Genomic DNA, 115343 nt, shown 5'->3' with positions numbered 1-115343 from the left:
ATCCAAATTTTTACACAAAATAACTCAGTCTTCGAGCTCGTCGAGTAAATTATTGTAAGCACCCTGCAACTCACGTAACGCTTTGGCATTGTTTTGCCTCCGAGCAAGTTCCACACCTTTCTGATAAATTTCCTCAGCTTTTTTAACCTCGCCACTTTCTGCAAAAAATGCGCCAGCGTGATAGTAAGTTGGAAGATAATCTGCGTGACCATCCAGCAGTTTGTTAAAATACACTTCCGCCTGACCTGCATCCGATTTCATGTACTCGATTGCAAGTGCGTAAATGTTAAATGGATCGTTGGGATCCTCCTCGTAAAATGCCAGTAAGTTGGTCAGTAATGTGCTGCTCATTGCAAAGTATTATGCTTGCATACTATTTCTATTTCCTTTAATTTGCCCGTCAAAGGTTTTGTCACAAACATAATACAGGTAACCAAATACTCATGAAAATTCTCGTTTGTATTACCAATGTACCCGATACAACATCCAAAATAACTTTCACCGATAACAATACCCGGCTGAACAAAGCGGGGGTGCAATATATTATCGGGCCTTACGACGATTATGCACTTGCAAGGGGTGTTGAATTGAAGGAAAAAACAGGCGGTACGCTCACGGTGCTGCACGTAGGAGAAGCCGATGCAGAGCCGCAGATCCGCAAAGCGCTGGCTATCGGCGCAGATGATGCTATTCGTATCAATGCAGAGCCGCTGGATTCCTACTTCACTGCGGTGCAGATCGCGGCGATTGCCCGGGAGGAAAACTACGACCTGATTTTAATGGGCCGGGAATCCATCGATTATAATAGCGGCGTGGTGCACGGAATGGTCGGTGAAATGCTGGGGATCAACTCCTACTCGCCCGTCATGAAACTGGAACTGGAAGGCAGCACAGCCACGATCACGCGTGAAATTGATGGTGGAAAGGAGATCCTCAAAGCCAACCTGCCGCTTGTACTCGGCTGCCAGGAACCGATTGCAGAATGGAAAATTCCGAATATGCGCGGGATTATGACAGCCAGAACAAAGCCTCTCAAAGTGGTGGAGCCGGTGGCAACGGAGGAAATGAGCGCGCCTGTGGCCTACTCGCTTCCTGCTCCAAAAGGAGCCTGCAAGATGATCCCGGCAGCAGAGGCTGAGACACTGATTCGGCTGCTGCAAACAGAAGCAAAGGTTCTTTAAGCTTCATCCAAAATCTAAATCAAGAAATCATGTCCGTATTGATCTTTATAGAACTGGATAACGGTTCAATCAAAAAAACTTCACTGGAAACAGTCGCCTATGGTGCGAAAGTGGCCGCTCAGGTAAACGGAAAAGCGGTTGTACTTGCAATTGGCGATGCAAGTTCTGCCGAGCTCGAAAAGGCCGGCCATTATGGCGCTGAAAAAGTGCTGCACGCGGCTGGTGAAAAGCTCGCTCATGAAAACAGTCTGGCCTATGCCGATGTGCTGGTGCAGGCATCTGCTCAGGAACAAAGCCAAATCATTGTTTTACCAAAATCCGGACTAGGTGACGCCATTGCTGCCAGGGCCGCGGCCAGGTTGAAAGCCGGTGTAGTCTCGGGTGTAACTGCATTGCCCGAAACAGAAGGTACATTTAAGGTAACCCGCAGCATTTTCACCGGCAAGGCATTTGCGACAACTGAGATCAAGTCGGAGATCAAGTTCCTGGTGGTAAGAAAGAATGCAATCGAAATAGACGAAGCCGGACTGAATACCGCCGGTGCGACCATAGAGCCGTTTTCACCTGCATTGCGCGATGCCGATTTTCAGGCGAATGTAGTTGATGTAGAAAAAGCAAGTGGTGAATTGTCATTGACTGAGGCCGAGATCATTGTATCGGGAGGCCGCGGAATGAAAGGTCCGGAACACTGGCAGGCGCTGCTCGACCTGGCAAGTGCACTCGGCGCAGCTACCGGATGCTCCAAGCCCGTTTCCGACCTCGACTGGCGACCGCATCATGAACATATCGGCCAAACCGGCATTAAAGTGGCGCCCAACCTTTATATCGCCTGCGGTATTTCAGGTGCGATACAGCATCTGGCCGGCGTGAACGGATCCAAATGCATTGTGGTGATCAACAAAGATCCTGAGGCGCCGTTCTTTAAGTCGGCAGATTACGGAGTTGTGGGTGACGTATTCGAAATCCTGCCCCGGCTTACGGCTGCTGCAAAGGCGATCAGATGAGAATTCGCGCATTTTCAGCGTTTAAATGAATATTTGCCAAAACAGAAATAAAAAATAGCTTCTAAATCAGTCCCTTAACGAGGTATATTTGGGAGCATTCGGTTTTAAGGCCGATGATAACCCGTGCACGATTTTTTTATGCAGCACGGGTTATTTATTTTTGCATCAAAAATTCCGCCCAGGCACAATTCACACAGCTGTTAACCATATTTGCGCATTTAGTTTAACGTGAAAAAAATCAAGTTAGAAATTCTGGGACTTTCACCGAGCCAGTCACAGGCCGGATCTTTCGCTCTTGTTCTAGGGGAGGAATTGGGCAACCGTCGCCTACCCATTATCATCGGCGTTTTCGAAGCCCAGGCTATTGCCGTGCAGATAGAAAATATAGTCCCCAATCGCCCGATGACGCACGACCTGTTCAAGTCATTTGCCGATGGAATGAATTATACATTGAAGGAAATCGTCATTTCGGACCTCAAAGAAGGTATTTTCTATGCAAAAATCGTTTGCACGGATAATCTGAGAGAAGTTGAGATTGACGCCAGACCTTCCGATGCCATCGCGATCGGCTTGCGTTTCGATATCCCCATTTTTACCTACGAAGCCATTTTATCCGAGGCCGGTATCGTATCCAGTTCATTATCCGACGAAGAAGATGAGGATGAAGATGCCGTGCGGGAAACCGTTAAACCTTCCGGCTCCAAGGATGTGATCCGGGATTTGTCACTGGACGAATTACAGCGCATGCTGGACGACGCACTTTCGAAAGAAGATTACGAAAAAGCGGCGAAGATCCGTGATGAAATGGGAAGAAGGAACTGATCTGTTACCTGCTCATTTAAGTTAAAAATAGTTAAGGAAAGCCGCTTATCCGGCTTTTTTGAATTATAAATCCCTATTTTTGCCACTGTCACTTTGTGGTAGCCCGCATTCACAAAAGCGAAATTCAGAGCCGCTATGCCTAAAAAGAAAAAGATTGGAAGTTACCCGAATGCAATGATTGTGATGAGCCTTACGGCCGCCCTGTTTCTCATTGGTTTTTGCGGACTTCTGGTGATCCAATCTAAGAAACTGGTTTCGATCATTCGCCAGAATATTGAGGTTCGTATTTTCCTCGACAAGCAGTTGACGAAAGCCGCAGAAGACTCTATTCTCAATGTTGTGAAAGTGAAGCCTTTCGTTCTCAACTCTGCTGAGGCCAAAGCCATTACTTTCGTCTCCAAAGAAGAAGCAGCCAAGGAATTCATAGAAGGTACCAAAGAGGATTTCGCTACTTTCCTCGGCGAAAATCCATTGCGGAACAGCTACCGTGTCAAGATCCACGAAGACTATTTTGAAGAAGCCAAGCTCGCCCAGATCAAGAAAGACCTGGAACAGATCAAGGGTGTTTACGAAGTGGTTTATCAGGAAGACCTTGCGGATAATATCAACCGGAACGTTACAAAAATTTACATTGTACTCGCCAGCTTTGCATTCATCATGCTGATTATCATTGTGTTGCTGGTAAACAATACGATCAAGCTTGCTATTTACTCGCAGCGTTTTCTCATCCGGAGTATGCAGCTTGTAGGTGCTACAAACGGCTTTATTCAGCGACCTTATGTAGTGCGCGGCGCCATTCAGGGACTGGTTGGTGGCGTTTTAGCGGGCGTTCTGCTGGTCGTGTTGCAGCAGGTTGCAGTGCGGAATGTGGAGGGACTTGCAATGTTGCAGGAGTACGATAAGATTGCGATACTCGTCGGAACAGTGCTCGTGCTGGGAATCCTGATCGGCGTTTCGAGTACATACCAGTCGCTGGCGCGGTACCTGCGCATGACGCTGGATGATTTATATTGATAAGAATAAGCTTTCAACAAGAACAAGATATGAACAGCAAAAAGAATGAACTACCGTTCTCGGCGTCCAACTACACGACGATGCTGATAGGTATTGCAGTAATCCTCGCAGGTTTCCTGATCATGAGCTTTGATTCAACGGAATTCGGTTTCGGCTTCCTCGGACTGACCCTCGGGCCCATTGTGACGGTTGTGGGCTTTGTCATCGAGTTTTGGGCGATCTTACGTAAACCGGCAAATTCATGAGTATTTGGCAGGCCATTATCCTGGCAATCGTTGAAGGAATAACAGAATTTCTACCCGTTTCTTCCACCGGGCACATGATCATCGCTTCCTCCTTCATGGGGATCAGCCACCTGGAATTCACAAAAATGTTCACCGTGAATATCCAATTCGGAGCGATCTTGTCGGTATTGGTTTTATACTGGAAACGCTTTTTCCAGACCACCGATTTCTATATCAAGCTTTTCGTTGCATTCCTTCCGGCCGCAGTAATCGGCTTCCTGCTGAATGATTTCATAGATGCGCTGCTGGAAAACGTGGTAGTGGTGGCAGTATCCCTGCTCGTGGGTGGTATCATCCTGATTTTCATCGACAGAATTGCAAACGATACAAGCAGTGAAAAGGAAATTACCCTGCCTACTGCATTGAAAATCGGGTTTTTCCAGTGCATTGCAATGATACCCGGCGTTTCCCGCTCAGCTTCTACCATTATCGGCGGAATGTTACAGGGATTATCCAGAAAGCAGGCGGCAGAGTTTTCATTCTTCCTTGCCGTACCTACCATGGCCGCTGCTGGTGGCTATAAGCTGTTGAAAACGTACGATACGATCAAAGCGGAGGATATTCAGACGTTGCTGATCGGAAATGTGGTAGCATTTGTCGTTGCGATGCTTGCGATCAAATTTTTCATCAGCTTTCTTACCAAATACGGTTTCAAGGTTTTTGGTTACTACCGCATTATCCTCGGATTGATTTTACTGGGTCTGCTTGCTTCGGGTTACAAGCTCGATGTTGTATAAGCCAGGCTCTTCGCCCACCAAAATGATTTTACATTGAATAGTAATACCAATACACCGGATGAAGGAGAAGTCATTTTAGTTGACAAACCTTTAACCTGGACCTCATTTGATGTTGCTAACAAGCTCAAAAGAGCCTGTAAATTCAAAAAAATCGGTCACGCCGGTACACTTGATCCCCTGGCGACGGGTTTATTGATTTTATGTACCGGTAAAAAAACCAAGCAGATCGATACCTATCAGGCGCAGGAAAAAGAGTATACGGGCACATTTGTGCTGGGAAAAACAACTCCCTCCGTTGATCTCGAAACTGAATTCGACGCCGAATACCCTACCGACCATATCAATGCAGAAGTGCTCGAAGCCGCACGTAAAAGGCTGACAGGACTGATCGAACAGGTACCACCTATTTACTCTGCCGTGCGCGTTGATGGCGAGCGGCTTTACAAAAAAGCAAGGCGCGGCGAAGTAGCTGAAATCAAGAAACGTACTGTGGAGATCTCCCTTTTCGAGATTGATGCTGCGCGCTTTCCGGAGATTGATTTTAGGATCATTTGTACAAAAGGTACTTATATTCGCAGTATTGTTCGTGATTTCGGTGAGTTCGCCGGAAGCGGCGCGTACCTGAGTGCATTATGCAGGACCAGAATAGGCGCCTTCGAACTAAAAGATGCCTGGAATCTGACCGATTTCATTCATCAGAAACGAGTAGCTCTGAAGTTAGATGTTGACGAATGAAAATTTATCATAGCCTCGATTCCTTCTCCAAACTGGAATACGGCGTAGTTACAAGTGGCACTTTCGATGGTGTTCACCTGGGACATCAAAAAATACTCTCGCGCCTGCTGGAAATCTGCCGGCGAACTGGCGGAGAGTCCGTGGTGCTGACTTTCTGGCCCCACCCACGGACGGTAGTTTCCGAAGACAGTCAATCCTTACAGCTTTTATCGACCGTTGAGGAAAAGATCGAGCTTTTTGCCCAGCTCGGAATCCATCACCTGGCCATTGTTCCATTCACCCGCGCATTCTCCGAACTGTCTTCTGACGAATTTATTCAGCAGATACTCGTTGACAAGATCGGCACCAAAAAGCTGGTTATCGGTTACGATCACCGTTTTGGCAGGAATCGGGAGGGTAGCTTTGAATTCCTGCAGGAAAACTGTTCAAAATATGGATTTGAAGTGGAAGAGATCCTGCGCGCTGACATTGAAAATATGGCGATCAGTTCTTCCCGCATCCGCAAAGCATTGATCACCGGCCACATTGACGAAGCCAATGAGCTGCTCGGCAGGGCGTATACGCTTTCAGGGACTGTGGTGAAAGGCAAACAACTGGGCCGCACAATCGGCTTTCCGACTGCGAATGTACATCTTCATGAATCGTACAAGCTGGTGCCGATGAATGGCGTTTACGTGATCCGCGCCACCTACCAGGATATCAGTTACAATGGAATGCTCAACATTGGCGTGCGCCCGACAGTTGACGGAACCGTACGTACGATTGAAGCGCATCTTTTTGATTTTGACAAAGAAATTTACGGAGAAGACCTGAAACTGGAATTGTTACATTACCTGCGTCTCGAGCAGAAATTCGGGGGTTTGGATATGCTCGTCAAGCAGATCCAGATCGACAAAGAGAGCACCCTCGCCTACTTCTCCTGAGCAACTGATTTTACTTAGCTTACCAAAAGCGTGTCTTAACGGCACGCTTTTATTATTTTAAGAGAAAATAACACGCAATTCCAAACATGAAACACTACGACGCGATTGTAATTGGCTCGGGCCAGGCAGGAACTCCCCTATCCAGAAAGTTGGCAGAGTCCGGAATGAAAACAGCTCTCATAGAAAGACGCTTCGCCGGAGGAACTTGTGTTAACGACGGCTGCTCCCCTACAAAAGCCATGATCGCGTCAGCTAAAGCTGCCTGGGTCGCGAAAAACAGCGCGGAACTCGGAGTGAATACGCAGCAGGTGAATGTGGATTTTACTACTGTGAGAAAGCGTAAAGACGAGATTGTGAAAAGAATGCGCGGCAACCTGGAAAAGGGATTTGCCAATACCAAAAACCTGGATGTGATTTACGGAAACGCTGCATTCAGTGGGAATAAAGAGGTAAGTATCCAATTGAATGACGGAGGCGAGGAAGTACTTACAGCCGATCTGATCTTTATCAATACAGGTTTGAGCCCGGTAGTGCCGGATGTGGCGGGGATCAGCGGCATTAATTATCTCACTTCCACTACGATACTTGACATTGATGAAGTGCCGGAACATTTGCTGATTCTGGGGAGCGGCTACATCGGACTGGAATTTGGTCAGATGTTCACTCGCTTTGGTGCGAAAGTTACCATTCTTGAACCTTCTGAAAGGATCCTGAAACATGAAGATGAAGATATTGCCGAAGCAATCACGGAAATACTGGAAAAGGAGGATATCGAAATTCTTACAAACACCAAGGCCGTAGAATTCACGAAAAGTAAAAAGGATATTCTGGTAACGGTTGACAGCAAGGGCGAAAACCGGACAATAGAATGCACACACGTACTTGTTGCAACCGGAAGAAAACCGAACACTGATCAACTCGAACCCGAAAAATCCGGCATTAAGGTGGATGAGAAAGGGTTTATCAGTGTAAATGATGAACTGGAAACCAATGTGAAGGGAATTTACGCAATTGGCGACGTAAAAGGCGGACCTGCGTTCACGCACATTTCTTACGATGATTACCGCGTGGTATCCAATATTGTGATCGATAAGAAGAAAGATTCCATTGCCGGCAGACAGCAACCTTATTGTATGTTTATTGATCCGCAGCTTGGCCGTGTCGGGATTACCGAAAAGGAAGCACTGGAAAAAGGATTGGACATTCAGGTGTATGCAATGAAAAACGACAGCGTGGCGCGTGCGATTGAAACAGGTGACACACGCGGGATGATGAAAGCTGTGGTAGATACCCGGTCTGGTAAAATCCTGGGTGCCGCTGTGCTGGCAGAAGAAGGCGGCGAGATCGTTACTGCGATTGAGCTGGCGATTATGGGCGGACTTACGTTTGACCAGCTGCGTGATGGAATCTTCGCCCACCCCACCTACTCAGAGTCGCTGAATAACCTGTTTACGGAACCTGTTCGCTAATTTGCCTGTATAGGTACATATTGCCGCCCATTGCGGTTAACAATCAGCTACCCAAGCAGCGACGTCACATCTATGATCCTGGCCAAAAACATCAGTAAACATTACGGAGAAATCCAGGCGGTCAGGAACATCTCATTTGAGGTAAAGCAAGGCGAAACAATGGTTTTGCTGGGTACGAGCGGTTGCGGGAAGACTACTACGCTTAAAATGATCAATCGGCTCATTGAGGCAAGCTCGGGGCAGATTGAGATCAATGGCGAAAGTATTTTTGATAAAAGTCCTGAACTGCTCCGACGTACAATCGGCTACGTTTCCCAGAACAATGGCTTGTTTCCACATTTTACTGTGCGCGAGAACATTGGTATTGTACCAAAACTGCAGAAATGGGATCAGCAAAAAACCAGGCAGCGGACAGAGCAGCTACTGGATCAGCTGCAACTTCCTGTCGGAGAGTTTGCCGGTAAATACCCGGATGAGCTCAGCGGAGGGCAGAAACAGCGTGTGGCTGTCGCTCGCGCCTTGATTGTCGAGCCAGCTGTTCTGTTAATGGATGAACCTTTCGGCGCTCTTGATCCTGTGACCCGTGCCGGTATCCGTCAGGAATTCCTGCGCTTACCTGAATTGAAAAAAACAACGATCGTGATGGTTACGCATGATGTCCAGGAAGCATTTGAGCTTGGCGACCGCGTTTCGATCATGGATAAAGGCGAGATTGTGCAGTCGGGTACCCCGTCGGAACTGCTGTTCAAGCCTGCCAATGTATTTATCAGTTCATTCTTTGATCATCAGCGACTTTTCTTCGAACTAAGTGCTATTAAATTCAGCCAGGTCTGGGATTTATTGCCTGATTCGAATGGAGACAAACAACCACAGTTTGATCCCGGTCAAAGTCTCTGGGAGGGATTAGGCTACTTATCAGATCACAACTTGCAGGAGTTATTTATAGCTGATTCTGCCGGAATTCAGAAGCGGGCTGACGAGACTGCTATTTTCCGGGTGTTCAATCAAATCAAAAGCGTGCATTAATGGAGCAGCAACAAGGTCTTTGGGATTTTATGACCCAGCAGTCCGACAAGCTGCTGAGCCAAACCGTCGCGCACATTGGTCTTACCTGCATTTCACTGCTGCTATCGGCAGCAGTGGCACTGCCCCTCGGCATCTGGATAGCCCGAAAGAACAAAGCGGCCTGGATTGTGCTGGGGATTGCCGGCATTTTACAAACAATCCCAAGTATCGCGCTGCTCGGATTTCTGATCCCGCTGCTCGGTATTGGCGCAATGCCCGCGATCACCGCGTTATTCCTTTACGCATTGCTCCCAATGATCAGGAACACTTATACCGGTATCAGGAACGTGGATCCGGCAGTTACAGAAGCAGCCCGCGCAATGGGAATGCGCGCTTCCGAGATCCTGCTGAGCGTGGAGCTTCCGCTTGCATTGCCCGTTATCCTGGCCGGCATTCGCACGGCGGCGGTCATCAATGTTGGCGTGGCTACGCTGGCGGCGTACATTGCAGCAGGTGGACTGGGCGAATTTATCTTCGGCGGCATTGCATTGAACAACAGTAATATGATCCTCGCCGGCGCGATTCCAGCCGCATTGCTGGCAATCATTTTCGACTTCCTGCTATCGCTTTTGCAAAAAGCAAATTTCCAAAAAATGAGATTGCTCCTTTTTGCCTTTCCCGTTCTGCTGGTTACCCTTTCCTCTTTTTACCTGCTTCCTGTTGCCCAAACGAAGCTTTTGGCAGGATTTACACCCGAATTCATGGGGCGGGAGGATGGCTATCTGGGATTAAAATCAAAATATGGACTGGATATCTCTACTGTCGTAATTAGCGACGCGGTTATGTACAAAGCTGCATTTGAAAAGAAGCTCGATGTGATCAGCGGGTACAGTACTGACGGTCGCCTGAAAGCTTTTGACCTGATCACCCTGGAAGATGACCGCCACATTTTTCCCCCTTATTATGCCTCGCCCCTGATCCGGAAAGATGCACTGGAACGCTACCCTGAGCTGGAAACTGCCTTGAACCTGCTTGCTGGCAAGATTAACGACTCGATCATGACAGAGCTGAATTACCGCGTCGACTACCTGAAACAAGCTCCCGAGCAGGTTGCCGCAGACTTCCTCAAATCCGTTGGATTGTACAAGAGATCGTTGAATGGGAATAAAGGCATTGTGCGGCTCGGTTCAAAGATCTTCGCGGAACAGTACATTCTGATCAATATGTATAAAATACTGATCGAGGGAAATACAATGCTGAAAACCGTAACGCGCACCGGACTGGGCGGGACGAAAATCTGCTTCGACGCACTCGCCAACAACGAAATAGATATGTACCCCGAATACACCGGAACCGGTTTGCTGGTTATCCTCAAACCCGACCCGCAGACTATCAAGAGGGTAAGTGGCAATCGGGACGAAACGTTTCAATACGTAAGTGAAGAATTCGGAAGACTTTACAACATGCAGTGGCTCACGCCGATCGGGTTCAACAATGCCTACGCATTGATGATGCGAAAACAACAGGCACAATCATTGCATATCAATTCCATAACCGCATTAAAACAGTACCTGTCTGATGACCAACCACAGCATTAGGGACGAATTCAACACCGTCAGAAAGTATAGCGAGCAGATTTGTGCTCCTCTTGCAAATGAAGACTATGTTCCGCAGCCCGTTCCTTTCGTAAGTCCGCCCAAGTGGCACCTGGCGCATTCCACCTGGTTTTTCGAGACCTTCATCCTGAAACAGTTCCAGCCGGGCTACAAAGAATACGATCCTGACTTCAATTTCCTGTTCAACAGCTATTACAACAATATCGGGGAACGTACAATGCGAACCGACCGCGGCAACATGACGCGACCAACAACGGAAGCTGTGTATGCATATCGCCGCCACGTAGATGCATGTATGCACGAGCTACTGGAACGCGACCTTGATCAGGATACCCTTTCGCTGATCAGGCTGGGGCTTCATCATGAGCAGCAGCACCAGGAACTTTTGGTCACTGATATCAAGTACATTCTCGGCCACAATCCGCTTTTTCCCGTTTATAAAGCCGGCCACAATCTTGTCGGTTCGGGGAATACAGAAACTGGCTTTCTGACTGTGCCTGAGGGCGTTTACGACATTGGGTTCTCCGGCGACGGTTTTTGCTTCGATAATGAGTTAGGGAAACACAAGGTATACCTGCACGAATTTGAGATCAGCAAAGGACTGGTTACCAATGCAGAATACCTCGAATTTATGAATGCGGGGGGGTATGCCGATTTTAACCTCTGGCTGGATGAAGGCTGGTCATGGGTGAATGAGCATGCGGTTAATGCGCCGATGTATTGGCATAAAGTGTCCGGCGAGTGGCATTACTTCACATTGGACGGGCTGCAAAAGGTGGATCCTGACGCGATTTTAAGTCACGTGAGCTTTTATGAAGCTTCTGCATTTGCGCAATGGAAACAAATGCGTTTGCCGACTGAATTTGAATGGGAAATCGCTTCTGTTAACCTCGACTGGGGTCAGCGTTGGGAATGGACCAACAGCGCCTACCTTCCCTACCCGGGATTTACCAAGGCGCCCGGCGCGGTCGGCGAGTACAATGGTAAGTTTATGATCAATCAAATGGTATTGCGTGGTGCTTCCGTAGCTACTTCGCCGGAGCATAGCCGACGTACTTACCGCAATTTTTTTCACGCCCCTGAACGCTGGCAGTATACCGGGATCAGGTTGGTTAAATAATCGTTTCACACCAGATATGTCAGAGAATTCATTTGCAACAGATATACACATTGGCCTGACAGCCCCTTTAAAGCACATTTCTTCCAAATATTTTTACGACGATATAGGCAGCGGGATTTTTCAGGATATCATGAAAATGCCCGAATACTATCCGACACCCTGCGAGTTTGAAATCCTTTCGCTGCAAAGTGACCAAATTTTTAATAGGCTGGGCTTTGACAAGGCTTTCAGCGTGGTGGAGTTTGGTGCCGGCGACGGAGTGAAAACAAGGCAGCTGCTGAAAAAGCTGATCGAAAACGGCGCTGATTTCTCTTATGTACCCATTGACATCTCTAAAAAAGCGATTGACGAGCTGGTGGAGAATATGCGCACGCATTTACCCGAGCTGAAAATCGCGCCGAAAGTGGGCAACTACTTTTCGATGATGGAAGAGCTTTCCGGCTCGGATACGCCCAGCTTGTTTTTGTTTTTGGGCGGAAATATCGGGAACTATGAGCAGGAACAGGTAAAGGGACTACTTTCGGACTTCCGCCGCAATATGAAAGCAGGTGACAAGCTGCTCACCGGCTTTGATCTGCAAAAAAATCCGGCTACGATCCGCTGCGCCTACGACGATCCGCAGGGGATCACAAAAGCATTTAACATTAACCTCCTGCACCGCATTAACCGGGAGCTCGGCGGGAATTTCAATACCACGCAGTTTGACTTTTACTCCCATTATAACCCGCTGAATGGTGAAGTGAGAAGTTATCTTGTCAGCTTGTCGCCGCAAAAGGTCTTTGTACAGGAAACGAATCACACCTATTCCTTCGAGCGCAACGAGCTGATCTGGACTGAGCTTTCCAAGAAATACAAAATCCCGGAAATCGAGCAGGTAGCTACGGAAAACGGGTTTACCGTAGTGGAGCATTTCCTTGATTGCAAGCATTACTTCAACGACAGCCTCTGGACATTATCCTGATCACAAAAAAAGCAGGCTCTTTGCGGGGCCTGCTTTTTCCTTGCATTACCAAATGCTTTCTTAGCGTGAAACAAATTTGTTGAACCTGCTTTCCTTCCCGTCGGCTGTTTTATCCTGATACAGGAATTGCAGATTGCTTTCGTCAAACTTCTCGAAAAACTCTTCCCACGTAATTTCTTCCAGCTTTCCTTCGCCGCTATATCCCGGAAAATCTATCCGGAGAATGCCGGTATGTTCGTCTTTATCTCCTGTTCCTTTGACAGTTGCAGGTTTTCCGCCGCGTTTTTCAACCCAGGCTTTGATTTCTTTGTGATCTGTTGTGCTCGATGAAGTGCTTTTAGTAGCCATGATCTTCGTTTTTGGTTTGTTCCGAAAAGATCTAAAAAACTGTGCCCCAGCCAGCATTCCTAGTAAGCTATCTGGCATAGCTGCATTGGGCGTCGCAGCAGGTGCGCCGGCGATATTTCATAGATTAATCTGACTGTAAACTTTAACGATAAATAGCCTCGAAAGCCTCTTTTCAAAGCCAGGCATACCAATCATTCCTGTGGCTCCCGTGACTATTATTGTTATTTTCGTTACGCATCAGCGTTCAATCATTTTCCAAAACATAGAGAATGTATCCTCCATGATTTTGTGCTGTTCTTTTCTGGTGAATTTATTTGACGAAAGGTATTGATTTACACCAAATACCTGATTACTGATCAAAATGTACAATAGGTTTACATCTGTGTCAGCGATCTGTTGTTCCCTGATAGCCAGACGAAAAAGTTGCAATACAGGAGCTATCTGAGCTGAAATCTCATCGTTGTTAATTTTTTTCAGATAAGGAGAATTGGAGAATTGCGCCAGAAACAAAAATTCGTTGGGACTACGGAGCGACCATTTAAGTGATTCTTCGTAATACGTCCTGATAGCTTCCTTTGTTGATTTAACTTCTGCTAATGCAACATTTATACTTTCTGCTGCCAATCCTTTTAATTTTAAGTAGAGTGAAATGATCAAGTCATCTTTAGTCGGAAAAAAATAAAACAAAGTACCCGTTGCTATCCCTGCCTCCTTTGCAATTTTACTTGTCGGTGTATCATTAAATCCTTGTGATACAAACAATTCCAATGCGGTTTGAAGTAGTTTTTCCCTTTTATCCATAGGTTAAGATTATTTTGAATGCAATCGAAGTATAAAAACACGTATATACCCCAATTGCATTCCTGGTATTGCTGACTTTTACCTTATATCATCCATTGGGCCGCAGAATAGTTCATTTACCATAATGGTATCCAAATATTCATAAAGTCCGCTAATTAAGCCATTCTTAAAGGTTAAAAGCAACATCACATCGTTTTCGTAAATACGCCCATCCTTTCGCGTTCCCCGAATATGAACATAAAGTGCTGCCCGCTCCTGGTCTGCCGTGATAGATCGAAGCGTCATTTTCATTCCCTCCGGGAATCGTTCTGCTACCGTGCCCCATAATTTTACCTGGTTTTCTAGTGATTGGTAACCGCCAAACGGCCAGGATCCATCACCACTCAACCAATACACACAATCAGGCGTTTTTAATAAGGCCATTTCATCGAAGTTCCCTTCCACCATTGCATTGAAATATTTTTCTGCTATTTCTTTTGTTTCCATGCGTTTGTAATTTAGTGACTGTTTAGTCAGTCGCTACAAATGTACAATAATTTATTTGCCAGCAAAATCCGCAAGTCTTTAAAAAACTTCTTACACCGGATTGCGCTATTCTACCTTGTTACTATTATTTGTGACTCAATGGAGCCACTTCCGGAAGTGTATGATGTGTCAATTGAAACAGTGCAAAACAATTCCAAACCCACAATCTGACAAATATTTTAAGTACTCCAAACGCTGCTGACATACTGCTGTCACTTCGCTGCATTTAGTTTGTACTGTAACAAAAAACCAAAACAAAAACTGCCTTAAACATGGAAACCAACAGCATTCAGACCGGCGAAGTCAACACACAAATTCCCATTTTGACACCGGAAGACCTCCTCGCGCATTGGCAGGGCCACCGCAGGATTACAAGAAGAGCCATTGAAGCTTTCCCTGAGGAACAGTTCTACAATTTCTCAATCGGAGGAATGCGCACTTTCGCGCAACTGACCATGGAGATGATCGTGCTGACCGCACCGGGTATCCGCGGTATAGCAACGGGTGACTGGACTTTTGGTGAGCCTAAAATGGATTTCTCTACGCCACCGCCTGCTACAAAACAGGAAGTACTTGCATTGTGGGACCATATTACCGAATATATCAACCTGCTCTGGCCGCAAATACCGGCGTCTCGCTTCCGGGAAACTGATACCGCTTATGGGATGTATGAAGGCACTGTGCATTCCCTGTTCATGTACATCATCGATAATGAAATCCATCACCGCGGTCAGGGATTTGTATACCTGCGCGCGCTGGGTATTGAACCACCTGCCTTCTGGGACAGATCGTAGTCTATTAGCCACTTTAATTTTTCCAGCCGGAGATCAGGGTTTTGCCTCTCGCAAACCCTGATCTGCCGGTTGGAAAACCAACATAAGAGATCGCATATTTTTCTGGAATAATTTTAGTACTTACCTTCGTACCAGTAAGTTCTACACAATTATTTAAAATCCAGAACAATGAAAAACACACACCTGGTTGTGGCCATTTCCATTGCATTGCTAGCCACTGCCAACGAATCTTTCTCGCAAAACAAACCTGCGCCAACCGGCCAGGTTCCACGCGCTTATTCAGGCCAGCAACAAGGTACCTCCTCTTACTCGGGATACCAGCCCCGGCCTACTGGCCAGATCGCACCAGCAGTAGCAGGCCAGTCTCCCGCAAACTTGCCGCGCCCTGCCAACCTCAACCAGGTACAGAATCTGGGCTTTGAGCCGGCCAAGGCTGACGTTACAGCCGAAGGTCAGGTACCGAAAGTAAATTCAAATCAGGATCCGCGGACTTTCCCGGAAAGATATCAGTCAACTACCACCACTCCGGTGGAACAAACCGTGACGGTACAAGGCACGCAGGTAGTGCCGGTTCAGGGTGGTCAGCAGATTATCCCGGGGCAAACAACCCAGACCAGTATAACCACACAAACGACCACTGAACCTGGAACACAGCCGGTAAATGCGCAACCGGGACAGGTAGCGCAGCCAGCGCCTGCCGGAAATACCCAGCCCGTGCAGAGATCCCCTAATCAAATCTCTACCCAGCCGCAAACGCAGGCACCAGCAGCGGGTGCTCCTAAAAGAATGGAGCCCTGAGCATCAGGGGGAAGGAATAATTGAGATGTCGCGCAGCTTTTCCCTCAATGCATTCCCTCTCAGGTCCCGGGCAGCGACGCGCCCGTCGGGACCAATCAGAACAGTAGTGGGATAGCTTTGAATATTATAAGTTTCAACCAGCTTGTTGACGCTGTCGGATAAAATCTGCGGCCATTCAAGCTGGTTTTTTCTTAGAAAGCGGTCGAGGCGCTCGCGACTGTCTTCTCCAACGATACCAACAAACTGAATGCGCTGCTTATCAGTCTCTTTATAAATCTCCCGCAATGCAGGCAGGTCTTCCACGCAAGGTCCGCACCACGTTCCCCAGAAATCAATAAAAACGTACTTACCCTTGAAGTCGCTCAGCTTTAATGCATTGCCCGTTTTAAAATCACGCTCTGCGAAAGGTTTGAAGCGGTATCCTTTCTGCATTGAATAGCTATCCATATCGGGGTCCTCCCATTTAAGCTGGATAGCGCCTGTTCGCATATTTACACCCGCAAACCTGTATTTGGACTTACTCAGCCAATTTCCAACCTCAATGATCTCTCCCTGTCCCACGCCCCTGCCCGATAATCGTTTCCCGTTTTCGCGGTGCGCGTCGGTAAAAAGCTCTGATTCGTAGAATGTGGCGCGGTCAAAGTCATTATTTACCAGGATGTCAAATGCTTTGCCGGCCCGGTTCAAAGTTGCCTTTCCGTGTCGTGGAATGGAATACCAGAAGCTAAGCCGCTCTTCATGGTCCACGGCATGTTTGACGAGCATGGGTAATGTATCCTGCACAACTTCCCCATTTTCCACCCGCTCGAATGCAACACGCCAGAGCTTCTTAACGGAGCGCATGGAGTCAAGGCTCATCCCCTTTCCCTGCCCGTAAAGCTTCTCGGGATAAAAAGCTTCTTCGTCACTAAAATCGAGATCGTTATTTGTATCGATCATCACGGCAGCTTTTCCGTGCTTGTCTGTGCCGCGGATGGTATACACAAAACATTTAATCGGCTTTTTGGACAATGCGATTTCATCCGGTACCCATTCCCACGACTCCTGCATTTCCTGGTACATTTCCCTGCCGATCTTTCCCTCATGAAAATTCTGGTATACCAGCTGATATATGTTGAGAAATATCATGGATTTTACAACATGACTCCAATCTGACGGGATACCTTTCACCGGCCGGTAAACAGGGAGCCAACCCGCTGCTCGCGGGTCTTTTCCGGTATGTTCAGCGAACATGACCGAGTACCGCGCTTCAAAGGGACCAAAGCCTTCCTCTATTTTAACGGGAAGTTCGATATCCGCTCGTTCCTCAGCCGCATTGTCCTGGCAGGAGGTCAGCAGGAGTAGCCGCAAACTGGAAAGCAAAAGATTCCGGATCATAGCGGTATATTATAATATCTGAGGAACAATTTGAATAAATTTACGAGAATTCGGCAATCAGGCGACAAAATGCGCATTGTTCTTGTTCAAAATCTGTCACAAATTCACCCGCTCATTGTCCTGTACTGCCTCCTGAATGAGTGACTTGCGGCGGTATCTTTGCCTTAGGAACGAACATAATTGCTATTATGAAAACGTTTTATGCTGTTTTAGCAAATTCCCTGGCTGCTTCCCTGACCAATAACTTCGTCTGGTTTGCAGTCACATTCTGGGTTTACCTGGAAACAAAGTCGGTGATGGCGACGTCGGTGATGGCGGGTGTATACCTGGGTACTGTCGCAGTTTCGGGCTTTTTCCTCGGTTCGCTGGTGGATCGTTACAAGAAGAAAACCTCCATGATGCTGTCCGGCATTGTTACGCTGGGCCTGTACGTGGTTGCATTACTTATCTACATCAACACACCCGAGTCAACCTTCAAAAACGATCATAGCTTGCAGCTTTGGGCATTTGTTACGCTCACGCTATTCGGCGCCATCACAGGAAACATCCGCACCATCGCATTGTCAACCGTAGTGACGATCCTGATCAGCGAAGATGAGCGCGACAAGGCAAATGGAATGGTGGGTACCGCAAATGGCGTTTCCTTCCTCATCGCATCCATTTTCAGCGGACTTGTTATCGGTTTCCTGGGCATTACCTGGATGCTTGTGCTGGCGATTGGTCTCAGTACAATGGTGATCCTGCATTTACTGACCATTCATATCCACGAACCGGGCATTGTACACGCAGAGCCACATACGCAGCAGGTGGATATCAAAGGGACCATCCGCATTGTGGGTCTGGTACCCGGACTTTTCGGGCTGATTTTCTTCAATACTTTCAACAACTTTCTGGGCGGGGTATTCATGTCGCTTATGGATGCGTACGGATTGTCACTTGTGTCGGTGCAAACCTGGGGTACATTGTGGGGCGTGCTCAGCCTGGGTTTTATCGCGGGCGGACTGGCGGTTGCCAAAGTTGGTTTAGGTAAAAAGCCGCTTCGGACGCTGTTTCTCTGCAACATTTTCATGTGGGTTATCACGCTCATTTTCCCTATTCAGCCTTCTATTGTCCTCCTGAGCATTGGCATGTTCGCCTATATGTGCCTGATCCCGGTCGTAGAGGCGACTGAGCAGACGATTTTGCAAAAAGTAATTCCCCAGGAGCGGCAGGGACGTGTGTTTGGCTTTGCACAAAGCATCGAGCAGGCCGCTTCGCCTATAACCGCATTCCTTATCGGGCCCATTGCCAAATTCATTTTCATTCCTTTTATGACAACCGGAGCAGGTGCACGCCTGATTGGTCCGTGGTTTGGCACTGGCACCGCGCGCGGGCTGGCGCTTCTCTTTATCGTCACTGGTATTGTAGGATTGATCGTGACTTTGCTGGCTATGCAATCTTCCGCTTACCATTCGCTTTCCAAAATCTACAAAAAACCTGAGCCGCAAATGGACACTGATCCTGTTGCATTGCCCGGTTCCTGAACTGTTCACAACCAATCATTTTCAACTATGTTCACACCATCAAAAGCATTCAATGGATTTTCAGTTGACAACCTGGAAAAGGCAAAGGCATTTTACGGCGAAGTACTCGGACTCGAACTCACCACTTCGGAGATGAGAACACTGGACATCACCGCACCAGGCGGAAACCATTTTCTGATCTACGAAAAACCAAACCACTCCCCTGCCACTTACACGACGCTTAATTTCCTTGTGGCTGACATTGATCATGCCGTCGCCGATCTAAAAAGCCGGGGCGTACAGTTTGAAAGCTATGATTTCCCCGGGCTCAAAACCGGCGAAGACCACATTGCCAGAGACAACGGGCCCACGATCGCGTGGTTTACAGATCCTGCCGGTAATATCATTTCCGTTATTCAGGAGTGAAGGTACAGTGCATTCAATTGCATGACGAGGGTACTTTCACGATGATGCGGAGTTGACTAATTTGTAACTTTAAGCCGAACATCAACTCCGGAAAAGCATGAAATTGTTTCAAACAGAAATCCGCCTGCGAGAGAAAAGGCGGGGATTCCACCTGATTACCAACGAGATCATTCATGCTTTTCCGGAACTTGCGCAGATCAATGCGGGAATGTGCCAGGTGTTTATCCAGCATACCTCGGCTTCACTGACGATCAATGAGAATGCCGATCCGACAGTCAGAAAAGACTTCGAAATGTTTTTCAATAAGTCAGTACCTGAAAACGATCCGGATTATGAGCACGATTATGAAGGTTCCGACGATATGCCGGCGCATTTGAAAGCTTCCTTGCTGGGAAGTTCTGTAATGATACCTGTGAAAAACGGGCGTTTTGCCTTTGGTACCTGGCAAGGCATTTACCTCTGCGAGCACCGCGATGCCGGCGGTCCCCGCAGCCTGATCCTTACTGCCTGGGGCAACTAAGGGGGTTGTCACAATCACCCCCTCTTAATGTCGCAAATCACATCTCTTTTTTAGGGTATTTCGCTGTTAGTTTGTCTTAGGGAAAATGGCTCATCAGGACAGTGACCGCTTCCCGCATTCAGTTTCAGAAAAGCCATGGAAAAAACGCCGGAACTACACCTGCTCAACAGACTGGCAGGTAAATGGAAAACAACGGGAAAGCTCGGAAAAGAAGCGACTACCAACAACATTGAAGGAACAGATACTTACGAATGGATCCCGGGAGGCTTTTTCCTCCTGCATACAGTGGACGTGATCATGGACGGGGAACGCAAGCAGAGCATAGAAGTAATTGGCTATGACCTGCTTTCAGGCACTTACCCGATGCATTTCTACGACGACATTGGCGAGTCCGGTGGTATGTCGGGCAGCTTTGACGGCGACAAATGGACGATCAGTTCTCCGGAAATGCGGTTCCATGGTGCATTCACGCAAAATGATCAGGTATTATCTGGTACCTGGGAGCGGTATGTGGGCAGTTCATGGCGGTACCTGATGGATATCAGACTGGAAAAGATGCAATAACTAACGCGTTTTACAATGGTAGAAGTTTTCAAGACGAACATTTCGAAGCAATCTCAGGCAAACCTGATCACTGCATCCATCGAGCGGACTCTTCCCGACCATCGCGCTTCGTTCGACCTGGAAGATTGCGACAAGGTTTTGAGGATCAAATGCGACGGGGAGATCTGCGCTGAAAGGATCCTGAAGCTGATAAAAGACCTCGGTTACGAAGCGGAAGTGCTTACCGATGAACTTAACTACTTTCCGTCCATGATGGAACTGGGTTTTCAGCCTTTTGAAACATCCGAAAGCTGAGAATCATCGCACTTTCGAAGCAATTTATTATCAAATCGCCTTTATTAAAATACTTGACCCGATGAAGAAAACGACTATCATCTACTGGATCCTCCATGTCCTTCTTGCACTGCTGATGGGTGTAGGCGCTATTTTTGACCTGATTTCTGCGCCTGAGGCGGTTGCCCATATTACCCACATCGGCTACCCTGCCTACATTGTTCCCTTTCTGGGTTTAGCCAAAATTCTGGGCGTGATTGCAGTGCTGGTACCAGGCTATCCGCGGATCAAAGAGTGGGCTTACGCCGGGCTGGCCTATGATCTGATCGGGGCGCTTTACTCGCATATTGCATTCGGTGAAGGTATTGAAACCTGGGGCGGGCTGATTGTGGGACTGCTGCTGATCGCGGCTGCTTACTTTTACTATCACAAAAAAACCAGCGAGGTCCCGCTTAGATATTCCCATTCGCTTTAACCAACAAACCAACAGACACAGAGCGCAGTTACTCAGGCAGTAATTGCGCTTTTGTTGTATTTGTTCCGGTATTCAATGGGCGATAATCCCGTGATCTTTTTAAATGTACTGCGAAAAGCCTTTGTATCCGTATAGCCTACCTCGTACATCAGTTCTGTTACATTCTTTCGGGTAACTTCAAAGCTCTTCTTGGCTGCCTCGATCTTCACGCGCTGAATGTACTCAACTACCGAGTTGGACGTGGCTTTTTTAAACCTCCTTTCAAAACTGCGGCGGCCGATCGCAAACATATCCGAAAGCTGATCCACTGTGATCTTGTCCTGAAAACGTTTTTCTATATAATCCTGCGCTTTTCTGATCACATCGTCTTCGTGCTCCTTTTGTCCGCTGAACATGATAAAGGGCGACTGTGTGTTCCTGTCAATTTCTATCATGAAGAATTTGGTTGTATAAATCGCCATTTCGCGGTCAATGTACTTTTCAATCAGGTACACGAGCAGGTTCCAGAATGAATTCGCGCCGCCGCTGGTATAAACGCGGTTTTCGTCCGTGATCACGCGGTCGTCCATCAGGTTCACATCGGGGAACATCCTTTTGAAGTCGGCCGCTGACATCCAGTGCGTCGTGCAATTGCGTCCTGCGAGTAGCCCGGTTGCTGCGAGCAGAAATGCCCCTACACACAAGCTCGCCACCTCTGCCCCATTCTTGTGCTGGGACGAGATCCACGGAAAGAACGCTTTATTGGCCTCGATCACAGTATCCCTGTCCCCGTTAACAGCGGGAATGATCACCAGGTCTGTTTTGTGAAGTGTTTCAATCGTCTCCTCCGGCGTTACTGCAAAAACGCCCGCGTAGCGCTGCACTTCCGGTGTAATGCCCACCAATTGTATTTTGAATGCAGGCGGCCTTCCCATTGCAGCGAGAAAATCATTGACAAACGAGAAAAACTTGAAGGGACCTTCAATTGTGCCGAGGGCAACATCACCTCTTGGAACGAGAACAGATATGTGCTTCATGAATCAAAAATAGAAAATTAGTATGTCGTGTTCAACCCTAAACTTGACGGCTTTGCCCCCTTTATTTCTCTCCCCTACCGGCTAAGTTTGCAATATAACTCATTAACAGACACATCTATTATGAACACAAAACGGATTGAAGAATCGATACTGATCCAGGCTCCTGACTACCGCATCTGGCAGGTTATTACGGATAAAAGATACAATGGCGACTGGCTGGTTGTATTTGGTATGGGAAACATTGCTGAGAGTGACTGGCAGGAAGGCAGCAAGGCACTGTTTATGGATGAATCAGGAAACGGGCTTGCCGGCACCATTGATGTGAGCCGCCCCTTTGAAGAGATCAGAATCGTTTATAACGGTATTGTTACAAAAGGTGTTGAGGATTATGAGAGTGACATCGCAAAGCAAATGCGGAATTTTGACGAAGTATATCTTCTCAGCCGAGATGGTGACAGTGTACGAATGCGCGTTTTCTGTGATATGGACGAAGTATATTTCGACGATCTGACGCAAGCCTGGAAAAAAGCATTGGAGAAAATCAAAGAGCTTGCCGAGAAACCAATGGACGACAGTGACTTGCTTGACAATGAAACGCTCGCCAAAACACTGGAACAAACAACAGCAGAATACCTGTCGGCACTTACATCATTCAGCGCAGATCAGGTGAATATTGTTCCTTTTGAAGGAAGCTGGACAGCCGGGCAGGTGACAGACCATTTATTAAAATCTGAAACGGGCCTGCCCAAAATGATGATGGGAAAAACCGCACCGACAACCCGCCCGGTCGGACAAACAGTGCCACAAATAGAAGACATCTTTCTCGATTTCAGCACCAGACTGCAAGCGCCTGACTTCAATATCCCAGACAATGGGCCCTATGATCTGGATACGATTATCGGGGAGTTTAAGGCAGAAAGAGCGGCCATCGCTGAGATTGCCCGCTCCCAGGACCTGACACTTTCCTGCGCTGAGTTTCCATTCCCGCAAGTGGGTGAATTGACACGTTACGAATGGATCTATTTTGTAGTGTGCCATTCCCGCAGACACGCGCATCAGCTACGCAACATTCTTGAAAAAGTAACCGAAAAAGTTGCGGGCTAGAAGATCAAAAGATTAATATCTTGCAGATTCTTACAAAAGAATCCAGGAAATGATCCAGAAATTAACGCTTAGTTTTTTAATGTTCGCAGCCGTTTCAGCTGCATTTGCACAATCGGTACCCAATAAAATCGCGCCTTTTCAAATGCGGCTGACCAGCGGTCAACAGTACTCATCCGCACAGCTTGCAAAAGGACCGGCAGTACTGATCTACTTTTCGCCGGATTGCGAGCATTGCCAGGATTTTACCAAAGACCTGATCAAAAATTACCCGGTCGTAGCTGACAAGCAGGTGATCATGATCACATTCCAGTCAATGGACATGCTGAAACCTTTCGTGACGCAGCACCGTCTTGCCAGCTATCCTAACTTCAAAGTAGGTACAGAGGGCACATCTTACCTCGTGCAGCGGTATTACGGGATCCGCTCTTTCCCTTATATCGCGATCTACGACAAAGCGGGTAACCTCGTGAAAACCTACGAAGGCGAGCAGCCGCATGCCGAAATTTTCAAAACGTTAAAGCTGGTCAAGTAGTAAAACCGGCTCAGCCTATTGTTTCAAAAAGGCCGTCGTAATGTGCGGAGGGCGCGAGTATACCGCCGCTCTCCGCATAAAATGATGCGTCAGTAAGATAAACTCCCTTTTTAGTCCGCGTCCACGTGCTTTCGGCTTTCGGATGGTAACTCATCAGCCGCTCCCAGTTCTTATAATACTGGTGCCCGTTCGTCTCCTGTAAACCCACTGACATGCCCGGAAAAGGTTGCAGCCTGGCAGCGACATTCTTGTTCCAGTCCACCAGGATCGGGCTCACAGTGAGGTCGGCGCAAAAGCAGGGTACCTTTTTCTCGTATGCGAGCTGTGTAATTTTCATGGTCATACTGAGCGTTTTGGCGATCGCTTTCACTGCTATCGCAGAGTAGCCCAGCTCGATCCGCCGCGCGGCATCTTCCACAGTGTGTGCACTTTCATCGGCTGCTACTCTCACACCCAGATCGCCTACAAAGGCTTCGTTCGCCTCTTCGAAAGGTTCTTCAATCACCGCTATCTGGTCGAATGCGCCTATCTTTTTGGCATGATCAAGGAACCGCAGCAAGGTTTCCTTTTTCTCGTACCGCCCATTTGCGTCAAAATAGTACGGGATCTTTCCGTCTTTTGTATAAGGTGTTTCAAAATGACCGGTTGCCTTGTGTACCGCGGTTAAAAATGCGATATCCTTTTCGATCATTTCCTGCTGGGTACCCGGCGCGCCGGTTTTCAACTTCATGATAAAATAACCTTCGTCGGCCGCCTGCCTGATCCGCTCCGCAGTGGTACCCACACTGAAAGAAGGGATACTTGCCACTTTTTCGTGCCGGTACGAAAGTCCGGGTTTGTAAGCTTCGGGCACCAGTTCGTCAAATTGCTTCAAGCCGTTTTCCTGGGCATACAGCAGCCACGCGGCATTATCTACGCAAACGAGCGCATTCAATGCGAATGTTTTTCTCAGGTCCGGGTTGCCTGTGATTTTTTTTCCGTAAGCCAAAACCTCCGGCAACAGGTCGTCGAGCAATGTAACCGGGTTTGTGAATGAGGTACCTTTCAGCATTTGCAGCGCGTGCTCGCTCATCGCGTACATCAATGCATTGCCTGCACTTTCGGAGTGGGCAGCAAACACTTTCGAGTCCGACCAGAGCACACCCTGTGTACCCAGTCCCACTTTCCTGATGCCCGACTCCGATTCCAGCATGGCCACAGCCTGCCAGCTGTCGGTAATTGCGCTGCCTTTGAACCGGTAAGGATTAAGCGGCTCACGTTCAAAATTTGAACTTACCTTACTGATCTTGATCTTTTTCATGGTTGCAGGTTTAGTATGTAAAGTCGGTACCGTTACTCCGGCGGCGGCCAGCGTAATTGCAGATTTGGTAAACTCCCGTCGGTTCATCTTATGCAGGTTTAGCTGGGTTCAGTGCTGTACAGATCGTGATATCTGCCGGTACTAAGACTGCCTCTCTCCTATTTCTACCCTTACCGCAAGCCAGAACGATGCGGACAATTTCGGCAGAAAACTGACACAACCGCTTTTAGGTTAGATCATGCAACTGTAAGGCTTTGATTAGAAAAAACGCTTCGACCATTCCGGATATGAAAAATACATTTTACACAATCCTGCTTTTACTCGTTTCCATTTCGGGCATCGCGCAGCAAAGCAATGCACCGCGGCTCATCGTGCGCGGTGATGATATGGGCTATTCGCATTCGGGGAATGTTGCTCTGCTGAAATGCTCCCGAGAAGGTATCCAGACCTCCATTGAAGTGATCGTACCCTCTCCCTGGTTTCCCGAGGCAGTGAAAATGTTGCAGGCAAATCCGGGTATCGATGTCGGCATCCACATTGCGCTCACCAGTGAGTGGGACAATGTAAAATGGCGCCCCCTGTCCGACTGTCCGAGCATCCGGGACGAAGACGGTTACTTTTTCCCGATGGTAAGAGCAAACAAGAACTACCCTAAACGATCTATACTGGAAAACAACTGGAAACTGGCCGACATTGAAAAGGAAATGCGCGCGCAGATTGAAACAGCCCTGCGCAAGCTGCCAAATATCAGCCACATATCTTCACATATGGGATGTACCGGACTCAGTCCGGAGGTACGGGAGCTGACAAAGCGCCTCGCCAAAGAATACAAAATCCCGGTTGATGCAGAACCTGCCAACCTCAGTTATGCCACTTATGAAGGTCCGAAAAAGACTTCGGCGGAAAAGATCCAAAGCTTCATCAAGATGCTCGGGAAACTGGAAGCAGGTAAAACTTACCTGTTTGTTGACCATCCCGGGCTGGACGATGCCGAGTTGCAGGCGATCAGTCACATCGGGTACGAAGATGTGGCCGCTGACAGACAGGGCGTAACCGATCTTTTTACGAGTGAGAAGGTAAAAACAGCTGTTAAGGAAAAAGGCATTCGTCTGATTGCCTATAAAGACCTGTTGAATCCGTAAGTATCACCCATCGGCGGCAACGCTGCATTTATCCCGTATATTTCGGCTTTCGTCATATTTTATTTTCCGGCGGTAAGTTTCTGTCGCATTTTTATGCTGTTAATAACAAAACCATGAAAATGTCGAAACTTCTGCTCGCTATTACCATCATTCTGGCTTCACTTCAAACTCCTGCATTTGCCCAATTCCCGATAGGCGGAAGTACACAGCCCAAAGCGCTTCCGGGTACTGCCGGTGACCAGGCTCTGAAAGGATCCGCACGGATCAGCGGATCTGTAATTGATTCAACATCATCACAAGGAATCGAATTCGTAAGCATTGCCCTCTACAATAAGAAAAGCGGGCAGGCTATCGACGGGACCGTAGCTGACGAAAAAGGTAAGTTCGCACTGACCAAAATTGTCGAGGGCGACTACAAAGTCCTGCTTTCATTTATCGGTTACGGGGACAAGACCATTGACAATATCAAACTTGGAAAAGGCCAGGAACTGGATTTGGGTACCATCAAAATGAGCTCGAATACCAAAACCCTGAACGAGGTAACCGTAACAGGCCAGGCTGCATTGATCGAAGAAAAGGTTGACAGGCTTGTTTACAATGCAGAAAAAGACATTACTGCAAAAGGCGGCGACGCAACAGACATTTTGCGCAAGGTACCTCTGCTCACTGTTGACCTCGACGGAAATGTGTCCCTTCGCGGCAGCCAGAACATTCGCGTGCTGATCAACAACAAACCGAGTACCATTATTGCCAACAGCGTGGCAGACGCATTAAAACAAATTCCTGCCGACCAGATCAAGAGCGTGGAAGTGATAACCAGTCCGTCTGCCAAATACGATGCGGAAGGTTCGGGTGGTATTATCAATATTATTACCAAAAAGAACAGCTTGCAGGGATTAAACCTGAATGTGGATGCGGGTGTAGGTAACAGAGGTTCGATGCTGTCGCTGAACGGAGGTTACCGCAAGGGAAAAGCAGGTTTCACGATCGGCGGTTTCGGTCGCGGGATGTACAATACAGTTACCAAAACTACCCTGGAACAAACCAGCGTGGTTGAGAATGTAACCTCAGTGACGCGCCAGACCGGCGATGGTAGCAGCCGGGGCTTGTTCGGGAACTACAACCTGGGCTTCGACTATGATATTGCCAAAAACCAGAGCCTTACGGCTGGTGTGAAATACGGCGTGCGTAATTTGAGCAACCAGCAGGACCTGATGACGCGCATTACCAGGACTGGCGAAACGGATTTCAATTCGACCCGCGACGTGGATGCGAGGAACCTCTCGGGTACTGTGGATGTCAACGTGGATTACCTGCATACTTTCAAGCCGCAGCAGGAATGGAGCATTTCGACCTTGTACAGCCGGAATGACCTGACCAATGATTTTGACGCAAATATCCTGAATGGAAACAACGAGCTAACTTCCCGTCAGCGTAACCTGAACAAAAACCTCAACCAGGAATTTACATTTCAATCGGACTATCAGACGCCCATTAAAAAGAACCAGCTCCTGGAATTTGGTGGAAAAGGTATTTTCCGTCAGGTCAACAGTAATTACAACTTCCTGATCGCAGAAGCAACCGGCGACTTCCGCCCGGAAACAGACCAGCCTTCAGGCGAGCTGCTTTACCACCAGAACATTGCGGCGGGTTATACATCCTATACTTATACCACCAAATCGCGCTATACATTTAAGGGAGGCGTGCGTTATGAGCATACATTTATTGATGCGAGTACCAACGAAGGTTCTGTGGGCGTGGGTAACTACGGCGTGCTGGTACCAAGCTTTAATGCATCTAAAACCATCAAGGGAACTACGGTGAAGCTGGCTTATAACAGAAGGATACAGCGCCCGGGCTTGCAGCAGCTGAACCCGAACTTCAACTCTGCCAACCCGCAAAATATCACGATCGGTAACCCTGAGCTGCGTCCCGAGCTGACGAACAACTTTGAGTTAGGTCTTTCCAAAAACATCAAGAAAACATTTGTAAATGCCACATTCTTCGGCCGGATCACCAACAATGCGATCTCGCAGGTACGCCAGCCTTCCGATACTCTCGCAGGCGCCATTGTGACTACTTACCAGAACATCGGAAAGCAGCATGCATACGGTACCAACATTTTCGCGAACGTGGCAGCCACTTCTAAAATCAACTTCGGTGTATTTGCCAATGTTTTTTACACCAAACTGACCGGACAAACGATTGGGCAGAATGGGAAATCCCAGGAGCTGACCAACACCGGCTTCAATGTAAGCGGCGGGATTTTTTCACAGGCTACTTTCAAAAATGGCTGGGGTGCGCAGGCATTTGGGTTTATGCAGGGTAACCAGGTGCAGCTGCAAGGTATGCAGGGTGGCTTCGGCTTCTATACGCTGGGTGTGAAAAAGGAATTTGGAAACAAGAAAGGAAGCGTGGGTATAGCTGCTGAAAACTTCCTGAGCAAACGCTATAAAATTCATACAGAGCTGAACTCGATTCAGTTCAATCAGGTGAATGATGTTTATCTTTATAACCGCGGGATCCGCCTTACTTTCACTTATAAAATTGGTAAAATGACTATGGATGCTCCAAAACGCAAAGCGAAGTCTGTCAATAACGATGACGTGAAAAGCGACGGCGCACAAGGCGGGGGCGGCGGTGCTCCTGCTGGCGGCGGCACTCCGAAATAAGCATTTGCCCGTTCATTCTGTAACTTCAATCAAAACCAATAAAACTTTAAATATGAAAACGAACAAACTTTTCCTGGCTGTTGCAGCGACTTTGATTTCGGCAGGCTCTTTTGCGCAGACTGTCGACGAGATCGTGGACAAGCACGTGGCCGCACTGGGTGGAATGGATAAAATCAAGGCAGTTAATACATTGGTGACAGACCGCTCCCTGGCAGTTCAGGGAATGGAAATCCCGAACAAAACGACGCTGGTTGTCGGCAAGGCGGTGAGAAACGAATCAACTGTAATGGGCAATTCGATGGTACAGGTTGTTGCGGATTCAAAAGGCTGGATGATCAGGCCGACGATGATGGGCGGAACCGGCGAACCCGAGGATATGCCGGCAGACCAGCTGAAACAGCAAATGAGCTCGCTCGATCCTTTTGGCGGGCTGGTAGGATATAAGGAAAAGGGCAACAAAGTCGAGCTGGTAGGCAAAGAGCAGGTGGACAAAAAAGATGTATTCCACCTGAAACTGACTACCCCGGAGGGACAGGTTGTTGACGAGTACGTGGATGCAAACACGTACCTGATCACCAAAGTGAAGGCGACCATGAACGGACAGGAAGGTGAAATTGACTTTTCTGACTACAAAGAGGTACAAGGCGTGAAGTTTCCGAACACAATGGACATTTCAAACCCGCAGATGGGAACGATGTCGTTCATAACGAACAAAATAGCGGTGAACACTCCTGTTGACGAAGCAATCTTTAAAAAACCGGTCAAATAGCTGTTTTCAGATTCATTAAAAAAAGCGTTGCCGAGGCAGCGCTTTTTTTATGCGTGAACCATAATTAGTTGTATAATTGCAGAAAGTAATAAAGAAGTTATTACGTAAGTATTGAAGAAATACTACGCACTCCTCCCTCCTTCCATAAGCATTTACATTAGACAGCCCTGAAAGCATAGACTTGTCCGTTCGTACAGATGAAGCAGATTTTACTTGTTGAAGATCACGCAATAGTAAGACTGGCTACCAAGTTCCTGATACAGGATCTTTTAAATCCGGTTACAGTGCATGAAGCAGCTTCATTTGGCGAAAGCCTGATACAGGTTGGCGCACATCCGCTTGACCTCATATTGCTGGACATCAGTATCCCTGACGGAGAAGGTTTCAATATGGTGCCGAGGATCCGCGAGATCCAGCCGAAAGTGCTGATCCTGGTTTTTTCCAGCCTGGAAGAACAGATTTATGCACTGCATTACATCAAGGCCGGTGCGAATGGTTTTCTCTCGAAAAGTTCGTCCCAGAACGAGATCAGAAAGGCGGTTACCTCCATGTTTGAAAACGGGAACTACCTCAGTATGGCGGTACAGCAGCAGCTGCTTCGCAATACGCTGGAAAGCAAAACGAGTTCCGAGAACCCGCTTGAACAACTCTCCCAGCGCGAGCTTGAAGTAATGGATATGCTCATAGACGGCTTCTGGACCAAAGAAATTGCGATCCAGCTGAACCTAACCGAGAGCTCCGTCAGCACTTATAAAGCGCGGATCTTCGAGAAGCTGAATGTAACTACCCTGATCGAGATGTTCAAAAAAGTGCAGTTTTACAAAGCCCAGCACGCCGGCTACTAGCATTCACTGGCCATCCCGTTTCCCTGATTTTTCATTTTTATCTAAAAAATATTTCATAAACTTGCTCGCATCTACGAAAATCTCGTAGATTTACGAAAACGTCGTAACAATGGAGAGATTAACGCAACAGGAAGAGGATGCCATGCAGGCAGTCTGGAAAGCAGGCGAAGGAAGTGTGAAGTCATTTATGTCTGAAATGGCGGCTCCGCTGCCGCCCTATACTACCCTCGCTTCTACCATCAAAAACCTGGAAAAGAAAGGCTTTGTCGCCAGCAGACTGGTTGGTAATGTAAACTTGTACGCGCCGGTGATTACGGAAGAAGCGTATAAACAGAGGTTTATGGGAAATGTAGTCAAAGACTATTTTGAAAACTCCTATAAAGAGCTTGTCAGCTTTTTTGTACAAAAAAACAAGATCTCGGCGGACGACCTCAAAGAGATCATCGGATTGATCGAAAACAAGAAATAGCAGTTTAAACCTTTTCTGCCATGTCGCCTTTATTCGAATATCTCATCAAACTTTCAGCCAGCCTGGCTGTGGTGGCCATTTTCCATTACCTGTTTTTACGCCGGCTTACCTTTTACAACCTCAACCGCATTTACCTCCGGTATTATTCCCTGCTTTGCTTCCTTGTACCATTTATCAGCATTGAAAATACGGTTAAGCACATTCCGGCAATCGGTAATGCGACTATTCTGCGGCAAATCCCGGCGATCTCTACCCAGCCCACGCCGGTTGTCGCAGGAGCAGTGGAGCCTGCAACTGCAGCAGACATTGACCTGGAAGCGTGGCTGGTCAGGTTGCTCGTGGTAGGTATGGTCTTCATGCTGGGGCGCCTCGTGCTGCACATTGTTGCTTATGTGAGGATATTACGGCAGGCACAGCTGGTTTCGGATGATGATGTACGTATTTACCACATAGAGAAAAATATAAGCCCGTTTTCATTTGGCAATGCTATTTTCTACAATCCCGCCATGCACAGCGGGGAGGAGCTGAAAGAGATAATTCTGCACGAGTATATTCACGTCCGGCAGCGGCATACGCAGGATGTGATCTGGGGCGAGATTCTTTGCATTCTCAACTGGTACAATCCATTTGCCTGGCTGATACGACACGAAATCCGCCTGAACCTGGAATACATTGCCGACCAGTGTGTCCTCGAAAATGATGTTGATATCAAACAATACCAGTACCTGCTGCTCAAATGTGCGGGTGGGCCGGATTTCCGGATTTCCAATGCATTCAACATTTCGTCGTTAAAGCAGCGGATTGTGATGATGAACAAGGAACGGTCATCACGCTTTCTTTTGATCAGCTTCCTGTTTGCTGTTCCGCTGCTGGTGGGTTTACTCATCTTTTTCGGTCCGGGTAAGGCACGGAACGAAGGGGATCCTTTTCAGATGTTCTGGCGGGATGGTCAGGGAAAACTAACGCATCCACGGTTTTCGTCAGAGGAGATCCACACGGCCGGACTAATCCTGGAAGCGCGAACCGGCAAGCCACTTGCGAACATGCCAATTGAGATTAGCAGATATGGAAAGCACATCAAATCAGTCAAGACTGACGCGCAGGGGTACTTCTATGCATTGCTGCCAGCCAAAAACTCAAATGCAGGTTTTAACCCAAAGAAGTTTATGCCGAACAGCTATACGATAGCTTATAAAGGCGGCCAGTTCAGTCCGTTTAGCCTAACAGAATTTCCTGTATACGACGATTCCTATATGGGATACTTTCAAGTTGTGTTTCAGAACTCTGAGTCGCAAACACCGGATTTCTATTCCGTCAACAAAAACCCGTTTTTTGAGCAATACAATGGTGAGAACAGCAGAGACGACATCAAAGAATATCTGCTGAACAGTCTTCCCCCGGTTTTGGCAGAACATAAGCTGAAAGCCGAGTTCAGGGAGAAGGTTGCTTACCCCACTGAGGTTCTTACCAAGTTTAAAAATGGCCTTTTCGATAGAGAGAAAAAGCTTGTAGGCTATGAGGACCGCATTAAGCTGTACCTCGATGGAAAGCCGGCCACCTACCAGGAGATCAATGAAGCTTTTCACAGCTATCCTTACATGCTGGACGACACGAAAGAGCACCGCGACTGGGATAAGAACGAGCTCTGCAAATCTATTGCCTACCTGACATTTGATTTGTACAAAACTCCGCCACCCGCTACGCTGCTCGCGAACAATGTAGAATGGCAGCGCATTGAAGATTTTGATCTGGACAAATTGGAAAAGGAAGCTTACTTCCTGGATGGCTTTCGTCAGACTTACGGAATTGGCAGCAACCTGATGCCGCGCAAAGAGGATATCCGCAAAATTGCGCTGTTCAAAGGGAAGTTAGCCAAATACTACGACCCCAAACTGGAACGTGTCTGGTGGATTGAGACGCGGCCTGAGGCGGAGGTTTTTGAGAGGCCCGATTTGGCGGTTGCACGATAGATTAATGCCCACGAATGCACCGCAGCAGCGCATTCGTGGCATAAATAATCATTAAGGCATCCCAGGCAGCTTCAACCCAGAGCTTCTTAAACCTTGCATAATCTGCTCCTGAATGTCCATTTTGGTATCTACAAAGCCGTCCGCATTCAGCCACACGCTGATCATTACCTTGTATCCGTCCGGCTCGATTGAAGAAATTCCAATGCGTCTTTCGGGAATTTTCAGGGCATTTTGAGCACGACCCAGGACATCGTCAATGGTTTTTCTGACGTCCATGAACTCTATCGCATTGCTGAATTTAAGCTCCACATCCAGTCGCCTGCTGCCCGATCCGCTGATATTGATGATTACTTCATTGGACAGCTTGCTATTCGGGATCACCACCATCCTGTTGTCAAACGTATTGACGATCGTGTAAAAGATCTTGATCGCCTTTACAGTACCTTCCTGCCCCTGCGCCAGGATGTTATCCCCAACTTTGAAGGGTTTCAGCAGTAAAATGAGGATACCACTCGTAAAGTTTTGCAGGGTTCCTGACAACGCCAGACCAGCCGCTACACCAATTGCCCCGATCAGCGCGGCGAAAACGGTCATCTGTATACCGATGATCTGCATTACCGAAATGATCAGCAGCACACGTAATGCGGTGATGGTGAGGCTCAGCAGAAAAGGTGTAAGCGAAGGATCTACATTGCGCCGGTATAAATGGTTGGTCATCCAGCGGGATAGTATTTTGATCAGCCAAAAACCGATGATCAGTACTGCAAGCCCCAGCAGAAAAGACGGGCCTGTACGCAAAATCCAGGCATAAGCCTGGTTATAGAATTGTTGAAGCTTCATTGTTTGTAGCGGGTTCTTTAAAACAGAATACGGCGGGAAGCTAAAAATCCGTTCCAGCGCGGCATATTGCGGCTTTTACAAAGCTCCATTCATTCCAATGGCATATTTTTTGATTCAGGTAGTAAAAAGCATTGACGAAAACAGGTCGTCAGCGGCTGTAACTTAAACTAACAAATCAGGCTATGGAACCCGAAAGAAAAAAAGGGAAGGTTGGAACATACATTATTGTTGCATTATTAATCGCAGCCGTAGTGGGTCTGGGAATACATTTCCTGACACCCAAACCGGTAGATGTTGCCTCTAATGATAACATGACTTTGTTTATCAGAAACAAGATCATTGATATTGACCAGAAACTAAGTAAAGGCGAAGATGAAACGGATATTGCGACAAGACTTTCCTGGCACAAATCCAACACGGCGCTTTATAATGAAGTGAAGGATGCAAAAGATAAAACGATCAATGCGGAACGGGAGGAAATGAAGCAGAAGATCGTGAAAATCCAGACCAAGGAATTTCCAGAATTAAGAAATGCGTATGTAGATTCGAAGAAAGAAGTACTGGGCCAGGAGCACATTGACATTTCACTTTCCGGTGATAAAAACGATGTACTGACGTTCAGCGGGGAAATGTTTGAACCAAAGAAAACGCAGAAAGACTTTATGAAAAACATACGTGACATTGTATACGATCTCAGATTTAAGAAAGTGGTATACAAATGGTCGGATAACAAAAGTGATATCGCGGATTATGAAATAGATTCGAAGAACGATACTGAAATTTAAATAGTGAAGAAACCAGCAAGAGCCGGCCTAGTTTGCAACTGGACCGGCTTTGTGTTTTTCAGCAGGTTCGCCGAATTCTGTTTTATAAATTTTTATCAAAAGAAGCAGAATACTGATCATGAGCGGACCGAAGATAAATCCCCAGAAACCAAACAGGCGCAAGCCTACAATTAACCCGAGGATGGTAGTAACCGGATGCACGTCTCCGATCTTCTTTAAAAAAGTAACCCGGGCAAGATAATCAATATTGCCCACCGCAACCATGCAATATATACCCAGCCCAATAGCCTTTCCATTATCTCCTTTTGAAAACATAAAAATGACAATTGGCAACCAGATCAATGCAGTGCCCACCACCGGAAAAAAGGCACAAATGCCGGTGACCAGTCCCAATAACACAAAGTCTTTAACCCCGAAAATCCAGTAACCCACTACCGCCACGATTCCCTGTATGATGGACACCAGCGGAATGCCGATCGCATTGGCACGCACCATACTGATCGTTTCATCGGCAAGCAGGTCGATATTCCCGCGGTGAAGCGGGATAAACTTGCGCAGATTCTTTTCCAGCGCGTGGCCGTTGGTAAACATAAAAAAGGCCAGGAACAGGATCATCAGCAGATTGCCCAGCATGGTCGCGGAGCTGTTCAGGACGCCCGGAATAATGCTGCCTGCCTTTTCACGTACATTGGTAGTTGCTTCCTTGGTGAGCAGGTCCTGGCCGGTCCATTCTTTGAGCTGCTTTGAAACTGCCTCCACCGCCTGGTTCACCTGCGTCGGATCTTTAATGATCGCCTCGACTTTGGTGTAAACCATTTGCAGCGAGAAGTAAATCGGCGCGACAATGCAGGCGAAGAACAAAGTCATGAAAAGCAATGCCGTCAGACTTTTATTCCAGTTTCTCCTGATGGTTAAATTGAAATAATACTTCCGGCAAAGAATATAAAGCGTAAGCGCACCCAGAAACCCGGGGAAGAAGATGTATAACTGTTTGAAAATGATAACGGCAAGTGCAATTACAACGATCAAATAGAAAACCTGCCTCAGCCTGAAGTTAAAATCCGGAACCATCTATGGTATGTTTAGTGACTTCAATACGCCTTCGATTCCCTCGTCAAAGCAGCGAATCGAAATGAATGGGCAGCTGATTGATACGCTTGCCCGTTGCATGGTAAATGGCGTTGGCAATAGCAGGCGGCATCGCCACGAGCCCTATCTCTCCGACCCCCTTCACCCCCAACGCATTTACAATCTCATCATTTTCCTCGACAAAAATCACATCCAGCTCATGAATGTCCGCATGTACCGGTATGTGATATTCGGCCAGGTTCTGGTTCATGTATTTACCCAGGTTAAAATCCTGGATTGTTTCTTCCCTCAGTGCCTTGCTGATTCCCCAGATCATCCCGCCCAGGATCTGGCTGCGTGCTGTTTTGGGATTGATGATTTTACCCGCAGCTACTGCAGTAATCGCCCGGGTTACATTTACGATACCGAGCTGCTCATCTACTTCCACTTCCACGAACGCAGCACTGTGGGTAGCGCGTGAGTATTTCTTCTGTTTCAAAAGCGAGGGTACCGAGAATTTCGACACTTTGATCGGCTTTCCACCATTCGCTTCTATGATTTCCAGGAACGAAACTGACTTGCTGCGGTCACTTCGCAGGAATATCCGGCTGTCCTCAAATACCACCTCTTTCAGATCCGCTTTGCTAAAAACCGAATCTTTCATTTTTTTAGCAATAGAAAACAGCTTTTTCTTCAATGCAGCACCTGCCACTTTCACCGCCGATCCAACTGTTGAGACGGTAAAAGAACCGCCTTGAATGGGCGCAAATGGTTTTTTGCTATCTCCGTACAAGAATTCCACATCCTCAATCTTCATTCCCAGCTCGTCGGCGGCAATCTGCGTCATGACGGTCAGCGTACCCGTTCCAATATCCGTCACCGCGCTGTTCACCCGCAGCTTTCCGTCGGTAGTAAGTATCGCATCGGCTTTTGCAGGCAGCTGATTGGCCTCCCAGATTCCCGTCGCCATTCCGTAACCTACAAGCTTGTTGCCCCGCCGCATACTGCGCGGCTCAGGACTGCGCTTGTCCCAGCCGAATCTCTCCGCGCCCTGCAGATAGCATTGGCGCAGCTCCTTGCTGCTGTAAGGCCGGTTAAGGCTCACATCATCTTCGGAATAGTTGATCAGCCGGAGTTGCAGCGGATCTATTTTGGTCTTGTATGCCAGCTCGTCCATCGTACTTTCGATGGCGTGCATGCCAGTACTTCCGCCGGGCGAGCGCATATCCAGCGGGCTGTATACGTCCAGCTCCACAAGCTTGTATTGCATCAATGTATTGGCTGCCGGATAAAGCATGTGCGACCAATTTACCACTACCTCGGTATAGTCCTCAAAGCGTGAAGTTTCTCCAATTGCCAGGTGGTTCATCGCGGTAACTTTTCCGTCCATATCCGCGCTGAAACGGGTTTGCTGAATGGTAGGCGGCCGGTGGCCGAAAGTAAACATCTGCTGCCTGTCCAGGGTCACCAAAACCGATTGTTTCAGTTCCAATGCGGCCATGACAGACAGGAAAAGCTGGTACTGCGGCCGCAATGCAGACCCAAACGCACCGCCCACATAAGGCGAGATAACACGCACATCCTTGTATTTCAACCCAAAAATATTCGATACATAGAGCTGACTGTTGATCGTGCCCTGCGTTTTGTCGTAAATCGTCAGTTTGCCGTCGCCTTCGTAAATGGTGGTAGTAGCAAACAGTTCAAGCGGATTATGATGCTCCGTACCGTGGTAATACTCCGCCGAAACCTGCGCGGGCGATTCCTGATATGCTTTTTCAAATTTGCCTTTCGGCCTGGGTGGCAGGGGCTTCAGCATGGTCGCCATTCCGATCTTCGGAGAGCGCGCTTTTGACGCTTCCTTTCTCAGGTCTGTTTCAAATGCCTCCTCTTCACACTCCACTTCCACCAGCGTAGCCCCGTATCTTGCCAGCTCAAAAGATTCGGCAACAACCAGGCCGATCGGCTGTCCATTGTACAATATCTCCTCATCCTGCAAAGGCCGGAACGGCGAACCCGGAGGCGCGTCCATATCCGCATATTGCAGATCAAACCACGCCAGTGAAGGCCGGTTTTCGTAGGTAAATACTTCCACTATCCCGGGTACCGCTTTGGCCCTGCCCGTGTCCAGCCGCGTAATCTTCCCTTTGGTGATTGTGCTGTTGATCACATATCCGTACAGCAGGCCCGGCACCTGATAATCGCCGGAATATTTGGCTGTGCCGGTTACCTTAAGTTGTCCTTCCAGCCGGCTCAGCGGCTGACCAACTTGTTTTTGAGATGCTTCCATTTGTTGATGTATAAGGTTAAGCAGAAGGTAAGGCGCCCGGAAGTTGTGTTTCAGGGTGCAGTGCCATCATTCCATTCCGGATAATGGCCCTTTTTGCCAGCTCTATTTTGAAGTCATTGTATTGATAGCCCGTCGCGCCACGAAGAATGATATCCGCCGCCTGCGCAAAATTCTCCTCCGAAGCAGCTTTACCAACCAGGAATTCCTCAGCTTCGGGCACGCGCCAGGGCTTATGTGCTACTCCGCCCAGCGCAATCCTTGCATTGCGTATGATGTCGCCGTCCAACTCCAGACCGGTCGCGACAGATACCAATGCAAATGCATACGAATTACGGTCCCTCAGTTTTAGATAGGAATAATTATCAGAAAATCCCTGCGGAGGCAGGTCGATGCTGGTGATGATCTCGCCTGGCAAGAGGTTGTTGTCCAACTCGGGCGTATCGCCTGGCAAGCGGTGAAAGTCAGCAAAGACAATGCTTCTCGGGCCATTTGGTCCCTCCACATTAACTGTCGCTTCCAATGCAGCCAGCGCAATGCACATATCTGATGGAAACACCGCAATGCAATGCTCGCTGGTACCTAATATGGCCATAATGCGATTATAACCTAGAATGGCAGAGCAGCCCGACCCGGGCTCACGTTTGTTGCAGGGAACATTGGCATCGTAAAAATAATAGCAGCGGGTACGTTGCAGCAGGTTGCCTCCATTGGTGGCCATATTCCTGATCTGCGCGGAAGCCCCGGCCAGTATGGCTTTCGAAAGCAATGGATATTTCTCCTCGATCAGCGGGTGCCAGGCGGTATCCGCATTCGTGGCGAATGCACTGAGGCGAAGTCCGCCGTTTTCAGTTTCCGTGACTGCGTCCTGCGTTCCTGCGTGGTTGATATCAATGAGTGTGGTTGGGTGCGCGAGATCGTACTTCATTAAGTCCAGCAGGTTTGTGCCGCCTCCGATGTACGACGAATCTGTGCAGCTTCCCGACTTGCCGATCGCATCCTGGATGTCGCCGGCTTTGAGATAATCGAAGTTATTCATGAGCGTCCTGATTTTGAACCTCCATGATCGCGTCGATGATGTTGGTATTGGCGCCGCAGCGACAAAGGTTACCGCTCATGAGCTCTTTTACTTCTTCACGCGACTTTGCTTTTCCCTCCTTCATCATCCCGATCGCGCTGCATATCTGTCCGGGCGTGCAATACCCGCATTGAAATGCATCGTGTTCAATAAATGCTTTTTGCAAAGGGTGCAGATCGCCTTCCGGCGCAACGCCTTCAATCGTGGTAATCTCCGAACCATCTTTCATAACGGCTAGTGTGAGACAACTCACGATCCGCTTTCCATCACAGATGACAGTGCAGGCGCCGCATTGCCCGTGGTCGCACCCTTTTTTGGTGCCGGTAAGTCCTGCATGGTCCCGTATTGCATCCAGTAAACTGACCCAGGGAAGCAGGTTTAATTGGACCGGATTTCCGTTCACTTTCAAGCTGACCTGTCCGCTTCTGATCAAACCTGGCTTTTCTACGATTTCAGTTAACATGGTGATATAGCATTGGTAAACATCAATGCTGACTATAACAATTATGCCAAGTAACTGTATGCTTCTTAAAAAGAGAAATCCATCTTCAAAACTGAAAATGGATCCCATTACTATCAATAAAACTGCTTGTTTCAGAGCTGCTGTGATTACTCAGCACCAACATCTTTCTTCGGCTTGCGACCGCGTGGCTTTCCGGTATACTCAGGCTTTGGCTCGGCAGTTCCCAACGCGAGTTCATAACCAACTACCCCTTCTTCATAATTGAAGATCGTGATATCGAATGTGTATTTTGTTTTTTCAAAATCCACTCCGCCTTTTTTCAAAATTACGTCCAATGGAATAGAAAATCCACGACCGCTTTTTGTCATTGCAAAAGTTCCTTCTTCGTCTGAGCTGGGTATCAGGTAAAGATATTTCAAAGTTCTTTTACCATCCGGAGCACCAATTTTGAAACGGGTTGACAAAGGTTCAACGCCTAATTCTTCGAGAGTTTTGGGAGGCAATACCAACTTACCTGTTCCTGAAATGTAACCGGTAGGTTTGGTTTGAGCCTTCACTTTCTTCGTAGCTGGCGCATTCTCTTCCGGGGAAAAGAACTTGATAGTGTTTGCTTTCATAAAAATATTCTCTGGGTTATTGTGATTGTTACCTGCAAAAATAAGAATGAAATGTTCTTGTTAAAATCTTTGCTATTAATTAACCTAAACAGGAATATGTAATTATCACAAACAGATAAACTCAATTATATTTAAATTAGAATTACGGCCGCATTTTGAATACTTATTTGCGCCAAAAACAATCTGTAAATTCTCCCGCAATGCGACCGTTGGTTAAATTGATTTACCTGTAAAAACCTGGTAATAAATTGCTTAACCCTTCCGGAAAATAAATTCCCATTTGAAATGAAAGGCCCTGTATTGTTTATTGTAAATGTCGATCGCTTAAACATTTCAGGAATTGAAGTTTCTAAAAAACCAGGCAGCCCACAGGCACTTATTCCAATATGGATTTCAGTTTGTCCAGGAATGCAGCTTGTTTCTCATTGATTTTCTCGCGCGCATTCTCAATCGTAAACCATTCGGCTTTGTCGATCTCGGGGAAAGTCTGCCTTTTACCTGAACGCGGCGGCCATTCTATTTCAAATGTATTGCTCACTATATTCTCCGTGTCGATATCACCTTCAACTGCCCAGGCTTTTACTTCCTTTCCACCTTTTTGTTTAATCGCGGTCAATGCTTTTGCATCGCCTTTTACTTCATAACCTGTTTCTTCCAGGAACTCACGGCGGGCAGCATCAAGCGGATCTTCGCTGTTCTCATATTCCCCTTTTGGTATTGACCAGCTCCCCAGATCTTTCCTGCTGAAAAACGGCCCGCCCGGATGTACAAGCAGCACCTCAATTTCTTCTTTCTGACGGTACATCAGAATACCAGCACTTTTATTAGCCATAACTCTATCGATTTTATAAGTACATCACTGTTCAACAAAAACAGAAAGCTAAAATAAGATCCTGTCAGTTTTTTATCAGAATATTGCTATATTACCCGTATACTCTTTCCTGTTATTTTATGACCAGACTTTTCCCATTGAAGACCGGCGCCGGCCGGGTTTTTACAACCATTTCAAAGCTTTCGCTGCTCTTCGGAGTAGCCGCATTCACATTTCAGGACAGTCCGCCCAAACCTGACGACAGCCGTTTCACCCCGATTGTAGTGTCTGATAACCTTGACGAACCCATGGTTTTCGAGGTACTTACCGACGGTTCCGTTTTTATAGCTGAAAGAAAGGGCGCGCTGAAAAAATACAATCCGTCGACCAAATCTACTGATCTCATTGCTACCATTCCGGTAAACACCAAATATACGAGTGCAGAAGGGGTAGTACGTGAAGCGGAAGAAGGATTAATGGGGCTGACAATGGATCCGAACTATGACAAAAACCACTGGATTTACCTGTACTACGCACATCCGACCGAGAAAAAGCACATTCTGGCGCGGTGGGAGGTTAAAGATGAGCAGCTGGTAGAAAGTACGAAAAAAGTAGTGCTGGAAGTCGATACACAGCGCGAAGTTTGCTGCCACACGGGAGGTGGAATGACCTGGGACAAAGCAGGTAACCTGTACCTGACTGTCGGCAACAATACCGGTAACCAGAAGGCGGCGCAAACCGACGAGCGGCCGGGTAGAGCGAGCTGGGACGATCAGGGGCACGCGGGGAATACGAACGATTTGAGAGGTAAAATCCTTAAAATCCACCCTGAGCCAAATGGGACCTACACCATACCGGCAGGAAACCTGTACCCGAAAGGAACACCAAAAACACGTCCTGAAATTTACTCAATGGGACACAGGAACCCCTGGCGCATTGCAGTGGACAGCAAGACGGGCTATCTGTATTGGGGAGAAGTGGGGCCTGACGCCAGTGAAGATTCTGAAATCGGTCCGATGGGATATGATGAGCTGAACCAGGCACGGAAGCCGGGCAACTTTGGCTGGCCGTGGTTTATAGGAAATGACCAGGCCTTCCCTGTTTACGACTATGCAGCGAATAAGCCCCTTGCTAAAAAAGATCCTAAAAACCTTGTTAACACATCTCCTAACAACACCGGTTTGCGGGAGCTGATGCCCACGTCGCCCAGCTTCATTTACTATCCTTATAATATCTCCGAAAAATTCCCGCTTGTAGGCTCAGGCTCACGCAGCGCCACCGGCGGGCCGGTTTATCACCGTACAGACTTCAAAGCGCCAAAACGCCCTTGGCCTGCCTATTATGAAGGTAAATGGATCGCGGCTGACTTCTCGCGTGGCTGGATCATGGCTATTTCCATTGACAAAAACGGAGACTACGCCGGCATGGAGCGCGTTGCACCTAACTATCACCCTGTTCAGCCGATTGACATCAAATTCGGACCGAACGGAGACTTGTATGTACTGGAATATGGTAGCAACTGGTTCAAGAAAAGTGACAACTCGCGCCTGATCCGCATTGAATATAATGGCGGAAACCGCAAGCCGGTGGTTCAGGTTTCTACCAATAAAAAGGGCGGAACGGTACCTTTCAAAGCAACATTGTCCGCAGAAGGCACAAAGGATTTTGACGGTGATCCACTGAAATACAGCTGGAAAGTAATGGGACCAGGCGGCGTTGTGAAAAGTTACAATACAGCCAACCCGACAGCAAGCTTTGACAAACCCGGCATTTACACTGCAAACCTGACCGTAACCGATTCCAAAGGCGCTGCCAACAGCCAGTCGCTTAAAATCATCGCAGGCAACGAGCCGCCGAAAGTGGCTGTGAATATCGATGGAAATAAAACCTTCTTTTTCCCCGGCAAAGCAATTCCGTATGCAATTGATGTGAGCGACAAAGAAGACGGCAGTCTCTCAGACGGAAAGATCAGCGCCGATCAGGTTGCTGTGAGCATTGACTATGCTTCCGAAGGTTTTGATTATGCAGAGGTGATCCAGGGACAGCGCAGTGTAGACGCTTCTACGCAGTTTGCTGTTGCCAATGTACTGATCAACAAAAGTGACTGTAAAGTTTGTCACCAGCCTGCAACCAAATCAGTAGGGCCTTCTTTTGCAGACATTTCGAACAAATACAAAGGTCAGCCGGGAGTTACGGAAAAGCTGGTGAAAAAGGTACTGGAAGGCGGCTCCGGTGTTTGGGGCGAGGTAGCGATGGCGGCCCACCCTGCCCTGCCGGTCGCTGACGCTGAGGTGATCGTCAAGTACATTCTGAACAGTACCGACAAAACGCTGAGCACATTGCCGGTAAAAGGAGAATATACACCTAAGATCCCCGCGCAGGACAATGGAAGAGGTACGGTACTGATTCGCGCAGCATTTACAGACCGCGCGGTGAGTGGAAGCAAGGCGGTACCTTCGCAAACAACCGAAGAAATGATCGTACTTCGCAGTCCAGAGCTTACGGTTTCGGATGCGGCGATAGTAAAAGGTGCTGAAATGAAAGCAATCGGCTCACAGGGTGCAGGTTTCCTCGCAATGCCTTTTGCAAACAGCTTCCTGGCATTTAATAACATCGACCTGACCAGCATTGATAAACTGGAAATTGTAGCAACAGCTCAGAAACGCGAAGGCGCAGTAGGCGGTACCATCGAGCTGCGGCTTGACTCGCCAACCGGAACTTTGATCGGTAAAAAAGAGGTGGAACTTGCTCCCGAAGTAGATATGGCCAAAATAATGGCAGACCTTGAAAATCAGAACAAAAACCTGAAACCCGGCGAAAAACCAAAGACGTTTTCACGTCCGACGCGCAAGCCTGTGGAAATTGATATCCAGCCAACGAAGGGCAAACATGATATTTACCTCGTCTTCAAGAACGACAGCGCGCAGCCTATCCAGCCTCTGATGTCACTGACTAAAATCAAGTTCATTCAATAACAAATGCAGCCTACACCAGCATAGAAAAGTGATCAGCCAGGTCGGCGTTAATACCCGGCCGGCTGCGCTTTTCGTGTGGTAAGGTGTAAAAATTCACCCGCACCCCTATTTTCCCCTGCTTTCTCTCCAAAGTCACTTTCAGAAATCCGTGCTTGGTATCGCAATGATTTTCAAGCGCCACACCTTCAAATAACTTGTGCTTTTCAGTAAAGCGCGTATCATAAGTAGTAGCCACGGGATGCAGCTCGTCATAACCTCCACCGCCTGCCACAATGAACGGTACTGTCTTACCATCTGCGTAGGTTTTTGAAAAACGCTGGTAATTATGAACGTGCCCGCTAAAAACAATATCCGGACGCACGCCGGCTTCGGCAAATGCCTTGTCCAGAAAATCAATCATATACAGACTTGATCCGTGGTTAACATCCGCTGAATAAGGCGCGTGGTGCACCGTGAGTATAATGGCCTTTTCGGGTCGCTGCCTATCCGCAGCGCGCAGCTCGCTGAGGAGCCACTCCCGCTGCTCGGCCGTGATCGTGCCAAACTTTGTTACATTTCCATACATGCCGATGATCGAAGCGATGGGCGTTTCGAGCGTCCAGTACACATTGGGCTGCACCATACTCTTGCGCGCTGCCCCGTTGCTGAATGCAACTGTACGTTGCTCCGGAGTACAAAACACAGCGGTGAACGGATCAAGACTTTTGTAGGAGATCCTGGAATCAGGATTTACGTCGCTGTCGTGGTTTCCGGGAATGGCAAAAACGGGTCCGGGATACTTTTGAAAAGGCTCGAAAAATTGCCGGTGGTACTGGCTCGCCTCACCGTAGTTGTAAACTATATCGCCTAAATGGTAGAGAAACCTGGGTTTGTCTTCGGTATCATCCTGTGCTTCATACTGCTTCACCATTTCAGCCACGACCAACTTCTGAAAATCAGGATTATGTACACTGCCCGTGTCGCCCAGCATGTGAAAAACAAGCTTGTCGGGATCAACTTCCGGCAGCACCTTTTCCAATGCAAGATGGTAAGGGTATTCGCCGGAAGGTTGGGGCAAAGGCTGAAATTTATAAGAATCGTCAGGTTGGTTTTTCTTCAAAACCGGTGTAGTGTGCTTCTGAGGCCGATAAGATTTCATCATGAGTAACGGAGTTCGGTAATTTGAACACCAAAACAAACTAGCTGAGTTCCGGCTCCGGACCGTGCAGCGATTGATTGGTAACTGCCGAGGCGACTTTTACTGGCTTTCCTTCTTTTGCGGATTGATAAATGGCTTCCATAAGTATCTGGTCCTGCAATCCTTCTTCTCCCGGTGTAAACGGTCGTTTATTTTTGATAATACAATCAGAGAAATGGTCCATTTCCAGGGCAAACTGGTTTTTCTCTGCAAGTCCGATATTCTGTTGCAACTCCATCATGCCATCTGCTTTGGCAGTCATCAGATCCTGGCCTTTATAGGCGTAAGCTTTGTTCATATCCAGCCACCCCCGCTCGCACATCACACGATAGCGCCTGCTTTCGTGCGCATTATAATGTGTCGCGCAACTCGCCACGACGCCGGAAGCAAACCGCATTTGCCACGAAACCATTTCCTCCACTTCCCTGAACAACGGATTTCCCGGAGTGCTGTACTGGTATGCGAATACCTCGGTCGGCTCCTCGCCTAAGACAAACCGGGTCGTGTTCAGGCAATACAAACCGATATCGGGCAATGCACCTCCGCCAGCCAAAGCTTTTTTGTGTCGCCAGTGATCCGGATTTGCGCTGCTCTGACAGTTGAATGCATCCACAAATTTCACCTGCCCAAATTCCTTTTTCTGTACCAGCTCGCGGAGCTTGCGGTTGTGTGGTTGATACTGGATGCGGTACGCCACCATCAGCTTCACCTTCGCTTTATTGCACGCTTCGATCATTTCCCGGCATTCAGCCTGACTTACCGCCATTGGTTTTTCGCACAGAATGTGCTTTCCTGCGGCAGCACCTCTCACCGTAAATTCCTTGTGCATGCTGTTTGGCAGCACAATGTAAATCACGTCGACTTCCTTGTTGTCTTTCAGCTTATCATAGGTTTGATAGCTGTAACAATTTGCTTCCGCAATCCCGTATTGCGCGGCGACCTTTTTCATTTTGTCGGGCGTGCCGCTCACCAGTGCAACCAGCTTGGATTTCTTGCACGAGCCCAACGCAGGCAGGATTTCCTCCAGCGACAAATGTCCGAGACCTACTACTGCATAGCCAATGCGACGATCGGGCGGCAATGGTGTAGGTACCGGGCCGCTTTGCTGGTCGTATTCCGACTTCCATTTTTCAAGAACAATGGGATCTTCTACGTCTTGGGGGATATTGCCGGGTGCCTGAGCATGCGCCTGATCGGCTTTGATAGAGGCAGCGATGGTCCCGATAGCTCCTGCCGCGAGGTACTTGCCGGTCGCGGACAGGAATTTTTTTCGGGAAAAATGTTTGGTATTCTGGTTAGTGTAAGGCGTGGCTGAATGCATCTCTTTCGTTTGTTGATGATGAAATTTGAAAGAGACTTGGCAATTACTGTGCCTCAGCTATTATTTGATGGTATACCAATCGCGCAAACGCACGTCAATGGATTTGTTGCCTTCATTAACCAGTTTCTTAAAAGCCTCTGTATCACTTAGTCCGTTCTGGCCGCGGTAGTGATAGGGGTAAACGCTCTTTGGTTTGAAATCAAGCACTGCCGAAGCAGCCTCTTTAACGTCCATCGTGTAAGGCAAATTCATGCAAACGAAAGCTACATCGATGTTTTTCAATGCGCGCATTTCAGGAATACCCGAGGTATCTCCGCTGATGTAAATCGTTTTGTCCCCAAATTTCAAAACATACCCGTTTCCCCTTCCTTTGGTATGCCGCGATTCAGCCGATTCGGGCAGATTGTACATTGGAATAGCAGTGATCGAAATATCCAGCTTGCTGACGGTTTGTCCATTTGCAACCGTCACCACTTTCGCTTTCATCGCCTCAGACATTTTCTCAACCACCGCCGGAGGCGCTATGATAATTGCTTTACTCAGGTCAATTGCATTCAAAGTAGCCGGATCAAAATGGTCGCCGTGAATATCAGATATCAGGACCAAATCAGGTGCGGCGATTCCCTGGAAGGTTTTGGCGCCACCATAAGGGTCCGCGTAGATGGTCTTTCCATTCCACGTGAGGGACATGGTCGCGTGGTTCAAAGGCTGGATTTTCAGCGGTCCTTTGGAAGTTTTCAGATCATCAGCCGCAGGGAGTTGCGCCCACGCAGACGTGCCAATCAGGAGCAGCAAAAAGCTTAAAACAGTTTTCATTTCAGTAGTATTTGAGTTACTATGGAAAGTACTCGTTTAAGCTTGTAATTACAATTTTCCATTGAGCAACCGGTAGCTAATTGAGACGCACGCATTCTCCACGAGAAGCTCGGTATCCCCGCGAAGGTATTTCTAGGCTAAACTATCTTGCCTCTCTAAAAACTCCTCAATAATATAAGCCGTAAACTCCGGCAGTTTGCTGCCTGGCTGAAATGCGCAGATCTCTCCGATACATTCTCCGTGAACGCCCGGTAAAATGAGCAACTCCGCTGCGGGGATGAGGTTCGAGATTTCTGTGGTGTGCTCGATGGTAATTACGTCCCGGTTGCCGGCGATGATCAGAGCGGGCGCTTGAATGGAGCGCAGACTTTCTTCCGGCCAGTCTGTGAATGCGAGCATTCTGTCGCGGTCTTTGTCGTGCATAACCTGCAAACCTTCCCTGCTTTCCGCCACTTCGAGGTAAGCTTGCTGCAATGGAGCAGGCATGTTTTCCAGCGAAGCCGTTTTCATAAAATCAAAAAAGCCTTCCATTAATCCCGAGCGCTTCGTGCAGGCAGCTACTGCAACTATCTTCCTTACCAATGCAGGATGCCGGATTGCAATTTGAAGCACTGAACTACCTCCATTGCTGAATCCCATAAAGTCAGCCTGGCTGATACCAAGATTCTCCATCAACGCGGCAACATCATCTGCATCCTGCGCAAAACTGACTCCCGCTTCCCTGTCGCCCGTGCGGCCGTGGGCTTGCAGATCAACACCAATTACCTTCCGGTTATTTGCCAGAAATGGCAGTATATTGGCAAATGTCGTTTCGATCGTCGATCCGCCACCGTGCAGTAAAACCAGCGGAATATCTCCCGAACCGTGAATCTGATAATACATTTTCAATCCATTCACAGTCGAATAGCCACTCTCAAAATACATGGTTGATCCCGTTTAAGTCTACAATTAAACCAGCAGCGGCTTCACCACTTTTCCATGCACATCGGTAAGCCGGTACCTGCGCCCCTGATGCTTGAAGATCAGCTGCTCGTGATCAATACCCATTAAATGCATGACAGTAGCCTGAAAATCATGGACATGCACCGGATCTTTGATCACATTATAGCCAAAATCATCAGTTTGTCCATATACAAATCCCTTTTTCACACCAGCGCCCGCCATCCAGATCGTAAAGCTGCGCGGGTGATGGTCGCGGCCGTAGTTGTCCCTCGTCAGTTTACCCTGTGAATAGGCGCCCCTGCCGAATTCACCTCCCCAAACCACCAGCGTTTCATCGAGTAACCCGCGCTGTTTCAGATCGGTGATCAAAGCGGCAGAAGCCTGGTCAACACTTTTAGCCATAATTTTAATATCATTCGGAAGATTCCCATGCTGATCCCAACCCTGGTGATACAGCTGAACAAACTTTACATCTTTCTCGATCAGCTTGCGCGCGAGCAAACAGTTCGCAGCGAATGTCCCTGGCTTCCGGGACTCTTCCCCATACAGATCAAAAATGTAGTCGGGTTCTTTGGATATGTCCATCGTTTCCGGAACGGCAGTCTGCATGCGGTAAGCCATTTCGTACTGCGCCATCCGGTAGTTGATTTCAGGATCCAGTATCTTTTCAAATTGCCCCTGTTGCAGCTTCGCAAGCGAATTCAGCATTCTTCTCCGGCTACTCTTATCAATTCCTTCCGGATTATTGAGGTAAAAAACAGGATCCGGGCCTGAGCGGAAAACCACTCCCTGGTGAATCGACGGCAAAAATCCATTGCTCCACAACTTGGCATAAAGCGGCTGGTCCCCTGCCCTCCCTTTGGAAAGCAGCACCACAAACGAAGGCATATTCTTGTTATCTGAACCCAGCCCGTAACTCACCCACGAACCCCACGAAGGCCGCCCGCCCTGCTGGCTTCCTGTCTGAAAAAACGTAACCGCCGGATCGTGATTGATCGCCTCCGTGAACATAGACCGGATGAAGGTAACATCGTTCACTATGCTGGAAGTATAAGGCATCAACTCGCTGATCATCATATCATTGTCGCCGTACCGCTGAAACTTGTATTTGGAAGCGGCCAGCGGAAAGCTGCTTTGGCCGGCCGTCATACCGGTGAGCCGCTGTCCTTTCCGGACGGACTCGGGCAGGTCTTTACCCCACATTTCTTCCAGCTTGGGCTTATAGTCGAATAATTCCAGCTGCGAAGGTGCGCCGCTTTGAAACAGGTAGATCACCCGTTTCGCCTTCGGGGCAAAATGCGGGTGCCCCAATGGCAGGCCAGCCGCTTCACCTCCGGCCAATGCGGGCTTCTTAGCGAGCAGGCTGTCCGCATTCAAAAGAGAAGCCATCGCCGCCGCACCTAATCCCAGACTGGTTTTAGAAAGAAAATTCCTTCTGCTCAGCTGTTCGTGGACGTGGTTTTCAAATTCGTTATATAAGCTCATGCTGTGGTTTTTACCTTTTGATCAAAAATTCATCAAAGTTCATGACAGTACTGGCTACAATGGTGCCCGCCGCCACCTGAACGGGATCCAGCGACTTGTCAACCGGGTACTCCCCTGCTGCCAGCACGAATTTAACGCGCTTCGGATTTTTGCTAAAATCGGCATATTCTTCCTGGTACAATTCCTTCAAAATAGCACGCTCCTTCGCGTCGGGCTGCCGGCTGGTCAGCGCCGTGAATGCGTAAGTGATCTGTTCGTCCAGCGTTTTGCCTTTTTTGAGCATTTGCTGCGCCAGCACGCGCGAGGCTTCTACAAACTGCGGATCGTTCATGACCACCAGAGCTTGCAGCGGCGTACTCGTTTTTTGCCTTTTAGTCACACAAAAATGACGCTCGGCTGCATCGAAGTTCAGCATCATCGGTGGCGGCGAACTTCTCTTCCAGATTGTGTAAAGACTCCGCCGGTACAGGCTGTCACCGTGCTGCTGCTTGTAAGTAACTTCGTTTCGCGTCGCCAAAGCTTCCCATAAACCCGCTGGCTGATAAGGATATGCACTTTTTCCGCCGATCCGTCTGGTAAGCAGGCCGCTTGATGCAAGTGCATTGTCCCTGATCTGCTCCGCGCTCATGCGATAGCTCGGCCCATGGGCATAAAGCCTGTTATCCGGATCAACATCAGCAGATTTGGGATTGACGCGCGAAGATTGCCGGTAGGTAGCCGACATGACGATCAGTTTCTGCATTGCCTTCACATTCCACCGCGACTCCCTGAATGTACCCGCCAGATAATCAAGCAACTCAGGGTGCGTCGGCAGCTCTCCCTGGTTGCCAAAGTCGTCACTCGAGACCACTAACCCTTTTCCAAAGTAATTCATCCAGAAACGGTTTACAGTAACCCTCGTAAAAAGCGGGTGGTCTTCATGGGTGAGCCATTTGGCAAGACCCAGCCTGTTTTTTGGAAAATCCTTGGGGATCTTGAAGAAGCTGTCGGGCGTATCAGTGGTAACAGCTTTGCCTGGCGCATCGTAAGCGCCCCGGTTAAGTATAAAGGTTTTACGGGGAAACTTCCGCTCCCGCATGACCATCACATCAATTTCTTTATCCAGAATCTCGGTTTCGTCGGCGATCAGTTTTCGGCTGTCGGCCATCAGCTTCTTATATGCAGGATCTATATGATGGAGGTAATAATCTTTCAATGCGGCAAGCTGCTCCGGTTTGAGCTGGGTCGGCAGCGTTTTTAACGCATTTACCACCTCATTTTTAAAACTGTACATACCCAGCATTTCCAGCGGGGTCAATGCTTTTGTGTAAATTTTAAATTCGTCTACCTCGAAGTTTTTCGTCCGCTGGTCAGAAAGGCGGCCGATATTTAGCTTGTCAACATACCAGTTCGTTTTGTTTTTTCCGTAGAGGATACTTTCGGTCAGCTGGTCATTGTGCACGGTTACTTTTGCGGGGCGGCCATTTACATACAACTTCAAGCCGGCTGCTTTACTAAGTCCGTCGTAAGAAAAGCCGATCTGTGTCCATTTGTCTAGCGGGAATTTCTCAACGGTCTGGATCTCAATTGCATTCTCCGGCCAAACGTGGCTCATCGTGAGCTTAATGCGCCCGTCTTTCTCACGAAATACATTCCAGCCCCGGTATCCATTCATCACCCCATTTGATTTATGAAACAAAGATCCTGTTACGGAAGGATCGTGAAGATTAAGCCAGATACTGATGCTAAATGCCTGGTTCCGCTCGAAAAACGCGAAGTTATCTGGGAACGAAACCGCATTTTCCCCAAAAATATACCGTGCCTTTCCTACCCGGCCGGTGCGTGAAGCCACATTGGACAAGCTATCATCCCCCTCGGCTGTCGCTTTTTGCTTTGGATCTGCTAGGTTTTGAAATTCTTTGCCTTTGGGTTCGTCGAATGTGAAGTAACCTGCGAGTCCTTCCTTGTCGTCACCGACCGCCTTTTCTGGATAAGTGCGGGCTGTTGTGAGCCAATTATTAAAATTTTGTTCGGCTGTTGTGGTGTACGCATTCAGCTGTGACTTTTCTTTCGTCAGGTTCTGATGGATATATTTCAGCTTTGCGTCAGCTTCCGGCGAAGGCAACGTAATAGCCGGGCTTGCCTCTCCATTGTAGGGAATTTGCCCGTTTTCATTGTTATTATTAAAAAACGCATATAGCGAATAGTAGTCTTCATGGCTGATCGGGTCATATTTGTGATCGTGGCAGCGGGCGCATTCGACTGTAATCCCCAGGAATGTTTTACCAAAAGTATCCGTCCGGTCAGCTACGTAGGCTACGCGATATTCTTCCGGCACAATGCCACCTTCCTGACTTTGCTGATGCATACGGTTGAAGCCCGTTGCAACCAGCTGATCACGTGTAGGATTTGGAAGCATATCACCGGCAAGTTGCCAGGTAACAAACTGATCATAAGGCTGGTTCTGGTTAAAAGACCTGATCACCCAGTCGCGGAAAGGCCAGGCTGTCCGCAATCCGTCGTCCTGATATCCGTGGGTATCTGCATAGCGCGAAGCATCAAGCCAGGGTACCGCCATATGCTCGCCATAATGCGGGGAGGCCAGCAGCCTGTCGATCACCTTCTCATATGCATTCGCCGAATTGTCGCTCATAAATGCGGTGACTTCCTCGGGAGTCGGCGGCAGGCCTGTCAGGTCCAGGTATACCCTGCGTAAAAGCGTGGTTTTATCAGCCTCCCGCGCCGGGATCATTCCTTTGTCTTCCAGCTTTTTAAGGATGAAGTGATCAATGGCGTTCTTTGCCCATTTCTCATTCTTGACCGATGGTACCTTGGGCTTTTCAACTTTGGTAAATGCCCAATGCGGCTTATACTCAGCGCCTTCTTCTACCCATTTGATCAAAATCGCCTTCTCCCGTGCTGTTAATGTAAGGTGCGATTCAGGAGTCGGCATCACGACGTCGGGATCGGCCGACAGGATGCGATGGACGAGCTCGCTGCTTCCGGGCTTACCCGGCTTTATTGCTTTCAACCCGCTTTCAGTCTCCTTTTTGTATGCAACTTCCGCCACATCCAGGCGCAGGTTCGCCTTCTGATGATTGGCGTCTGGTCCGTGGCACGCAAAGCAGCGATCAGAAAGGATCGGCTTGACATCGTAGGTATAATCAACGGGCTGCATGAGCATAGACATTTCCTGCGCTACATCATCCGGCAAGTCGATTTTCTTGTCGCAGGAGGTAAAAAGCAGTCCCGCAACAGGAAGAATAAAGGCGTATTTCAAAAGGGTTTTAGGCATCAATCGTATTTGTTACCCGGAATGAACAAGTATACCGTTTCCCGGTTTTTACAAACTAATTATAACAATTGTTATACTAATTTAAGCATAAATGCCGGTCTGCCAAGCCAAAAGGGCGCTCGTAGTGGTATTTAGTCATTTAGCAGCCAACCTTTTGCACGCGGTTCAACCGTCCACCCCTTTTTCAGGGCTTCGGATAATTCTTTGAAGCATCGTCGAGCACCAGCACCCAGTCTTTCCCATAGCCGGAGTCAGGAGGAGTAAACTTGTTGATGATTTTGCTATCCACCTGCCCGGCATCTTTGATCTTGCCATTCCTGGGATCAAACCAGAATGCATTCAGCTGGTTACCTGTGATCTTCCCGGGATTAACTGAGAAAGGTTTGCCGGTGGCGGTATAAATGAAAAGGTAATCCTTTCCACGCGTCGCCTGAATGCGCTCGTAGGCGGGCAGGTCGCTTTCAACTACAATGGACTGGTCGGGCACGCGATCGGTTATCGGCCGCGATTCGATCAGCTTTCTCACATATTTCATTTCGTTAGCGCCGGGCAGGTCCATTGCCTGCTGCCAGAACACGTGCGGATTGTTGACAGCTTCCCGGTTGGGCGCGTACATCTGCCAAATATCGTGACAGCCGTAAGTGTGCCCGAATGCACCCGCGAACAGATCCAGGTACGCCGATTTACGCACATCGTAAGCGTTGGAAATACCTAATTCCTTTGCATTGAAACAAACGGGATGATCTTCATAGATTGGCTCGCCGTCGATTACCGGCTTGATCAGCTGCCTGTCGTAAGAGCGTTTGATATTGTTGTAAACCTCCGCATCGCGGCAATGCCCTGTTTGGAACATATTGAAGTCGAGCCACTCGTCCGCGTGAAACCATTCACTCGCTCCTTCCCGGTTGGGCTGCGGGTGATAGGTCATCATCACTTTGTCGGCGCCACCGCCACCGGCTGTGATACCCGCCGCCATAGCCCGCCATATTTCGGTATCGCGGGTACCTGCTCTCGGATTTCTGTCGCCGCCGAGTACCCAGATCAGGTTCTTGCGGGTTTTATACCGGTTACCGAGCCATTTTCCATACACTTCTGCATTGGATTCATTGAAAACTTCCGGCCCTTTTCCCCAGGTGGATTTAAATACCTTATCTCCCCAGGTTGGCAGAAATGCAATGTTTATTCCAACTTCTGCGGCTTTGTCAATGATAAAATCCACGTGCTTGAAATAGGCTTCATTGGGCTTTGTGGGATCATTGTTAACTAAAGGCCGCTCGCCGTAAGGGTTAGGAACTTCAAGCCCGTCGAACTCTGCCAATGCAACTGCCTGGATCACCGTAAAACCCTGCGCCGCACGCTTTTTCAGATAATATTCAGCATCCTCCCGGTCGAGCCGGTGAAATAGCTCCCAGGCGGTATCGCCCAGCCAGAAAAATGGTTTGCCCTCTTTCATCAGGTACCTTTTATTGGTACTGACAGTAAAAGCCTGCCCGGAAGCAGTGAAGCAGATGAAAAGAAAGAAAAGGGTCTGGGAAATGCGGGATAGCCTCATTGGTCGGCGGGCAGAGATATAGTTCAACGCTTTTTTGCTTATGTTTAAACAAAATAAAACCCTTAATCCGGTTTGTTAAAATTTTATATATGAAAACTACACTTTTCGCGGTTTTTTCTTTGCTACTCGGCGCATTTCAGCCACTTTCTTCTACGTTAACCAGGAGTTTTGATGAAGAAAAAACGAGTACTGAGACAACCCGCATTTCCGTCGTTCCGAAAGCGGCGCCCCGCATTGCTATTGCCGGGCTGGGTATCGAATCCAGCACTTTTTCACCCGCATTAACAACCGAAGAGGCTTTTCACGCCCGCTATGGCGACCAGGTTTTCGCAGCCTATCCATTTATGTCCCCCGATTCGGGTATCCGCCCGAAAGCAACGTGGCTTCCTGCATTGGTTGGCAAATCGCTGCCTGGTGGCGCGGTTACGCGTGAAGCTTATGAGTCTCTTGTAAAACAAACGCTTGAATTATTAAAGAAAAATGCGCCCTACGACGGACTTTTCTTCGATATCCACGGCGCAATGAGTGTGGTAGGCCTGGACGATCCGGAGGGCGATTTCATTGTCCGGATCAGGGAAGTAGTAGGTACCAAAACGCTCATTTCAACTTCAATGGACCTGCACGGCAATGTATCCTGGCGTTTGGCACAAAACACCGACCTGATTACCTGCTACCGGATGGCGCCGCACGAAGATGCCATGCAAACCAAAAAACGCGCAGTTGTGAACCTGCTGGACAGACTCGAAAGCGGCAAGGGAAAACCTGCATACAAGGCGTGGATTCCCATTCCTGTTTTGCTGCCAGGCGAGAAAACATCAACCCGCATTGAGCCCGGAAAGCGGATTTATGCAGCAGTTACCCCAGCTTCCATGCAAAAAGGGATCATTGACGCGGCCATGTGGGTAGGTTATGCCTGGGCCGACGAGCCCCGCAACCACGCGGTGGTAATGGTGACCGGCGACGACAAAAAGGCTGTAACAAGTACCGCTGAAAAGCTTGCGAAAAGCTTCTGGGATGTGCGGAAAGAATTTGCATTTGTAGCACCGACCGGCACATTGAAAGAAGCACTGGACAAAGCTGTTAACAGCGACAAAACACCTTATTTCATCAGTGATTCGGGCGATAACCCGACTGCGGGCGGCGCGGGAGATGTAACGTGGACCATTACCGAGATTTTGAAAAGACCGGAGTTCCAGAAGGAAAATGGCAAAACGCTTATCTATGCTTCCATTCCAGGCCCTGAGCTGGTTGCGAAGGCAGTGGAAGTTGGTGTGGGTGGCCAAATTGATGCATTGGCCGGTGCGAAAGTAGATTCCCGCTTTGCTCCGCCCGTGCGCTTGAAAGGAACCGTAACGGCTATCGAGCACGGCGACCGGAATGCGGAAACGGAAGTAGTTGTAAAGGTGGGCAGCGTGAGTGTGATCGTGACGAAAAAACGCAAGCCTTATCATAAGGAAGCTGATTTTACAAGACTGGGATTAAACCCGCGCAAGGCGGATGTAGTAGTTGTTAAAATTGGTTACCTCGAACCGGAGCTTTACAACATGCGCGCAGACTGGACGCTGTCACTTACACCAGGCGGCGTGGACCAGAACCTGGAAGGTCTGGAATACAAGCGGGTGAAAAGACCGATATTTCCATTGGATAAGGATATGAAGGAGCCCGACTTGAAAGCCAGGCTCGTTCCATCCTCAGACAGTAAATAACATTATTGAACCGGAGCATCAGGCGGCGCAATGTGCGCCGGCCTGTCTTCGGTCAATGAGACCACTTCCTTATGCCCCCGGAGCTTATCGATCACCTGATCCTCGGCCTGGCCTGTAATTACGCCAAACTCGAACAGGTTGGTGATGGTAAGTCCCTCCTCACAAAGTTCGTCCGCAACAGTCTTCAAACTGCCCCGGTAAGTCTCCGAAATGGTGATTACAATGCTTTTCATACGATCGGATCGACAGGTGCGATAGCTAATCCAACTCCTACATCCACATTAGAGATCGGCAGCCTTTTTGCGAGGTTGCGCAGTTCAGTCATAATCTGGTAAGGAGTCGCGTTTGGTAGTTTTTCCCATAACAAACCAGCCAACCCGGCCACGTGCGGAGTCGCCATGCTTGTTCCTGAAATGGTTCGGTAGCGCATCGGCATGGGCCAGCTGGAATATATCTCCACGCCGGGACCTGCTATATCCACTTCTCCGCCATTAGGGTTGATCTTACGGTTTGAGAAATCTGCGACGTTCAGGCTTGAATCGAGCGCGGCAACCGCCATAATAGACGGACAATCTGCCGGGCTGCCCACTGGATTGAACTGGTTCATTGAGCGGCGGCTCTCATTTCCGGCAGCTGCAATGACCACAGTACCTTTTGAAAGTGCATATTGCGCTGCTCTCTCGTAAGCCACATCATAGCTTTGGCCGGGAAATACACGTGAGCCGAGCGACATTGAAATTACATTGCATCCATTGTCGGCAGCCCAGGTCATCCCGTTCAGGATCCACGCCTGCGCACCGCTTCCTTCATTGCTGAGTACCTTGCCTGCATATATCTCGGCATTTCTTGCCACACCATAACGCATTCCGTTCACATCCACATTGCCGCAGGCACTTCCGATGCAGTGGGTTCCGTGGCCGTGCATATCCTCGCCGGATTCTTCCGGTACAAACGAGTTTACAGTAATGTTCCTTCCGGCAAAATCGGGGTGGCTGGCGTCGAAGCCGGTATCCAGTACAGCGATTTTTACGCCATTTCCGGTATATCCTGAAACCATTGCCTGCGTTACATCTATCCCCCAGGTGGAGGGGACATTCAGCACTGCGGGTATTTCGTCGGGTACATATACCACCTTCTCGGGTGCGATGATGTAGCTGGTTGCAGAAGCTTCCAGTATCCGGATCTGGTCTTCTTCTGCGCCGACGAGCGCAATGCCGAGATCTTCGTAAATCAGCGCGTCGGCACCATCGAGGCGGGTTTCGTCAACTGCCGTGCGCACGAACTCTCTTGTGTTGGCAACCGAAAACCCGCATTCAGATTTCAGAAAGCTGGTTGCTCTTGAAGAAGCAGCAACTCCTTCCCTGAAAATCACGAAGTACCTGCCGGTGTAAAGCGGCTTTTCGTCGCGGTTTTTGTCGTAAACCTCCCTGACGAACTTCTCGAAGGCTTCCACCCGCCCGGTGTTGTCGGGCAGGAATGTTTGTTTCCCTAAAACAGGCTTTTTCATTTATTATGTAGTTTGTTGAAGTGTAATGAAGTATTATCTGCTTGATTTCATCGCCTTGACTTTTTTCAGTGAACTGTCGCTGGCCAGGGCTTCGTACTTAGGGGATTCTCTGCCGTAAATCGCTATTTTCCCTTTGGCATCATTGTGAATGCCCCAACCATAGCGCTTGGCAAGTGGCGAGGCGCGCATGCAGGCCTGGCCTTTTGAAAAGAACATCTTTCTTGCACCTTCCAGCTCGGCCTCGGTCAGGTCATTTTTTTCAGCATAAATTCGGAACAGCACATCGTCAGACGTGAATTTGTATGGATTCTGGCTGACGATATCAAATGCAATGTTCGCCACAGTGCGCTTATCTCCCTTTACCGGAGGCACTTCTCCCTCCACAGCCGGACAATCCTCGGCCACTTCGATGAATGTGTTTTCGTAGTTTGTTGTATGTACTTTCATATTGATGATGTGGTTTTATCAAAAATAAAAACGATGAGTGACAACCCTATGTCAGCAGGCTTCACAACCAAAACATTATTCTTTACGAAAATCGAACACGCCGCCTCCCTGCCGTAACAGCATTTTCTTTTCCGCCGGGATGAATTCCATGGATAGTCCGCCAGCTTCAAACTTAAACTTGTCTTTATCTGTCGGTTCGAGCGTGAAAGAAGGCTGCCCGCTGCCCTGCGCCGTGAGTACATTCCCTGAACGGCTTACTGTTATTTTGATCGGGATCTGATTGCTCGCGTAAACGCCCGTATACTTATCGAAATCGGTCGGATCGGGGCTGTATGTTTTGAATTCAGGAATATCAACTGACTTTCCGTACACTGCGCTCAGCATGGCGATTGCCACATTGTTCGGCTGAATAACGGACCCGTTTGTAACATATGAATACGCGATTTTATCATCCGGAAAATAACCTAACAGTGATCGAAAACCGTCAATACCGCCCGTATGCCCTAAACTCTTCTTTTCATAAAATGGGATTTGAAATAATCCCATTCCATATCCGTCGCGCATGGTCCTCATTTTTTCCAGGCTTTCAGGCGTGATCAGCTTACCGCCAAACAAGGCTTCCGCGAATTTCGTCAAATCTGTTGGTGTGGAAATCAGCGCGCCTGCTCCCGCCGGAACGGACATATCCGTCTCTGGCTGCTTCACCCATTTGCCCTGGTACTCATAGGAATAACTCTCATTGTCCGGATTGATTTTGCCACCCAAAGCTGTATGGGTAAGTCCGGCGGGTTTGAAGATCTTCTCATTCAGCAATGTGCCGAAAGGTTTTTTATTGACCTTTTCGAGAATGTAGGTGAGCAGCAGATAATTGGAATTGCTGTACGCGGCTTTGGAATCGGGAGTAAAATCGCTTCCGCCTTTCGTTACGATCTCTACCATTTCGGCTTCGGTCTTCTTTTGCGTGTTCCATTTAAGGTAATCAGCGCCGTCGGTAAAATTGTGGATCCCGCTGCGGTGGCTTAGCAGATGCGCAATGGTAATCTGGGGAGCATTTTTAATGCCGGGGAAATACTTGTCGAGCGTTTCAGTCAGGCTCAGCTTTTTTTCTTCAATGGCCTTGAAAACAAGTACCGACGTGAATGTTTTGGAGATAGAACCAATGCGGTACCGCGTATTTTGATCGGGTTTTTTCTTCGTTTCCACATCAGCGAAGCCTAATGTGCGGCTGTACACCACATTTCCATTCTGAGAAATTGCAACGCTTCCCATGAACTTGTCGTTTTTTTCAAGCGCATCGAAATAGGCGTCCAGCTTTGTTTTATCAATCTGCTGCGCAAATGCGGGTATCGACGCGAGGAAAAGGAATGCAATGTAAAATGCCTTACGGATCATGTAGAAGTGGTTTTGTTGTTTATTGAATATACTTTAAAATCAGGAAAGCGAAAAATGAGACACAAAGCAGCTGTCGCGATAAGCTCAGCGATATTAGCACGTACCTATCTCGCTGTGCGTCGCCAGGATCATTGAGGTGTTAAATGCTTTTACCACTAATAATAGGCAAAGCGATCCAACGATCAAAAAGAAGCTTCAAGGATAATCCTTTTGAATGGATAAAAAACGGGTTGCTTGGGAAATGCAGCATTCAGGCTGTTCTTGTATTCTGCAATGAACTGCTCGCGCGTTTCTCCTTCCAGCCTTTCGAGGTACGGGATTATTGCAGTGCCGGAAACAAACTCGAACAATGCATTCGCATCCTGTAAAACCATCGGATAAATCTTCTCAAAAACGGTCATTTGCCGACTTCTGTTTTCAAAGAGAATCTGCGCATAGTCCTCAATATCAAGCACGGGAGATTGCCTTACCCAGCCCTGCAATGCACTACTGAAAGGTTCTTCTACGGCAAGCTCGTTGAGTATTCTGTTGGAAATGTTGTGATTTTGCGCGGGCAGCTGGATTAGCAACTGTCCGTTCTGCCTGATTCTGGCGATCATATCGGCGAGGAGTTGTGCATGATTGTCAACCCACTGTATCGCAGCATTGGAGAAAATGATGTCCCACGTTTGGCCAATCTGCAATTGCTCTTCAATGGAGCGACGTTCAAAACTCAGTTTAGGCCGGCGAAATGCGTCGGACATATTCAGCATTTCCGGGGAGGAATCAATGCCGAAGACATTTGAATTGGGAAGCTTGTCGGCGAGCTTACGTGTAAGCTCGCCGGTGCCGCAACCCATATCTATTGCATGCAGGCCTGGCTTGACCCTAACCAGCTCCAACAAATCGTAAAAAGGGGCAAAACGCTCTGATTTAAATTTGTTGTAGGTGTCGGGATTCCAGGCCATGATGTTTGAAATTATTGTCTGCTCTGCTTCTTCTTCTTTTCGTGGTCAACAATTGCGCCGGTACCCAGACCAACACCTGCACCTATCAAGCTGCCCACCAGGGCGCCTTCCGCGCGGTTTTTGTTGATGATCGCGCCGGTCACTGCGCCGGTACCCGCTCCTACCACTGCACCTTTGGCCTTGTGGTTCCATCTGGATTTTTTCTGAGCGGCGGGTTGGGGTGCCTGATTAGCAGTCGCAACCATTTGCTGCTCTTCTTTTACCTGTTCTTCCTGGCGTGTCTGTTCTTCTTTTTGCTGCGCCATAACGTTGTTCATAGAGTCGATGATCGCCTGCTTTTCCATTGCAGTTTTCATTGAGTCAATGGTCCTTTGCTGGGCTTTCAGCGCCACTTCCTGCTGCTTAGCACTATTGTTACATGCAGACAAAACGGAGGCTGCGAGTAACACTGAAACTAACGATTTCATGTTTTTATTGGATGGTTCTACGGGTATATTGATCTAAAATCATGCCACCGTTAGATGCCCACGGTTTCCAGGGAATCTGGCCCGTGAACCAGCTCTTAAATGGCGAATATCTCTACAAATGCAGCAGCCAGGTCGTGAATTGTGCCTTTGAGGTCAGGTAAGAGGCCCATTTCTTATACCCGCGTTATCTTAATGAAAAAATGAGCCGGTCAGAGGAAGTGAGATGATCAGTAAATGCAGATAATTATTATCTTTAAAGTACAAAGCGCATCCCCGGAACATCCATTCTTTTGAAATCCGATCACCTAACCATTTCAATTATGAAAAGGTATGCGCTCATTTTGTTACTGGGGCTGATTTTTTCCTGCAAAAATGAAAAAGCCGACCCTGAAATCCCGGCAGGGGTTTTGTCTGAAATCATTCAGGACGGTAAGGTACAGACCCGCTTCGAATATGGTGACGGCAGGGTTGCCCGCATCCTTGGTTACAGTTCCTGCGATACTCCTTATGAAACCAGCGAGTTTAGTTACTCCCGGGGCCGGATCAGTTCTATTCGTAAAGGAAGCCGCGGAATGTACTCTTCGTGGAACGGCGCGCTGTGCGACCCCAATGGGAAGTTTGACTACCAGGACTACACAGTCGAGTATAACGCGGAGGGACACCGAAGCAAAGTGGTTGGTAAAAACCTGACCGCAGATATCGAATATACCGGCCGGAATGCGCGTGTGAGTGTGCTGTACCATGCCGAAAAGACAAGGCGGCTAGATCTTTTCAAATTTGATGATCATGGAAATGTAATCGAGCGACAAAATGGTGCGCCAAACAGTGTCGGACCTTCGAGGTACGAATATGACAAGCATCCGAACCCGTTTGCCGGACTGAACACGAATGTTTGGCCTGATCCTTTCACCTCTCCAAACAATGTAATCCGCGCATTTGACTACAACGGTGACCTGCAATGGGAGCGCAAGTTTACCTACGATTCCGCCGGCCGGCCCCTGACCTGCGATGAAGGCAACGGAGTGCGAATGGAATTTCATTATCGCTGATCCGACGCACTGAATGCAGTTTCGTTGTAAGTTTGCAGCTCCTCTACAAGCTTGGTGATGAAAAATACTGTTTACCTGATCATTCTATTTGCGTTCATCTTTTGCGCATTTCAAACTGCAAATGCGGAGGAAAGCTGGAAGTTTGTAACTGAAAAAGAGGGGATCAAAGTGTATGCGAGAGAGGTACCCGGCTCGCGGATCAAGGCGTTGCAGGTACAATGCAAGGTTAACGCGCCTACCGCGGAGATTGTGGCATTGCTGATGGACGTGGATGCGGCAACCGACTGGGTATCTCATACAAAATCATGTAAGCTGGTGCGCCGGGTTTCTGCATCTGAACTCTACTACTACTCCGAAATAAGTCTGCCTTGGCCTCTCGAAAACCGCGATTTCGTTGCAAGGATATCGTTCTCGCAAAATCCGGCAACAGGTATAGTTACTGTGGATGCGCCTGCGGTCGGCGGAATGGTGCCCGTAAAAAAGGGAGTTGTGCGGATTTCCAAATCGACCGGAGTTTGGCATTTAACTCCTTTGAATGCGAAGCAAACGCAGGTTCAATACACATTGCAGCTGGATCCCGGCGGCGCAATTCCTGCTTGGCTGGTTAACTCCCTCTCGTCGCAAGGCCCGATCGACAGTTTTATGAATATGAAAAAGCGGCTTGCCAGGGCCGCCTCTTCAGGTAACTAGCAGCACGAATCAGTTATTCGCCTGCATTCCCAAATTCCACTTCACCATCAGCCTCGTAAGTAGCCAGGATCACACCTTTGGTTGAAACGGTATGCCTGGTCAGTTTGAAATTGCCCGGAACAGCTCCGTCGCAAAAAAGCTTTTTGCCTTTTCCTAAAATGATCGGGTGGATAAAGATATTCATCTGGTCGATAAGACCGTGTTCCATCAACGAATGGATGAAATCGGCGCTGCCCCACATTTGCAGATCGGGACCATCGCTGGCTTTTAGTGCTTTAACCTGCTCAACTGCGTCGCCATTGAGGAATACTGTACCCCTCCAACTCCCCTCCTGCCGGGTGCGGCTGGCTACGTACTTCTTTACCTGAGTGAATTTCTCGGCAATCGGACCCGTTTGCGCCGGCCAGTATGGTTCCCATATCTCGTAAGTAACACGCCCGAGCAGCAGGTCATAAGGCTGCATCATAATCTCCATCAGGATTTCATCCGAGATGTCGTCTGACTTTTTAGCTACCCATCCTCCCAGCTCGAAACTGCCCGTAGTATCCTCCCCAGGGCCGCCCGGTCCCTGGATCACGCCGTCGAGGGTCAAAAATTCATTGATGATGATCTTTCTCATGTTGTCTGGCTGTTTAAAGTTTCTTCAAACCTGATGATGCAAAGCTACATGCACTTTCACAAAGAGCCGGGCGGGGAAAACGACATCTATAAGGGTGGATTGCGACAAACATCGGAAAAGCAATGCTCATTTACGATAACCTTCCACTTCACGGAGCAACTTCACCGATTTCAGCACGGGATCCCATTCTCTTCCATTGAAGATCAGCCTGAACCATTTATTGTCCTTGTTTTCGTATTTGATATTAAAAAACAGCCAGATTGCAACAACTGTAAATATCAATGTGACTGCCAGATTCAGGCCTTCCGATCCTCTTCATCCCGGCAGTACGCATTCGCTACTTTGTAAATGATGCCTTTGTTGGCCTCAATCACATTGAGAAAATTGGTTGCGTCGCGCGGAAGATGCATGGTTGCTTGCGTTTGTTATGGTTTAAAGTCAGATTAAGAGACTGTTTACCAATTATTCGCGGTGGTGGCGTGAATGTCACGGGATTAAAGGAAATTTATATTTTTGAACTCATTTCTAAATTCCACTAAAATGCGAATCGATACCACATACTACGAAAGATGCATTGAAACACTTGAAAAGGCATACTCTCTGCTTTTAAAAGCTGATCCAGACGAGATTGACTACGACATGTACCGATCGGCCAGTGTAAAGGAATTTGAGATTATTCTTGAACAGAGCGGAAAGCTTCTTAAAAAGGCTCTGAAACCATATTTTCACTCAACAAAGGCAGCTGATCAGCTTTATTTTAAAGACATTTTCCGAAACGCGGTACTACGTAGTTTGATCGATGCCGAAACATGTGAACGCTGGCTTAAATACCGTGATAACAGAAACAACACCGCACATGATTACGGAGTCAATTTTGCGGAGGAAACTTTACGCATTCTGCCCGAGTTTATCAAAGATGCGAATCATTTAGCAAGTGTAATACGAGAAAGTAAGGGAGAATAACGATGATAATCCGACAAAAAGATCTTGAAGCGCTGCGGCAAATCTTTGCTTCCATGGACACTCCTCTGGACGTTTGGGCGTACGGAAGTCGCGTAAACGGGACCGCACACGAGGGGAGCGACCTTGACCTGGTTGTCCGTTGCGAAAATTTGACAAGATTAGATCCTGATGTTTTCTTCGATCTTAAAGATAAAATTCGTGAGAGCAACATTCCTATCTTGGTAGAGGTTTTGGATTGGGCCAGGATACCTGCCAGTTTTCAGCGTAACATCGAAGAGAAATATGAGGTAGTTTATGAAGGTAAACCTGTAGTATCAAACCTCAACTCCATTTGAATATTAGCCCGCTCGTACGGCGTTGGCCTCCCTGTTACTTTCTTAAACCCAAGTTTGTGATACAAACTGATTGCAGGTTTCAAAATCGTATTGCTTTCCAGGTATAACGCATTTGCGCCCAAAGATTTGGCCTTTTCAATCGCTGCATTTCCGAGCTTCCAGCCAATGTTCAATCCCTGTGCTTTTGGAGATACGGCCATTTTTGCCAGCTCAAAATCATAATCCGGATCATCCATTTTAATCAATGCGCACACGCCGACGGGCTCGCCTTTGTATAAGGCAACCAGAATGGAGCCGCCACGATCTAGAATATACGTTTGCGGATGGTCGAGTGATCTGTAATCCGCCTCTTCCATTTTGAAGTAGGCTGAAATCCATTCCACATTTAAATCACGGAAAGCAGATTGATATTTCGGTTCATAGGGAACAATCTCGACAGCGCTGCTTTCACGCAGTTTACGCTGTTCGCGTACGCGCTGGAAAAGCGACTTCTGTTCCAGCAAAAACTCCCATTCCTCTATTGCCTTCCAAAGATCATGGTTCGCTTGCGCAGAGAGCTCCTCCACAGCATTGTTCACGTCTTCATATTGATACTGAATCTTCTCAATAATCTCCCTCCCCATCGCGGAAAGCTGCACCACATTACGCCGACCATCTGCCGCATCTTTCTTCTCGATCACCAAACCCTTTGTCGCCATTTCCCGCACAATCTTGCTTACCGAAGGCTGCGAGTGTCCGATCTCCGCCGCGATGTCCGTAATCGTCACATCATCCCGCTCCGACAATACGTAGAAGACTGGAAACCATTTGGGCTGCATATCGATATGATAGAGGTTATAAATGGAAGACGCATCGTCCGTAAACTTAGCGGTCAACATTCTCAGTCGGCTACCCAGCGCCATTTTACCCGTTCTTTTAAATATATTCATACTGATAATAACTAATTACATAACTGATTATGCAAATGTAAAAGTTTGATGGATTTTTGTAACATATACTTAACCTTTTTTTTACAATTCGTACAAATGCCGCAGAAAAGCCGCAATCAAATCGTATCTTCTAACCTTACATTTGATGCAAACAACTTTACAGATGAGCACATTAACAATCGCCGATCAGATCAGGACTTTGCGTAAGAACAGAGGTCTTTCACAGGAAATGCTTGCTGAAAATGCCGGCATTAACCTGCGCACTTTGCAGCGCATTGAAACAGGAAATGTTGAACCCCGCGGCGAAACGTTGCGTATGCTGGCACAGGCGTTGAATGTTACAATGGAAGAGCTGATACCAGTTCAAGTCTCAGCTACCGTGCAAATTGAAGAAGATCCGGGATTTTTGAAATTGATGAACCTGTCCGCCCTGACATTGTGGTTTATCCCTTTCGGAAATATCTTCATTCCGCTTGGACTCTGGATTTACAAGAAAAACAAAGTACATGGTGCAAATGAGTTGGGCAAGCGCATTCTCAATTTTCAAATTACGTGGACAGTATTCACCTACGGTTTGGCATACCTGATCATTTTCCCAACATTCTATGAGGAGTTCTACATTGATCCATTTATAATGCTCGCAATAATGCTGGCGCTATTCCTCGGCAACACGATTTTTATAATCGTTACACACAGCAAAATTGTGAGAGGCGATGAGAATGTATATCCATTTAGCCTGAAACTAATCAGCTAAAAAAGAAGTGATACAGGTACGAGAAACCTGCATCACTTCTGGCTTATTCGAACTTCGATTTAAAGCTTAATAAAAGAACTGCTCGGAAATGATTTTCCCATTCTGCACTTCATACATCATGATCTGGTTCATCTGAATCCGGCCAAAATCTTTTAAAGTAATATCCGTCTCCCGCGCCACAGCGAAGTGATTGCCTGTGACAATTGGTGCCGAAGTATAAGCCCGATGCCCAGCAGTGATCTTGCTAATAAACTCCTCCCCCTTCCTGCGCACATTTGCGAATCCTTCGGCATAACCCAGATAAGGCGAATGCGGCGGATCAATGCTCTTCACATTGTCTGCAAAAAACTCATCCTGGATTTGAAACCATTTTTCTTCCTGCGCAAGCTCGTGATAGCGGGCGGCGACTTCCTGTGTTGTCATTGTTTGATGTTTTAGGTTTGATGAAAAGCAGGAGTGGATGTGCGTTATACTTAAAACTTTAATTCCATTTGAATATTCGCCCGCTCATAAGGCGTCGGCCGTCCCGTCATCCTTTTTAATCCCAACTTCTGGTACAAGGCGATGGCTGGTTTCAAAATCGTGTTACTTTCCAAATAGAGCCCTTCGCACTCAACTACCTGGCTTTTTCAATTGCTGCGTTACCCAGCAGCCAGCCGATATTTTGCCCACCAAACCCTTCGCCGCCATCTCCTTTACGCTTTTTAAGGCTCTATTTTTTCAATGCCGCTAACTTTTCCCTCGTTTCCGGATGATCTTCGATCGCGAGAGACTTTTCATACTGCGCAATCGCAGCGGCTTTATCCTTTCTTGAAGCGAAATAATCGCCGTATGAATCAAACACATTCCAGCTGCCGGGATAATTGACGGTGTTCAATTTGAAAAATGCATCCGCCATCACATCATGCTTTTCCTGCATCGCCTGGTAGCCGAGAGAGTTGACCATTTCTTCGGGCGGGAGCACCGGATAGCCCATTTGTTTGGATACATTGTGGTAATGCTTCACGATGTTCTCCGGAAATGCCGCGCCGTCTTTTTCAAAATCTGAATCGCTGAATTTTAAATTATAAAAGTCAAAAATGAACCGAAGACCATCGTACTCCGTAATCAGCGGTGCCGAACTGTGCGTATCCTCAGCGTAAAACTTGCTTTTATACCGAAGCCCGGTTTGCGGATTGGCTTTGATGTATCGATCAAGATCCACAATAGAGCGAATGTGCCGAGAGAAAGCGCCGGCATCCTTCACCGCATTCGCGAAAGTAACGCCCTCGCTCAGCGTATTGGCAATGCCCATATACAGCGCAACCTGATTGTACCTGGTCGCACGAAGTGCCTTTTTTGTCGTTTCCAAAAACTTCGCATGATCAAACCACATGCTCGGCTCAATGCAGATAAAAGAATTAAAAAGTTGCGGCCGCGTAATCAGCGCATTCATCACCACCAGTCCGCCGAGCGAATGCCCGATCAGCATTTTATAAGGCGCCGTCGGGTATAGCGAATCCATTTGCGGCATCAGCTCTTTTTCAATAAAATCCAGAAACGCATTGCCCCCACCCGTCTGCCGCACAGTCGCACTGTCCATAAAAGGCGGGTCCACCGAGGCCTGGTTCGGCGTCATATCCATCCTCCGGTTCCTATTCCGTATCCCCACCACAATCATCTGCGGCACAACCATATTCCCATTCACCGAGCTCAACTGCTGCACCGTGCCCACCACCGAATTAAAATGCGACTCACCGTCCAGCAAATAAATGACTGGATACCTCTTCCTGGAATATTGCCCATCGCCACCATCCGGTACGTGCACCATTATCTCGCGGGTTTGATTGAGGATTTTGGATTGAATGGTATCAATATGGCCGACTTGGATTGGCGTTTGGGCGGATGCTAATGCTGAGATGAACAGCAGGAATGCAGGTAGAAAATATTTCATGGTCAGCCGATGTATCAGTTTCTTATATAAGCAAATTTTTCGTTGAAATACTCTATGGTATTGTTCAAACCCTTATTTGTCATGCTGAGCGCACCGGGCCGCCGGGCGGTCGAAGCACGAGCTAGCTCACCCGCTTTTCATCATCTTACAACAGCACTACTATTTGCCCAAAGTACATTGTTAGCGACCGCATCTGCCCTTCGACTGCGCTCAGGGTGACAAAAGTGAGAGCAGGGACCTACCGACCTTTGTCATGCTGAGCGCAGTCGAAGCACGAGCTAGCTAACCAACCTTCTTCTAGCCCTTGGCAAACTTTTAATACCAAAAACCGCCAAACACTACAACTATGCTTCATCAAAAAACCATCACCGACCTCCTCACCATCCACAAAATCTACATGGAACCCTCCGTCCCCACTTACGAGCGTGGCCGCGAGATCCTTGCCAAATACCCCGACGCCGAGCGCATCGAAGTCGATTCTCACTGGAAAATTCCCGAGCTTTTCGGCTTCGAAGGTTCCGTCGATGATTGGCTTTGGAACAAAAAGAATGTACTTATCCTCGGCGCAAAGAAAGGTCTGACCTGCCGGCCCAATACCCGCAGCTCGCATTGGGTGGCGCCTTCTCAGTCCAATGGATGCACCATGTCGTGCTCGTATTGCTACGTGCCGCGGCGGAAAGGTTACGCCAATCCCATTTCCATTTTTGTAAACATCGAGCAGATCATGGGCTACCTCACCCGCCACGCCGCCAAGCAGGGCGTCAAAGCCGAGCCCGACGCCATCGATCCGGAATATTGGGTATATGAAATCGGCGAAAATGGCGATTGCTCGGCCGATGCGGCCATTTGTGATAATGTGAAAGACATGATCAACCTTTACAAAACGCTGCCCAATGCCAAGCTGACTTTCGCCACCAAGTTCGTCAACCGCGAAATGCTGAGCTACGATCCGCAGCGCAAAACGCGCATCCGGTTCAGCCTCATGCCGCATCAAATGTCCAAGCTCGTCGACGTCCGCACCACGCCCATCAGCGAGCGCATTGCCGTCATGAACGAGTTCCGCGAGGCTGGTTATGAGGTCAATGTAAGTTTCGCGCCAGTAATATACTACGAAGGCTGGCTCGACGACTGGTACGCGCTTTTCGAGGAAATGAACCAGGTCCTCGACGAACAAACCAAAGCCCAGCTCGCCACCGAAATCATCTTCCTCACCCACAACGACCGCCTCCACGACGTTAACCTAGCCTGGCACCCCAAAGCCGAAGAAGTCCTCTGGCGGCCGGATATTCAGCAGGTAAAGTACAGCCAGTCGGGGCAAAGGAATGTGCGGTATAAGAATAATATCAAGCGGGAGATTGTTGGGGAGTTGGTAGAAGCAGTGAAGACGCAGTTGCCTTATTGTCAAATACGCTACGCTTTTTGACTTGTCACCCTGAGCGGAGTCGAAGGGCGCTACCAGCTGGGCAACCCGCTTTGTCATGCTGAGCGGAGCGGCCGCCGCTGCGGTCGAAGCATCGTGCACAATGCTTCTTACATGTTTGGTAGCGGTGCCTGCCCTTCGACTCCGCTCAGGGTGACAAGGGTAGGTGGTTGCTGCCGCATCTGCCCTTCGACTGCGCTCAGGGTGACAAATGAGGGGCACAACAACAATTTAAGCAAGTAAGCCCGTCCCCATCTCACCTTTGTCATGCTGAGCGGAGCGGCCGCCGCTGCGGTCGAAGCATCGTGCACAATGCTTCTTACATGTTTGGTAGCGCGGTGCCTGCCCTTCGACTCCGCTCAGGGTGACAAGGGTAGTAACTTAGCGTTATTACTAGCTTTGTCATGCTGAGCGGAGCGGCATAGCCGCAATAATGCCTTTCTTTGGTGCAGCCTCCTCGTAGCGGCCGTTTTGCTCATGCCCCGAATTGGTGGCGCAGATCGCCTCTGGCTCAATGGTTTGTACGAAGCATTTTGCATTATCATCGTCTTCCCGGCCATCGTCTTCCTCGGTGCCGGCGGCGTGGCGCGCAGCCCGGCCGAAGCCAAAATCTGCAAATTCCTCGGCGACCTTTCCTATCCCTTGTACATGACACATTACGTGCTCGTCTATTTCCACGTCGCCTGGGTGAGCCGCCACAAAGGCATCACATTATCCGAAGCCTTCCCCGCCGCCCTGCTCACCTTCTCCGGCGCGATCGTGCTGGCGTACATCAGTTTGAAATTTTACGACGAACCCACCCGGGCCTGGCTCCGCAAAAAGCTGAAATAGCGAAGCCTAAGAAAGTACCTCACTGCGCCGCGACCGTCGTTTCCGAACCGGCGCAGGTTCCGGCTCCGGCACCGGATTAAGCGTAATCTCCAATTTATCCCCCAAACACCGCACCGTCACCTCATCCCCACATTCAAAACCGGCATCCAGCAGCCACTTCCCGCAAAGCCTGATCTCCGGCATCACCACATACTGATGCCAAGCCCGCGGCACATATTTGCTGTAAACTGTTAACTGCCTTTCGGAGGGCGAAGAAGATTTTTTTTCGTGTGTCATAGTTTGAAATTTAGAACGCAATACTACTATAAATAGTAATATTTACAAACTAAATATACATAATATTACAATTTACATACAAAATAAGTGCTTGTAAACTTGTGTATTTTTTATATTTTATTTACACGATATAGCTATAAATCAGCATCTCGTGCCAAAAAAGCGTCTAAATCGGATAAAACTTGTACTTGTAGAGAAAGAGAAGTCTGGCAAAGACTTAGCCATACATTTGGGCAAGACTGAAACTACGGTCTCTAGATGGGCGCGAAATGAGATTCAGCCTACGCTTGAAACGCTGTATGAAATTTCGGTTTTTTTGAAGGTTGATATTAGAGAGTTGCTTGTAAGTACTGCCAGTTAAACAGAACTAACCACTAACTCAATATTTTTATCACCCATAAGTATACAACAATGTTCAAGCCTTTACTGGTAAACCTTATCTACCAGAACTATGTACATAGAAAACAACTACATCGGAAGCATTCAACGAGCTTACACATTAATGGATGATGGCAATTCGCATGATAGCGATAGATTGAATCCAATTCACCAATACATCGGAGAGCAACTTTCAGGGATCTTTAATGAAGACAATTTTACCGTTATTGCAACAGAATACAGTGACGTCGAAGGCGCATATTACACGAAAAGTGTTCCAATTGTAGTACTCGATGGGAATGATACAAAGCTGTGTGTTGGTTTCAAATTCGTTACCAGCAACTTTCTACAAAATGCAATTAACTACTTCCAGGGGTTGCTTGGAGAGTCAGCAAACATTCAAACCAACAACATAAAATATGCATTTGTCTTCATTATTCCTCGAAGGATCAGGTATCGACGAAATGGGGGACAAATAATTACCTATCAAAACTTTAAGACAAGCCATCTTCAAAAGTATGCGAATTTGTATCAGCTCGCAGACTTCGCACACAGACCAATATCCATTGGTTGCATTGTGATCGATATAGACTATGAGACCGGCATTATATCACCAGCAGACTTGACAAATACCTTTACGGAAGCTTTCATACCAATCTTCAATCAACATCTGTCGATGAGAGCGTTTTTCGACAAGCTAACCCAATTTAAAGACAGCTTATAGTGGCATCACAATTTAGAACATATAATCAGCAAAAACTTCAAGGCCAAATCTACACATCCGACTGGATAGTCGAGAAAATATTAGACAACATTGAGTTCAATAATACTAAAATCCTAGGGAAACGTATCCTAGACCCTGCTTGTGGAGATGGTCAGTTTCTCGTTGAAATTGTTAAAAGGATTATCGGGCTCTCTGAGACAAAGGATCTTAAAGAAAATCTTTCATACGTACATGGCTGGGACATTGATCCTAATGCAGTATCCGAATGTAAACGCAAACTTGATTCAATTTGCAATCCGCTTAACTTATCAGTAAACTGGAATCTCAAAGTAATCAACTCTATTGAACAACTTTCTTATTGCAAGGACAAGGCACTTGAACAGAAATTCGATTATATTGTCGGAAATCCTCCATACATAAGAATCCAAAATCTCGAACAATCTTCGCGTTCATTTATCCGTGAAAACTACGACTTTTGTAAAAAAGGAAATACAGATTTATATGTAGCTTTCTTTGAACTGGCTTTGAATTTACTATCTACGGATGGAATCGCAGCTTATATAACTCCAAACTCATACTTTTCGACGATAACTGGGCTTAAACTTAGAGAAACTCTTGTTTCGAAAAAGTCATTGATAAAAATATCGAACTACGGCTCAATTCAATTGTTTAGAAATGCAACAACTTACTCAGCGATTACTATTTTTGGACTAAAACCTAGGACATCCTTTATATACGAGGAAGCTTATTCTAAATATGATCTGCTTAGCACAGAAATTCCTATCGACCGTTTAACTGGCTGCAAGACCTGGGCACTCCCTTGCTCCGCCTTAGTTAACGAACCTGGAATCAAATTAAAGGATATATCAAAGATTCAAGTTGGAATTACAACATTATGCGACAAGGCTTTTATCTTTGAGATAAAACAGCTTCATTCGACTTATTCGACCGTAGCTACAAAACTAGGAGGTACTGTTAAAATAGAATCTGCAATTCTACGCCCAATAATAAAAGCATCAAAGTATAAAAATTCGTCTCAGGAACTGACTGAACACATTCTATTTCCCTATGAGAAAATTGGATCAGATTACAAAATTATACCAGAAGATAAACTCGCAAAATTATTTCCAGCGGCTTACAATTATCTGCTGAGCATAAAACCTGTTCTAGATAAAAGGGACAATGGAAAACCCAACAAAGTTGCGTGGTACGCTTATGGACGAAATCAGGGGATAAATATAATGAACGGAAGTAAAATTATTTTTTCGCCTATGAACAGATATCCTAATTTCGTAATCTCACATCACACGGATGCCTTATTTTATTCCGGATATTGTATTCTTTACGATGGAAATATAGAACATCTAGCGAAACAGCTAAATTCAGACCGAATGTTTGAATTTATCTCTGCATCCAGCCGAGACCTTCGCGGTGGATGGAAGGCATACAACAAAAGCATAGTTGAGGAATTTACTATGCTGCCCTCATAAATCTCTCCAACTATATGTCAAGGCAAGAATCACTACTAAAAGAACTCGAAGTAGGTCGCAAGGAAATAAAAACAGATAGCTACAGTATGTCTATTGGCGAGATCATCAATCTCTACAGGGATGGAGAGCTCGAACTTGCACCGGCATATCAGAGGCTATTTCGATGGGAGGATGAACAAAAATCTAGATTTATTGAGTCGATATTATTAGGTATCCCGCTTCCACCAATTTTTGTTGCTCAAAAAGAAGGCGGAAAATGGAGTATTGTTGACGGACTGCAGCGAGTATCTACAATATTGCAATTAACAGGAGATCTTAAGCAGGCTGATGAAAGCGGAAAACTGATTCAGAGGGATCCACTTGTACTTACCTCTACAAAAAAACTTCCATCACTTGAAAATCTAACATGGGAGACTTTGCATGAAGATGTTAAAAGACTAATAAAGCGTGCTAAGTTTGGTATAAGTATAATTTTAACTGAAAACAGTATTCAAGCTCAGTATGAATTATTTCAAAGACTAAACACAGGTGGACTTTTCTTAGAGCCTCAAGAAATTCGCAATTGTCTGATAATAATGTTAGATGAAAGCTTTTATGATTCAATCAATAAACTTAAAGAATATAGCTCATTTAAAAAAACGTTAAGATTGCAGGACAGTAAGATCAGTATTGAATTTCCTATGGAATTGATATTACGATATTTCATTAGCAGACGCCACAATATAGACTTTACTAAATATAAACTATCAAGTACTTTACTAAGCGAATTTATTGACGATCAAACCATCGAAATTATACAAGATCCATCTTTTATACTTGAAAATGAGATCAAAATTTTTAAGAAGACGTTTGACTATCTTTTTAAGACAGTTGGCGATAACATATTTCGTAAGTATAACTTAAATAAAAAGCAATTCGAAGGCGCCTTTTCACTATCAGCATTTGAGGCTATCGTCCCTGGAGTTGGCAAATACATAGAGGTTTATGAGAAAGTAGAACCGGCAGATTTCAAAAAAATAATTATTAAAATGTATTCTCAGCCGGAGTTTGTAGACAATGCAAAAAGAGGAAACAAAGCATTAAGTCGAATTAAAGGTATGATAGACTTTTCGATCAACTATTTCAAGAATGAAGTACGAGCAGTTTGAGAGTTTACTTGATGAAGATTTAGCTTGGCGAAAGTTAGAAATATCTGAGTTGATGCTTCTTGCAAAGACTACTGAAAAAGATGTTGTATTTAAGTCACTAATTCTGCTGCTCTATGCACATTGGGAGGGCTATATAAAAAAAAGTAGTAAGCTGTATATGTTATATATTTCGGAAAAGAAGATCTTGCTAAATGCGCTGAGTAGTAATTTTAAAGCGGTAGCTTTAAAAGATCACGTATCTAAATGTTTCGACTCTAAAAATCGTTTAAATTTAGCTAATGAAATAGCATTTGTTTCAGCATATTCGAAATTTGAAAATAAGAAATTTAAGTTGGTTATCGATCTAAATAACGACTTTGACAGTAGCATCATAGATACCGAATCTAATCTTAAACCAAAAGTATTTAGGAACATTCATGACGTTTTGGGGCTTCAATATAAACAGTGCTTAAGAACTAGGGAGCATTACATCAACAGCCACTTGTTAGCCAATAGGAATGCGATTGGCCATGGCACAAAGGTTGAAAAGAGTATGGCAAGTGACTTCTCGCTTTCAGTAGTGGATATTGAAAAGCTTAAAGCTTTTGTTTTTTCAATTATAGATAACTTCAGAGAGGAGCTTCTTCAATACGTTTACGAGGAACTCTATTTGCTAGCCAATCACGAAAAAAGATTAAAATATCAAGAGTTGCGAGAAAAAGAGTTAGAAAACCAATTTGCTGTAATTGAAAGCACTCTATAATACTTCGTTAATACTTGCTCATGAACTTTGCTCCATCTGTATCCATTTGTCCCATTTAAGAAGCAATGTTCCAACTGGACCGTATGAACAATAGTCATATCAAGCCTTGGATCTGGAACAATTTTATCAGACGTCGCTTACTTGTGATCATATAATAATTAAGGTATTATTGCACTATTCCACCAAACACCTTCAACATCAGAAGAACTTTCGCCTGAGTGGGAATTTTGTTAAACTATTGAAATACAATGTGCGTTTATGGTTTTGAGCGGCACTTGATGCTAGCTTGAAACTTTAAATATCTCCGTTCGTTTTATCATTTTTACAATAAGCAGATAAAATGGAACGCCGGCCACCGGAAGGCCGGGCGCCGGATCGCCGGCCGGAGACACAAACACATTCATAACATGATACAATTACAGAATCCCCTCAAAAAGAACAAGAAAGCGCAGGGAAACGAATTTTCGACCAACCGTTACTCGGTACTATATACGCTGAAAGGCCAGTATCAGCACGTGGGCTGCTCGTCGCAGGAAGAGGCGCAGCACGTGCTCGGCTCCCTCATGACCGACGGCAACCGCATCCCCATCGGCATCTACGACTCCAAAACCGACACCTTCGAATTCGAAATCATCGGCCAATACTTCCACAGCCAAAACCTCATGAGCGATCCCGAGGGACGTCTGGAAGAAGTCCTCACCGTTTCGCGGGCATTAAGAAGGCGAGATGGAAGCTGGCAGCCCGGGGTGCTGGGAAGGGCGAGTTTTTTTGCTTGATGTGACTTGAAGGTAGCGTTGTGCACGTTGCTTCGACTGCGCTCAGCATGACAACGGCTGGCGCCTATTAGGCAGGTTACCTAACCTTTGTCACCCTGAGCGCAGTCGAAGGGCGCTGCTCCTCGGCACAATGCAACAAGGCGTTGCGCTTAAGCAGTGGCGTGCTTCGGCCGCCCGGCGGCCCGGTCCGCTCAGCATGACAAAGGCGGGCTGCTTTGCCTTTTCCACAGAACTACCGTTACCTTTCACGCATTGGCACGTCTAAACCGAAAAAGACAACGCCAATGCACCACAAAACCTATCACGTTTACATTCTCAAATGCGCCGACGACAGCTATTACACTGGGGTCACCAATAACGTTGAGCTACGCTTCGCTCAACATAATTCAGGCGTGAATCCTGAATGTTACACTTACCCGAGGCGGCCGGTAGAGCTTGTTTTTTCTTATCAATTCAAGTATGTGAATAATGCGATTACTTTTGAGAAGCAAGTGAAAGGTTGGAGCAGGAAGAAGAAGGAGGCGATAATTGGTGGGAATTGGGAGGCGTTGAGGGAGTTGGCAGAGTGTATGAACAAGACGACCTGGAAACGTGAACGGTAAAGTCAGTTATTGACAACTAGGCTGGTCAAATTCCAAGTTTGTCATGCTGAGCGCAGTCGAAGCACGCTACCAAGTTCGCTACATTTTAGCATTGTACCTGCCCTTCGACTGCGCTCAGGGTGACAAAGGTTAAACCGCGTGACCCTTAGGTGACAAAAAAGAAAGGCCGGGCTTATTTGTAGCCTCACCTCACATGCAACACCACCAACGCCACAATCGCTGGCAGCGCCTGCACGAAGAAAATCTTCTTACTTGCCGTAGATGCTCCGTAAATCCCGGCTACCATTACGCAGGTAAGGAAAAATACGGCTATGTAAAATGACCAGTTGGGGTCTTCGATGAACAATGTCCAGATCAGGCCGGCGGCTAGAAAGCCGTTGTACAGTCCTTGGTTGGCGGCTAATGTTTTGGTGGGGCCGAAAAGCTCTGGTGCGAGGGAGCCTTTGAAGGTTTCTTTACCCTTCGTCTCCCAGGCGAACATTTCGAGGTAAAGAATGTAGATGTGTTCGAGGGCGATGAGGCCGATGAGGATTTTGCCTAGTGTTTCCATTTCGTTCGATTCAGGTTGGTTCGGTGAATATAGAAATTCGTGCACGCTTTGCCGCATAGTCTGCTGTACTCGAAACAAATTTTGCGTTATCTTGCAGCTGACCATCGCCATTTACTTCACTCCCATTCTCATGATCAAAAAAAGTTGTACGCTATTCCTGTTCATTGTTGCCTGCTGCGCCGCATCGGTTGTTTCAGCTCAGAGCCTTAAATCTGAAAACCTGATCATTGAGAAGGTAAAAGACCATGTATACCAGCATATTACCTATCTCCAAACACAAAGCTTCGGGAGGGTTCCCTGCAATGGGATGATCGTTTTTGACAAAGGTGAAGCTATTATTTTCGACACGCCCGTCAGCGATTCGACTTCAAACGCAGTGATTGACTGGGTGGAAGCAAATTTAAAATGCAAAGTAAAAGCAGTCATTGCCACGCACTTCCACGAAGATTGTGTAGCCGGATTAGATGCATTTCATAAACGCGGCATACCTTCCTACGCGACGAACAAAACAATTGCATCTGCCAAAAACGCGAAGTTTAAAGTACCTCAAAAAGGTTTTGATGATAAGCTGGAACTAACGGTAGGCGACCGCAAGGTAATTACCGAATTCAACGGCGAGGGACATACGCGCGACAATGTTATAGGCTACTTCCCAAGCGAAAAAGCCATGTTCGGCGGCTGCCTGATCAAGGAACTCGATGCAACAAAAGGTAACCTGGCGGATGCCAATGTGAAGGATTGGTCTACGACTGTCACGAAAATCAAACAAAAATATCCCGATACCCAAGTCGTAATCCCAGGCCACGGTGACGTGGGGAATACGGCGTTGCTGGATTATACGATCGCGTTGTTTGAGATGAAGAAGTAAAGTGGCTTTTAAAGTTGTCATGCTGAGCGCAGTCGAAGCAACGTGCACGATGCTTCGACCGCCGGGCGGCCCCGTGCGCTCAGCATGACAAAGAGATTAGCATGACAAAGGCTTAACACAGCATCGTCTGCTCGCTGCGTCAATTATTTCACCCCTTTCCCAGTCGCGGCCCAGAAAATCCCGCCGTATAAATGATCCAGGAAAGTCTGGTCTGAATAGACAAGACCGATGTGGCCTAAGCCTGTGTAAAATGCGCGGCCGCCGTCGTAGTTATGGTACCACGCCATTGGGTGCTCTGCCCCCATTCCGGTGCCTTGGTTGGTTTTAGGATCGTAAGTTTTTTCGTCCAGTGTCACCAATATTTTCAGATCGTCGGCATTGTATGGCTTTTTGTATTCATACCATTCGTCCGTCCACATCAGGCGTTTTGGAAAGCGCTCCAAGCCTGGGAAATTGCTGTCTTTTACGTCCAGAAAGGCAGTTTGCTGCGCTGGGTGCGTTTTGAAATACATCCCAACCAGCTTACCGTACCACGCCCAATCGTACTCGGTATCAGCCGCTGAGTGGATACCTACCCAACCTTTTCCGCTTTTAATGTACTTTTCAAAAGCCGCCTGCTGCTGATCGTTGAGGATATCGCCCGTTGTATTCAGGAAAATCACTACCTGATAATTAGCCAGGCTTTTTTCATTAAAAACATCCGCATTCTCCTGCCAGTCAACACTGAAATTGTGGCGGGAAGCTAGGTTACGGATTCCGGCTACGCCCTCGTGAATGGAGACGTGGTGAAATCCGGCTGTTTTGGTAAAAAGTAAGGCTTTAAACTGCTGAGCCTGTGCAGTAAATGTCGCCGCCAGAAAAAGAGCAAGCGCGAATAACTTTTTTTGCATGATTATAATTGAATTGTTGAATGGATTGCAAGACCGAATTGTAAGTAAAACAAGCAGGCAGGCAGAATATACTTTCTGTCATTTGTTTAAAACTTCCCACATAATGCGCGTATCATAATCTGTGTAATGCACGTATTTCTTGTTCTGCATCCAAAGCAGGACGTGCTGATCGCTCTTCTTTTTATAACGCGGCACCATTGGTCTCACATTATCAAGCTGTGAGTTGCGGGTAACAGGTGTGATTTTCCAGGTTTTGCCCAGGTCGCTGGTCTGCCCCTTCGATATCTCGAAAACGCCATTGATCTCGTGAGAAAAATAAACGATCTCCGGATTCAGCGGGTCAATTGTTAAACCGCCCGAATAGTTCTCTTCGCGCTCCGGCTTTCCTTCGGGCGTCTGCGGAAACCATTTGCCTGAGTCAGTCAGGTGATTGTCTACCCACTTTTTCCCGTCGAAAACAGCATAGTAGTACTGGTGCTTTTCGCTGCTCGGGTACCGCGTGTAAGCCACTATCGGCCTGCCCTTTTTATCAATGATGATATCAAAAATCCACGCTCTTCCAGTTTCAGGTGAGGCTTTGTACACAATGGAAGCATCTTCGGGATGAAATGGAAGCTGGTCTACGTCCTTTATTTTAGAACCATCGGCGCGCCAGAATGCCCCATTTTCGTAATAGCAATAATAAACAGAGTTCAATGCCTCATTGCGCGGGTGCCCGTCTGTGAAAATCAGGTGGATCTTCGATTTTCCATCCGAAAAATACTTGACGTAAGGCCGGTTATTGGTGTCGAGCTTTTTGGAAGTGATAATTACTTTCGGGTCTGACCACGTTTTCCCATTGTCAGTAGAAGTAATGTAATTAGGCTTGAAACCGATCCAGCGGCCGAAACTGTAAACTTTGTTGTTCTCGGAACTCAGCAAAAAAGGATTTGCATAAGTGTAAGTCTCGCGGACAAACTGCTTCAACAATTCATCCGTTTTTGGTGTAAAAACAACCGAATCCGAAAAGCTGGCGACATTCCCGGGCTTTGAAGTAACATGCTGGATCACGCCCATTCCGTTCTTCCCTCCCCCGTGCCAGGTATATTGTGTCAAAATGTTCTGATCGGGCAATTCCAGGAACGCGGGATTGTCGTGATCGTCAACTTCAAGCTTGGTATATAGCCGCTTTTGCTCGCTTTTTCCGGATTTCAGATCCAGAGAGGCTGCAACAATATCACCTGTTTTGGTAACCCAACCAGTGACAACCGAGCCGTTTTTTGTATAAATCGCCCTCGGATCACTGAACCAGCACCAGGTACCATCGTCAGTCAGAGCTTGTTGTTTTTGGGCAAAAACGGGAGTTATTGCATTGAAGAGCAGAAGAAAATAAATACTGGTACGCTTCATCGGTCAGGAATGTCAGTTGTGAAAGGCTGTAATTTACCTCTTGTGACGATTTCTTCCGGTGAAAACCACGACTTATTATGCATCCGCTGTTTCCAGTTCCCCGGATTTCACCCTTTCCATATCCTTCAAAGCCCATTCCGCCATTCCGTGGATCACCGATTGCAGCTCCTTACCTGCCTCAGTCAGCGAGTAAGTCACATAGGGTGGCACGACCGGTTTTGCTTCTCTCGACACCAGATTATCCGCTTCCAGTTGTTTCAAATGCTGGATCAGCATCTTCTCAGTAATATGCGGCATTGCCTTTTTTATCTCGCTGTACCGCTTACTTCCACTGATTAAATGGTAAATAATGATCGGCTTCCAATGCCCGCCGATCCTGTTCATCACATAAGTAACCGGACACGCAGCCAATGCAATCTGCTTATTGGCATGGATGGTCGAGCTTTCTTTGATCTTCGTCATGGATACATACTTTGGGGTAAGTACTTGTCAAAAAGTAAGTACAAATATAGCTTTGTGCCAACAAAAAACAACTTACAACTATGAAATATATCATCACAGGATCACTCGGCCACATTAGTTTACCCGTAACCAAGAACCTTGTAAACGCCGGACATGAAGTGGCAGTAATCAGCAGTAGCGCTGACAAGAAGGCGGAGATCGAAAGTCTCGGAGCGAAAGCAGAAATCGGTTCGGTTACCAACCTGTCATTTCTTAAAAATGCGTTCAGCAATGCGGAAGTAGCATATCTGATGATCCCAAGCAGCTTCTCGCTGTCGGATTACGCTGCTTTCCAGATCGAAGTGGCCGACAAGTACATTGAAGCATTGAAAGGCAGCAGCATTAAACATGTGGTTCTGCTCAGCAGTATCGGCGCGAATTTGCGTAAAGGCGCAGGACCGATCGACGGACTGGGTTACCTGGAAGAAAAGCTGCTTGCATTACCCGGTCTTCACCTTGATTTCCTTCGCCCCTCCTACTTTTACAACAACCTGTTCAGCCTGGCCGGACTGATCCAGCAGGCCGGGATTGCAGGTAACAACTTCGGAGATACCGACGAAAAACTGGTACTCACCCACACCGACGACATTGCCGAAGTAGCTACTACCCATTTGCTGCAACCACTCAGCGACCAAAACATCACCTACATTTCCAGTGACGAAAGACACCCGACTGAAATCGCCAACATACTGGGCAAAGCGGCAGGTAAAGACAACATCCCCTGGGTTACATTCTCCGACGAACAGGCTTACGAAGGCATGCTGGGTGCAGGTTTGAACGAAAGCTTCGCCACATTATACCTTCAAATGGGCCAGTCACTGCGTAACGGAACTTTGCAGGAAGATTACTGGAAAAACCACCCTACCACACTCGGCAAACACAAGCTGGAAGATTTCGCAAAGGAATTTGCAGCAGCATTGGCGAATTCCTAGGTATGTTTTAATGCCAAAAATTGAGCTAACATTAAAATTACATACATTTTAATGTTAGCTCAATTTATTTACCTACATTTGATGACATAACAGCTACTAACCTTAAAGTGAGCTAATTTTTAATGTTAGCTTAACACATAGGCAATCTTATGAAGTACCAGATTAACCCTGACCGAAGTGTTCCCTGGAATGATCTTCCAGATCTGCCACTTAATCCTGAATTATACAGAACTGTCGAGATATTTGAACAACTCGGCAGCGCGAAAGCAGCTTTAGGAAAACTTCAAGGCAGAAGCATTGCAATACCAAATCAAGGGATGCTGGTTAATACAATAAGTCTGCAAGAAGCAAAAGCTTCAAGCGCAATTGAAAATATTTTCACGACGGACGACGAGCTCTACAAAGCTTTCAGCGAAGACCAAAATGAACGGATCTCAGGCCCCCTTAAAGAAATCTTAATGTACCGGGAGGCGCTCTGGGAAGGCTTCCAATATCTAAATGAGCGGAAACAGTTTGATCATAACTATTTCAGGGACATTTACCGCCAAGTTAATCAGGCTAGCGATGACATTCGCCCCCCGTTTATTCATACATATATCCGGCAAGGTGGAACCGGGCCAAATGCTGGAAAACCTATATACACACCGCCGAGAGGCACTGGAATTGTAGACGCGAAGCTTGAAAACCTAATCCGATATTTAAATGATGATGTAAACTTCGCCGCTGATCCGCTCATAAAAATGGCCATTGCACATTTCCAGTTTGAAGCAATTCACCCATTTCGTGATGGAAATGGCCGGACCGGTAGAATCATGAATATTCACTATCTCACTCACAAGGGTTTGCTCGACTACCCTATTCTTTTTATGAGTCGCTATATTATGGATCATAAGGATGATTATTATAACGGCTTAATGGGTGTAAGTCAGCGAGGCGACTGGCATACATGGATACTATACATGCTCCGTGCCATTGAAGTTACCGCCAACCTAACCTATGATAAGATCAACGATGTTATCAATACGAAAGATGCGATTTTGAGAGCGATCATCGCAGAAACTGATGTTAAAAGACCGGAATCACTTGTAAATGTGATATTTACGCAGCCGCTCACGCGGGTAAGATACATTACCGGCCAAAAACTGTATTCCGAAAACACAGCAAAGAAATATTTAAATCAACTGGTTTCGATGGGAATTCTGGAACGCAGAAGTATCCAGGGTAACCACTACTATCTAAATAGTGAATTATACAGGATCCTAGCAGAATAATACTTTAAGTATGCACATCAATCGCATTATTAAAATATTATACACTAACATTAGGCAATCTAAAATTCGAAGAAATCCAAGATGATATGTGCTAACCGCCCGGCCGTTGTCAGTACTCACATTATGTTTCCGTTAAAATAACCCGTAAGTATAAGAAGGTTACAAAGTAATTGTTAACTTAAATTCCGTTATCAGACGGAGTGAATTGTTGAACTTGTAAACCTGATACTTGCTATGAAAAACAAATACATTTCAGTACCCCTATTCTTTGCGGCGGTTAGTTTGGTAGCCGGGTGCAGATTGGAGAAGGAAATTGATCCGGAAAGACCTGAAAAATTCGATTTACAGGCCGCCGAAGTGCAGCTCATGGACACTGTAACGGAGAACATTACCGGGGAATGGAAGCTCAGCAGCGTCGAATACGATATCAAGTACACAAACCCGAACGGTTCGGTTAAGAAGGATACGATTTTCACAGATTTCGCGACACTGGATATTCAATACGTTTCCCGGGAGGAGTCGCTGCGTTATCCAACTGTTAAAGGAGAGCTGCAATTTGGAGAGAAAACTTACCCCGTCCGATTTGGCATGATTGCGAATGGAGAGCGCCTGGTAAAGAAAACAGGCCCGCAGGCATTTATGTTGCTGGAATACGCATTCCCGGGTCCGCACGTCTGGCAAAATGATGAAATCTTCTTCCGCGACTCAGGACTGATTAATGAAAACTATTCGATTTTAATTGCTCCCGATTCTAGGACTATGGTCTGGAAAGGTCTTAACAGGGATATTAAACAGATCATATTCAAAAGGCAATAAAAAAAGCTTAGCATTTCTGCTAAGCTTTTTTTACGTTTTACCATGAAGTTACTTTCCCATTCGCAGGCGCGTCTGAGCGCCGCCGGGAGCGTCTTTCAACTCTACTTTGAGGCCGTTTTCCTTCACAACATCTCTATCAATAATTAACGAGAACTGCTGCATTCCCTGTGGTAATGCTGCCGTGATATTCCCGTCCGTGACCTTGATCTGCTTGTTTCCGGCATAAGCGATTACCCCGCCCGGCGTGTTCAAGGCCAATGTTACATTCCCTTTCGTCAATACCTCCACATCAAACCTTACCACGCTGAACCGTTTTCCAGGTGCTTCCATAACTGAGAGATTGTCGATCGGAAGCTCGCCCGATACTTTGCTGTAAACAGGCTGGTAAGTGATCTTTGTCCCTTTTCCAACATTGAAAGATTCACCGCTCAGCATTTTGGCCGCAAGCTGTTTGTCGGCAGTCACATTCTCCCATCTTCGTACAAATCGCGTATTCGGCACCCTGTAATCTCCTGATTCACCCAGTTTTGTCAAAAACCCGATCAGGTTGATAAATTCTTCCTGACTCAAACCGGCAGTCAGCCCCGGAGGCATCAGCGAGCCCGGCACTTTCTCCATTACCTGCAACTGACTTTTAGGAATGGAAACCTCCTTACCCGTCACATCACGGATCACCACGTCCGACGCGCCGTCAGAAGCCAGGTACCCCATTAACTCAGATCCGTCTTTCTTCACAACACGTTTCAGATCATAACCTTCTTTAATCGACTCACTTGGGTAAAGGATTGATTTGATGATCGTCTCGGCCGGTGAACTTGTTCCCAAACTGCTCAAATCAGGTCCGATCAATCCTCCCGCGCCTCCAATTGCATGGCAGGTGGTACAGCCAGATTCCACTTTTCTGAAAATCAACTCACCTTTCGCGGGATCCGCTTTTTCATTGACCAGCTTGGCAAGTCCCGCAATTTGTTGCTCGTTCAAATCCTGCGGCATTTTCTGCGTCGGCAATGTTCCACCAGAAGCTTCCAATGCACTTACCAGCACTTTCATTTCATCAATATTCTGCCTCGTCCAGCCAGCGCGGGAGCGAACAAGCTGTCGACCGGTTTTCGCGGCCGCTTCCGGGATTTTCTTGGCGGCAATAGCCTCACCCAATGCAGCTGCACCCGGATTTGTACCGATGAAAGCTACAAAAAGCTCAGTCAGATCAGTGTCTGCAGGCAATGTGCGGATCAGGTCGGCGGCTATCGGCGCTCCCGCTTTGGGATCAACCGAAGCCAGTTGTGCAGCCGCAACAACGCGTACGTCTGCGGGGTTTTTAGGTCCCGTCAAATCCATCATTAACTTCTGCGCTTTTGCTTTATCGATAGCAGCCAATGCGCCCAATGCCGCTTTTTTAGTATCCGTATCTCCTGATTTTACAAGATCCGTCAGCTTGCTATTCAGCTGATTGAGCTTCCACAAACCGGCCAGCCGGATCGCAGCCAGACTTACCGCATCGTCGTCACTATCGATGAAAGCAGCAACAGCCTCCGGATTTTTATCGGGTTGCACATTACGCTGACGCGCCGCATCTTCCAATGCAGCCAGCTGCGCACCCACATTCTTATCTTTATTTTGAAGCGATAATTCAAGGAGCATATTCAAATCGGCAGGTTGGCCGGTTCTGGCAATGGAGCTCAGCACATCTCTTTGATAATCCTCAGGTACCTGCCCTTTCTGATATAATTTCACCAGCAAAGTAGCCGCGTCGGGACCTGTCGCAGATTTCAATGCATAAGCTGTCTTCTTCGCATCGCCCAGGAATTCAGGGGCAGATTTCAGCTTGGCGAGCCAAATTGGTTCCAGCTCGCGAATGGTTTGCCACAATGCAAAGTCAAGGAACTCGTCCATTTGTCCGTCCAATGCAAGCAGTGCAGTTCTCGCAGCCTCGGGCGTTTTGGTTTTACGCAATGCGATCACCGATTCCAGGCGTACCTGTGCGTGTTCGTCTTTTACTGATTTGGCAAGAAGCGCGGGTACATTGTTCATTTTAGGGTACCAAAGTTCCAGCGCACGCAAAGCTGCCGCACGTGCATTGTGGCTTTTTGTATTCAAAAGATCAAGTAAAATCGGCTGGTTGAAAGTTTCCATCGTCTGGTAAACCCACAATCCTTCCAATAGATTATGCTCGTAATTGCTATCATTTTTATCCAGCGCAGCTACCCATTTCTGCAAAGCCGGAATGACTTCTTTCGCACCTTTGGCTTTCAAAACCTGCTTGGCCTGCAAGCGCGTCCATTCTTCCGGCAGCTTCAATGCGTCGAGCAGCTCAGTTACACTTGCCTTCGACAGCTGCGGCTTGTTTACCAGCGGGCGGTTCTTGGCAACAATACGCCATATCCTTCCATGCTGCTGGTCGCGGCGTGGATCGTGGAAATCGACCTCTCCGTGCTGGATAATCGGGTTATACCAGTCGGCCACATAAATCGCGCCGTCCGGACCTACGTTAATATCCACCGGGCGAAACGCCACATTGTCCGTCCACATCAGGTCGTCGGTCTGCTTGGAAGCGTAGCCTGAGCCTTGTTCTTCCAGCCGGAAGCTGTTAATGCGGTTTGCACGAAAATCGTTGGTAATCATTCTTCCCTGCCACGCATCAGGCAAATGTCTGCCCGAAACTACATCCAGTCCGCTGTGCTTGGGCTGGCCCGGATTTAAGCCGCGGATAATGCGGGCTGCACCCGGTGCAGTCACAAACGTGGCGCCCGGAAATCCGTAATTAATACCTTCTCCACCTGCACCGTCCGTCAGGAACGATTGTCCCCAACGGTCAAATTGCAGACCCCATGGATTCACCAGACCGCGCACATACACCTCCATATCCAGGTTGCGCGTGTTCAAAGCCCAGGTACCGCCACCTTCCAGCCTTTTTATACCAAATGGCGTTTCTACGTGGCTGTAAATGTAGATCGACTGATTAAAATACATTCGTCCCTCCGGTCCCCAGCGGAATGTGTGGATCAAATGGTGGGTATCTCCGGTTCCAAATCCATTCAGAATGCGTCGTTTCTTATCAGCCTTACCGTCGCCGTCCGTATCCGAGAAATGCAGTATTTCGGTTGAGTTAGCCACATAGCAGCCACCGTCGCCTGGCAGGATACCAGTTGGCTGTATCAATCCTTCTGCAAAAACGGTAGACTTGTCAGCCTTGCCGTCGCCATCTGTATCTTCTAAAATAAAGATCTTGTCATTCGCCGACTCACCGGTTTTCAAATGCGGGTAAACAGTGCTGCTTACTACCCAAAGTCGCCCCTCTGCATCCCAGTTCATCTGAATGGGCTTCGCAACCATCGGATCGGCCGCAAACAGGGTTACCTCAAATCCTTCGGCCACTTTGAATGAAGCAAGTTCCTTCTGCGGGTCCGGATCGGGATCTTCTTTAACTACCCTGTACTTACTGGAAGAAGTCGCCAGCAACATCGTCGCAATCAACGCGGCTCCATATATTGGTTTAGTGATTTTCATATTCTGGGTTTAGCTATTCAATTCTGTTACTTTCTTTTTTCGCCTTTTTAAGGCTTCGGTCTTATTCAGCTGAGCTGACAATTTTTGTCACCCTGAGCATCCCTTTTTGTCACCCTGAGCGCAGTCGAAGGGACGTGCACTACGCCCCTTTTGTCACCCTGAGCGGAGTCGAAGGGCATCCTGCACGTCCCTTCGACCGCCCGGCGGCCCGGTCCGCTCAGGGTGACAAAGCTCTTGCAATGGCCGACAGCCGAGGTTCCTACTCCACCTTCCTCAACTCATACACAACTTCCTTCGCTTCGCTGTTCAGAATAATCTGTCCTTCCAGCCATTTGATGAGGATGTTCTGCTCTTCAAGACCCTTTACGTGCCTGCCTTGCTCGTACCTGCGGAAACCGATGATGTACGTCTGGTTTAAAGGGCGGTATTGGAAGAAATGCAGCTCGTTCTTTCTCACGATCATATTCTGCACGCTTTCTGACTGGGTGTACTGCGGTCCCTGCTTAATCTCCACTCCTTTTTCCCAGTCTTTGGCAGAACCAACTGCCACCTGGTTATTCTCAGATGTTAAAACGTAATAACCCTTTTTCAATCCTGAAATGCGGATTGTCCTGGCATTGTCAACCACATCAGAAACTGATTTTGGCGTTGGTAGCGGCAGGTATTTGTTTTCCACTGCGAATTTCACTAGCGTATTCGCGGCACTCCCATTCAGCACTCTCGCATTCGAAGCTTCTGCCTTGTCCTTGGCAAAAGTGATGGAGGTTGTTGCTTTGGCAGCATCGAGACCGAGTGCCTTTTCCATGATGGTAGCCAGTTGGTAATAACCCAACTCGGTGAGATGTACTGTGTTTTCAATGATGCTGTCCTTTTTGCTCGCAGCAAGTACCGGCTTGTAAATATCCAGGTACTGTTTACCGCGGCTTGACGCAACTTCGGAGATTGCATTGGAGTACAGTTCCAGATCTGCATTCCGCTCGGCAATGCGCTGGGCCGTATCTTTTGAAACAACCGGGATAGTCGAAAGTAGCACAGTTTGCGCGCCCAGGGAATCGATTTTGTCAAGCAGTTTGTTCAAACCTTCCTTGAACTTTGGCAAACCCTCGCGCCCATCCTGCGCTTCAACACCGCCGTAACCAAGAAATACCACCGTTGGCTTCGCATTGGTGATATCCTGCATCAAATGCTGGTAAGGCGTAGGAGGATTGGTGTAAGTGGACCGGCCTTCTCCCCACACATTGTCACCTGTCCAGCCAAGATTACGGAAAGTCACTCCTTTATCAGAGAAGCGGGTGGTTAACATCATTTCCAGGTAACCAAACTGGAAATCGTTCTCGAAAATGGAGTTGCCGAGGAAGACAACCCGGTCGCCATCTTTCAATGTAAACCGGGATGAACCGGTACTTTTAGACGGGTCCTGGCCGGAAACAAAACCGCCACTCAGGAAAAAAAACAGCAATACAATGTGACCGGCGAGAACCGGCACTTTTAAACTTCTCATGCATTTATGGGTTTAGGTAATAGTTTGTAAAGGACGACAGCAACGGAAATTAACCATTGTGTGTCAAAACATGCAGGTGTTTTTTTCAATGATCAAAGGTCTTCACCTCTGCCGGACTGACCTGCCGGCGAGCTGGCGCGGGGATTACAATGATTGTAATAATCGTAGCGAGCACCAATGCAACTGCCATTAAAGTATAAGACGCATTGAAGTTTCCTGTGGCAGTATTCAGGTATCCTACCAGGTAGGAACCGGCAAATGAACCCAGCGCACCCAGACTATTAATCAGCCCGATTGCGCCCCCAGCTACATTTTTAGGTAGTATTTCAGCGATAGCCGCAAAGAAGGGACCGTACGGCGTATACAATGCACCACCCGCCGCGACAAGCAGCGCATAAGAGATCCAGAATTGATCAGGGCCAAGCCAAACTGCGCCATACAAGCATACAGCCGCGATCAGCAAAAAAGGCCAGACGAAAATTTTCCTGTTACCGGTTTTATCAGAAAAATAAGAAGCAGCCAGCATTCCGATCACCGCAAAGAGGTACGGAACCGATGAAAGCCAGCCTGTATTTACCATATTCATATCCGGCGCAGCCTTGATAATCGACGGCAGCCACATCACGAAGCCGTAAACGCCCACACTCCACAGCAGATACTGCAGGCAAAGCAGAATTACTTTTTTTGATTTAAATGCCTCCGCATAATTCTTTACCGGCTTAATGCCTGCCTGTTCCTCGCTCAGCCTCGCTTCCACGGCGAGCTTTTCCTCGGTAGTCAGCCAATCGGCATTGATTGGGCGCTCGTCAATAAGCTTCCACCAGATAAATGCCCACACAATGCCCGGAGCTCCCTGTAAAATAAACATCCACCGCCAGCCCATTGACTCGATCAGATAGCCTGACAGTACCGACATCCACAGTACCGTAACGGGGTTACCCAGGATCAGGAAAGTATTCGCACGCGAGCGTTCTTCTTTGGTAAACCACTGGCTCAGCAGGATCAGCATCGCGGGCATTACTGCACTTTCAACCACACCCAGCATAAACCGGATCACGATCAGCGTGTTTGTATCGGCGACCATTCCCGTAGCGGCCGCAAGTCCTCCCCAGAGTATCAGTGAAATGAAAATCAGCTTTTTAGCAGTGCGCGTTGCGGCGTAATGCGCGCCGGGTATTTGAAAAAAGAAATAACCCAGAAAGAACAGCGAGCTGAGCAAAGTCGATGTATTTGGCGTAATCCCCAGGTCCTCTGACATTCCGCCTGCTACCGCGAAACCAAAGTTGGCGCGATCGAGGTATGCAAGACTGTATGTTACAAAAACAACCGGGATAATGCGGAACCATCGACGTCTGGCTAACTGTGGCTTCATCTGGATTTGGGGTAAATGGTAAGGAAATGTTCTTCTTTAAAACCTGACAGGATGGAATTCTACCGTGCGGACAAACATCGAAGTATATTCCGGAATAAAGCAAATCTAATTATTTCCAGGAATCCTGCAATCGTCAGTAATATTTATAAATCAGGACAGCACAGGATGAGACAGCAGCATTAAATTACTGAATTGCAATAAAAATTATTGTTTTCGTCATAATGCAATCATAATACCTTCCATGTGCTACCTCCGCATTTGTCTCCCGATACTTCTGGCAGTATTCATTGCCTGTGGCTCTGATACCAGCGCACAAGCCCCTAATCCCGGCTTTTCGCCGAATCAGGGCGACCGGATCATTCTTTTAGGTAACACATTTGCTGACAGAATGAGGCACTACGGCTATTTTGAAACCGCTTTACAATTGCGCTTTCCTGGCAAAAACCTGTCGCTGAGGAATATGGGATGGAGCGCCGACGAAGTAGGCTTGCAGCCCCGCCCTCTGAACTTTCCGGGTTTTGGAGAAAAAACAAAGCGGCTGACAGAGGGCGAAAAAGAGGTAACATTTAAAGGTTTTACGCACGAAGGCGAGCCGATCGTCATGCCCGTCGGACTCAACTTTGCAGGATTAAACCAGGATTTATACGATCAGAAAGCGGATATGATCCTCCTCTGCTTCGGGATGAATGAAGCATTTAAAGGAGCAGCAGGAATTCCGCAGTTTGAAAAAGATTTTTTGACATTTATCAAAAATTTGCAAGCCAATCAATACAATGGAAAGTCTGCGCCGAAGCTCGTGCTGGTATCTCCCATTGCCCAGGAAAACCTAGGTATTCATTATCCTGACCCAACTAAGCACAACCAAAATCTGTTGCTCTATACCGAATCCATGAAGAAAATGGCTGCTTTGACGGGGCTGTTTTTTGTAGATCTTTATACCCCGTCTCTGGCGCGCATGCAGGAAAAGGGCAAGCCAAAGATCACGATCAACGGCATTCACCTGACCCGCGAGGGGTACCAGCTGGCAGCTGAATGGATGTCGCAATCGCTCGGTTTTGGAAAGGCAACTGACTTTAAGTCTGAGGCAAGCAGTCGGCTTACGGAAGTCATTAAAATGAAAGACGACCATTTCTTTTACCGCTGGCGGGCTGTAAATGGCGAATATATCTACGGTCGCCGACGCGAGCCTTTCGGTGTGATTGCATTTCCGCCGGAGCTCCGGAAGCTCAATCAAATGGCGGCTGCGCTTGACTCGGTGATCTGGGAGCTCGCGAAAGGGAACGGGAAGGATAATTACCAGAGAGCACTCGATATAATAGACAGGCGCGGAAAACCCGTTGATCCCGTGCTTCAAACCGCAATCCCGATGACCGGGCGACAGGGGGAAGCAGCCAAAGCCGCCGCACACAAACACCATGAAGAAAGCTGGCCAGCAACAACCGAGAAGTTCAAGCTGCCGGCAGGTTACGAGATCAACCTGTTCGCTTCTGAAAAGGACTTTCCGATTGAAAAGCCGGTTGCCATGAACTTCGATGCAAAAGGGAGGCTCTGGGTAGCCACAATGCCCACTTACCCGCAGTACTTCCCGGGCGTTCCCGTGCACGACAAGATTGTGATACTGGAAGACACCGACGGCGACCGGAAGGCTGACAAGCATACCACTTTTGCCCATGACCTGTACCTTCCACTGGGTTTCGAATTTGCAAATGGCGGTGTATTCGTATCCCAGGAACCGGATATCCTTTTCCTTAAAGACACAGATGGCGACGATAAGGCGGATGTGCGGGAAGTAGTACTGACGGGATTTGGCTCAGAAGACAGCCACCACGCCACCCACGCATTCACTTACGGACAAGACGGCGCGCTTTACTTCAATGAAGGCACTTTCCTGAACACGCAGGTAGAAACCCCGTACGGGCCGGTACGCTCCTATGCAGGCGCGACTTACCGTTTCGAACCCAGGACAGGGCGGCTGCAGCACTACATCTCCTATCCTTACTTCAATCCCTGGGGAAGTGTTTTTGACAAATGGGGCATGCACCTGATCGGCGATGCCTCTGACGGATCCAACTATTTTGCGCCTCCGATGACCGGAAAAGTTAACTATCCAGACAAGCACCCGCGCATTAATATGTTTACAGAAACACGCGTGCGGCCTACCGCCGGCATAGAGATTGTTTCCAGCCGCAACTTTCCGGAGGAGGTGCAGGGCGATTTTCTGGTCAATAATAACATTGGCTTCCAGGGTACCAAGCAGCACCGCATTGTACATGAAGGCTCGGGCATTGTAGGGAAGGAAGTAGAGCCGCTGCTGCAATCTGCCGATCCGAACTACCGCCCCATTGACCTTGAATTTGGCCCCGACGGTGCTTTATATGTTGTTGACTGGTACAATCCACTGATATCCCACGGAGAAAACCCGCCCCGTGATCCGGCGAGGGACAAATCGCACGGGCGCGTGTGGCGGATCAGCTACCGCGACCGGCCTCTTTCAAAAGTGACCGACCTTTCCCAAATGCAAGTTCCGGAACTGCTTGAAAATCTGAAAGCAACGGAAGACAGGCTGCGTTACAGAACGCGCATTCAGCTCAGAGCCAGGCAGGAAAATGAGGTGCTGCCGGAATTGAAAAAATGGCTTGCTGCCCTGGACAGCAAAGATCCTGAGTATGAACATCACCTGCTCGAAGCATTGTGGCTGTACCAGGATTTTGATGTGGTTGAGGAGACTCTGCTGAAAACGCTGCTGAATGTAAAAGAACCCAAGGCGCGTGCTGCTGCGACGAAGGTACTGCGTTTCTGGCATGCACGCGTTCCAGGCGCGGTGGGTTTATTGAGAGAGCGGATCAATGATGAATCTGCGCGGGTAAGGTTGGAAGCGATTGTAGCCGCCAGCTTTTTTGAGAATGAGGAAGGTATATCTGCTGCATTCGATATACTCCGGCATCCAACCGACTACTATCTTGACTACGCCATATCCGAGACTTTCCGCCATTTAAAGCCGGTGTGGTATGCAGCAATGCAGCGTTCCATGTTCCTTCCTCCCATTGAAAAATATTTACTCCCTTTCTTATCCGACAGCGAGTTGCTGGCATTGCCCAAAAATCATGGTGCGATTGTTGAGATAATAGGACGGCGATCAATACCGGAGGCGAAAAAGAAGCAGGTACTGCTTACCCTGGCAAAGGAGCTGGAATTGTCCGAAACGAGCACTTTGCTTTACGCGCTTAAACAGGAAAAACGCCCAGACAGACGGCAGGAGCTGGTATTACGTGTATTGAAAGCCGATAAGGCTGAGCTTGCCAGGAGCAAGCCGCAGTTTGAACGTTTCATCAAAGCAGATAACAGCCTGTTCATCAAGCAGATGAGCTACGCCGCCATCATCACGGCGGAAGGATCGGACAAATCCATTCAAAAGTACATTGTCTCAGATCAGGATAATTATGTTAAAAGCATTTCCCTCTTGCAGGACAAGCCTCTGCAAGCCACATTTTTTGAGAAACTAAAAACACTCGCCCCGAACCTTCCCGAAACTGCCTATCCTATCCTCATGGAAATGGTTATCGCGCAGCCTGCGAAAACACAGTCTGCTGAGGAGTTTGTGTCTTCGCTAAAAAACCTCCCCGAAAACACCCTGAATTCGGAAGCTTTTGGCAGCGCCTTAAATGCGGTGAAGACGATCGTTAGTCAATCTGCATTGTCCGAAAAACAGCAGTTACTGCATGTTCTGGAAAGTTTGGGAACAATAGAAGTTGTACTGACGGCCGTGGAAGCGAAAATGGCTTTTGATAAAACAGCCTTTGATGTTCCCGCTGACCGGAAAGTTTCACTTGTGTTCAACAACCCGGATTTAATGCCGCATAATGTGGTGATTACAAAGCCCGGCGCTGAACAGCATGTGGGAGAAGCTGCTGACGCGATGGCGCAACTGAAAGATGGGTTTGAAAAGAACTTTGTGCCGGCTACTAATGATGTGCTTTTTGCCACACCTCTGGTCAATTCAGGAAAAGGCTTCCGGCTAAACTTCAAGGCCCCGGAACAACCCGGGGCTTATCCGTTTATCTGTTCATTTCCGGGCCACTGGCGTGTGATGAAGGGCGTTATGCACGTTACCTCACCAACCCGGTAAAGATGTATTTTAAAACAGTCCGAAGGAGCTTACGGAGCTTACCAGCTTATTGAGCTCAGGCTTTTCACTGATCTTTTTTGCTACGAATGCAGCTGCAAGTCCGCCAAGTACGTACCAGGCGACAGTTAGGATCTGCGTTTGAACGGTCCTGTTTACAGGCGCGTCGTTTAACCCCAGCGGCTTGGTCAATGTAAGTGCGCCTATACCGGCAGCAAAACCAAAACCTGCACCACGGAGGAGAATGTTTTCTTCTTTCCCGCTGCCCACCATACTATAATATGCGGCGTTGCTGAGCAAATCGCTGGCGAGTGTAAGACCGAACAGCTTTTTACCTTTTGGCGGATCGATGTTGATCGTTTTAAGGGATTTTGAGAGAGCCTCTTCCCCTACTTTGTTGATCCTCGGTGCTTTGTCGTAAAACTGTCTTGTCCCTTCGTGAAGCAGGTTCAATACAACGGCTCCTGCAAGCCCTGCTGCTATATTTTTTGTTGCGTCCATAAAACCACGGAATTTAGTTGTCAATGTGGTATGGTAAATATTATGCCAAATACTTATTTGAATGCGGCACCAAACAAAGAAAGGGCAGCTCATTTCTGAGCTGCCCTTTCTTTGTTTCATATTCTAAACTCCCAGGCTCCAGCCTTCGCGGTAGTTCCTTTTTACAAATTGGTTGACTTCGTCGAAGTTCGTAACCTTCATATTTTGGGCATCCCAAAGCATTTTCATGTTGCTGCCAGGGTACGTAAATCCTTTTCCATCCTCGCGCGCTTTTGGCATATCCGCACCACGAATGGCGAGATTGGCACCCAGTATCGCTTCGGTGAGAGGTCCGGCCAGCTCAAAGGGTGAGCTCAGCTCCATTTTACCATAGCCGGCAATGCAGCCTTCAACCCACTGCGCATAGTGACCGTCGGCACTGCCGGGTACACGTGCAAATTTCTGTTTTACTTTCACTTCCTGCATCCGGCTAAGTGGCAGCAATCGTGGATTCGCCGCATATTCGCTCGCCATCATCTTACCTTTGGAACCCACAAACAGGATCCCGCTGTTGCCATCACCGAACAATTCGTTAGGTCCCAGCTCTTCCGGACGCTCAGGTTTGATCCCGCCATCCATCCAGTGCATGGTGACCGGACCTTTTGTTCTCGGCGTTTTTGGGAACGTCAAAGTTGCGTGGCTTGAAGGCGGACAGCTGTCAGGAAAAATACCCCTTTTACCAAAACCTGTGAACACACTTCCCACACTCGCCTGCATGTCAGTTGCATATTTGAGTCCAAGCACGCGGAAAGGAGCTTCCATCAGGTGGCAGCCCAGATCGCCCAATGCGCCGGTACCGTAATCCCACCAGCCGCGCCAGCTGCCAGGAATCAGTCCGTCAACATAGTCTTTATATGGAGCGGTACCCAGCCATAAATCCCAGTTCAGTTCTTTGGGAACGGCGGGCTTGTCGCTCGGCCAGGGAATACCCTGTGGCCAGATCGGCCGGTTGGTCCAGATATAAACGGTATCCACATCCCCGATCACGCCGGCATCATACCATTCGTGCAGCTGCCTTACGCCGTCGCCGGATGAACCCTGGTTACCCATTTGCGTCACTACCTTGTATTTGGCAGCTGCTTCGGTGAGCTTCCTGGCTTCCCAGATATCGTGCGTCATCGGCTTTTGCACATACACGTGCTTGCCCATTTGCATGGCGGCCATTGCTACTACAGCGTGGGTATGGTCTGGCGTTGAAACCGAAACTGCGTCAAAGTTCTTTGACTCCTTTTCGAACATTTCACGCCAGTCTTTATAGTATTTGGCTTTGGGATAAGTTTGCACAGTTTCCGCAGCTCTCCTGTCGTCTACGTCACACAAATACCCGATGTTGGCTTTGCCGCTTTTGAAAAAGCTCGCAATGTCCGACCTGCCTTTTCCTCCCACACCAACTCCGGCAACCGTCAGCATATCGCTGGGTGCGCGGTAACCCTTGCCGAGCACGTGACGCGGTACGATCATAAAACCTGCTGCAGCCGTTGCTGAGGCTTTGATAAAATCCCTCCTCGACGACGCCGGACTGTCTTTCTGTGTATTCGTTTGGTCCATTTTTTGATTAAGGTTTTGCTTTTGAATATATAAAGGAAGAATAGGTTTAATTTAATGTAAGTAACCGCCGTTATTCTCAAAAAAGAAGCTGCACCTGCCCGTGCAGGATGCGCATTACCAATACGACATTTACCGACTTTGAGGCTATGATAGAACTGACAAAAGGTGACATTACGAAGATAAAAACGGACGCGATCGTCAACGCGGCTAACTCCTCACTGCTGGGTGGCGGCGGTGTAGACGGGGCTATTCACAGCGCAGGCGGCAAGGCGATCCTGGATGAATGCATTGCAATAAGGAATAAGCAGGGTGGCTGCAAAACCGGAGAGGCAGTGATTACAACGGGAGGAAAATTACCAGCCAGATATGTGATCCACACAGTGGGCCCGGTATGGAATGGAGGCGGCAAAAATGAGGAAGCACTGCTTGCTTCGGCTTACAGGAACAGCTTGCGTGTGGCCGTCGAGAACCAGGTTAAAACAATTGCTTTCCCCAACATCAGCACCGGCGTTTATGGTTTTCCCAAACAGCGCGCGGCAGAAATTGCTGTTCAAACCGTTCAGGAATTTTTAAAACAAACAGCCGACATTGAGCAGGTGATTTTTGTATGTTATGATGATGAAAACTTTGGCATTTACAAAAAACTCCTGTCTTAGCCGCCATAATTGTTGTTTAAAAATTTGAATTTTGCAGCCCAACTCACTGCAACAGCTTCTATGATCCCAGCTTCAAGTATCGACTTCCTGAAAAAGCTCAAAGACAACAATAACCGCGACTGGTTCAATGCCCACAAAGACGAATACCTGGAACAGCTCGCATACATTGAAGCATTTGCCGACGCCTTACTGGGCGAAATGAACAAGCATGATGTGATCGAGACCGTTTCGGGCAAGAAGAGTTTACAACGCATTTACCGCGATACGCGGTTTTCTCCGGATAAAACACCTTACAAGACCAATTGGAGCGGCGGATTTACCCGAGCAACAGCCCAGCGGAGGGGAGGCTATTACTTCCACATTGAACCGGGTAATACTTTCGTAGCAGGCGGGTTCTGGGCGCCGGAGCCCAGGGATATGAAGCTCATCCGCGATGATATCAGCTTTGATCCGGCACCAATCCGCAGAATTATTTCAAGCAAAGAATTTACAGATACATTCGGCTCACTGCGCGGTGAGCAGCTGAAAACCACGCCAAAGGGTTTTGACCCGACAGATGAAGCGATCGACCTGTTGCGCTACAAGCAATTTCTGTTGCAGCGGAAGTTCACCGACAAGGAAGTGCTCAGCCCGGGTTTCGTTGAACAGGCAAACCTCACATACATGCGAATGCGGCCGTTCTTCGACTATATGAGCGAGATACTGACCAGCAATGCAGACGGTTCTGTGGCGGACTAAGGAGGAATCTTTTACTTTCTCAAATGGATTTCCCCTTCTTTCATTACCATTCTTACATTGAGTAAGGAAGTTTTGAAGTCCTTCTGGAGATCTCCCTCAAAGACCGCGATATCAGCAAATGCGCCTTCCTTGATCACTCCGATCTGGTCTTTCATTTCAAGCGCGTGAGCTGCATTGGCAGTGGCGGATTTCATTACATTTTCGGGAGAGATACCGAAATCATTATAGCCCCAGATCGTCTGCTTCGCCAGATCGCCGCGGGGCATCTGCATCTCAAAATAGGCGTCCGAACCTGCCACCATCAACACCCCCGATTTCTGGATCTGGCCCAGCCACTTGCGGTAAGATTCAAGATCGGCGCGTACATCTTCCAGCTTGTAAGGCATCTTTTGTACTTTGTAGTACTGCTCAGCCACATTGATCGAATTGTACGTGGGTACGAGGTACACCCCCTTTTTAGCCATTAATTCCAGGGTAGCTTCCTTAAATCCATAACCATGTTCAATGCCGTCGACGCCCGCTTCGATTGCATTGTGCACCGCCCAGTCGCGGTCGCAATGGGCGGTTACTTTTACACGCTGTGCGTGGGCAGTTTCAACGATCGCCTTCATTTCTTCCAGTGTGAGCGTGAGCCGGTTTCCTATCGCCAGAATTTTGATCACGTCCACACCACGACCAATATGTTCCAGAACAGCCTGCCGCGCCTGGTCCACGCCGGTGACCATGGATTGCTCCTGCCGCGAAACCCTGTCGAAATCTTTAAAAGGCAGGCCGTCGAGCTGACCGTCCATGGAACCGATAATCGGCCCGGAAACCAGCATTCGCGGCCCTGTGATATATCCTTTGTTTATTGCCCTGCTCACTTCGAGATCCAGGTACTGACCTGAATTCCCCAGGTCCCTGATGGTTGTAAAACCTGCATCCAGGTAACTTTTCGCAAAACCTGCCGCACGCAGCACGCGCTTTTCAGAAGAATTCATTACTGCGTCAACCGACAAAGCATCGGTAAGACCCTGGTTCGTGAGTATGTGGGTATGCGCATCAATCAGGCCTGGCGTGACAGTTGCATTGCTGTAATCCAGCACCTCGGTACCTTTTGGCACTTCCAGCTTCTCTCCGACTTTGACTATTGTCTTTCCTTTGATTAAGATCTGCCTGTTTTTAACGAATGCATTCGCATCCGAATCATACATCAGGCCGGCTTTGATGAGGTAGTGCCTTTCGGTTTGAGAAAACGAAACATGATCCGAAAGAATGAATATAAATGCGAATTGAACAACTAGGCCAAGTCTGGCAAATGGAATCATAAAATGGAGGTGAGTAAGTGATGAGTCTCTGTAAATGTTTCAACAGAAAGTTACATCCCACCATTTCTACTCATTGTTACCTGATGGTCACATTCCCAAACTCAGCACTGATCAGCACATTGGCAAGGCGGTTTCCTGAGAAGAATGCCTCTTTGAAGTCGGGTGTGTTCTTCTTCCATTTGAAGCCGTTTGGCAGTTTGATCGATGTGTAGGCACTGCTGATATTGTAGTCAAATTGCTGCCAGTTTTTCTGAACGAGCATTACTTCTGTTTTCTTTGAGCGGATCGCGAGGCTGGTAAGTCCGGCAGAGGGATGAATTTCAACGTTGCCAAACTGCGAATCGACTTTCAATGTACCTGCAACATCTGTGAGCACAACCTTCGTGTGATCGCTCGTAAGCGTGAAGCTGCCGGATAGCAGACTGCCTTTCAGCTCTCCGAAGCTGGTATTGAACTGGCCTTTGCCTTCAATGTCAGCCAATGTAGTATTGCAGAAATCTGCCTTGATTTGTAAGCCGCGGAGCAACCCTTTGAGCAAAATGGTACCGAATGTATTTTTAAGATCCACTTCGCAGGTTGCCGGCAGCTGGATTTTATAATGCGCTTTTACATTCGACTGCGGCTTCATTTCTCCATCTTTCAGCAATATATAATTGCGGAGAAAAAAGTCTTTTCCCGTACGTTCAGCCAGGTACTGGATTTTCGCCAGATCCCGCGCTGCCACAGCTCTGTCGGGGTGCCGCGCTGAAAGCTGCATTACAATGGAAATCTCGTTTTTATCCCACGTACTCACCTCTATATCCGCCTTTTCCGCATTGATATGCAGGACACGGACCGTAGATGCTGCTACATTCTTTTCAATGGTGCGCGTTGCTACCTGCAAAGTTCCCTGTCCGCGAAGCTGCACAGTGAGGCAGCATAGCAACGCGCAAACGGACGTTTTCAAAAGCAAATGCATTTGTTTCATGGGATTTGACTAGATCATTTTGGCCATTTCATTCAAAATAGCCGCTTTCTGTTTTTCAATGGTATTCAGCTGTTTCATCAATTCGGGCTCGGTATTATACTGCCCGATCGCCTCCTGCAACTGGCTGGACGCTGAATGCAGCGTTTCAAACTCTTCCCTAAGCCGCTTGTACCGGCCGCTGTTACACACCAGCGTTTCTGTTTCGCAGTAAGCTTTTAAAAGCTCGTAATGCTGGTCGGTACCCATTTCACCGCTTACCTGAAGTCGCGGGTCAAACTGTTCCTGCGCAAAATATACGTGCGTAACCCGCACTTCCCGCCAGACCAGCAGCCCGGAAATACCTGCAATCAAAATCGCCGCTGCATACTGCCAGCCCGCAAACCGGCCTCTACCGGGCGCCTTTCGCTCGATCGCGTCCCACACCATCGGAGCTGGGGTATATTCCGGTAGGCTCTGCAGTGACTTGCGTAGTGGTTCCTCGCCCAGCTTCTCCCCGATCGAGTCCCAGGTTTGCGGCGCCGGCGTGTAGCCGGGCAGCTTGGCAATCGCGTTCTTTAATGTATGCTGATTCTTGTCCATTTTTCCAATTCATGAAAGCATTCCGCGCAACTTCCTTTTCGCATGAAACAACTGTGATTTCGAGGTCCCTTCCGAGATACCAAGTGTTACGGCAATTTCGCGATGGGTGTACCCCTCTACTTCTGCCAAAACGAAAATCGTCCGGAATCCGTCAGGCAATGCCAGAATGGCCGTTTCCAGGTGAGATGCATTGATTTCCTGTTCTCCCCAATCAACCCCTCCCACTGCTACATCATCGATATTCTCCCAGATAACAATCCGCTTTTTCTTGGTCGAACGCCTGATTACGATCGTTTTGATCCAGGCTCCCAATGTGGACTCACCCCGAAACTGGTCGAGGTGTCGAAACACGTCCAGAAACGAATCCTGTATGACATCGTTTGCATCATCAAAATCACCCGTGATCCGGTAAGCGAGGGTGTACATGGCATTTTTGTAGCGGTCGTACAACCGTCGCTGCGCAATCCTGTCATGTAGAAGACACCCAGAAATCAATTCTGCCTCCGTGGTCATAGTCAATGTTGATTTGTAATAAAGAGGTACGCCGGTCGCTGAATGGTTGTATCAGATGGGAATAAATGAAAATAAAACGGGCGTACCCTGCATGAAAGCAAAGGTACGCCCGTTGTCCTTCCGCCTGTTGAAACAGACGGGTAGGGATTTTTTTAGGCTCCGCCTTTGAGACAGGCGGATGGGATTGTTGCTAATTTGCTACCAGCACTTTGTGCCGCATTTGTTCTGTGCCGTAGGTAGCGGTAAGAATGTACAGTCCCGGGGAAAGCTTTCCGCGCGCTCTTACTGCAAGCTTATTACCTGCTGTTTTCTCCGTGCTCACCGCTACATCACGGCCCAGCAGGTCGGTCAGTTTTACTTTGGGTTCCTGACCTGCGAATTCCAGGTTGATAACACCTGCATTTACCGGATTTGGATAAAGTACAAGCCCGTTACCAACATCCATTTTCACCGCATTGATCCTGGACAGGGCAAAGCTGCTGTCACGATCTACCATTTTCAACCGGTACAGGTTTTCGCCTGCAACCGGGTTCTGATCTGTGAATGTATAGTTTGTAGTGATTTTACTTTCAGTCGCAGCTGCTACTTTCCCGATTGAAAGCCAGTTTTTTCCATCAAGACTGTGCTGAACAGCGAAGTGGTCGCTGTTTGATTCCTCGGAAGTCTGCCAGTTGAGTTCTACCGCATTCTCTTTTTTTGAGGCAGTAAAGCTTACGAGCTTCACCGGCAGCGGCGTAGCGTTATCCGCAGTGAGATAGTAGGAAGAAAGATCATTGGCTGTAAATGTAATCTTCCACAGATTCAGCATTGAATCCCATCTTACATCCTGATCCGCAGGATCAATGGAAGCTTGCATTGTTCTCGCGCCGCTTGTACCACCCGATTGAATGATACGCAGTTTCTTCTTAAAGTTTTCAGGATCGGCAGGATTTACCGGTAATTTTTCTGAACTCACCGCATTGAATGCATTGAACTCATCCTGGCTTACATATAATGTAACAGTAGCCTGACCTGCATTGGAGTTACCCGGCACAAATCGCCAGTGGCGTTGAACAAAAGGCTGACCTTCGTGCATGATCACCTCATCTTCAATCGTAACATAAGCCCGGAGAGGCGAATTGTTGTCCGACAGTCCGTTCCCTTTTACGGTACCGATCACGCGGCAATCGTCTGCCGTCAAATGGTAATCTACATTATTAGGTACAATTGCAGCCGCCTGCTCCCCATCGCGGGATAGTTTCAGGTCTTTGTAAAAACAGCCTTTGGTAGTTACATCGTCTTTCATGTAGATATTAACCGGCTTGTTTCCTGCATTACCATAAGCATTTCGCCAGTTTTTGTAAGCGTCGCAATCATTTGAGTAGCTGTCACGGTTGGTATAGCAGCCATCGCTGCTGATCAGATTCGACAATGTGAAGCTATCGTTATTGGAAGGCTGAGGTGAAGTAACCTGCTTGTTTTTCACCCAGTTGGCAGTCAGGTTCTTGATTGCATTCACTGCGTCAGGCGACTTCATTGCGTTTTCCAGGTAAAACAATGTCACGATCTGCGCGCCGTGTGTGTAGCTTTCCTCGGCAAGCCTTACTACGGAAGATGCGTCCGTCACGTAAGCTGCCTCATTCACGTACAGCCTGTTAGGCAGGTTGGAACGCAGCAGGTCGAGGGCAAAACGGTGGTCGTAGTAAATGTCGTCATTGATCTTGATCCCGTCGAGGTCTTTCCCGATTTCGTTAAAAGGAAGTGTACCGCGAGCACGCGCCAGCTTATCGTACACTGATCCGTGGTGCGTAATGACCTTGATGTTGGAATTAATGCCTTTTACTGTGTTTTTGAAAAGAACATTGGTTTCTTTCAATACGTGTGTGCGGTAGAGAAACCAGTCTGTCCCGTCAGCCTGGGTGAAAGTACTTCCCGACGGCTTTTTGGGATTAACCTCGTTAAATGAATTATAGCTTTTACCCCACGCTGCATTCAAAGCCGAGATTTCACCATATTTCCCGATCAGCCAGCTGCGGTAACCCTGTACCATAGGTGCAGAATAATCAGTCAATGCGTAAGCCATATCCAGCGGGTCTTCGTAATGGTATTTAGTCGATCCCATTTCAAATTCCCCTTCTCCCTGTCTTGTATATACGAGATTTACATAAAGCAGGTTTCCGTCATCCTGCAGGTATTTGTAGCGCTGGATTACCTCATTTGTAAAGCCGGTAATCCTGTCGCGGGTAGACTGTGCAACCAGCGACGTCATCACGAACTGCAGACTGATATTAGGCCGGATCGGACCTCCCCATTTCTGGAAAACGGCCTCTTCGCCGCTGTAATTGGCCACCACCATCCGTTCCTCTTTGCGCCAGCCGTCGCCGGTTGTAATACCGTAACGATCTGAGGCACTGTTGGTAACATCATCGCCGGTACTTACTGCAATATTGAGCGCAACCTTCATATTCAGCGAAAGCGCCAGTGCGATCTGATCGTCGTACTGCTTCCAGACGCTGTAACCACCTCCGTTTTCATCTTTCAGTATCCGGGAGATCTTGCCGTGGATCACGCCCCATTGTACCGTCATCGCCACTGCATTACAACCCACGCTTTTAGCTTGCCGGATTGCGTCCAGGGAAGGTTTGTCGTTTTCATTTACCAGCGAAACCGCAAAGTAACGGGGCTGGGCCGATAGTGTTAGTGAGGAAACTAAAAGAGAAGAAATACAATAAAGTCTTACAATACTTCTGTTGAAAAGTATCAGTTTTTTCATAGTACAGTTATTCCAAATTTTAGGTTGTGCTTTTTAAAGAGGCGTCTTACAACGATGTGGGGGTTCTGTCATATTCAAGCTTCACAATCCGATTAACGCGAGTAGTAATTTTACATATAAATGTAAATTAATTTCTACCAAAGTTCGGTTAAGTTAAGTTTAAAAATGGTCACATTCTTTGAAAGTTTATCTACTTTATTGCCAATAGTGCAATAAAAATGAGAAATGTGTAGTGTAGATTCTACACAAACTACAACCAGGCTGGTTATTTTTAATCATGCCAGAGCGAAGCCAAAGGTGGCTGAATGCGGCATTTCACCGGCGTTGTTCCGGCGATTTGGGAAGTGTCGGATAGACGAAAAGGCGGCTTTTCAGTAGCGTACCAGGTCGGGGTTAACCTGGATAATGCGGCAGAGTTTTTCTACATCCCGCACGGAATAGAGCCGCGGGAGTTCATGCCCGTTGAGGAAGAGCGCGGGTGTGGCACTGATCCCGGCCAGCTCGATCCAGCCCAGGTGCAATGCAAGCTGATGGTCCGCTGAATGGTCGGAAGGAATGGTATTAATAGACTTTAACCACCTGCTTTTACCTAAAAACCTAAGCAGGAACCACTTTTCGAGTAAGCCCGGAATTTCAGCCTCAGGCAGGTTCAACAGCTTTTTTACGATCATACCCGATTCGTCGTCGGGTGCCGGAGAAGCAGAGAATACAAACTGAACCCGCACATCGGTCGTTACAGCAATCAGCTCGCGGATTTGTGCCTGCACCTGCGCGCAGACTTCGCACAACGGGTTTGTTACCACGGTAAGCACATTGTTTGCGTGTGGGTTACCCAGCTTCCCTACTTTCATTTGTTCAAAAAAAGCGGGAATGTATTTGTCTTTGCCAAAAAGCGCCTGTACGTAATTCGTGTCGAATTTGAGCTGCTCTATCGTTTTTTCAATGGCCGGGAGCCGTAGTGAAGCGATCAGGCCCTTCTTGATCATCCACCAGAAGAGCATCAGGATCGGCACAACGATCAGGAAAACGGGTAACACGTTGGAGACAAGCAGCAGAGAACGCTCGCTTGTGTAATGGTATCCCACCCAAAACTCTGCCCAGAGCACCAGCTGTACTGCGAGGCACAGCAGGCACCAGCGACGAGCCACAAACGCCTGATAGTAAATCGAGTAGAATGTATAAGGGATAGTAATCATATTGACCAGGATCAGCCAGGCGAGCAGCTCGGGCACATTCTTCGAAAGCAGCGAAAAAACCATTACGCTGAGTGTAGCAAGAAAATAGATCAGCCCGATCTCAGACCAGTTAACACCTAAAAACCGCCCCGCAGCCGATTCAAGCAGGCTTCTGCAATTAAAATGCTGACTGTTTTGGCAAATGCGCCTCAGGAAACTATGAGAAGAATCGAGATTGTACCAGACCAGGATCAGACTCATGACCAAGCCCAGGCATTTGAGCACAAGAAGCTCAAAAAATGGCGCTTTCACCTCCACTGCCAGGTGGCCGGGAGAATAAAAGAGGGTCCCGCAAAGCGAAACTGCCGCCGCCATTGCGAATGCTACCATCCGGAACTGGTCCTGCCTTTCAAGCCTTTTCTTTTTGTCGAATTCGGGATCCCCGGCTCCCTCGCAGTATTCCGACATCAGAACTACCCCGGTCCATTTTTTACCAAAATCTTCAACCGGCTCTCTTCTGATCCCCTCGCCTGTATGCAGCCACTCCACCTGTCCTTCACTCACGGAGCGGACTGTCGCCATGATACCACCGTCTACATTCAGCATCAGCAGCGCGGGTACGGGCATGGTACTGAGCATGTCCGTACTTAGCTTGGCGGTCATGTGCGGCACATTGAGCTCGTCGAGAACGTCACTTACTGCGGTAAGACCTGGAAAATCGGGGTGATGCCACAGCTTTTCTCGTACTGTTGCGGAAGTAACCCTTACTTTGTTCATTTGGAGAAGCGCATCCACCGCACGGTAGACGTTTTCTTCGGTCGCATTGAGCTTCATAACGGTTAAACAGTGGTGAATAGCAATGACATTTGTCATTAATTTCAAAATAAAAAAATGCGCGACGGTACCGAAAATAAATTCGTCCAATGCTGCATTAACTTCGACAAATGCCTATATTATTGCGATAAATTTTAAGCCTTCCAGACTTTCAGCGCCATTATGATCTCTTCTCCAAGGTTACGCTGCATGATTGTAGACGATGAGCTCGTCGCGCGTGACCTGATCCAGAAATATGTGAGCAAAACACCCGACCTGGAACTTGTATCTGTTTGCAGCACAGCCACTGAGGCGTTGTTCCAGATCCGCGCGCTGCAACCGGAACTGATCTTCCTGGACATTGAAATGCCTGGTATTACGGGCTTCGAATTACTGAAATTGCTACCCGCTGTCCGCCCGGCTGTGGTCATGATCACCGCGGACCCGTCGTATGCTTTGGAGGGTTACGAACAGCAGGTGACTGACTATTTGATGAAGCCTGTTTCTTTCGAACGTTTTTCAAAAGCGGTAAATAAAGCACTTCAAAACCGGCCGGCTGTCACAGTTGCAGCGCCAGTTGAAAGTCCAAAAGAATGGCAGCCAGCGGAGCAACAGGTCGCAGAGGCGCTGAATGCAGCCAAACCGCAGTCGGACTTCCTCTTATTGAAGGAGAACAAAAAGCTGATCAGGGTGAGGCCGGAAGAAATCCATTTTATTGAGGGAATGAAAGATTACCTGAAACTCTACTGGTCGGATCGCGTATCGGTCATTCACATGAAAATGTCGACGATCGAAGACATACTTTCCAAACAGCTGTTCCTGCGCGTCAACAGGTCTTATATCATTAACAAAGACGCCATTCATGAGATCGAGGGCAATGAGATTACGACCCGCAATGGAAAGAAAGTACCTATTGGAGTGACTTACCGCACCGACGTAATGAGCGCCCTTCTGAAAAACAAGATCTGAAATGATAGCGAGGGACAAGATTACCCGGTTTTCTCTTCACTTCCTGACCTGGCTGATAACCTGGGCAGTACTTCGTTACTCTTCAATTCCGTCACTTACAAAGGATAATCTGGCGGTTGTTTGGCACGCGAGTACTGCGATTTTAATCCAGTCCTTGATCGTATTTTACCTGCTCGGCTACATTGTTTTTCCCAAGTTTTTATATCAGAAGAAAGTAATAGAGCTGATTCTTTGCCTCGCAGCCTTATTTCAGCTCATCTATATCAGCAATTTCTACGAATTCGAGTATCTTGTTTCTATCAGCGATGGCTATGTGGACGGAAAGCCGTTGTATGTCGCAAGACTATGGAATGATTTCCTGAAAGTAAATGGATGGACTGCTTGGGTAACTGACTTCAAATTAGCCTACATCAACTATGCTTGGAGCCTGTTCTTCGTGACTCCTATCCTGGCAATGAAGATAATGCGGGATACGATCAGCATTCGTACGCAAAATTTGCGCCTGGAACGCGACAGACTGCAGCTTGAAAAGAATAATCTGGACTTGCAAAGTCAGAGTTTGGAATTGCAGCGCGATAACCTCAATCTGGAACTCAGCTTTCTCAAATCACAGATTAACCCTCACTTCCTGTTTAATACGCTGAATGCAGTGTATGCGAAAACAGCCGATCTTGATGAGGACGCGGCAGAGCTGGTGCTACGTCTCTCCAATCTCATGAGATATAGCCTTTATGAATCGAACCGTGATAAGGTAGTACTAGCAAAGGAAATCGACTATATTGAAAGTTATATTGAGTTAGAGAAAGCCCGTTTTGGCGAAAAGGCGAAGATATATTACCAGTTGGATGGCGATCCCGACAGATGTATGATCGCGCCATTGCTACTCATATCACTTGTTGAAAATGCCTTTAAACATGGAGTGAGCAAAACACTGGAATGTGCTTTTGTGAACATTACCATCATGCTGGAAAATTCTACGCTTTATTTTTCTGTCGAGAATAGTACACCTCCCAGTCCGACATCGGCGCCCTCCATTCCGAAACCGGATGAAATAGGAGGATTTGGTCTTAAAAACACGACAAAACGACTAAATCTGCTTTATCCGGATCGCCACACCTTTACCGTAAGCAGGACTTCCGAAACATTCCATACCTATCTTCGGATCGACCTCGCTTTTGCGGCCGTTGCGCAAGTTCAGCCTGTCCTGTAATTTGTCGCCCTTCTTGCTTCATTCGTCGAAATAATAGCCCCATCGGTCTAAATAATTATTTCACGGCTTCTCATTTGAATATTTTCACCATCAGAATTCACACAGCATCGAATTTCTAACCAAAAACAGCCATGAAAACGAAAACAAAACATGAACAACAACTACAAGTTAAAAAAGAGCGTCTAGTAAATCTTACTCCGACAAAACAGAATGGCCGCATTACTGACATGGAAACAACTTTGCAAAGTACCTATGTGTGCCTCAATATATAATTCAATCTATTAGCCAAAAACATTATGTCAAATGATGGATCACCTGGGTTTTTATATGATCCGCAGGCCTGTCAAGTCAGTTGACCACCTATTCCATATTCATCAACAACTAGCAGCGAGACCGCTTGAAATGCTTTTAAAAGAGTATTATGAGCGGGATCAGCTGTCACGAGAGGCGATCCTGGTCGCCTCTCCTTATTTATTTGAAAGAATGATGCGCTGGCTGCGCGGTGAGCAGGTCAGTGAGAAAAAGCAGCTCTTATCTACACTATACAAATACCTGGTCCGGAGTACGTCGCGCTGCACGCCCTTCGGACTTTTTTCATGTTGTACCACCGGAGAGATCGAGCGTGCCAACAGGCTGGGTTTATCGGATAACGTACTTACAAAGCACGTTACACCTGACACGGAGGTACTTTCGGCATTGAGCGCAAAGCTGCTTCAAATACCCGAAATCCGTGCCCAGCTCCGGTTTTCTACTAATACTTCCCTTTTCGACGCGGGCAACAAATACCATTATGTAGAGCTGCTCAGTAATGGAAACCAGAGTAAATACTTCATTAGCGGACTTGAAAAATCGGAGGCATTGTCGCTGGTACTGGAAGCCTGCCGCGACGGTGCTTATGTGAGGGACCTCGCGTTGTTGCTGATGTCCAAAGGAAATGACCCGCATGAGGCGCTTCGTTTTGTGGAGTTGCTGATTGAAAACCAGATTATAGTTTCTGACACCAATCTTACCATTTCAGGCCCTGGCTACCTGCCTTACATTATTTCCGTACTGGAAAAGCTGGACGATACCGGTGATTTGCTACTGTCGCTTCAAGCCATTCAATGCGCGTTGCAGAACCCGGAAGACCTCCTGGCAACCAATGAAAAACTTACTGCCGAACTGGTAAGATTAGCGCTTCCGCTTCAAAAGCCGGCTGTCATGAAAGTTGATACTTTCTTTCATACGGATCACAACCAGTTAAGTGACAAGCTTATAAGCGAAATTGGCGCGAGCGTTGAGAAACTGATGGTGCTCAACCAGTCCAGGCTGCCCGGCGATCTGCTGCATTTTAAGAAAAGACTTATTGAGCGCTACGGCGGAGAAGAGGTTTCCCTCGCGGAAGCATTGGACGAAGAAGTTGGTGTGGGATACGGTGCAAAATGCGGCGGGGCCAGCTCACCTATGATCGAGGATCTTGACCTGCCGGCCAATGAACCCGCAGCCGCGCAATCTGAGATCTGGTGGCAGCAATTTTTAGCCGGCAAGTACTTCAATGCAGTGCAGGCAGGAGAAAACGAGATTAGGCTGACAGAAGAAGACCTCCTGTTCATCGCTAATAACCGCTCTGGCGAGCCACGGGCCAGGAAAGCTGGCAGCTTTTTTCTGTTTGGAAACTTGCTCGCTGCCTCAAACCAGACGCTTGACCAGGGTAATTATAAGTTCAACTTACTCGCTTGCCAGGGACCATCTGCTGTGAATATGATGAGCCGGTTTGCGCAGGGTATTGACGGGCTCGACGAAAAGCTGCGACACTGCGCGCGGGCTGAACAACAAATGCACCCGGAAGTGCTCTTTGCCGAAATCATCCATCATCCTGATAGCAAGGCCGGTAACATCGTAAACAGACCTGCGCTTTATAAGTATGAAATCCCCTATCTGGGACAGGCGAGCGTAAGTGAAGCTTTCAGGATCCGTGTTGACGACCTGATGGTTTCCGTGGTAAACAATGAGATTATCCTTCGGTCGAAACGTTTGAACAAACGGGTAATCCCGCGCCTATCAAACATGCACAATCACCGGAAAGGGTTACCCGTTTACCGCTTCCTTTCCGATCTTCAGGAGCAGGATGCTAATCTCAACCTGATTTGGGATTGGGGATTTCTGGCCAAACAGCCGCATTTACCGAGGATTAGCTTTGATAACATTATTGTCGCTCGCGAAAGCTGGGTGCTGCAAACCAATGCATTTGCCTCAGGAAATATGCAGGCACTTCAACAGCAGCTACTGCAATTGAAGCTACCGGGCCGATTTGTGGTGGCGTCCGGCGATAATGAACTGCTGATAGATACCTCGCTGCCCGATTCCATTCAATTGCTTGCCGATATTTGTAAAAAAAGTGAGACTGTGAGGCTAATGGAATTTCTCGGTGAGCCTGGGCAATGCATTCTTTCAAATGGCAGTGAAAAGTTCGTATCGGAGCTTGTGATTCCCTTTATTGACCGAAGCGTCGCTCCTGTTCGTGGCGTGTCGGTGGTTGAGAATGATAATGTTCCTACCAACCACATTCTGGGAGATGAATGGCTATATCTAAAACTCTATACACACGACAAATCAAACGAATCGCCGCTGATCAGCCAGCTGTATCATACCGTGGGCAAGATGCTCCGGGCTGAAACGATTGAGTCGTTTTTCTTCGTGAGATACCGGGATCCTGATCCGCATCTTCGCCTGCGCTTCAAGGGAAATCCGGCCGATCAGTTTCACATCAAGGTCATCAGGATCATCAGAAAGGCGCTTGAACCCTTTATCAAGTCGGGCGTTGTTTATAACATTCAAACCGACCTTTACCAAAGGGAAATTACCCGGTACGGTAGGCAAAACATGGAACTCTGCGAGCAGTTTTTTCACCTGGATTCGCTGGATACCATGCGGTTCCTGGCCAGCAGGACCTGTGAAGAGCACGAGCGTTTTTTGTTTGCTGTGAAGAAAACCGACCTGATTCTTACCCGGGCAGGACTGTCATTGAAACAGAAGCATACATTGCTGGAAAAGCTTAAAGATGGTTTTTTTCAGGAATTCAAAGGAGACACTGCATTGCGTAAGAAGTTGAACGTCAGATTTCAACAAAGCAAAACAGAGATACACCAGACGCTTTTGCTAGCCGAGTTTGATGTATGTCCGGAACAGCAGCAGATTCTGACACAGCTGGCAGCAGCGGACGAGCTGCAAAAAGAGTCACTTCTTGCGAGCCTGATCCATATGAGTATCAACCGCATTTTCGCAAGTCAGCAAAGAACTTATGAGCTGATCCTGTACCATTGTCTGCTTAAATATTACGACGCCCAAATTGCGATCAGCAAACCAGTTGCAAACCGAAATATTTCAATCGGATCGCATTGAGCAAGAGCTAACGCATCTGCAGGAGCTGCGGACGCAACTTCAAGCATTTTTGACTTCTTCAACCGACAAACCTGTAAGCTCGCGGATGAGGTCTTCATGCAGTCCCTTCGCCTTCATTTTCCTGGCGGTTTCAAGTTTTGCTAAAAGGATCCCCTCCTCTATTCCCTTCCTTTCACCCTCATTCAAAAGGGACTCCGTAGTTGCGTACCAATCTCTTTGTTGTTTCAAACTTGCATCATATGCCATCTTTTCTTCTTTGGTTAAGTTACTGACCTCAGCGATCTCAAACAGTTTTTCAAAAACAGGCTTACGTAAAAACAATGGTAATTTATCCAATTCATTCATATGTTTCAATAAGAACAGCCAATTATCCATGGAAGAGCAAAGTTGTTCCTCCTCCTTATTAAACCTGGGGATTTCGACGTATACAAAACCCAGCTTGTTATAAAATATTTCCCCTGACGGATATCGCAAACTGATCCTGTGAATGAAGTCATGATCGGATGCATCATCAAAGCAGAAATCCATAATCCCGATCAGGTAAACTGGTTTCAAGAGATAATTCCATTTGCTCAAGCTGACCGGAACCTGGTCCCTGATCAGCGAAGAAACGTAATAAAGGCACCTATCTTTGAAGTAGTCCTGGCGGATACGCTGCATTTCTATAATAAACTGTTCTCCATCAATTCCTTTACACAGCAGGTCAAAGATCACTTTACGGTCGCCGGGAAGCGTTCCATTCTGCTCGGTTTTGTCGTAAGTCAAATCAGTAATAACCCGCTCGCCAGCCAACAGCGCATTCAGGAAATCAATAAGCAGATCCTTGTTCGGCTCGGAACCAAAAATCCTTTTGAAACCAAAATCGGTAAACGGGTCAATAAATCGGCCGGGTCTCGGTGTATGCATCGTCATAGTGTGGTAAGTGCTTGCACAAAATTGCATATTTTGCCACTCGCCGCTCCTGGTTAAAAGCAGGTTGGCGCTAATACTTAGCAGATGGCTGCACGCGATGTGCAAAAGGCAGGTATCAATAATCATAGCGAACGGGTGATTGACGCATTTTACCCCCAGCTTTGTCATGATCAGCACCCACTGATTTCGCTGAGTGCTGCCAACTTTGTAACATCATCAATCACAAAAGAACAAAGACATGGAAACGCAAGCTCAGAAAGTAACGGTATCAACAACAATCAATGCACCTGTCTCAAAAGTCTGGACCTACTTCAACTCGCCGGAACATGTAACACAATGGTGCTTCGCGTCAGATGACTGGCATGCGCCCAAATCCGAAAATGATCTTCGAGTAGGCGGATCCTTTACGACTACCATGGCAGCGAAAGACGGCAGTTTCAGCTTCGACTTCGGTGGGGTGTACACACAGGTTGAAAATGAAAAGCTGCTTGATTATGATCTGGCAGACGGCCGAAATGTCAAGGTAATGTTTGAAAGTGCGGGCGACAATACGACAGTGACAGAGGTTTTCGATGCCGAAGGTGAAAATTCCGTAGAAATGCAGCAGCAAGGCTGGCAGGCTATCCTGGACAACTTCAGGAAGCACGTCGAAGCCAATTAGCAGATATCCACTTCCGGAGAAAAGCTCCTTCCTGCTCAGGATGGAGCTTTTTATTGATTTTGGGCGTACCGAATAAGGTTATAATATCTCTCTCGAAAATTTTTCAGAAAATAACGTCGTCGCATTTGCTTATTCCGGAACTATAAATTTACTTTGTCTATCAAATTAATAGACTATGGCTCTTGAACCACCCGACTGCCATATAGCAAACAGCAAATTTATTCGCTCATGAATGCGATTGTTTTTCAAGACGCACGTCTGGCTGCACGGCCGGGCAAGGTGGTATTTTTTACAATGCCTTTAACGAAGGCTGGTAATTGTAGCTGCTGCACTGCGTACCTTTTATAACATATCCGGAAATATCCCTGCTGGCAGTTCGCCGTTGGGAGAAGGTTTTCGGTGGTTGGGAATTTTCCGCCCGACGATCGCGCTGCCGCGGGATATTTCCGGATATTCTTTATATTTCTTGTTCAACAAACCGGTGCGTATATACCTGTTGGTTGACCAAGCGATCTTTCAGGTTAGCACCTGACTGAACTAATCTTTTTCCGGGAAAAAGAAAGTACATTCAATTTTCTGTCAATGCAAATGCGACATAACGGTCACCTGACCTGGTCTTCAACTTCCCGCCGCCACAAGCGATGACTACAAACTGCTTTCCATTGACCGTATAGGTACTTGGCGTAGCATAACCAGCGGCTGGTAAAGCACTTTCCCACAATATCTTTCCGGTCTTTTTGTCAAATGCGCGGATCTTCTCATCGCGGCTGGCTGCAATGAAAACGATCCCTCCTGCTGTTACAAGCGGGCCTCCGTAATTGTCCGTCCCCGTCGGCGGTATCCCCTTTTTGGTTAATTCCGGATACTCACCCAGCGGCACCTGCCAGCGATGTTGTCCGGTATTCAGGTCCACTGCCGTGAGCGTCCCCCAGGGCGGCGCGCTAATTGGGTACCCGTTCCTGTCGTACCACCGGTTGTATCCTGTATGCTGGTAAGGAATTGCCAGTTTTTGCGAAACCGCCACATTGTTGCCTGATTCTTTTTCAAACAAGAAGTCGACGATCGCGTCCCTTTCTGCCTGCGAAAGATGCGAGAAAGAAGGCATCATTCCTCTCCCCTTTTGCAGTACCTCGTGCGCCTGGGCTGGTTTAAACCGACTTCCCAATTGCAGCAGTGAAGGATATGAACCGTCATGATTTCCCTTCTGATCTGCACCGTGACAAGCTGCACAGTAGAGCGTGTACAGTTGTTTCCCGCTGTTACCGCCAGCACTTTTTGCATTCGGATCTGCTCTGGGAATCAATGTGGTATATACAGGAATTTCTTTCGCGGGCACGTACATGACGCCTTCCGGATCAGTGGCCGCCCCGCCCCATTGCGCCCCACCATCGGTGCCCGGGTAAAAAATGGTCAGTTTTTCGGTAAGCGGAATGTACGGCGTTCCGGTTCTCGCTTTCCGGATCACCTGAATCAATGAATCTTTATCTGCCACAAACGGACTGAGATCCTGTTCATTAAAAGCTTGTCTGGTAAATGGGACTGGTAAGGCAGGTATTGGCTGTGTCGGGCTCACCTTTTCACCCGCAACGCCATCCTGCGGAAATGGCTTTTCGTCGATCGGAAATACGGGCTTACCCGTAACTCTGTCGAACACAAAAATGTGCCCCTGCTTGGTTGTGATCGTGACCACGTCCACCTTTTTCCCATTCCTGGTAATGGTCAGCAGATTGGGTGGCGAAGGCGGGTCCCGATCCCAGATATCATGGTGCACAAGCTGGTAATGCCAGAGCAGCTTTCCTGTTGAAGCGTCAAGAGCGAGCAGGCAGTTTGCGTACAGATTATCACCGTGCCTGTTTCCCCCATAAAAATCGTAAGCGGCCGAGCCGGTCGGTACGTACACAATCCCGCGTGATCTGTCCACCGCCATTCCCATCCACGCATTTGCGCCGCCGAGCCGCTCACGCGGATTACCCGGCGACCAGGTTTCGTAACCGGGCTCTCCGGGCGTTGGAATGGTATGAAATGTCCAGACCAGCTTGCCCGAGCGCGTGTCAAATGCGCGCACGTCGCCCAGCAATGCAGTTTCCCCTTCGGCCAGCCGCCCACTTGTAATAATCAGGTTCCTGAAAATTGTATTGGGTGTATTGGCAGTAATGTACTCGTCAGAACCAGGACGTTCGATGCCGGTTTTAAGAT

The 115343-nt window shown here is 47.7% G+C and carries 107 protein-coding genes (1 of these 107 cut by a window edge); 57 read left to right on the top strand and 50 right to left on the bottom strand.

The window, feature by feature from the left end; translation table 11 throughout:
- Positions 1 to 24 precede the first annotated feature (24 nt).
- Positions 25 to 351: a hypothetical protein gene (locus tag ASG33_RS16815; protein ID WP_056287688.1), complete on the bottom strand. Its 327-nt coding sequence runs from the start codon at positions 349 to 351 to the stop codon at positions 25 to 27.
- A 92-nt stretch (positions 352 to 443) separates the two neighbouring features.
- Here ASG33_RS16815 and ASG33_RS16810 point away from each other — a divergent pair, with 92 nt between their 5' ends.
- The 13 genes from ASG33_RS16810 (at position 444) to ASG33_RS16750 (ending at position 12871) form a co-directional block, all read left to right on the top strand.
- Positions 444 to 1181 carry an electron transfer flavoprotein subunit beta/FixA family protein gene (locus ASG33_RS16810; RefSeq protein WP_056287686.1) on the top strand — a complete coding sequence of 246 codons (738 nt, stop codon included), beginning with the start codon at positions 444 to 446 and terminating at the stop codon, positions 1179 to 1181.
- Between the two features lie 29 nt (positions 1182 to 1210).
- Positions 1211 to 2185 (top strand): electron transfer flavoprotein subunit alpha/FixB family protein, encoded by a 975-nt coding sequence (locus tag ASG33_RS16805; protein WP_056287684.1) that lies wholly within the window; start codon positions 1211 to 1213, stop codon positions 2183 to 2185.
- Positions 2186 to 2413: 228 nt separating this feature from the next.
- Entirely contained in the window at positions 2414 to 3007 is a 594-nt protein-coding gene (locus tag ASG33_RS16800) for a bifunctional nuclease family protein (RefSeq protein ID WP_056287682.1), read from the top strand.
- A 135-nt stretch (positions 3008 to 3142) separates the two neighbouring features.
- A complete protein-coding gene (locus ASG33_RS16795) occupies positions 3143 to 4021 on the top strand; it encodes an ABC transporter permease (RefSeq protein WP_056287680.1) in 879 nt (292 codons plus the stop codon).
- Between the two features lie 29 nt (positions 4022 to 4050).
- A complete protein-coding gene (locus ASG33_RS16790; protein WP_056287678.1) occupies positions 4051 to 4266 on the top strand; it encodes a DUF3098 domain-containing protein in 216 nt (71 codons plus the stop codon).
- Entirely contained in the window at positions 4263 to 5042 is a 780-nt protein-coding gene (locus tag ASG33_RS16785; protein WP_056287676.1) for an undecaprenyl-diphosphate phosphatase, read from the top strand. Before ASG33_RS16790 ends, ASG33_RS16785 begins: the two co-directional genes overlap by 4 nt.
- A gap of 33 nt (positions 5043 to 5075) precedes the next feature.
- Positions 5076 to 5777, top strand: a complete 702-nt coding sequence (gene truB / locus ASG33_RS16780) for a tRNA pseudouridine(55) synthase TruB (protein ID WP_056287675.1) — start codon at positions 5076 to 5078, stop codon at positions 5775 to 5777.
- On the top strand, positions 5774 to 6700 hold the full coding sequence (locus tag ASG33_RS16775; RefSeq protein ID WP_056287673.1) for a bifunctional riboflavin kinase/FAD synthetase: 927 nt from the start codon (positions 5774 to 5776) through the stop codon (positions 6698 to 6700). The genes truB and ASG33_RS16775 overlap by 4 nt, the downstream gene beginning before the upstream one ends.
- An 86-nt stretch (positions 6701 to 6786) precedes the next feature.
- Positions 6787 to 8169, top strand: a complete 1383-nt coding sequence (locus ASG33_RS16770; protein WP_056287671.1) for a mercuric reductase — start codon at positions 6787 to 6789, stop codon at positions 8167 to 8169.
- A gap of 30 nt (positions 8170 to 8199) precedes the next feature.
- Positions 8200 to 9195, top strand: a complete 996-nt coding sequence (locus ASG33_RS16765) for an ABC transporter ATP-binding protein (RefSeq protein ID WP_310589208.1) — start codon at positions 8200 to 8202, stop codon at positions 9193 to 9195.
- Positions 9195 to 10772, top strand: a complete 1578-nt coding sequence (locus tag ASG33_RS16760) for an ABC transporter permease/substrate-binding protein (protein ID WP_056287668.1) — start codon at positions 9195 to 9197, stop codon at positions 10770 to 10772. Before ASG33_RS16765 ends, ASG33_RS16760 begins: the two co-directional genes overlap by 1 nt.
- Positions 10753 to 11910: an ergothioneine biosynthesis protein EgtB gene (gene egtB / locus ASG33_RS16755; protein WP_056287666.1), complete on the top strand. Its 1158-nt coding sequence runs from the start codon at positions 10753 to 10755 to the stop codon at positions 11908 to 11910. Before ASG33_RS16760 ends, egtB begins: the two co-directional genes overlap by 20 nt.
- A 16-nt stretch (positions 11911 to 11926) precedes the next feature.
- Positions 11927 to 12871 carry an L-histidine N(alpha)-methyltransferase gene (locus ASG33_RS16750; RefSeq protein WP_056287664.1) on the top strand — a complete coding sequence of 315 codons (945 nt, stop codon included), beginning with the start codon at positions 11927 to 11929 and terminating at the stop codon, positions 12869 to 12871.
- 60 nt (positions 12872 to 12931) lie between these two features.
- Here the strand turns inward: ASG33_RS16750 and ASG33_RS16745 are convergent, their stop codons facing one another.
- The 3 genes from ASG33_RS16745 to ASG33_RS16735 form a co-directional block, all read right to left on the bottom strand.
- Positions 12932 to 13219, bottom strand: coding sequence for a hypothetical protein (locus ASG33_RS16745; RefSeq protein ID WP_056287661.1), 288 nt, complete (start codon positions 13217 to 13219; stop codon positions 12932 to 12934).
- A gap of 237 nt (positions 13220 to 13456) precedes the next feature.
- Positions 13457 to 14020, bottom strand: a complete 564-nt coding sequence (locus tag ASG33_RS16740) for a TetR/AcrR family transcriptional regulator (RefSeq protein ID WP_056287659.1) — start codon at positions 14018 to 14020, stop codon at positions 13457 to 13459.
- A gap of 78 nt (positions 14021 to 14098) precedes the next feature.
- A complete protein-coding gene (locus ASG33_RS16735) occupies positions 14099 to 14506 on the bottom strand; it encodes a nuclear transport factor 2 family protein (RefSeq protein ID WP_056287656.1) in 408 nt (135 codons plus the stop codon).
- 311 nt (positions 14507 to 14817) lie between these two features.
- Here ASG33_RS16735 and ASG33_RS16730 point away from each other — a divergent pair, with 311 nt between their 5' ends.
- The gene (locus ASG33_RS16730; protein ID WP_056287653.1) at positions 14818 to 15339 is read left to right on the top strand and encodes a DinB family protein; all 522 of its coding nucleotides are present in this window, start codon (positions 14818 to 14820) and stop codon (positions 15337 to 15339) included.
- 168 nt (positions 15340 to 15507) lie between these two features.
- Positions 15508 to 16137, top strand: a complete 630-nt coding sequence (locus ASG33_RS16725; protein ID WP_056287650.1) for a hypothetical protein — start codon at positions 15508 to 15510, stop codon at positions 16135 to 16137.
- A 3-nt stretch (positions 16138 to 16140) separates the two neighbouring features.
- On the opposite strand, the gene ASG33_RS16720 is transcribed toward ASG33_RS16725, so the two are convergent.
- Positions 16141 to 17514, bottom strand: coding sequence for a TlpA disulfide reductase family protein (locus ASG33_RS16720; protein WP_056287646.1), 1374 nt, complete (start codon positions 17512 to 17514; stop codon positions 16141 to 16143).
- Positions 17515 to 17702: 188 nt separating this feature from the next.
- Here ASG33_RS16720 and ASG33_RS16715 point away from each other — a divergent pair, with 188 nt between their 5' ends.
- From ASG33_RS16715 to ASG33_RS16690, 6 genes are all read left to right on the top strand, one after another.
- Positions 17703 to 19037 (top strand): MFS transporter, encoded by a 1335-nt coding sequence (locus ASG33_RS16715; protein ID WP_056287643.1) that lies wholly within the window; start codon positions 17703 to 17705, stop codon positions 19035 to 19037.
- A 27-nt stretch (positions 19038 to 19064) separates the two neighbouring features.
- On the top strand, positions 19065 to 19442 hold the full coding sequence (locus ASG33_RS16710) for a VOC family protein (protein WP_056287641.1): 378 nt from the start codon (positions 19065 to 19067) through the stop codon (positions 19440 to 19442).
- Positions 19443 to 19539: 97 nt separating this feature from the next.
- Positions 19540 to 19962, top strand: coding sequence for a secondary thiamine-phosphate synthase enzyme YjbQ (locus ASG33_RS16705; protein WP_056287638.1), 423 nt, complete (start codon positions 19540 to 19542; stop codon positions 19960 to 19962).
- Positions 19963 to 20097: 135 nt separating this feature from the next.
- Entirely contained in the window at positions 20098 to 20526 is a 429-nt protein-coding gene (locus tag ASG33_RS16700; protein WP_056287636.1) for a DUF1579 family protein, read from the top strand.
- 15 nt (positions 20527 to 20541) lie between these two features.
- Positions 20542 to 20820, top strand: coding sequence for a hypothetical protein (locus ASG33_RS16695; protein WP_056287634.1), 279 nt, complete (start codon positions 20542 to 20544; stop codon positions 20818 to 20820).
- Positions 20821 to 20881: 61 nt separating this feature from the next.
- Entirely contained in the window at positions 20882 to 21274 is a 393-nt protein-coding gene (locus ASG33_RS16690; protein WP_056288597.1) for a DoxX family protein, read from the top strand.
- A gap of 32 nt (positions 21275 to 21306) precedes the next feature.
- Here the strand turns inward: ASG33_RS16690 and ASG33_RS16685 are convergent, their stop codons facing one another.
- A complete protein-coding gene (locus ASG33_RS16685) occupies positions 21307 to 22290 on the bottom strand; it encodes a GlxA family transcriptional regulator (RefSeq protein ID WP_056287633.1) in 984 nt (327 codons plus the stop codon).
- Between the two features lie 120 nt (positions 22291 to 22410).
- Between ASG33_RS16685 and ASG33_RS26080 the strand changes: the two genes are divergently transcribed.
- Together ASG33_RS26080 and ASG33_RS16675 are read left to right on the top strand one after the other, a co-directional pair.
- Positions 22411 to 23394 (top strand): DinB family protein, encoded by a 984-nt coding sequence (locus tag ASG33_RS26080; RefSeq protein WP_229238687.1) that lies wholly within the window; start codon positions 22411 to 22413, stop codon positions 23392 to 23394.
- A gap of 49 nt (positions 23395 to 23443) precedes the next feature.
- Positions 23444 to 23926, top strand: coding sequence for a thioredoxin fold domain-containing protein (locus tag ASG33_RS16675; protein ID WP_056287630.1), 483 nt, complete (start codon positions 23444 to 23446; stop codon positions 23924 to 23926).
- Positions 23927 to 23936: 10 nt separating this feature from the next.
- Here ASG33_RS16675 and ASG33_RS16670 read toward each other — a convergent pair whose 3' ends face one another.
- The gene (locus tag ASG33_RS16670; RefSeq protein ID WP_056287627.1) at positions 23937 to 25313 is read right to left on the bottom strand and encodes a mandelate racemase/muconate lactonizing enzyme family protein; all 1377 of its coding nucleotides are present in this window, start codon (positions 25311 to 25313) and stop codon (positions 23937 to 23939) included.
- A gap of 200 nt (positions 25314 to 25513) precedes the next feature.
- Here ASG33_RS16670 and ASG33_RS16665 point away from each other — a divergent pair, with 200 nt between their 5' ends.
- From ASG33_RS16665 to ASG33_RS16640, 6 genes are all read left to right on the top strand, one after another.
- Positions 25514 to 26368 (top strand): polysaccharide deacetylase family protein, encoded by an 855-nt coding sequence (locus tag ASG33_RS16665; RefSeq protein ID WP_056287625.1) that lies wholly within the window; start codon positions 25514 to 25516, stop codon positions 26366 to 26368.
- A gap of 113 nt (positions 26369 to 26481) precedes the next feature.
- Positions 26482 to 29040, top strand: a complete 2559-nt coding sequence (locus ASG33_RS16660; protein WP_056287623.1) for a TonB-dependent receptor domain-containing protein — start codon at positions 26482 to 26484, stop codon at positions 29038 to 29040.
- A 52-nt stretch (positions 29041 to 29092) separates the two neighbouring features.
- Positions 29093 to 29809 carry an outer membrane lipoprotein-sorting protein gene (locus tag ASG33_RS16655; RefSeq protein ID WP_056287621.1) on the top strand — a complete coding sequence of 239 codons (717 nt, stop codon included), beginning with the start codon at positions 29093 to 29095 and terminating at the stop codon, positions 29807 to 29809.
- A 197-nt stretch (positions 29810 to 30006) separates the two neighbouring features.
- Positions 30007 to 30654, top strand: a complete 648-nt coding sequence (locus ASG33_RS16650; RefSeq protein ID WP_056287619.1) for a response regulator transcription factor — start codon at positions 30007 to 30009, stop codon at positions 30652 to 30654.
- A gap of 109 nt (positions 30655 to 30763) precedes the next feature.
- Positions 30764 to 31123 (top strand): BlaI/MecI/CopY family transcriptional regulator, encoded by a 360-nt coding sequence (locus tag ASG33_RS16645; protein ID WP_056287616.1) that lies wholly within the window; start codon positions 30764 to 30766, stop codon positions 31121 to 31123.
- Between the two features lie 20 nt (positions 31124 to 31143).
- Positions 31144 to 33093, top strand: coding sequence for a M56 family metallopeptidase (locus ASG33_RS16640; protein WP_056287615.1), 1950 nt, complete (start codon positions 31144 to 31146; stop codon positions 33091 to 33093).
- Positions 33094 to 33144: 51 nt separating this feature from the next.
- Here the strand turns inward: ASG33_RS16640 and ASG33_RS16635 are convergent, their stop codons facing one another.
- On the bottom strand, positions 33145 to 33933 hold the full coding sequence (locus ASG33_RS16635; protein WP_056287613.1) for a mechanosensitive ion channel family protein: 789 nt from the start codon (positions 33931 to 33933) through the stop codon (positions 33145 to 33147).
- Between the two features lie 182 nt (positions 33934 to 34115).
- On the opposite strand from ASG33_RS16635, the gene ASG33_RS16630 reads away from it, so the two are divergent.
- Entirely contained in the window at positions 34116 to 34718 is a 603-nt protein-coding gene (locus ASG33_RS16630) for a hypothetical protein (protein ID WP_056287610.1), read from the top strand.
- A gap of 27 nt (positions 34719 to 34745) precedes the next feature.
- Here the strand turns inward: ASG33_RS16630 and ASG33_RS16625 are convergent, their stop codons facing one another.
- From ASG33_RS16625 to ASG33_RS16600, 6 genes are all read right to left on the bottom strand, one after another.
- A complete protein-coding gene (locus ASG33_RS16625; protein WP_056287607.1) occupies positions 34746 to 35789 on the bottom strand; it encodes an AI-2E family transporter in 1044 nt (347 codons plus the stop codon).
- 43 nt (positions 35790 to 35832) lie between these two features.
- Positions 35833 to 38073 carry a xanthine dehydrogenase family protein molybdopterin-binding subunit gene (locus ASG33_RS16620; protein WP_056287605.1) on the bottom strand — a complete coding sequence of 747 codons (2241 nt, stop codon included), beginning with the start codon at positions 38071 to 38073 and terminating at the stop codon, positions 35833 to 35835.
- Between the two features lie 16 nt (positions 38074 to 38089).
- The gene (locus tag ASG33_RS16615; RefSeq protein WP_056287602.1) at positions 38090 to 39109 is read right to left on the bottom strand and encodes a xanthine dehydrogenase family protein subunit M; all 1020 of its coding nucleotides are present in this window, start codon (positions 39107 to 39109) and stop codon (positions 38090 to 38092) included.
- Positions 39102 to 39611, bottom strand: a complete 510-nt coding sequence (locus tag ASG33_RS16610; RefSeq protein WP_056287599.1) for a (2Fe-2S)-binding protein — start codon at positions 39609 to 39611, stop codon at positions 39102 to 39104. Before ASG33_RS16610 ends, ASG33_RS16615 begins: the two co-directional genes overlap by 8 nt.
- A gap of 146 nt (positions 39612 to 39757) precedes the next feature.
- Positions 39758 to 40228 (bottom strand): hypothetical protein, encoded by a 471-nt coding sequence (locus ASG33_RS16605; RefSeq protein ID WP_056287597.1) that lies wholly within the window; start codon positions 40226 to 40228, stop codon positions 39758 to 39760.
- Between the two features lie 376 nt (positions 40229 to 40604).
- A complete protein-coding gene (locus tag ASG33_RS16600; protein WP_056287594.1) occupies positions 40605 to 41060 on the bottom strand; it encodes an NUDIX domain-containing protein in 456 nt (151 codons plus the stop codon).
- A gap of 119 nt (positions 41061 to 41179) precedes the next feature.
- Between ASG33_RS16600 and ASG33_RS16595 the strand changes: the two genes are divergently transcribed.
- Complete coding sequence (locus tag ASG33_RS16595) at positions 41180 to 44014, top strand: PQQ-dependent sugar dehydrogenase (RefSeq protein ID WP_082489280.1); 2835 nt, start codon at positions 41180 to 41182, stop codon at positions 44012 to 44014.
- Between the two features lie 10 nt (positions 44015 to 44024).
- On the opposite strand, the gene ASG33_RS16590 is transcribed toward ASG33_RS16595, so the two are convergent.
- The 7 genes from ASG33_RS16590 to ASG33_RS16560 all read right to left on the bottom strand — a co-directional run bounded on the left by ASG33_RS16590 (position 44025) and on the right by ASG33_RS16560 (position 54581).
- Positions 44025 to 45155: a metallophosphoesterase gene (locus ASG33_RS16590; protein WP_229238686.1), complete on the bottom strand. Its 1131-nt coding sequence runs from the start codon at positions 45153 to 45155 to the stop codon at positions 44025 to 44027.
- Positions 45156 to 45192: 37 nt separating this feature from the next.
- Positions 45193 to 46512 (bottom strand): Gfo/Idh/MocA family protein, encoded by a 1320-nt coding sequence (locus ASG33_RS16585; RefSeq protein WP_056287591.1) that lies wholly within the window; start codon positions 46510 to 46512, stop codon positions 45193 to 45195.
- 60 nt (positions 46513 to 46572) lie between these two features.
- The gene (locus ASG33_RS16580; protein ID WP_056287589.1) at positions 46573 to 47328 is read right to left on the bottom strand and encodes an MBL fold metallo-hydrolase; all 756 of its coding nucleotides are present in this window, start codon (positions 47326 to 47328) and stop codon (positions 46573 to 46575) included.
- Positions 47329 to 47460: 132 nt separating this feature from the next.
- Positions 47461 to 48252, bottom strand: a complete 792-nt coding sequence (locus ASG33_RS16575; protein WP_056287587.1) for an alpha/beta fold hydrolase — start codon at positions 48250 to 48252, stop codon at positions 47461 to 47463.
- Between the two features lie 24 nt (positions 48253 to 48276).
- On the bottom strand, positions 48277 to 49755 hold the full coding sequence (locus ASG33_RS16570; protein ID WP_056287584.1) for a DUF1501 domain-containing protein: 1479 nt from the start codon (positions 49753 to 49755) through the stop codon (positions 48277 to 48279).
- A gap of 10 nt (positions 49756 to 49765) precedes the next feature.
- On the bottom strand, positions 49766 to 53029 hold the full coding sequence (locus ASG33_RS16565; protein ID WP_056287582.1) for a DUF1553 domain-containing protein: 3264 nt from the start codon (positions 53027 to 53029) through the stop codon (positions 49766 to 49768).
- A gap of 184 nt (positions 53030 to 53213) precedes the next feature.
- Positions 53214 to 54581, bottom strand: a complete 1368-nt coding sequence (locus ASG33_RS16560) for a glycoside hydrolase family 140 protein (RefSeq protein WP_056287580.1) — start codon at positions 54579 to 54581, stop codon at positions 53214 to 53216.
- Positions 54582 to 54670: 89 nt separating this feature from the next.
- Here ASG33_RS16560 and ASG33_RS16555 point away from each other — a divergent pair, with 89 nt between their 5' ends.
- Positions 54671 to 56287, top strand: a complete 1617-nt coding sequence (locus tag ASG33_RS16555) for a M81 family metallopeptidase (protein ID WP_082489278.1) — start codon at positions 54671 to 54673, stop codon at positions 56285 to 56287.
- Between the two features lie 2 nt (positions 56288 to 56289).
- On the opposite strand, the gene ASG33_RS16550 is transcribed toward ASG33_RS16555, so the two are convergent.
- The 6 genes from ASG33_RS16550 to ASG33_RS16525 all read right to left on the bottom strand — a co-directional run bounded on the left by ASG33_RS16550 (position 56290) and on the right by ASG33_RS16525 (position 61047).
- Entirely contained in the window at positions 56290 to 56520 is a 231-nt protein-coding gene (locus ASG33_RS16550; RefSeq protein ID WP_056287578.1) for a hypothetical protein, read from the bottom strand.
- Positions 56517 to 57794: a S8 family serine peptidase gene (locus ASG33_RS16545; RefSeq protein WP_056287575.1), complete on the bottom strand. Its 1278-nt coding sequence runs from the start codon at positions 57792 to 57794 to the stop codon at positions 56517 to 56519. Before ASG33_RS16545 ends, ASG33_RS16550 begins: the two co-directional genes overlap by 4 nt.
- Before the next feature lie 33 nt (positions 57795 to 57827).
- Positions 57828 to 58241 (bottom strand): DUF6157 family protein, encoded by a 414-nt coding sequence (locus ASG33_RS16540; protein WP_056287573.1) that lies wholly within the window; start codon positions 58239 to 58241, stop codon positions 57828 to 57830.
- Positions 58242 to 58316: 75 nt separating this feature from the next.
- On the bottom strand, positions 58317 to 59633 hold the full coding sequence (locus ASG33_RS16535; protein ID WP_056287571.1) for a serine hydrolase: 1317 nt from the start codon (positions 59631 to 59633) through the stop codon (positions 58317 to 58319).
- Positions 59634 to 59815: 182 nt separating this feature from the next.
- Positions 59816 to 60580: a methyltransferase domain-containing protein gene (locus tag ASG33_RS16530; RefSeq protein WP_056287568.1), complete on the bottom strand. Its 765-nt coding sequence runs from the start codon at positions 60578 to 60580 to the stop codon at positions 59816 to 59818.
- 11 nt (positions 60581 to 60591) lie between these two features.
- Positions 60592 to 61047 carry a YMGG-like glycine zipper-containing protein gene (locus ASG33_RS16525; RefSeq protein WP_056287566.1) on the bottom strand — a complete coding sequence of 152 codons (456 nt, stop codon included), beginning with the start codon at positions 61045 to 61047 and terminating at the stop codon, positions 60592 to 60594.
- Positions 61048 to 61367: 320 nt separating this feature from the next.
- Between ASG33_RS16525 and ASG33_RS16520 the strand changes: the two genes are divergently transcribed.
- Entirely contained in the window at positions 61368 to 62096 is a 729-nt protein-coding gene (locus ASG33_RS16520; RefSeq protein ID WP_056287563.1) for a hypothetical protein, read from the top strand.
- A gap of 57 nt (positions 62097 to 62153) precedes the next feature.
- On the top strand, positions 62154 to 62786 hold the full coding sequence (locus ASG33_RS16515) for an START domain-containing protein (RefSeq protein ID WP_082489277.1): 633 nt from the start codon (positions 62154 to 62156) through the stop codon (positions 62784 to 62786).
- A 13-nt stretch (positions 62787 to 62799) separates the two neighbouring features.
- On the opposite strand, the gene ASG33_RS16510 is transcribed toward ASG33_RS16515, so the two are convergent.
- Together ASG33_RS16510 and ASG33_RS25825 are read right to left on the bottom strand one after the other, a co-directional pair.
- Positions 62800 to 63405, bottom strand: coding sequence for a dihydrofolate reductase family protein (locus tag ASG33_RS16510; protein ID WP_056287561.1), 606 nt, complete (start codon positions 63403 to 63405; stop codon positions 62800 to 62802).
- A 126-nt stretch (positions 63406 to 63531) separates the two neighbouring features.
- A complete protein-coding gene (locus ASG33_RS25825; protein ID WP_157474823.1) occupies positions 63532 to 63687 on the bottom strand; it encodes a hypothetical protein in 156 nt (51 codons plus the stop codon).
- A 258-nt stretch (positions 63688 to 63945) separates the two neighbouring features.
- Here ASG33_RS25825 and ASG33_RS16505 point away from each other — a divergent pair, with 258 nt between their 5' ends.
- Positions 63946 to 64368 carry a nucleotidyltransferase substrate binding protein gene (locus ASG33_RS16505; protein ID WP_056287558.1) on the top strand — a complete coding sequence of 141 codons (423 nt, stop codon included), beginning with the start codon at positions 63946 to 63948 and terminating at the stop codon, positions 64366 to 64368.
- 2 nt (positions 64369 to 64370) lie between these two features.
- Entirely contained in the window at positions 64371 to 64703 is a 333-nt protein-coding gene (locus tag ASG33_RS25615) for a nucleotidyltransferase family protein (RefSeq protein ID WP_082489276.1), read from the top strand.
- On the opposite strand, the gene ASG33_RS16500 is transcribed toward ASG33_RS25615, so the two are convergent.
- A complete protein-coding gene (locus tag ASG33_RS16500) occupies positions 64661 to 65632 on the bottom strand; it encodes a bifunctional helix-turn-helix transcriptional regulator/GNAT family N-acetyltransferase (protein WP_056287556.1) in 972 nt (323 codons plus the stop codon). The two genes, ASG33_RS25615 and ASG33_RS16500, sit on opposite strands and share 43 nt — an antisense overlap.
- Before the next feature lie 145 nt (positions 65633 to 65777).
- Between ASG33_RS16500 and ASG33_RS16495 the strand changes: the two genes are divergently transcribed.
- Positions 65778 to 66386, top strand: coding sequence for a helix-turn-helix domain-containing protein (locus tag ASG33_RS16495; protein WP_082489275.1), 609 nt, complete (start codon positions 65778 to 65780; stop codon positions 66384 to 66386).
- Positions 66387 to 66452: 66 nt separating this feature from the next.
- On the opposite strand, the gene ASG33_RS16490 is transcribed toward ASG33_RS16495, so the two are convergent.
- The gene (locus ASG33_RS16490) at positions 66453 to 66809 is read right to left on the bottom strand and encodes a SnoaL-like domain-containing protein (protein ID WP_056287552.1); all 357 of its coding nucleotides are present in this window, start codon (positions 66807 to 66809) and stop codon (positions 66453 to 66455) included.
- A 289-nt stretch (positions 66810 to 67098) separates the two neighbouring features.
- Positions 67099 to 68319: an alpha/beta hydrolase gene (locus tag ASG33_RS16485; protein ID WP_056287550.1), complete on the bottom strand. Its 1221-nt coding sequence runs from the start codon at positions 68317 to 68319 to the stop codon at positions 67099 to 67101.
- A gap of 346 nt (positions 68320 to 68665) precedes the next feature.
- Here ASG33_RS16485 and ASG33_RS16480 point away from each other — a divergent pair, with 346 nt between their 5' ends.
- Together ASG33_RS16480 and ASG33_RS16475 are read left to right on the top strand one after the other, a co-directional pair.
- A complete protein-coding gene (locus ASG33_RS16480) occupies positions 68666 to 69742 on the top strand; it encodes a spore photoproduct lyase family protein (protein ID WP_056287548.1) in 1077 nt (358 codons plus the stop codon).
- A gap of 474 nt (positions 69743 to 70216) precedes the next feature.
- Positions 70217 to 70570 (top strand): hypothetical protein, encoded by a 354-nt coding sequence (locus ASG33_RS16475; RefSeq protein ID WP_229238684.1) that lies wholly within the window; start codon positions 70217 to 70219, stop codon positions 70568 to 70570.
- A gap of 6 nt (positions 70571 to 70576) precedes the next feature.
- Here the strand turns inward: ASG33_RS16475 and ASG33_RS16470 are convergent, their stop codons facing one another.
- Positions 70577 to 70846 (bottom strand): SymE family type I addiction module toxin, encoded by a 270-nt coding sequence (locus tag ASG33_RS16470; RefSeq protein ID WP_056287545.1) that lies wholly within the window; start codon positions 70844 to 70846, stop codon positions 70577 to 70579.
- 151 nt (positions 70847 to 70997) lie between these two features.
- Here ASG33_RS16470 and ASG33_RS16465 point away from each other — a divergent pair, with 151 nt between their 5' ends.
- The 7 genes from ASG33_RS16465 to ASG33_RS16435 all read left to right on the top strand — a co-directional run bounded on the left by ASG33_RS16465 (position 70998) and on the right by ASG33_RS16435 (position 76706).
- Entirely contained in the window at positions 70998 to 71207 is a 210-nt protein-coding gene (locus tag ASG33_RS16465) for a helix-turn-helix transcriptional regulator (protein WP_082489274.1), read from the top strand.
- A gap of 90 nt (positions 71208 to 71297) precedes the next feature.
- Positions 71298 to 71948, top strand: a complete 651-nt coding sequence (locus tag ASG33_RS16460; protein ID WP_056287540.1) for a hypothetical protein — start codon at positions 71298 to 71300, stop codon at positions 71946 to 71948.
- Positions 71948 to 73438 carry a class I SAM-dependent DNA methyltransferase gene (locus ASG33_RS16455; protein ID WP_056287537.1) on the top strand — a complete coding sequence of 497 codons (1491 nt, stop codon included), beginning with the start codon at positions 71948 to 71950 and terminating at the stop codon, positions 73436 to 73438. The genes ASG33_RS16460 and ASG33_RS16455 overlap by 1 nt, the downstream gene beginning before the upstream one ends.
- 14 nt (positions 73439 to 73452) lie before the next feature.
- Positions 73453 to 74586 carry a DUF262 domain-containing protein gene (locus ASG33_RS16450; RefSeq protein WP_056287535.1) on the top strand — a complete coding sequence of 378 codons (1134 nt, stop codon included), beginning with the start codon at positions 73453 to 73455 and terminating at the stop codon, positions 74584 to 74586.
- Positions 74567 to 75328 carry an MAE_28990/MAE_18760 family HEPN-like nuclease gene (locus ASG33_RS16445; protein WP_056287534.1) on the top strand — a complete coding sequence of 254 codons (762 nt, stop codon included), beginning with the start codon at positions 74567 to 74569 and terminating at the stop codon, positions 75326 to 75328. The genes ASG33_RS16450 and ASG33_RS16445 overlap by 20 nt, the downstream gene beginning before the upstream one ends.
- A gap of 407 nt (positions 75329 to 75735) precedes the next feature.
- Positions 75736 to 76104, top strand: a complete 369-nt coding sequence (locus ASG33_RS16440) for a hypothetical protein (RefSeq protein WP_056287531.1) — start codon at positions 75736 to 75738, stop codon at positions 76102 to 76104.
- A 284-nt stretch (positions 76105 to 76388) separates the two neighbouring features.
- Positions 76389 to 76706, top strand: coding sequence for a GIY-YIG nuclease family protein (locus ASG33_RS16435; RefSeq protein WP_056287529.1), 318 nt, complete (start codon positions 76389 to 76391; stop codon positions 76704 to 76706).
- A gap of 184 nt (positions 76707 to 76890) precedes the next feature.
- On the opposite strand, the gene ASG33_RS16430 is transcribed toward ASG33_RS16435, so the two are convergent.
- Entirely contained in the window at positions 76891 to 77256 is a 366-nt protein-coding gene (locus ASG33_RS16430) for a DUF1304 domain-containing protein (protein WP_056288578.1), read from the bottom strand.
- A gap of 130 nt (positions 77257 to 77386) precedes the next feature.
- Here ASG33_RS16430 and bla point away from each other — a divergent pair, with 130 nt between their 5' ends.
- The gene (gene bla / locus ASG33_RS16425; protein WP_056287527.1) at positions 77387 to 78124 is read left to right on the top strand and encodes a subclass B1 metallo-beta-lactamase; all 738 of its coding nucleotides are present in this window, start codon (positions 77387 to 77389) and stop codon (positions 78122 to 78124) included.
- Positions 78125 to 78267: 143 nt separating this feature from the next.
- Here the strand turns inward: bla and ASG33_RS16420 are convergent, their stop codons facing one another.
- From ASG33_RS16420 to ASG33_RS16410, 3 genes are all read right to left on the bottom strand, one after another.
- Positions 78268 to 79014 carry a ThuA domain-containing protein gene (locus tag ASG33_RS16420; RefSeq protein WP_056287525.1) on the bottom strand — a complete coding sequence of 249 codons (747 nt, stop codon included), beginning with the start codon at positions 79012 to 79014 and terminating at the stop codon, positions 78268 to 78270.
- Between the two features lie 78 nt (positions 79015 to 79092).
- Positions 79093 to 80403 carry a BNR-4 repeat-containing protein gene (locus ASG33_RS16415; RefSeq protein ID WP_056287523.1) on the bottom strand — a complete coding sequence of 437 codons (1311 nt, stop codon included), beginning with the start codon at positions 80401 to 80403 and terminating at the stop codon, positions 79093 to 79095.
- A gap of 75 nt (positions 80404 to 80478) precedes the next feature.
- The gene (locus tag ASG33_RS16410) at positions 80479 to 80865 is read right to left on the bottom strand and encodes a helix-turn-helix domain-containing protein (RefSeq protein WP_056287520.1); all 387 of its coding nucleotides are present in this window, start codon (positions 80863 to 80865) and stop codon (positions 80479 to 80481) included.
- 80 nt (positions 80866 to 80945) lie between these two features.
- On the opposite strand from ASG33_RS16410, the gene ASG33_RS16405 reads away from it, so the two are divergent.
- The 3 genes from ASG33_RS16405 (at position 80946) to ASG33_RS16395 (ending at position 83923) form a co-directional block, all read left to right on the top strand.
- Positions 80946 to 81836: an NmrA family NAD(P)-binding protein gene (locus tag ASG33_RS16405; protein ID WP_056287517.1), complete on the top strand. Its 891-nt coding sequence runs from the start codon at positions 80946 to 80948 to the stop codon at positions 81834 to 81836.
- Between the two features lie 149 nt (positions 81837 to 81985).
- On the top strand, positions 81986 to 83107 hold the full coding sequence (locus ASG33_RS16400; protein WP_056287515.1) for a Fic family protein: 1122 nt from the start codon (positions 81986 to 81988) through the stop codon (positions 83105 to 83107).
- A gap of 234 nt (positions 83108 to 83341) precedes the next feature.
- Positions 83342 to 83923, top strand: coding sequence for a hypothetical protein (locus tag ASG33_RS16395; RefSeq protein WP_056287513.1), 582 nt, complete (start codon positions 83342 to 83344; stop codon positions 83921 to 83923).
- Between the two features lie 48 nt (positions 83924 to 83971).
- Here ASG33_RS16395 and ASG33_RS16390 read toward each other — a convergent pair whose 3' ends face one another.
- The 3 genes from ASG33_RS16390 to ASG33_RS16380 all read right to left on the bottom strand — a co-directional run bounded on the left by ASG33_RS16390 (position 83972) and on the right by ASG33_RS16380 (position 90303).
- Positions 83972 to 87430, bottom strand: coding sequence for a PVC-type heme-binding CxxCH protein (locus tag ASG33_RS16390; protein ID WP_056287510.1), 3459 nt, complete (start codon positions 87428 to 87430; stop codon positions 83972 to 83974).
- A gap of 259 nt (positions 87431 to 87689) precedes the next feature.
- The gene (locus ASG33_RS16385; RefSeq protein ID WP_056287507.1) at positions 87690 to 88931 is read right to left on the bottom strand and encodes a GDSL-type esterase/lipase family protein; all 1242 of its coding nucleotides are present in this window, start codon (positions 88929 to 88931) and stop codon (positions 87690 to 87692) included.
- Between the two features lie 85 nt (positions 88932 to 89016).
- Positions 89017 to 90303, bottom strand: a complete 1287-nt coding sequence (locus ASG33_RS16380; protein WP_056287504.1) for an MFS transporter — start codon at positions 90301 to 90303, stop codon at positions 89017 to 89019.
- Between the two features lie 241 nt (positions 90304 to 90544).
- Here ASG33_RS16380 and ASG33_RS16375 point away from each other — a divergent pair, with 241 nt between their 5' ends.
- A complete protein-coding gene (locus ASG33_RS16375; protein WP_056287501.1) occupies positions 90545 to 94429 on the top strand; it encodes a PVC-type heme-binding CxxCH protein in 3885 nt (1294 codons plus the stop codon).
- A gap of 9 nt (positions 94430 to 94438) precedes the next feature.
- Here the strand turns inward: ASG33_RS16375 and ASG33_RS16370 are convergent, their stop codons facing one another.
- Together ASG33_RS16370 and ASG33_RS16365 are read right to left on the bottom strand one after the other, a co-directional pair.
- Positions 94439 to 94927 carry a hypothetical protein gene (locus tag ASG33_RS16370; RefSeq protein ID WP_200942793.1) on the bottom strand — a complete coding sequence of 163 codons (489 nt, stop codon included), beginning with the start codon at positions 94925 to 94927 and terminating at the stop codon, positions 94439 to 94441.
- A 123-nt stretch (positions 94928 to 95050) separates the two neighbouring features.
- Positions 95051 to 96514 carry a Gfo/Idh/MocA family protein gene (locus tag ASG33_RS16365; RefSeq protein WP_056287499.1) on the bottom strand — a complete coding sequence of 488 codons (1464 nt, stop codon included), beginning with the start codon at positions 96512 to 96514 and terminating at the stop codon, positions 95051 to 95053.
- 146 nt (positions 96515 to 96660) lie between these two features.
- On the opposite strand from ASG33_RS16365, the gene ASG33_RS16360 reads away from it, so the two are divergent.
- Positions 96661 to 97170: an O-acetyl-ADP-ribose deacetylase gene (locus ASG33_RS16360; protein WP_056288575.1), complete on the top strand. Its 510-nt coding sequence runs from the start codon at positions 96661 to 96663 to the stop codon at positions 97168 to 97170.
- Positions 97171 to 97230: 60 nt separating this feature from the next.
- Complete coding sequence (locus tag ASG33_RS16355; protein ID WP_056288573.1) at positions 97231 to 97908, top strand: DUF2461 domain-containing protein; 678 nt, start codon at positions 97231 to 97233, stop codon at positions 97906 to 97908.
- An 11-nt stretch (positions 97909 to 97919) separates the two neighbouring features.
- On the opposite strand, the gene ASG33_RS16350 is transcribed toward ASG33_RS16355, so the two are convergent.
- The 6 genes from ASG33_RS16350 to ASG33_RS16325 form a co-directional block, all read right to left on the bottom strand.
- Positions 97920 to 99215, bottom strand: a complete 1296-nt coding sequence (locus tag ASG33_RS16350) for an amidohydrolase family protein (RefSeq protein WP_056287496.1) — start codon at positions 99213 to 99215, stop codon at positions 97920 to 97922.
- 76 nt (positions 99216 to 99291) lie between these two features.
- Positions 99292 to 100161: a DUF4097 family beta strand repeat-containing protein gene (locus ASG33_RS16345; protein WP_162242754.1), complete on the bottom strand. Its 870-nt coding sequence runs from the start codon at positions 100159 to 100161 to the stop codon at positions 99292 to 99294.
- Positions 100162 to 100191: 30 nt separating this feature from the next.
- Positions 100192 to 100761, bottom strand: coding sequence for a hypothetical protein (locus tag ASG33_RS16340; protein ID WP_056287492.1), 570 nt, complete (start codon positions 100759 to 100761; stop codon positions 100192 to 100194).
- 9 nt (positions 100762 to 100770) lie between these two features.
- Complete coding sequence (locus ASG33_RS16335; RefSeq protein ID WP_056287490.1) at positions 100771 to 101274, bottom strand: RNA polymerase sigma factor; 504 nt, start codon at positions 101272 to 101274, stop codon at positions 100771 to 100773.
- Between the two features lie 190 nt (positions 101275 to 101464).
- Positions 101465 to 104026 (bottom strand): T9SS type A sorting domain-containing protein, encoded by a 2562-nt coding sequence (locus tag ASG33_RS16330; protein WP_056287488.1) that lies wholly within the window; start codon positions 104024 to 104026, stop codon positions 101465 to 101467.
- Positions 104027 to 104397: 371 nt separating this feature from the next.
- On the bottom strand, positions 104398 to 106035 hold the full coding sequence (locus ASG33_RS16325; RefSeq protein WP_056287486.1) for a vitamin K epoxide reductase family protein: 1638 nt from the start codon (positions 106033 to 106035) through the stop codon (positions 104398 to 104400).
- A gap of 189 nt (positions 106036 to 106224) precedes the next feature.
- Between ASG33_RS16325 and ASG33_RS16320 the strand changes: the two genes are divergently transcribed.
- The 3 genes from ASG33_RS16320 to ASG33_RS16310 all read left to right on the top strand — a co-directional run bounded on the left by ASG33_RS16320 (position 106225) and on the right by ASG33_RS16310 (position 111574).
- On the top strand, positions 106225 to 106983 hold the full coding sequence (locus ASG33_RS16320; protein WP_229238681.1) for a LytTR family DNA-binding domain-containing protein: 759 nt from the start codon (positions 106225 to 106227) through the stop codon (positions 106981 to 106983).
- 1 nt (position 106984) lies between these two features.
- Entirely contained in the window at positions 106985 to 108193 is a 1209-nt protein-coding gene (locus tag ASG33_RS16315; RefSeq protein WP_056287482.1) for a sensor histidine kinase, read from the top strand.
- Positions 108194 to 108496: 303 nt separating this feature from the next.
- A complete protein-coding gene (locus tag ASG33_RS16310; protein ID WP_056287480.1) occupies positions 108497 to 111574 on the top strand; it encodes a lantibiotic dehydratase in 3078 nt (1025 codons plus the stop codon).
- Positions 111575 to 111613: 39 nt separating this feature from the next.
- Here the strand turns inward: ASG33_RS16310 and ASG33_RS16305 are convergent, their stop codons facing one another.
- Positions 111614 to 112480 carry an Rpn family recombination-promoting nuclease/putative transposase gene (locus tag ASG33_RS16305; protein WP_056288570.1) on the bottom strand — a complete coding sequence of 289 codons (867 nt, stop codon included), beginning with the start codon at positions 112478 to 112480 and terminating at the stop codon, positions 111614 to 111616.
- A 244-nt stretch (positions 112481 to 112724) separates the two neighbouring features.
- Here ASG33_RS16305 and ASG33_RS16300 point away from each other — a divergent pair, with 244 nt between their 5' ends.
- Positions 112725 to 113147, top strand: a complete 423-nt coding sequence (locus ASG33_RS16300) for an SRPBCC family protein (RefSeq protein ID WP_056287477.1) — start codon at positions 112725 to 112727, stop codon at positions 113145 to 113147.
- A gap of 568 nt (positions 113148 to 113715) precedes the next feature.
- Here ASG33_RS16300 and ASG33_RS16295 read toward each other — a convergent pair.
- Positions 113716 to 115343, bottom strand: partial view of a PQQ-binding-like beta-propeller repeat protein gene (locus ASG33_RS16295; RefSeq protein WP_056287475.1) — the 3' portion only. 481 nt of this gene lie beyond the right edge of the window; only the last 1628 of its 2109 coding nucleotides appear in the window; its start codon lies off the right edge, out of view; the stop codon is at positions 113716 to 113718.

The organism is Dyadobacter sp. Leaf189, from assembly GCF_001424405.1.
Taxonomy (GTDB): Bacteria; Bacteroidota; Bacteroidia; order Cytophagales; family Spirosomataceae; genus Dyadobacter.
This window is presented reverse-complemented; position numbering and strand designations above follow the sequence as displayed.

Bases quoted from the DNA above. Each gene is read 5' to 3' on its own strand.
- ASG33_RS16815 (WP_056287688.1), bottom strand. From the start codon at position 351: ATGAGCAGCACATTACTGACCAACTTACTGGCATTTTACGAGGAGGAT.
- ASG33_RS16810 (WP_056287686.1), top strand. From the start codon at position 444: ATGAAAATTCTCGTTTGTATTACCAATGTACCCGATACAACATCCAAA.
- ASG33_RS16805 (WP_056287684.1), top strand. From the start codon at position 1,211: ATGTCCGTATTGATCTTTATAGAACTGGATAACGGTTCAATCAAAAAA.
- ASG33_RS16795 (WP_056287680.1), top strand. From the start codon at position 3,143: ATGCCTAAAAAGAAAAAGATTGGAAGTTACCCGAATGCAATGATTGTG.
- ASG33_RS16790 (WP_056287678.1), top strand. From the start codon at position 4,051: ATGAACAGCAAAAAGAATGAACTACCGTTCTCGGCGTCCAACTACACG.
- ASG33_RS16785 (WP_056287676.1), top strand. From the start codon at position 4,263: ATGAGTATTTGGCAGGCCATTATCCTGGCAATCGTTGAAGGAATAACA.
- ASG33_RS16775 (WP_056287673.1), top strand. From the start codon at position 5,774: ATGAAAATTTATCATAGCCTCGATTCCTTCTCCAAACTGGAATACGGC.
- ASG33_RS16770 (WP_056287671.1), top strand. From the start codon at position 6,787: ATGAAACACTACGACGCGATTGTAATTGGCTCGGGCCAGGCAGGAACT.
- ASG33_RS16760 (WP_056287668.1), top strand. From the start codon at position 9,195: ATGGAGCAGCAACAAGGTCTTTGGGATTTTATGACCCAGCAGTCCGAC.
- egtB (WP_056287666.1), top strand. From the start codon at position 10,753: ATGACCAACCACAGCATTAGGGACGAATTCAACACCGTCAGAAAGTAT.
- ASG33_RS16750 (WP_056287664.1), top strand. From the start codon at position 11,927: ATGTCAGAGAATTCATTTGCAACAGATATACACATTGGCCTGACAGCC.
- ASG33_RS16745 (WP_056287661.1), bottom strand. From the start codon at position 13,219: ATGGCTACTAAAAGCACTTCATCGAGCACAACAGATCACAAAGAAATC.
- ASG33_RS16740 (WP_056287659.1), bottom strand. From the start codon at position 14,020: ATGGATAAAAGGGAAAAACTACTTCAAACCGCATTGGAATTGTTTGTA.
- ASG33_RS16735 (WP_056287656.1), bottom strand. From the start codon at position 14,506: ATGGAAACAAAAGAAATAGCAGAAAAATATTTCAATGCAATGGTGGAA.
- ASG33_RS16730 (WP_056287653.1), top strand. From the start codon at position 14,818: ATGGAAACCAACAGCATTCAGACCGGCGAAGTCAACACACAAATTCCC.
- ASG33_RS16725 (WP_056287650.1), top strand. From the start codon at position 15,508: ATGAAAAACACACACCTGGTTGTGGCCATTTCCATTGCATTGCTAGCC.
- ASG33_RS16720 (WP_056287646.1), bottom strand. From the start codon at position 17,514: ATGATCCGGAATCTTTTGCTTTCCAGTTTGCGGCTACTCCTGCTGACC.
- ASG33_RS16715 (WP_056287643.1), top strand. From the start codon at position 17,703: ATGAAAACGTTTTATGCTGTTTTAGCAAATTCCCTGGCTGCTTCCCTG.
- ASG33_RS16710 (WP_056287641.1), top strand. From the start codon at position 19,065: ATGTTCACACCATCAAAAGCATTCAATGGATTTTCAGTTGACAACCTG.
- ASG33_RS16705 (WP_056287638.1), top strand. From the start codon at position 19,540: ATGAAATTGTTTCAAACAGAAATCCGCCTGCGAGAGAAAAGGCGGGGA.
- ASG33_RS16700 (WP_056287636.1), top strand. From the start codon at position 20,098: ATGGAAAAAACGCCGGAACTACACCTGCTCAACAGACTGGCAGGTAAA.
- ASG33_RS16695 (WP_056287634.1), top strand. From the start codon at position 20,542: ATGGTAGAAGTTTTCAAGACGAACATTTCGAAGCAATCTCAGGCAAAC.
- ASG33_RS16690 (WP_056288597.1), top strand. From the start codon at position 20,882: ATGAAGAAAACGACTATCATCTACTGGATCCTCCATGTCCTTCTTGCA.
- ASG33_RS16685 (WP_056287633.1), bottom strand. From the start codon at position 22,290: ATGAAGCACATATCTGTTCTCGTTCCAAGAGGTGATGTTGCCCTCGGC.
- ASG33_RS26080 (WP_229238687.1), top strand. From the start codon at position 22,411: ATGAACACAAAACGGATTGAAGAATCGATACTGATCCAGGCTCCTGAC.
- ASG33_RS16675 (WP_056287630.1), top strand. From the start codon at position 23,444: ATGATCCAGAAATTAACGCTTAGTTTTTTAATGTTCGCAGCCGTTTCA.
- ASG33_RS16670 (WP_056287627.1), bottom strand. From the start codon at position 25,313: ATGAACCGACGGGAGTTTACCAAATCTGCAATTACGCTGGCCGCCGCC.
- ASG33_RS16665 (WP_056287625.1), top strand. From the start codon at position 25,514: ATGAAAAATACATTTTACACAATCCTGCTTTTACTCGTTTCCATTTCG.
- ASG33_RS16660 (WP_056287623.1), top strand. From the start codon at position 26,482: ATGAAAATGTCGAAACTTCTGCTCGCTATTACCATCATTCTGGCTTCA.
- ASG33_RS16655 (WP_056287621.1), top strand. From the start codon at position 29,093: ATGAAAACGAACAAACTTTTCCTGGCTGTTGCAGCGACTTTGATTTCG.
- ASG33_RS16650 (WP_056287619.1), top strand. From the start codon at position 30,007: ATGAAGCAGATTTTACTTGTTGAAGATCACGCAATAGTAAGACTGGCT.
- ASG33_RS16645 (WP_056287616.1), top strand. From the start codon at position 30,764: ATGGAGAGATTAACGCAACAGGAAGAGGATGCCATGCAGGCAGTCTGG.
- ASG33_RS16640 (WP_056287615.1), top strand. From the start codon at position 31,144: ATGTCGCCTTTATTCGAATATCTCATCAAACTTTCAGCCAGCCTGGCT.
- ASG33_RS16635 (WP_056287613.1), bottom strand. From the start codon at position 33,933: ATGAAGCTTCAACAATTCTATAACCAGGCTTATGCCTGGATTTTGCGT.
- ASG33_RS16630 (WP_056287610.1), top strand. From the start codon at position 34,116: ATGGAACCCGAAAGAAAAAAAGGGAAGGTTGGAACATACATTATTGTT.
- ASG33_RS16625 (WP_056287607.1), bottom strand. From the start codon at position 35,789: ATGGTTCCGGATTTTAACTTCAGGCTGAGGCAGGTTTTCTATTTGATC.
- ASG33_RS16620 (WP_056287605.1), bottom strand. From the start codon at position 38,073: ATGGAAGCATCTCAAAAACAAGTTGGTCAGCCGCTGAGCCGGCTGGAA.
- ASG33_RS16615 (WP_056287602.1), bottom strand. From the start codon at position 39,109: ATGAATAACTTCGATTATCTCAAAGCCGGCGACATCCAGGATGCGATC.
- ASG33_RS16610 (WP_056287599.1), bottom strand. From the start codon at position 39,611: ATGTTAACTGAAATCGTAGAAAAGCCAGGTTTGATCAGAAGCGGACAG.
- ASG33_RS16605 (WP_056287597.1), bottom strand. From the start codon at position 40,228: ATGAAAGCAAACACTATCAAGTTCTTTTCCCCGGAAGAGAATGCGCCA.
- ASG33_RS16600 (WP_056287594.1), bottom strand. From the start codon at position 41,060: ATGGCTAATAAAAGTGCTGGTATTCTGATGTACCGTCAGAAAGAAGAA.
- ASG33_RS16595 (WP_082489280.1), top strand. From the start codon at position 41,180: ATGACCAGACTTTTCCCATTGAAGACCGGCGCCGGCCGGGTTTTTACA.
- ASG33_RS16590 (WP_229238686.1), bottom strand. From the start codon at position 45,155: ATGATGAAATCTTATCGGCCTCAGAAGCACACTACACCGGTTTTGAAG.
- ASG33_RS16585 (WP_056287591.1), bottom strand. From the start codon at position 46,512: ATGCATTCAGCCACGCCTTACACTAACCAGAATACCAAACATTTTTCC.
- ASG33_RS16580 (WP_056287589.1), bottom strand. From the start codon at position 47,328: ATGAAAACTGTTTTAAGCTTTTTGCTGCTCCTGATTGGCACGTCTGCG.
- ASG33_RS16575 (WP_056287587.1), bottom strand. From the start codon at position 48,252: ATGTATTTTGAGAGTGGCTATTCGACTGTGAATGGATTGAAAATGTAT.
- ASG33_RS16570 (WP_056287584.1), bottom strand. From the start codon at position 49,755: ATGAGCTTATATAACGAATTTGAAAACCACGTCCACGAACAGCTGAGC.
- ASG33_RS16565 (WP_056287582.1), bottom strand. From the start codon at position 53,029: ATGCCTAAAACCCTTTTGAAATACGCCTTTATTCTTCCTGTTGCGGGA.
- ASG33_RS16560 (WP_056287580.1), bottom strand. From the start codon at position 54,581: ATGAGGCTATCCCGCATTTCCCAGACCCTTTTCTTTCTTTTCATCTGC.
- ASG33_RS16555 (WP_082489278.1), top strand. From the start codon at position 54,671: ATGAAAACTACACTTTTCGCGGTTTTTTCTTTGCTACTCGGCGCATTT.
- ASG33_RS16550 (WP_056287578.1), bottom strand. From the start codon at position 56,520: ATGAAAAGCATTGTAATCACCATTTCGGAGACTTACCGGGGCAGTTTG.
- ASG33_RS16545 (WP_056287575.1), bottom strand. From the start codon at position 57,794: ATGAAAAAGCCTGTTTTAGGGAAACAAACATTCCTGCCCGACAACACC.
- ASG33_RS16540 (WP_056287573.1), bottom strand. From the start codon at position 58,241: ATGAAAGTACATACAACAAACTACGAAAACACATTCATCGAAGTGGCC.
- ASG33_RS16535 (WP_056287571.1), bottom strand. From the start codon at position 59,633: ATGATCCGTAAGGCATTTTACATTGCATTCCTTTTCCTCGCGTCGATA.
- ASG33_RS16530 (WP_056287568.1), bottom strand. From the start codon at position 60,580: ATGGCCTGGAATCCCGACACCTACAACAAATTTAAATCAGAGCGTTTT.
- ASG33_RS16525 (WP_056287566.1), bottom strand. From the start codon at position 61,047: ATGAAATCGTTAGTTTCAGTGTTACTCGCAGCCTCCGTTTTGTCTGCA.
- ASG33_RS16520 (WP_056287563.1), top strand. From the start codon at position 61,368: ATGAAAAGGTATGCGCTCATTTTGTTACTGGGGCTGATTTTTTCCTGC.
- ASG33_RS16515 (WP_082489277.1), top strand. From the start codon at position 62,154: ATGAAAAATACTGTTTACCTGATCATTCTATTTGCGTTCATCTTTTGC.
- ASG33_RS16510 (WP_056287561.1), bottom strand. From the start codon at position 63,405: ATGAGAAAGATCATCATCAATGAATTTTTGACCCTCGACGGCGTGATC.
- ASG33_RS16505 (WP_056287558.1), top strand. From the start codon at position 63,946: ATGCGAATCGATACCACATACTACGAAAGATGCATTGAAACACTTGAA.
- ASG33_RS25615 (WP_082489276.1), top strand. From the start codon at position 64,371: ATGATAATCCGACAAAAAGATCTTGAAGCGCTGCGGCAAATCTTTGCT.
- ASG33_RS16500 (WP_056287556.1), bottom strand. From the start codon at position 65,632: ATGAATATATTTAAAAGAACGGGTAAAATGGCGCTGGGTAGCCGACTG.
- ASG33_RS16495 (WP_082489275.1), top strand. From the start codon at position 65,778: ATGCAAACAACTTTACAGATGAGCACATTAACAATCGCCGATCAGATC.
- ASG33_RS16490 (WP_056287552.1), bottom strand. From the start codon at position 66,809: ATGACAACACAGGAAGTCGCCGCCCGCTATCACGAGCTTGCGCAGGAA.
- ASG33_RS16485 (WP_056287550.1), bottom strand. From the start codon at position 68,319: ATGAAATATTTTCTACCTGCATTCCTGCTGTTCATCTCAGCATTAGCA.
- ASG33_RS16480 (WP_056287548.1), top strand. From the start codon at position 68,666: ATGCTTCATCAAAAAACCATCACCGACCTCCTCACCATCCACAAAATC.
- ASG33_RS16475 (WP_229238684.1), top strand. From the start codon at position 70,217: ATGCCCCGAATTGGTGGCGCAGATCGCCTCTGGCTCAATGGTTTGTAC.
- ASG33_RS16470 (WP_056287545.1), bottom strand. From the start codon at position 70,846: ATGACACACGAAAAAAAATCTTCTTCGCCCTCCGAAAGGCAGTTAACA.
- ASG33_RS16460 (WP_056287540.1), top strand. From the start codon at position 71,298: ATGTACATAGAAAACAACTACATCGGAAGCATTCAACGAGCTTACACA.
- ASG33_RS16450 (WP_056287535.1), top strand. From the start codon at position 73,453: ATGTCAAGGCAAGAATCACTACTAAAAGAACTCGAAGTAGGTCGCAAG.
- ASG33_RS16445 (WP_056287534.1), top strand. From the start codon at position 74,567: ATGAAGTACGAGCAGTTTGAGAGTTTACTTGATGAAGATTTAGCTTGG.
- ASG33_RS16440 (WP_056287531.1), top strand. From the start codon at position 75,736: ATGATACAATTACAGAATCCCCTCAAAAAGAACAAGAAAGCGCAGGGA.
- ASG33_RS16435 (WP_056287529.1), top strand. From the start codon at position 76,389: ATGCACCACAAAACCTATCACGTTTACATTCTCAAATGCGCCGACGAC.
- ASG33_RS16430 (WP_056288578.1), bottom strand. From the start codon at position 77,256: ATGGAAACACTAGGCAAAATCCTCATCGGCCTCATCGCCCTCGAACAC.
- bla (WP_056287527.1), top strand. From the start codon at position 77,387: ATGATCAAAAAAAGTTGTACGCTATTCCTGTTCATTGTTGCCTGCTGC.
- ASG33_RS16420 (WP_056287525.1), bottom strand. From the start codon at position 79,014: ATGCAAAAAAAGTTATTCGCGCTTGCTCTTTTTCTGGCGGCGACATTT.
- ASG33_RS16415 (WP_056287523.1), bottom strand. From the start codon at position 80,403: ATGAAGCGTACCAGTATTTATTTTCTTCTGCTCTTCAATGCAATAACT.
- ASG33_RS16410 (WP_056287520.1), bottom strand. From the start codon at position 80,865: ATGACGAAGATCAAAGAAAGCTCGACCATCCATGCCAATAAGCAGATT.
- ASG33_RS16405 (WP_056287517.1), top strand. From the start codon at position 80,946: ATGAAATATATCATCACAGGATCACTCGGCCACATTAGTTTACCCGTA.
- ASG33_RS16400 (WP_056287515.1), top strand. From the start codon at position 81,986: ATGAAGTACCAGATTAACCCTGACCGAAGTGTTCCCTGGAATGATCTT.
- ASG33_RS16395 (WP_056287513.1), top strand. From the start codon at position 83,342: ATGAAAAACAAATACATTTCAGTACCCCTATTCTTTGCGGCGGTTAGT.
- ASG33_RS16390 (WP_056287510.1), bottom strand. From the start codon at position 87,430: ATGAAAATCACTAAACCAATATATGGAGCCGCGTTGATTGCGACGATG.
- ASG33_RS16385 (WP_056287507.1), bottom strand. From the start codon at position 88,931: ATGAGAAGTTTAAAAGTGCCGGTTCTCGCCGGTCACATTGTATTGCTG.
- ASG33_RS16380 (WP_056287504.1), bottom strand. From the start codon at position 90,303: ATGAAGCCACAGTTAGCCAGACGTCGATGGTTCCGCATTATCCCGGTT.
- ASG33_RS16375 (WP_056287501.1), top strand. From the start codon at position 90,545: ATGTGCTACCTCCGCATTTGTCTCCCGATACTTCTGGCAGTATTCATT.
- ASG33_RS16370 (WP_200942793.1), bottom strand. From the start codon at position 94,927: ATGGACGCAACAAAAAATATAGCAGCAGGGCTTGCAGGAGCCGTTGTA.
- ASG33_RS16365 (WP_056287499.1), bottom strand. From the start codon at position 96,514: ATGGACCAAACGAATACACAGAAAGACAGTCCGGCGTCGTCGAGGAGG.
- ASG33_RS16360 (WP_056288575.1), top strand. From the start codon at position 96,661: ATGATAGAACTGACAAAAGGTGACATTACGAAGATAAAAACGGACGCG.
- ASG33_RS16355 (WP_056288573.1), top strand. From the start codon at position 97,231: ATGATCCCAGCTTCAAGTATCGACTTCCTGAAAAAGCTCAAAGACAAC.
- ASG33_RS16350 (WP_056287496.1), bottom strand. From the start codon at position 99,215: ATGATTCCATTTGCCAGACTTGGCCTAGTTGTTCAATTCGCATTTATA.
- ASG33_RS16340 (WP_056287492.1), bottom strand. From the start codon at position 100,761: ATGGACAAGAATCAGCATACATTAAAGAACGCGATTGCCAAGCTGCCC.
- ASG33_RS16335 (WP_056287490.1), bottom strand. From the start codon at position 101,274: ATGACCACGGAGGCAGAATTGATTTCTGGGTGTCTTCTACATGACAGG.
- ASG33_RS16330 (WP_056287488.1), bottom strand. From the start codon at position 104,026: ATGAAAAAACTGATACTTTTCAACAGAAGTATTGTAAGACTTTATTGT.
- ASG33_RS16325 (WP_056287486.1), bottom strand. From the start codon at position 106,035: ATGAAGCTCAATGCGACCGAAGAAAACGTCTACCGTGCGGTGGATGCG.
- ASG33_RS16320 (WP_229238681.1), top strand. From the start codon at position 106,225: ATGATTGTAGACGATGAGCTCGTCGCGCGTGACCTGATCCAGAAATAT.
- ASG33_RS16315 (WP_056287482.1), top strand. From the start codon at position 106,985: ATGATAGCGAGGGACAAGATTACCCGGTTTTCTCTTCACTTCCTGACC.
- ASG33_RS16310 (WP_056287480.1), top strand. From the start codon at position 108,497: ATGATGGATCACCTGGGTTTTTATATGATCCGCAGGCCTGTCAAGTCA.
- ASG33_RS16305 (WP_056288570.1), bottom strand. From the start codon at position 112,480: ATGCATACACCGAGACCCGGCCGATTTATTGACCCGTTTACCGATTTT.
- ASG33_RS16300 (WP_056287477.1), top strand. From the start codon at position 112,725: ATGGAAACGCAAGCTCAGAAAGTAACGGTATCAACAACAATCAATGCA.